Here is a 114,368-nt window from a genome sequence, read left to right on the forward strand (position 1 = left end):
CATGCGCCGCCTGCTGCGCGACATCGCCGAAAACCGCGAGATCGGCGACGTCACCACCCTCGCCGACTCCTCCGTCATGGACCTCATCGCCAAAGGACTGAAGAAAACCTCCGACGACTGAGCACCGACGGCCCGCAAAAGGGGGCGCCCTCCCAACCAGGAGGACGCCCCCCCCTGTGCGGTGATCTCGGATCGTGGGCGGTGGTTGCGCTGTGCCGCGTTCCCGCTACGCTGCGGGGCGTGATCCACTTGGTTGCCCGTCGGCACGTCGACTACGTGCGCGTGACGGCTTCGGCTTGTTGATCCGCTTGTGCTGCGCGCGATAGCGCGCTTCTTTCTGCAACCCGCCTTCGGGCATCTCATGCGCGCGCCCTTCTTCGGCGCGCTTGCTTCGCTTGCCCTGATCCACAGGAGAAACCCCGTGAGCGCAGACGCTTCTTCCGCCGTGTCGTGGTCGTTCGACACCCTCCAGGTGCACGCCGGGACCAGTCCCGACCCGACGACCGGGGCCCGAGCCGTGCCGATCTACCAGACCACCTCCTACGTCTTCCGCGACACCGAGCACGCGGCGAACCTGTTCAACCTCAGCGAAACCGGCAACATCTACACCCGCATCAACAACCCGACGCAGGAGGCGCTGGAGGCCCGGGTGGCCGCGCTGGAAGGTGGTGTCGCCGCGGTCGCCCTGGCTTCCGGGCAGGCCGCCGAGACGCTCACCGTGCTGACCCTGGCGCAGGCCGGGGACCACATCGTCTCCAGCTCGTCGCTCTACGGCGGCACCCACAACCTGTTCCGGCACACGCTGCCGAAGCTCGGCATCGAGGTGTCCTTCGTCGAGGACCCGGACGACGTCGAGGAGTGGCGGTCGGCCGTGCGCCCGAACACCAAGCTGTTCTTCGCCGAATCGCTGGGTAATCCCCGCGCCAACGTGCTCGACGTGCGCGCCGTGGCCGACGTGGCGCACGAGGCCGGGGTCCCGCTGGTCGTGGACAACACCGTGACCACGCCCTCTCTGCTGCGGCCCGTGGAGCACGGCGCGGACATCGTCGTGCACTCCGCGACGAAGTTCCTCGGCGGTCACGGCACCGCGATCGGCGGCATCGTCGTCGACGGCGGCACCTTCGACTTCGGCGCGCACGCCGATCGGTTCCCCGGGTTCGTCGAACCCGACCCCAGCTACCACGGCCTGCAGTACTGGCCCGCGCTGGGCCACGGCGCGTTCGCGGCCAAGCTGCGCGTGCAGGGGCTGCGCGACCTCGGGCCCGCCATCTCGCCGTTCAACGCGTTCCTGCTGCTGCAGGGACTGGAGACGCTGTCGCTGCGCATCGACCGCCACGTGCGCAACGCGCAGGCGATCGCCGAGTGGCTCAGCGAACGCGACGAGGTCGAATCCGTGCACTACGCGGGTCTTCCCACCAGCCGCTGGTACGAGCTCGGGCGCAGGTACCTGCCGCGCGGGGCCGGGGCCGTCGTGTCGTTCGAGCTGCGCGGCGGCGTGGACGCGGGACGTGCGTTCGTCGACGGCGTGCAGCTGTTCAGCCACCTGGTCAACATCGGCGACGTGCGCAGCCTCATCGCGCACCCGGCCAGCACGACGCACAGCCAGCTCACCGAGTCCGAGCAGCGGCTGGCCGGGGTCACGCCCGGGCTGGTCCGGTTGTCGGTGGGTATCGAGGACGTCGAGGACCTCAAAGCCGACCTGGAGTCCGGTTTCCGCGCCGCCAAGGCCGAGCTGGAGCGATGAGCGCGGATCCCGCGGAGGGTGCCCTGCCCGCGACCGGCGCGTGGCGGGTAGGGCACCCGGTCGGCCGCCGCCGCTGGGTGCGGCTGCCCGAACCACTGGCGCTGGACGCCGGTGGGGAACTGCCCGACGTCCACCTGGCCTACGAGACGTGGGGGCAGCTGGCACCCGACAGGGCCAACGCGGTGCTCGTGCTGCACGCGCTGACCGGCGACAGCCACGTGGCCGGTCCGCCCGGGCCCGGCCACCCCAGCCCCGGCTGGTGGGACCGGCTGGTCGGGCCCGGTCGCCCGCTGGACACCGACCGGTGGTTCGTGGTCGCACCGAACGTCCTCGGCGGCTGCCAGGGCAGCACCGGGCCCGCCTCGCCCGCCCCCGGCGGCAGGCCGTGGGGCGGACGGTTCCCGCCGATCACGGTGCGCGACACGGTGCGCGCCGAGCTGCGACTCGCCCGCGCGCTCGGCATCGACCGGTGGGCTGCGGTCATCGGCGGGTCGTTCGGCGGCATGCGGGCGCTGGAGTGGGCCGTCGGCCACCCGGACCGGGTGGCGGCGGCGCTGCTGCTCAGCTGCTGCGCGGTGGCCTCGGCCGAGCAGATCGCCTGGTCGGCCGCACAGGTCCACGCCATCCGCACCGACCCCGACTGGCTGGGCGGCCACTACCACGACCTGCCCGCCGGTCGCGGCCCGCACGCCGGGCTCGGTGTGGCGCGGCGGATCGCGCACCTCACCTACCGCAGCCCGCAGGAACTCGAGACCCGCTTCGGTGCCGCATACCAGGACGGCGAACACCCCTGGCACGGCGGCCGCTACGCGGTCGAGTCCTACCTGGACCATCACGCGGCGAAGCTGGCGCGTCGCTTCGACGCGGCCAGCTACGTGGTGTTGGCCCAGGCGATGTCCGGGCACGACGTCGGGCGTGGGCGCGGCGGGGTGGCGGCGGCGCTGGCGCGGGTCCGCGCGCGCACCTGCGTCGCCGGGGTGGACACCGACCGGCTGTTCCCGCTGCACCAGCAGCGGCGGCTGGCCGAGGCGATCCCCACCGCCGGGCCGCTGCGCACCGTGACCTCGCTGCACGGCCACGACGGCTTTTTGATCGAGACCGAGCAGGTCGGCGAGCTGGTCCGGGAACTGCTGGACGGGTGACGCCTCAGCGTCGGCGAAACCCGCCCGAGGGCCGCAGGCCATCACCATCCACTCCAGACCGTCCAGAGTGGACGACCCACGGCGGTGGCCTCCTCCCGGACGCGGAGGACGGGATGGCCTCATGATCGAGTTCGCGCCGCGAAACCACGTCGCGGTTTCAGGGGCCGGGCAGTGGCCACGGCGCTGCCGCGGTGCTCGCCGATCTGGGCGGTCAGCCGTCGGCGCGGTAGGACTTGTCCGGCCAGAACGGCCACTCCTCGAAAGCGCGGCACCTGCCGTCCGCGGCGAACCGCGCGATCCACAGGTCGCGGTACTCCTGCCGCACCGGGGCTTGGTAGCGTACCTCCACCCTGACCACGGCTGTGTCGCCGTCAACCGCCACCACCTCGCTGCTCATCTCGAAGATCTCGTCCGCGCTGCGTTCGGCTTCCCACATACGTGCGATGGCGGGCAGGCCGGAGACCGGCTCCAGGTACGGGGCCTGCTGGTACGTCGCGTCCGCGGTGAAGATCTCGGCGAGCGCGGTGGTGCCCGATGCCCGCCACGCGCGTTCGTAGTCCGCGACCCACCGGCGTACTCGCTGTCGGTCCATGCCCCGCAGGGTGCGCCCGGCCTCGTCGTCCCGCATCCGCTGGCGGTGCAGGACGACGAGGCCGACTGCGGGCATGAGCACCTGGTCCACGATGTTCTCGATGTCCTGATCGGACAGCACCAGGCCCTGCACCAGGCAGTGATGCAGCACCAGGGCCGGTCCCGCCTGGACCAGGAACAGTGTCGCCGCGCGGGGGCGGACCTGGCCGCGGCCCTGGCGGGGGAATAGCCTGGGTGGCGTGGTGCGCGAAGGGGGGGCTGTGATGACCCAGGTCGATTTTGCCAGCCAGGAGTTCCTCACCAACCCGTACCCAAGCTACGCGCGTCTGCGGGAAGCCGGGCCGGTGCACCGCGTGCAGGGGCCGATGGGGGTGGAGATCTGGCTGGTCACCCGCTACGAGGAGGCCCGGGCCGCCCTCGCCGACGACCGGCTGGCCAAGAGCCTGGCGCACGCCCCGCAGTGGATGCGCGACCAGAAACTCGTCTCCGGCGAGGACGAAGGCGTGGCCGGGCGGAACATGCTCGACACCGACCCGCCCGACCACACCCGGATGCGCAGGCTGGTCGCGAAGGCGTTCACTCGCCGCCGCATCGACCGGCTGCGCCCCCGGATCGAACAGATCACCGGGGAACTACTCGATGGCATGGCCCGGCAGCGCGAGGTCGACCTGATCGCGGCGCTGGCCTTCCCGCTGCCGATCACGGTGATCTGCGAGCTGCTCGGCGTCCGGCTCGAGGACCGCGACGACTTCCGCGAGTGGACCCGGATGATGCTCACCGCGCCGCTGACCGAGGAAGGCGCCGCCCAGCGCGAGCGGGCCCGACGGATCCGCGAGCAATACCTGGCCACGCTGATCGCGCAGGCCCGCGCGCGGGTGGACCACGCCATTGACCCCGACGACCAACCCGATCTGATCAGCGCGTTGGTGGTGGCCGCCGACGAGCGCGACCAGCTGTCCGAGCGGGAACTGCTCGGCATGGTGCAGCTGCTGCTCATCGCGGGCCATGAGACCGCCGTCAACCTCATCGGCAACGGGATGCTGGCCCTGCTCACCCACCCCGACCAGTTGCGGCTGCTGCGCGACGAACCGGACCTGCTGGCCGGTGCGATCGAGGAACTGCTGCGCTACGACGGGCCGGTGGAACGCGCCACACCGCGCTTTGCCACCGAGGACGTGGAACTGGGCGGAGTCACCATCCCCAAGGGCAGCGCCGTGCTGGTGGGGCTGGCGGCCGCCGACCGTGACCCGGCGCACACCCCCGGCGCGGAGGAACTGGACATCACCCGCGCCGACCGCGGGCACCTCGCCTTCGGCCACGGCATCCACTACTGCCTCGGTGCGTCGCTGGCCCGGCTGGAGGGCCAGGTCGCGATCGGCGGGCTGCTGCGGCGGTTCCCGGAGCTGGCCCTCGGCTGCGCACCGGAGGAGCTGCGCTGGCGCCCGGGCGGCCCGGTCGGCATCCTGCGTGGTCTGGAGGCCCTACCTGTCCGGCTCTGATTCCCACGGTCTGTCGGTGCTGCCCTCCGGTGGCGGGGCCTCGGTCACGGTGTGACGTGCAGGACCGCGGTGAGCGGGGTGTCCCGCACCAGCGTCCAACATGGACAGTGAAGGTGCCCGGCTCGGTTACCCAGCCCTGGTCCTGCCAGTGCTGGAAGGCGCGGGCCGCCACGGTCACCTCGACGGTGCGCCGCTCGCCCGCGTCGGCCTCGACGAGCGCGAAGCCCGCCAACCAGCGCGCCGGGCGGTCCACGGCGCTGTCGTCGCGGGACAGGTAAATCTGCACCACCTCGCGGCCCGGCCGGTCACCGCTGTTGCGGACCCGCACCCGCAGCACCGCGTCCTCGCCCGCGGCGAGCTCCGTGGGTGCCGCCAGGTGCTCGTGTTCCCACGTGGTGTAGCCCAGCCCGTGGCCGAAGCAGAAGGCCGGTTCGACACCCGCCCGCAGGTACCCGCGGTGTCCAATGTGGATCGACTCGGTGTAGTCCAGCACGTCCTGCCGCGGCCGGGTGCCGGGCAGCGGGTCGTCCTCGGTCGCGGGCCAGGTCACCGGCAGGCGGCCACCGGGCTCGGCGGCGCCGGTGAGCACGTCGGCCAGCGCGTGGCCGAACTCCTGGCCCGGGAACCACGACAACAGCACCGCGGGCACCTCGTCGGCCCACGGCAGCAGCACGGGAGCACCGGAGTTCACCACGACGACGGTGCGCGGGTTGGCCGCCACCACCCGGCGCACCAGTTCGTCCTGCCGGCCAGGCAGCCGCAGCGTGTCCCGGTCGAAACCCTCGCTCTCGGCCTCCTCGGAGGTGCCGACGACGACCACGGCCACGTCGGCGTCCGCCGCCAGCGCCACGGCGCGCTCCAGCTCCGCGTCCTCCGGCAGCGACGGGGGCTCGACGCCGAGTACGAACGTGGTGCCGACCGTGTCCGGCGCGACCCGGTGCGCCAGCACCAGCTCGACCTCCTGGCCCTCGGCCAGTACCACCGACCCGGTCTTCTCCGGCGGGCGGACCATGGCCTCGATCAGATCGCCGCCGGGCGGCAGGACCAGTTCCTCCTCGACCAGCACCCGGCCGTCGACGGTGAGGCAGAAGTGCCCCACGCCCGCGACGCCGAGCCGGTGCTCGCCCGCGCTGGTGGCCCGCAGCCGCGCGCGCACCTCAACGATCGCCACAGCGTCCAGCGGCACGCCCGGGCCGAACGACCCCACCCAGGTGAGTCTTGCGCTGGTGCGGTGCTGCCTGGTGATCAGCGACTGGTCAGCGTCGAGGAACCGCACGCCGAGACCGGGTTCGCCGTTGTCGGGGTCGGTCAGCAGTTCCGGTGTGCCCGCGGCCAGCCGCCGCGTCGCGCGGACCCCGGGGGAGTGCACGACCTCCACCTGGTCGCCCAGCGCGGCACGCAGGCCCTCCAGCGGCGAGACGGTGTGGGGCGGGTAGACCGTGGCGCTGCCGCCGCCGAGCGTGCGGGCGACCGCGGCATTGGGTCCCAGCACGGCGACCCGCCGCAACTCGGCCGCCGCCAGCGGCAGCGTCGCATGCTCGTTGCGGGCCAGGACGAAACCGGCGGCGGCCGCGCGCCGCAGCTCCATCTCCGCGCGCGGCGACTCCGGGGTCGGCGGCCGCCCGTCGTCGAGCTTGCCGACGCGGTCGGCCAGCCGCAGCAAGCGCACCACCTTGTCGTCCACCGCCGACTCCGGCACCAGCCCCGCGCGGACCGCGGCCACCATGTCCGGGCCCCACCGGCTGTCCGGGCCAGGCATGGCCAGGTCCAGCCCGCCGCGCCCGGAGTCCGCGGTGGACCGGGTGGCGTACCAGTCGGAAACCACGACACCGTCGAAGCCCCACTCGCCCTTGAGGACGTCCAGCAGCATCGGGTGCTCGGTCATGGTGTGGCCGTTGACCCGGTTGTAGGCGGCCATCACCAGCCACGGTGCGGCGTCACGCACGATGGTCTCGAACGGTGCCAGGTAGATCTCCCGCAACGCGCGTTCGTCCACCCGCACGTCCAGCGTCATACGCTTGGTCTCGGAGTCGTTGGCGACGAAGTGCTTGACGGTGGCGCCCACTCCGCCGGACTGCACGCCGCGCACGTAGGCCGCGCCGATCCTCCCGGTCAGCAGCGGGTCCTCGCTGAAGCACTCGAAGTGCCGGCCGCCGTAGGGTGAGCGCTGCAGGTTCACCGTCGGCGCCAGCAGCACGTCCACGCCCTTGCGGCGGGCTTCGGCGGCCAGCAGCCGACCGATCCGGAAAGCCTGCTCCTCGTCCCAGGACGCCGCCAGCGCGGTCGGGCACGGCGTGTTCGCGGAGGTGCTGCGCTCGTCGAACACCTCGCCGCGCACCCCCACCGGCCCGTCGGAGACGACCAGGCGGCGCAGACCAGCAGCGGGTTCGGCGTGCAGCGAGAAGAAATCGGCGCCGGTGAGCAGGCGCACCTTCTGCTCCAACGAGAGCGACCGCACCCGGGCGCGCAGTTCGGCTGTCGATGTCAACGGACCTCCTGACTGGTGGGACGGCGAACGCTCCGACGACGAGCTGTCGGGATACCACGAATGGCAGGATGCCGGTGAGGATGCAGTGCTGTCACCGGCTCCCAGACCCGGTCCTCACAGAGACGGACCGTCAGCTTGCGACACCGTTGCAACCGCCGGGTCGCGGACCGGCACCCGGGTGCCGGATGCTCGGGCTATGCGCCTGCTGCTGATCGCCGACACGCACGTGCCGAAACGCGCCAGAGCACTGCCGGACGAGGTCTGGGACGCCGTCTCCGCCGCCGACGTGGTGATCCACGCGGGTGACTGGGTGGACGTGGCGCTGCTGGACGAGCTGGAGCAGCGCAACACGCGACTCGTTGGCGTGCACGGCAACAACGATGGTCCCGAACTCCGCGTCCGCCTGCCCGAGGTGGCCAGGGTCGAACTCGACGGCGTCCGGCTGACGGTGGTCCACGAGACGGGCGCGGCCCAGGGCCGGGAATCCCGCTGCGACCGCTGGTTCCCCGGCACCGACGTGCTGGTGTTCGGCCACAGCCACATCCCCTGGGACACCACCACCCCGAACGGCCTCCGCCTGCTCAATCCGGGTTCGCCCACCGACCGCCGCCGCCAACCCCACTGCACCTACATGACGGCGGAGGCCACCGAGGGCCGCCTGCGGGCGGTGCTGCTGCACCGCCTACCGCCGCGAACGCGTCAGGAGTAGGCGAGTTGCTCGCGCCAGTCGCTCGGCGGCCTGCTGCGGCGGCTGGGGAGCCCAAGAGGACGAAACGGTGCCGCGGCGGATGTGCCCGCGGCCACGTCGCGCGGGGACCGGATGGGGGACCAAGTACCTGGCCGCGGTGCGCACGCGTCGGCATGCTGGGAGGAGACCGCCGGTGCTGCCAGCGGCCGACAGATCGTGTTCGAGGAGAGAGATGACCGACCAGACCCCGACCGGGGGCGTGGCCGCGCCGGCGCGGCCCGAGCTTGACCTGCCCGCATCCACCACGGGCATTCCCACCCCACGTCAGCCCTCTGACCAGCACGGATTCCCGATTCTCGTGATCGAGCGGGGCCAGCAGGCGGGTGCCCGGTTCGCCATCCGCACCCCGTGCGCGGTGATCGGGCGCGACCGCGACTGCGATATCGTGCTCGACGACGTCACGGTGTCGCGTTACCACGTCGAGGTGCGCCGCGAGGGCGACCACTACGTGCTGGAGGACTGCGGTTCGCTCAACGGCACCTTCCTGAACCGGTCCCCGGTGGAGTCGGCGGTGCTCGCCGACGGCGACGAGATCCGCGTCGGCGACGCGCGCCTGACGTTTGCGCACCGCCGGCGCGTGACGGTGGGTCGCGGCACGGCTCATCCGCTGGACGACTGAGTCCACGCGACGCCCTGGAGAAGCCGTCCCGCGCCTGACAGCGGCCCTGACCTGCGCAGGGTCGTTATGCTTGCGCCCGTGGGTGTGGCGGGACAGTGGCCGACCCGGGTGGTTCCTCGCAGTGACACGGCTCGCTTGGACGCCGCGCGGGCGGTGGTGGGCATGCAGCGATGGAACGACATCTCCGCGGAGCGACTCTGCGCCGAACTGCTGCCCTTCTTCGAGGCCGGGTGGTGCGTCGACGCGGTGGTGGCGGCCCTGCACCGGCGCCCGGACGGCACCCCGCAGATGCAGGTGCGCACGAGTTCCCGCGTGGATCTGGTGCGGTACTGGCTGAGGCAGTGGCGCGGCCCGGCCGGCTCGCCGCTGCGGCCACCGGTGGAACCCAGCACCGACACCGGCTCGGTCGCGGTCGCCGACGACCAGCGAGCGCCATTGCACCTGCTGCAACGCCGGAAGTGGCCGTCGAGCGTGGTACCGGAGACCCCGGACCAGACGAGAGCCGCGGTGCGCGCGCTGGCGGAGTCGATGCGCTGGTCCGGGGTGACCGACCACGAACTACTGGAGCTGGTCGCGCCGTTCTTCGGCGCGGGCTGGAGCGTCGACTGCCTGCGGCACGCCATGACCACCTCCGGAGTGACGCGGCAACCGGCCGCGGCTCCCGCGGGCAGCGGCGCGGACCTGGTCGACCAGATCAGGCGCCGCCTGGCGACCTGGGCCAGCAAACGCGGCTACCCGAAGCGCCCGCCGAAGGAGACGCTGCGCTACGACGACTGGTTCGGCAAGCAGCAGGCGCTGGGCACGTTCGACGTCCGGGAGCGCCGCCCGGGCCCCAGTCGCGTGCAGCTCGAAGTGGTCCGGCAGGTTCGCCGCCTGGACGAGGACCGCCGCCGCAGGCGCCACCAGGACCGGGTGGCCACGGCGCGCTGGCACGACCGGAAGGCCCAGCAGTCCCTGGACGCCCTGGCGGCCCTGCTGCCACCGGACTCCCGCGGCAGGCCCGCCGCCGACGAGGCCCCGGACCCGAAGACCCGCCATGAGCGCCTGGCCGAGGGCATCTTCTACCTCGAAGCAACCGACACCGCCCTGGTCCGCTGGCTGCGCAGCCTGGCGGAGATGGACCTGGCGGACATCGGCCCGGAAGCGGCCAAGGTGACCCGCCTGCGCATGCGCGACGCCCGTGAACGAGCCAGCCTGGCGGCCCTGGAGCAGATGGGGGCAGCGGGCGAGGAGCTCAGCGAGGTGGCGAGAGCCCTGGCGGACTACGTCAGCGGAGCGGCGGACCTGGAAGCCGGGCACGAGGTCCGAGACATGTGGCAACAACTCCGAAAAGCCTTCAAGGCCCACGACCGCACCCGCCGCTGAGCCGCGAGTGGGGGGTCCGTCCGTCCATAGTGGATAGAACCGCCGTCGTGCCGCGCTTTACCAGGTGTCCGGTGCTGATCGCGGGTGTTCGGCGGATCCTGTCGTGAAATTGCCACGGAACAGTCGGAGCGGTCGGAAATCACGTCGGGATCGGGTGATGAGGCGGAACCCATCCGGTGACGTGCGTTCACGCATTCGCCGGTACTTCTTGTGCCGAACGGGGGTATTGTGGGTTCGCAGGTTCGGGTTGTGCAGCGCCTTTGCGCGGATGCTGCGCCGAATCGGTGAAATGACGATCGTTACCTGACCTTTGCTGTTGGCGCAGCACTTTTCGATAGGCTCGACTGCCCTAGGACGCGACACAACTGGCTTGGGGGAGTTCGTGTCTCGGGTGCTGGAATTCGATCTCAGCCTGTTCGGCCCATTATGGCACGGCGCGGGGCTCGCGCATCTGGAGGGTGGTGCGGAGCGGCTCGTGCCACCACCTCGCCTGCTCCGGTACTTCCCGGATCTCGGTGAAGCTGACGAAAGTGTAGCCGAGTGGAACAACGCGTTCGACAACGCCCGCGCACGCGGGTGGATCGACCGTGCGGGTCGGGCGGCGACCTGGGTGGCCGACATCATGTGGCTGCTCGCGCACGCACCAACCGAAGCCGACACGAGGTTCGCGCCCGAGCGAGGCCGACACGTCCGCGGCCTGGTGTCGATCGCGGACGACCGGGCGGTCCGGACCCGCGTCGAGGGGCGCGAGGTGCGCATCGACCCCGTCGCGCCGACCTCCGCCTACCGCGCACTGGTGGACCTCTGGCCGAAGATCTCCCCCGTCCAGGGCACGGCGGTCAGCCTCCGAATCGAAGACGCCGACGCAGCAAGCAAAGCTGCGGCCGGCAAGCAGGGAGAAGCACAGGAAGCCGCCACCATTCGAGCCCTGCGAGCGCGCGGCGTCCGCAGCGACGACGCCCGCGACTACGTCCGCATGGTCTCCGGAGAACGCCTGTACAGCGGCGAATTCTCGGCTGCCGTTCGCGATTCTCGAGGCGTGCTCGAGAAATCTCAAGCTGTCATTCTTCTGACGGGAACGAACCACGGGGCGTACCTGCAGTACCTCCGTAACGACTTTCTCGTCACCGCACCGGCTCGGCCGGACCAGGTGGTGCGGGCTCTCGCCGAAGCGGTGGACGGGCTGCGGCGGTGAGGACCGTGACCCCGTGGAGTCGCTCGCCTGCCTCGATGGCAGGCGGAGCAGGAGCCGGTACCGGCAGAGAAGGCAGCATTCCTTTGGGGTGGGGAGGATTCATGTCGGCACAAGGAGAACCGACGCCGCACGAACACATCGGGAACGCCGGCGCCAGCCCGGTCGCGGGGCGCCCACGGTTGGACGCGTTCCCGGGTACCGGTGCGACAACAGGATGTTTCGAGGTGTCGCCGGACGAGCTGGACGCCGTCAAGGCGGATCTGGATGAGGCTCTGGAAGAGTTGCGGCGGGCTTCGGACACTGCCCAGTATTTCCGGACGATTCTCCCTCCCGGGAACGACGAGGTGAGCGTCAGTACCACGAACGAGATCATCAAGCACCTGACTGTGGGCTCGGGTTCTGCGGTGGGGGTTGTCGATGAGATGCGACGTTGGGTCGGTGACCTCAGGGGGAAGGTCGAGGCTGCCCAGCGGGAATACCGCCGTATTGACGAGGCCAACCAGATCGGGGAGTCATGAATCGGTTTCGAGTCGTTCTCGCATCGGCAATCGCTGCCAGCGGTCTTGGTGTTGCTGCCTGCGCTCCGCAGTCCGCGAGCCCGGTGCCGCAGGAAAGCGCACCGAGATCATCCGCCGTTGATCCGGCCATGCCCCGCGTCGAACACCCGAAGGACCTCGAAGCGGTGGAGGATCCGTGTCAGCTACTCCGCCCCGACCAACTGGCGCAGCTCGGCGTCGTGGGCGAACCAATCCGCGAGCAGTCCCCCTGGGGAGAGGCGCTGTGCGTGTGGGGGGCGCGGACCGACGGTGTCCGGGTGAACCTGGCACCTGTCACAACGCTGAACATCGGGTTGCGGAGCGTTCTCCGCTCGGTCAGCAAGACCGCACCGGACGACAACGTCGACGGCTATCCCGTGGTGGTGAGCCAGCCGTTGACCTACAGCTGCGGCATTTACGTGTCGACAACACCCGAGGACACCTTCTCGCTGAACGTGGATCGCGGCGACAGCGATCGCGTGGACCAGCAGGATCCGTGCGCCCTGGCGAAGCAGGTCGCCAGCATGGTGCTTTCGAACATTCCGGACAAGAACTAGGGGGATGGGAGTGTGGCCGTTCAGCCAACCGAAAGGGGTCGATGGCCAGTCGCAGGCCGCTTTCGACCATGCCAGGGTCTACCAGGAGATCCACGGCGGCGCGGGTGCGGGATCGCTGTCGGAGGCAGCGTGGAAGCTGGCGGGCCCGTTCCGGGAGTCTCTGCTTCGCGTTGAGGAGTTGGTCCACAGCGCGCTGCGGCGTTGTCGTGGCTCCTGGACGGGAGATGCGGCAGAGGCGATGGAGTCGGAGACCGTCCCGTTCCGCAGGGGGATCCAGGTTTGCGAGGATCTCTCGAGCACCCTGTCAAACGGTGTCAAGGCGCAGGGGGAGCACTTCGACCACACCCGGCATGCGATGCCGCCTCCGTACCCGGTTCCGCCCCTGGATCTGGACTTCGCCGACGTGGTGCCGACGAATCTCGCCGCGAAACTGGCCGGCCAGGAGATCCACGAAGCCAGGCACAACGTTGCTGAGCAGAAGGCGCGGGATGAGTACCTCGCGTACCGGGCTGCGTCGAAGTACACGCTGCAGTCCCTGCAGTCGTTTCCCGCAGTGCCTTCGTCTTCAGCGGTGGTGGGTGTCTCCGACGCCCGCCGTCCCGGCAACGTTGTGAACCCGAGAACCGACCGCCACGCGAATGTCGCGTGGAACCGATTCGATCGGACAGCACCGGAGCCCGCGGCCCCAGTGCATCGGGATGGAGGTACCAATGCGGGGCGAGCGGACGTTCCGGCCCAGACCGGAACCGCATGGGCAGGCCCCCTCGCCGGCCTTGACGGCGCGAAGGCCGTACCGGGTGCCGGTGCTGGTGGGGCTGTCGTTGGTGGCGCGGTGACTGGTGGAGCAGCAGGCGGTGCCGTGCCGATTCCCCGGTCTGGTTCTGGATCGGTTGACCGTTGCGGCGGCTGGAACGACTCGCGTGGTCGTGTTGGAGGTGGGCTGCGGACCGGCCGTGGCAGCGGCGCTGGTGGAGCGGTCGGTTCCGGAGGCGGTGCGATGCGGGGAGGCCCGGAGCCTGCAGGTGTCGTCGGAGACGGCCGGAGGGATCCGCGGGGAAGCGAGAAACATCGACGCAAGTACGTCAAGAACACCGACGAGCACTTCGAGTTCCACGCCGAAGTCGACCCGAACACGGGTGAACTCGTCGCTCCGCCGGTGATCGGCGACGACGATCAGGTGGGCTTCCCCGACGGCGCGGACGACGGCAGGGACTGAGGAACAGGGTTCTCGGGTCGGACCCGACCGCGTGTCTGGCATCCTGGACAGGTGCTGGTGGGCGGGCATTGCTGGCCCGGCCCGGGCGGCGACTAATGAAACGCACCGAAGTTCGCCGTCACGAGGAGGGCACATGGCGGGGTCCCTGCAGGTCGAGCGCAGGTCCATCGACCCGGTTCCGGAAGCCGAGCGGCACGGGCACCCGCGGAGCCTGTTCACGCTCTGGTTCGCCAGCAACATGCAGATCACCTCCGCGGTCACCGGGGCGCTGACGGTGCTGGTCGGGCTGCACCCGCTGTGGGCGCTGGTGGCGGTCGCGCTGGGCAACGCGATCGGCGCGGTGCCCATGGCGTTGCACGCTGCGCAGGGCCCCAAGCTGGGGATCCCGCAGATGATCCAGAGCCGCGCCCAGTTCGGCGTGTACGGGGCCGTGCTGCCGCTGGTGCTGGTCGTGCTGATGTACCTGGGCTACTTCGCCAGCGGCAACGTGCTCGGCGGGCAGGCGCTCGCCGAGATCATCCAGCTGCCGGTTGACGCGAGCATCGTGCTCTACGCCGGGCTGTCGGCGCTGATCGCGATCGTTGGCTACCGGCTGATCCACCGCTTCGGATGGCTGGCCTCGCTGGTGTCGGTGGTGGTGTTCGTCTACCTGACGTTCCGGCTGGTCACCACGCACGACCTCGGCGCGGTGCTGGCCGGTGCCGAACCGGACGTGCCCGCGTTCCTACTGGCGCTGTCGCTGACCGCGTCCTGGCAGCTCACCTTCGGCCCGTACGTGGCCGACACGTCCCGGTACCTGCCGTCGAGCACCTCGGTGCGCGCCACGTTCTGGTGGACCTACGCGGGCACGGCGCTGGGCGCGACGTGGGCGATGTCGTTCGGGGCGCTGGCCTACGCGGTCTCCGGCCCGCAGTTCAAGGGTCACGAGGTCGCCTACGTGGTCGGGCTCGGCGGGGACGGTCTCGTGCTGCCGCTGCTGCTGGCCATCGCGCTGGGCAAGTTCACCGTCAACGTGCTCAACATCTACGGCGGGTACATGACCGCGGCCACCACGCTGACCGCCTTCACCCGGCGGGCCGTGCTGTCGCCCGGCGCGCGGATCGGCTACATCGCGCTGGTCGGGGTGCTCGGCGGCGCGCTGGCGGTGCTCGGCCGCGGCGACTTCCTGGCCAACTTCGTGCTGTTCCTGCACTTCCTGCTGTACTTCCTCACCCCGTGGAGCGCGATCAACCTGGTTGATTTCTATTGGCTGCGCAAGGAGGAGTACGACCTGGCCGCGATGTACGACCCCGACGGCCGGTACGGGCGCTGGTGTGCGCCCGCTCTGGTGGCCTACTTCGCCGGCATCGTGGTGCAGATCCCGTTCTCCCACGTCGACAGGGTGTTCACCGGGTTTCTCGTGCCGCACCTCGGTGGCGCCGACATCGCCTGGCTGCTCGGGCTGCTGGTGCCGGGCTTCCTCTACTGGGGCGCGATGCGCCGCCGTATCGGCACCGGAGCCGCGGACGCCGACACCCGTCTCGAATCTGACAAGCCCGGCGAGCGGACCTGGTAGGCACGTTTCCTGCGGACCGTCGCCGGCACCGATGACATCCGGGCGGTCGAGGACCCCGAGCTGCTGCGGCGGCTGGCTGCGGACTCTTTCCGGGCGTCCTGCACCCGCTGATCCCGGCCCGGCGTTGTGACGCCGGGCCGGTCGACCGCTCAGTCCTCGTCGGGCCTGGCGTGGTCCGCGACGCCCGGGTTCGGGTCGCGCGACAGGTCGATCAGCGGGTGCACGGTGGCGCCCTCAGGGGCGGCGTGGTCCGCGACGCCCGGGTTCGGGTCGCGCGACAGGTCGATGATCGGGCGTTCGGGTTCGGTGCTCAACCTGTTGGCTCCTCGGGTGGTGATCTGTCGTCCCCAGGATGCACGGCCGACCGCGGAACTCGTTCGCCGGGGGGCGGCCGGCCTGGCGCCGTTCGCCGGGTGCTCGGGGTTCGCGGTGGAATCGGAAGGTGGCTGGGGCAGCGCGGCCACACTGGTGGACGGGCGGCTGCGGTCGTCACCGCGCGGCCGAAGCCCTAGCCTGGTCTGTGCGGCAGTTCGCCGCGCCAGGAGTCGCCGGCGAGGGGAGTCCGATGCGCCGGTTCGCCAGCTGCGCGCTCGTCGCCGCAGCGATGTTCCCGGTCGGCTGCGCGACCGGCGAGCAGCCGCCGACCGCGCCCCCGGCGTCCACGGTCGTGACGGTGGGGTTGACCGAGTTTTCGCTGGATCTGTCCCGCGACGTCGTGCCGCCCGGGCCGGTCACCTTCGTCGCGCAGCAGCACGGGCAGGCTTCGCACGCGCTGGTGGTCGAAGGGCCTGGTCTGCCCGGGGTGCAGACCCCGGTGATCCAGCGCGGGGGAGAAGACCAGCAGCTCACCGCGACCCTCCAGCCGGGGACCTACCGGCTGTGGTGCCCGGTCGGACGGCACCGGGAGCAGGGCATGACCGCCACCCTCACCGTGCGTTGAAAATCCACAGTGGAATGTTCGCGTTGGCGTCCGTGCCGGGTGTCCGTGATCCGGTAGCGTGGTGCGGGTGCCTCTCGCACGGCGCCGCAACTGCGCAGGTCCGATTCGGGCGGAGGGCGCCGTGGCTGATGTCGACGAGTTCGTCCGGGACGTGCTGGGGCCGGTCGACGTCGAGCAGTGGCGCAACGTCGCACCGACGGAACTCGGCAGCCTACGCCACGGCGAACCGGCGCACGCCGCGGCTCGCGCCCTGAAGTACGCCCGGCTGGCCGGTACGTCCTACGACGAGATCGGGTACCGCTCGCTGGCCGCGACGCCGACCGCGGGGCACGTCCCGCTGCAGACCTTCACCCAGGCCCGGTTCGACGCCGTCCGGGCGCGGCACCGCGCGCTCCCACCGCAGCTGGCGACGCTGCTGGAGCAGTCGGTGGCGCTGCGGCACCGGCCGCTGGCCATGCCCGACGGGCGGCTCAGCTACACCCGGGACGACCAGGCGCTGCACCTGGTCCGCCACGACGAACCCGAGGTGGTGTGGTCCTTCCCGCTCGCCGGCCTGCCCGACGTGCTGCTGGACGGTACGGGCGACCGCGACGCCCCGCAGCTGGTCACCCAGCAGTACCGGGTCGACCTGCCCGGCATGTACTGGCTTCCGCTGCCCGCGCTCATCCGGGCCGCCGCGTTCCCGCGGATGCAGCAGTGCCGCGGCGAACTGGTCCCGCACACCGAACCCGGTAACTTCTACTGCTTCCTGTCCCACCGCTGGCTCACCCCCACCATGCCGGACCCGGACGGCCGCCAGGCGCGGCTGGTGGCCTGGCAGCTGTTCGCCGCGGTCTGCGAGGCCGTGCACGTCGCGCACCGCCGGGGGCTGCACACCCCACGCAGGTACCACGCCGCGCTCGGCAGCGTCGTCGGGCTGGCCGGGTCGGAGCTGGCCGAATCGCTGATCGTCAACGTGCTGCGGCACCGCCTGGACGCCGACGGGGTCGCGGCGGTGCACGCGGAAGTCGAGGCGCTGCAGGAGATCACCGCCGACCGCGGCCTGCGGGCCGCTCGTGACGACGCGGACCTGGCGCGGCTGCGCGCAATGCTGACCGACCGCCCGTTGTTGCGATCGCTGCTGGACCGCGTGCACCTCTGGTACGACTACAGCTGCCTGCCGCAGGAACCGCGGACGCCTGCCGAGCAGGAGGAGTTCGAGCAGGGGCTGCGGCGGCTCGCTGTGCTGCAGGTGCTCGGGCGCACCGCCGTCCTGCTCGACGATGCCGACGACTACCTGACCCGAGCCTGGTGCACGCTGGAGGTGCTGACCGCGCATGCGTCGAGCGGCTTCGACGTGCTGGTCGGCTCGCACCGGACGGGCGCGGCATCCGGCAGCACCGAGGACCACCTGGTCAAGCTGGTGCAGGACCGCCCGCACGTGGTGTGGCGGGCGGTGCTGGACACCGAGGTCTTCGGTGTGCAGACCCCGGCCGAATGCCTGGCCCGGCTGGACCTCGCCGCCACCCGCGCTGCCGACCTGCCGATCGTCTACTCCGGTTTGCTCGACCTGGGCGCCCCCACGGCGGTGCACATCGACGGCAGCGAAGTGGTCACCGGCACGTTCCCGCTGCCCGTGGTCGGGGGAGACACCATCGTGGTTCCGGTCTCCAGCAGTCGGCCCCCGGGCGGCGTGCCGCCGACGTCGACCAGCACGCTGGACTGGACCGGGGCGCTGCGGTCGGCGGGGACGTCGCGCGGCAGCCGGCAGGCCATCGCGTCGTTCCTGCGGTCCGACGGGTCCGTTCGGCGCCATTCCTCAGAGAACCAACGTGGTTTCCCGGGTTCTCGCACCGGAGTGGAGTCCTGCCACGCGGTGGTGATCGGTAGCTGCGAGGGAGAGGCCGTGCTGCTGACCGACTGGGTGCTGGACCACGTCGGCGAGCTGGAAACCGCGGTTGGGGCGCCGGTGACGTCGTTGTCGTGGCTGGCCTCGGACGTCGCGCCCGTCGGGCACTTCGCGCGCGGCGTGCTGGCCACCGCCGCCGTCGACGCCGCGCAGTGGGTGCTGATCAGCATCGCGACCCGGTTCGAGCGATGCCAGATGACCAACTTCCTGGTCAACGCGCTGCTGGCCGGCCAGGTTCCGTTCGCGACGGTGTCATTGGACCAGCTGGAGGACAACGTCGTGCATTACGCGCCACCCCACGAGCGGGACGGCTCCGGAGAGGTGGTGCGGGTCCCCGCCCAGCACGCGCGGATGGCCGCCTGGCGCGGCGGGCTGTTCCGCGACCACGTGGCCGGGGAGTTCCAGCGCGTCGTCGCGGGAGGCCACCGGTGAGCGAAACCGCGTTGCGTGACCAGCTTTTCGCCACCTACCGGCGCGGCGACGAGCCGGCTTTCCTCCGGCTGTGCCAGCAGAACGCGGACGTGGTGGTGCGCTGCTTCGACGAGTGGGCGGTGGTTCCGGAGGAGATCCGCCACGACCAACAGGCGGTCGGCACCTGGGGCCGGACACTGGTGGCCATCGCCCAGGTGCTAGCCGCGCTCGGGCATCCCGGACCGATGCGGCGGATCCTGCCCACCGGACCGGAAAACCCGCTGCACCGCTGGGCGGACGCCTATCGCCGGGCCCAGCAGCGCAGCGAACTCGGCGAGTTCGCCGCAAGCTCGGAGCGGTTGCGCGCCCTGCTGGCCGACATGGCCGGGGCCAGCGGGTCCGCTGTGGACGATCTGCGCGCGAAGATCCTCGGCCTGCTCGGCACCAACGACCTCAAGCAGGGCCGCCTGGCCGACGCGATCCGGTACACCGAGCAGGCGCTGCGGCAGTGCGAGGCCAACGGGGACGCCGAAGGAGTGCGGATCTACACCGAGAACCTCGACGCGGCGCTCGTGGCCAAGGCGGTCGAGGACCGCACTCCCGCCGCTGCGCAGCTGGTGCGCGCCCGCGAAGCCATCGCGTTCGCCCAGCACCTCAGCGACACCGGTCGCCACCAGGCCAGCAACGATGTGCTCGACCGGCTCCGTGGCGAGCTCGACGGCGACCACGCCGGGGCCCGCTACCTGGGCAAGGTCCACGGGCTGATCGGGCTGAACCACTTCCGGCTCGGCGACCTCGCGGCGGCGCGGCGGCACACCGAACGGGCCATCGCCGAATGCCGCCGCCGCGCCGATCCCGTCGGCGTGCGCATCTACACCGCCAACCTCGCGACCATCGACGCTCAGGACCGGTAGTGCACCCCGCGCCCCGCCCGGGTGGCATCGGCTGCCCGGCGACCCGGTGCGGTGATCCTGGTGGCCCGGCCAGTTCCGAGCCGGCATGTGCCCATCCCCTCCGGTCGAGCTCACCGCCTGCGGGCACGCAGGGGCAGCAGGAACCACAACAGCGCGAACAGCAGACCGCTCACTGCCCCCAGCACCACGCCCCACGTGGTCCCGGCGACGACCTGCGCGATCAGCAGCACCGTGCCGCTCATGGCCGCCGCCAGCAGGGCCAGGCCGCCGATCGCGCAGGCGTTCGCCACCCGGATGATCTCGGCGCGGCGGCGCTGCCGGAACAGCACCCGGTGCCAGGCCGCCGGGGCGATCAGCAGCGCCGCCGACGTGGTGGCCAGCAGGACCGTGACCAGGTGCAGCACGTGCACGGAGGCCCCGGCCTGCGTGAACCGTTCGGTGAAGGCCACCGACAGCAGGAAAGCGAAGAGGATCTGCACCCCGGCCTGCGCGACCCGCAGTTCCTGCAGGAGCTCGTTGAGGTTGCGGGTCAGGCGGGTGTCGTGCGGTTCCTCCGGCTCGTCCATCGCACCTCCTGGGCGTCATCGTGCCGGTGCCGCGCTCAGGTGCGCCCGCCGACGTCGGCGGGTCATGTCAGCCGCGGGGGTACACCCGCGTTGCGGCTCAGGACCAGCAGGGCGATGTCATCCGACGACGGTTCGGCACCGAGCAGCTTGTTCATCACGGTGCTGCAGACCTGGTCGGCGGGGGCGGGCACGACCGTGTCGCACAACTGCTCCAGGCCGACGTCGATCGGCCGGTCCCGGCGTTCCACCAGGCCGTCGGTGTAGAAGCAGACCACGCCGTCGGTGGGTATCTGCACGACACTGGTCCGGCGGCTGCGGCGGGTCACGCCCAGGCCCACCGGCGGATCAACCGGCACCGGCGCCAACGCGCCGCGGATGCCCGGAGCCACCACAACCGGCGCGAGGTGCCCGGCCAGCGACAGGTGCAGCCGCGACGACCCCGGGTCGTAGATCGAGTACGCCACCGTGGCCATCGCGTTCGGCTCGAAGTGGGTCACCTTGCGGTCGAGCTTGTGCAGGACCTGGCCGGGCTGGTCGGTTTCCAGCACGTAGGCGCGAAGCGCGCTGCGCAGCCGCCCCATCACCACGGCGGCGGCCAGGCCGTGCCCGACCACGTCGCCGATCACGATGCCGATCTGGCCGGACGGCAACCGGAACACGTCATACCAGTCGCCGCCGATGCCGCGGTCGGCGCCGGAGACGTAGCGGGCGTCGAGCGTGACACCGGGAATGTCGGGCAGCCGGGTCGGCAGCAGGCTGCGCTGCAGCGCGTTGGTGGCGGCACGCTCGGTGCGGGAGGTGCTGGCCTGGGTGGCCAGCGCGATGCGGTCCGCGACCAGCTGCAGCAGGTGCGTGTCGGCCTCGCTGAACTGCCGCGTGACGAACGCGCCGATGTTCAGCACGCCGACCACCTCGCCACCGGCCAGCATCGGGGCGCCGATCAGCGACCGAATGCCCCGCTCCCACAGCATCGGCCGGACCAGCGTCGGGTCGTCCGCGCTGTCCAGCAACCCCGGCCGGTGTTCGCCGGTGACGGCGGCGGCGAAACCCGGGCCCACCGGGATGCGCAGCGCCTGGCGCACCTCGTCCTCGATGCCGACTGCCGCGGTGGCCACCAGCACCTCGCTGTGCGCGTCGTAGAGCAGCACCTCGGCGAGGTCGACCGCGAGCAGGCCCCGCACCCGGTGGAGCAGTTCGCGCAACAGGTCGTTGAGCTCCAGGTGCGCCAACGCCGTGTCAGTGACCAGCTCGATCCGCCGCAACCGCGCCGCCGGGTCGTCGGACTGACTGGCCGAGGACCGCATGAGCCACAGCATAGCCCGGTCGCACGCCTCCCGGCCCGACGTCAGCGCCCTCTGCCCAGCGTGCCGCCGCCCGGCCCGCTTGCACAGCACGCATCCCGCGGGGCCCGGGCCGTGCCCACCCTGTGCCGGCCCACCGGCGACGACTGCGCCCAACGCCGCGGTGGGGACCTGCACAAGTCAGGGACCGAGCCGGGCGGTCTCCGAGGTTGCGCAGGGTGACCACGTACGAGCCCGGGGAAGCTCCCCGAGCAGCGGTTTTGCCAACGCCAGGCCCGGCGACCACCATGGTGGGCATGGCAACGTCGACCGGATCCAGCGACCCGGCGGCTCCGCTGAGCGTCACGACCGAGCGGTCCGACCGGGTTATGCTCGTCGAGATCGCCGGTGAGCTCGAGCTGCTCAACGCGCCGCGCGTGGAGGAAGTGCTCAAGGCGGCACTGGAGGAATCCCCGGGGGTGGTGGTCGTCGACATCACCGGGGTGACGTTCCTGTCCTCGGCGGGGCTGGCGGTGCTGGTGCGCGCGCGTCACCGAGCCGGGCCCGACACCGGGTTCCGGGTGGTGGCCAGCGGTTCGGCCACGCTGCGCCCGATCCAGCTCACCGGTCTGGACCAGGAGCTGGAGGTTTACCCCTCGCGTGAGAAGGCAATGGCGGGGACCTGAGGATTCCGCACGGCTCCGGACCGGGGATTCCGGGGCAAGCACGAACGGGACTCGCACATGGCAGTCGACGAGTCGAACGCGGGGCCTACCGCGGGCGACGGGCGCGGGGTGGATGCCCAGGTACACCACCGGAGGGCCCCCGTCAGACCGGGCGACCTGACCGCGCTTCGAGACGAGCTGGCCGACTGGGGCCGCCGCGCCGGCCTGACCGACGAGGTGGTGGCGGCGTTGGCCCTGGCCTGCTACGAGGCGATGGCCAACGTGGTGGAGCACGCCTACGTCGACGCCGGTGCGATAGAGGTGCGCGCGGAGCGGCGGAATGATCGGGTGCGGGTGACGGTCGCCGACCACGGACGGTGGCTGCCGCCGGACAGACGGGACGCCGCGGTGTCGCGCGGCCGGGGTATCCCGCTGATCCACCAGCTCGCCGACGAGGCGGTGATCATCCCCGGGGAGACCGGCACCGTGGTGGAGATGACCTGGCAGGCGCCGCGCAACTGAAGGTGCGCGGACCGGGTTCGCGTGGCGGCACCTGGGGCGTCGTCTGGTGGGATCGCCGACGTCAGCGCAGCGCCTGCTGCACCGACGTCCACATCGGACAACACCGACATCGGGGGGTGCGCGTGAAAGCGTTGACCTGGCACGGGCCGCGGGACGTGCGGGTGACCGAGGTCCCGGACCCGCAGCTGCGTGACGACACCGACGCCATCATTTCCGTGACCACCACCGGGATCTGCGGTTCGGACCTGCACCTGTACGAACTGCTCGCGCCGTTCCTGGCCCCCGGCGACGTGCTCGGGCACGAGACCATGGGCATCGTCGAGGAGACCGGCCCGGCGGTCACCAATCTGCGGCCGGGGGACCGCGTGGTGGTGCCGTTCAACATCGCCTGTGGCCACTGCTGGATGTGCGGCCGCGGCCTGTACGCGCAGTGCGAGACCACGCAGGTCCGCGAGCACGGCTGCGGTGCGGCGCTGTTCGGCTACACCGAGCTCTACGGCAGTGTGCCCGGCGGGCAGGCGGAGTTCCTGCGGGTGCCGCAGGCGCAGTTCGGGCCGATCAAGGTGCCCGACGGGCCGCCGGACGAGCAGTTCGTCTACCTCTCCGACGTGCTGCCCACGGCCTGGCAGGCCGTGGAGTACGCGGCCGTGCCCGAGGGCGGTACGGTCGCGGTGTTCGGGCTGGGGCCGATCGGGCAGATGTGCGCCCGGATCGCCGCGCACCGCGGTGCCCGCGCGATCGGGGTGGACCTGGAGCCCGACCGGTTGGAGATGGCGCTGCGGCACGGCATCGACGTGGTCGACGCGCAGGCGCGCGAGGAGGTGCCGGAGGTGATCCGTGACCTCACCGGGGGCCGCGGCGCGGACTCGGTGATCGACGCGGTCGGCATGGAGGCGCACGGCGCGCCGGGCACCGCGCTGCTGCAGAAGCTGGTCGGCGCACTGCCCGACGCGATCGCCGAGCCGTTGATGTCCAGGGCCGGGGTCGACCGGCTCACCGTGCTGTACCAGTGCGTCGACGCGGTGCGGCGCGGGGGCACGATCTCGGTCAGCGGCGTCTACGCGGGGTCGCTGGATCCGCTGCCCATGCTGCGGATGTTCGACAAGGGCGTGCGGATCAGCATGGGGCAGGCGCACGTCAAGCGGTGGATCGGCGACCTCATGCCGCTGGTGACCGGCGATGGCGACCCGCTCGGCGTGCACGACCTGGCCACCCACCGGCTGCCGCTGGACGAGGCGCCGCACGGCTACGACATCTTCCAGCGCAAGGCCGACGGGGCGATCAAGGTGCTGCTGAACCCGGGGCGTTAGGCGGCGTTCGGGTCATCCCACGGGATCGCCGCGGTCAGCGTTCGTCGAGGTCAAACGGCAGCAGTTCCGTGCAGCGGCGGTACTTCTCGGTCAGCTCCTCCTCGCTGCGGGCGCCCAGGTAGCAGGCGGCGAGCTCGTAGCTGTAGGTGTCCTGGGCGGGCAGCTTGGACAGGCGGCTGCCCTGCGTCGCCGCGATGTCGACGATCACGTCGGGCATCTGCTCACGCAGTCGCCGGATCTCCTGCTCACCGGGGCTGCGGCGGACCACCGCGTCCGTGACGAAGGTGCGGATGTACCACTTGGCGGCCACGGTGAACTCGCCCTGCCCGCGGGGCATCTCCGGTCGCTCGCCGAGCGCCAGCTGCACCATGCACTGGTGGTTGGGCACGCCGTCGACGAGAGCGAACAGCGGCGCGTGGGACTGGGACAGGCGCGGGTTGATCTCCAGGATGGAGAGCCTGTCGTGGTCGGCGTCCCAGAAGAACTCGATGTTGAAGGTGCCCGGATCCAGGCCGATCTGACGCATCACCCGCGTCGAGATGTCGACGATGCGGTCCTGGACCTCGACCGGTAGCGTCGACGGGTACTGGTAGCGCAGGAAGCTCGGGGTGTCGGGGTAGCACAGCGAGTCGACGATGCCGTAGACGTGCGCCTCACCCGCGAACCCGTAGCCCTCGGCGGTGACCTGGTGGCCACCGACCTCCTCCTCGACCAGGCACGCCCGGCCACCGGCCTCGGCGATCTCCGGCGGCAGCTCCAGCATGCCCAGCAGAAAGTCGAAGTCGTCGCCGACGCGGCCGATACCCTCCCGCATCTCGGCCAGCGCGCGGTCCAGCTCGGCCTGGTCGGCGACCTTGAACGCCAGTACCGAGGAGTAGGACTTGACCGGCTTGACCCACAGCGGGAAGTCCAGGCCCGACGGCGGGTGCGGGTCGGCGTCCAGGTCGATCAGGCCGAACGCCGGGTGGGCGTCGGTGACCGTGCGCTGCTCGAGACGGCTCCAGTACTTGTGCTCGCACCTGACCACCGATTCCAGGCTCGGTCCGGGCAGCCCGAAGCGGGTGCACAGGATCGGCACCATCGAGGTGACCGGGAAGTCCCAGTAACCGGTGAGCGCGTCCACGTGGCCGGGGAACGACTCCAGGCGCTGGGCGGCCTCCTCGAGCAGGTCGGGCAGCGGCACCTCCACCTCCATGATCCGTTTCTTGGTCAGCAGCGGGTGGAAGCGGTAGGAGCGCGAGTGCGGCAGGTCCTGCAGGAGCTCACGGTTGCGCTCGTCGAGCCCCAGGATGAAGACGTTGCGCACTCGCTCGGTCACGGCCGCCGTCCCGTCTACTCGCCGCCCTTCTGGATGTAGGAGCGGACGAAGTCCTCGGCGTTCTCCTCCAGAATGTCGTCGATCTCGTCCAGGGTGGCCTCGGTGTCGTCGGTGAGCTTGTCCCGCCGCTGCTGTCCGGTCGGGGTCGGCTCGGTCGCGTCATCGTCGTCGTCTCGCGGGCGCGGGCGGTTCTTCTCCTGGCGCATGGGCCACCTCTCTGTCGGATCCGGTTCGTCACCGGTTCGTCCATGGCACCCTGTCGCGTACCCAGCCGGCGATCGGGAAAACCGCGCGGCGGCCCGGATTTCCCCGCCGTTTCGGGACCAGTCGCGGGCCGCGCCGGCGCAACCCCGCTGTGAGGCGGGCACGCGGGCTTCGCTCGGGTGACGGGGTGGGGGCTTGCCCGGCTTCGCGGGGGGTCAGCCGACGTAGCGGCGGGCCACGGAGTGGCGTTGGGGTTCCTCCAGCAGGCGCAGGCCCCGCTCCACCTGCGGCGGGACCACGCGGCGTTCGCGCAGGACCCAGGGCAGGCTGCGTAGCGCTTCGGCCAGCGCCGCCGCCGTGTGGCGATCCTTCGGAGCCGCCGCGAGGACCGCCGCGCTGCGGCGCAGGGCGGCCGTCACCGGTCGCCGCAGCCACGCCGTCCACACGGTGTTGCGGATGCCCAGCTGGCGGCGTCGCCGCGCGTCACGGGACCGCGACGGCGCGTGGTGGATCACCACGTCCTCCCGCCAGCACAACCACCAGCCCCGCGACACCAGGTCCAGGGCGAGCAGCTCCTCCTCGCCGCCGAGCCACAGCCGCGGGTGGAACCCGCCGACCTGGCGGAAGGCATCGACCCGGAACATCGTCAGCCCGGCCATGACGCTCAGCAGCGCTGGTCCCGGCAGCCAGTACGGCGCGGGCACCGGCGAGGCGCGCAGCTCCGGGATCAGCGGGTCCTCGGCGAGATCGGGTTCGACCAGGCACCGGCCCATGACCGCGCCCACGTCCGGGTGGCGGTCCAGCACGGCGGCGGCGCGCAGCAGCGACCCCGGTTGCCAGCGCGTGTCGTCGTCGCAGAAGGCGACGTAGGGCGTCGACGTGTGCTCGACGGCCCAGTTCCGCGCCACCGCGCCGAGGTTCTGCTCGTGGCGCAGCAGCCGCACGTGCGGGAAGCGCCGCCGGATGGCGTCGGCGGTGCCGTCCGCGGAACCGTTGTCCACCACGATGACCGGGGCGCCGTCGGGCAGCGCGGTCATGTGCTCCAGCGTCCGCAGGACCTCCGCGCACCTGTTGTGCGTCATCACGACCACGGTCGCGTTCCCTTTTCCGTGCACCACGAACCGGTGCTACCCGGTGCGGGGCGCGCGCAATCCTGGTTTGCCCGCAGCGGGACCGGGGTAGCGCGGATCCGGGAAGGTGATGCCGGTGCAGTGGGAGTTCCGCCGGGTGGCGGTCACGGGCGGTGCGGGTTTCCTCGGCTCGCACCTGTGCGAGCAGTTGGTGGCACGCGGAACCTCGGTGCTGTGCCTGGACAACCTCAGCACCGGGTCGGCGCGCAACCTGGAATCCCTGGCCGAGGAGCCCACTTTCGAGCTGGTCGAGCACGACATCGCGCGGCGCCCGTACACCGCCGGCGGGATCGACCTGGTCGTCCACCTGGCGTCGCCGGCGTCGCCGGCGGACTACCTGCGGATGCCGGTGGAGACGCTGCGGGTCGGTAGCCGTGGCACCGAGCACGCCCTGGAGCTGGCCGACCGCAACGGGGCCCGGTTCCTGCTGGTGTCCACCAGCGAGGTCTACGGCGATCCGCTGCGGCACCCGCAGACGGAGGACTACTGGGGCAACGTCAACCCCGTCGGCCCGCGCGCCGTCTACGACGAGGCCAAGCGCTACGCCGAGGCGCTGACGACCGCCTTCCGGGCCAGCCGCGGCACCGGCACCCGGATCGCCCGGGTCTTCAACACCTACGGCCCGCGGATGCGGCCCGCCGACGGCCGGGTGGTGCCCACGTTCATCCGGCAGGCGCTGGCTGGGGAACCGATCACGGTCAACGGCGACGGCCGCCAGACCCGGTCGCTGTGCTATGTGGACGACACGGTGCGTGGACTGCTGGCCGTGGCGGCCGCGAACCGGCCGCAGCCGGTGAACATCGGCCGCCCCGGCGAACTGCCGGTGCGCAAGCTGGCCGAGCTGGTGCGCTCGCTGGTCGGGTCACGCTCGCCGATCGAGCACGTCGCCGCGTCGGCCGACGACCCGAAACGCCGCTGCCCGGACATCACGGTCGCCACCCGAGAACTGGGGTGGCGACCGCGGGTCGACGTCGTGGCGGGTCTGCGCCACACCATCGCCTGGTTCACCGCAGAAGCGCGCGCAGCGGGTGCCGCGCGATGAAGCGGCGTCGGCGCAGCGTGCGGGTCAGCGCGTAGGCGATGGCGCAACTGGTGGCGAACACGAGCGCGATGCTCAGCAACCGCGGTGGTGTCGCGATCTGCCGCACGGCGCGCTCGGCGCGGCTCTGGGTGCGCATCACCGCGTTGCGCGCGGCCTGCCTGGACCGTTCCGGGATGTCCGCGCGGTGCATGAGTTCGTCCAGCGTCTGGATCAGCTCCTGCTTGGTGACGTCGTGCTCCGCCTGCAGCCCGGCCGCCCCGGCTTCGAGCTCGGCCGCGCGTTCCTGCCTGATGTCGCGGTGCTGGCCGGTGGTCATCGTCGGATCGCCTCGCTGAGGTCGTGGTAGTCCTGCCTGATCGCCTCCAGCGACGCCTCGGGCATCGCCGGTGCGGAGTGCTTCAACCGCGCGCGGCCCACCAGGGCCGAGATCCCCGCCGCCAGCAGCAGCACGGCGGCGACGATCAGCGCGGCCAGCCACGCGTCGAGTACGATGTCGAGGGCGATCACGGCCGTGGCAACCAGGGTCCCGCCGCCGAGCAGGCCGAGTACGCCGGCGGCGCCGAGCATCGCGGCGCCCGCACCGGCCTGCTTGCCCTTGCGCTGCAGCTCCAGCTGCGCCAGGCGCAGCTCGGTGCGGATCAGGCGGGTCAGCTGCCCGCCCACGTCGCTGATGAGCTGCCCGGTGCTCCGGCGCGACAGGTCCGGTGTGTGCACCGGTTCGGTGTGCGTCGTCATCGTTCACTCCTCACCACGTCCGTGGCCGCGACGCCGACTGCACTCCACCTGGTACCCGTTCACCGGCGCCGCCACTCCTGCCAGACCGTCGGCCAGCAGCGCCGCGCAGATGGCCGGGATGGCCAGCTGGGCGGTGGTCTCGTCGCGCTCGGTGAAGGCGTGCGAGCGCTGCGCGTAGAGGCTCAGGGTGCCCAGCAGGGCGTCGTTGTGCAGCAGCGGCACGACCAGGAAGCTGAAGATGCGCGCCTCGCGGGCGCTGCGGGCGAATCCCGGCCAGCAGAGGCGGACCTGCGTGATGTCGGCGAGCACCGACCGGCCGCTGCGGGCCGCTTCCACGCACGGCCCGGCGCCGTGCCGGAGCTGCGCGAGGTCGACCCGCCGGGCGCGTTCGTCGGTGTGCAGCGCCAGCGCGCGCGGCCCGCTGATGCAGGCCATGTCGGCACCGGGCACCGCCGTGATCAGCCGCGCCAGCAGCGCCGGCGTCGAGTTCCGGTAGGTCCGGTCGAGCACGACCACTCCCGCACCACGCGTCACCAGGGGTGCACTTCCAGCACGTCCATCTCTTTGCGGACTTCGGCGGGCAGTTGGCGGCGGTGCGTCAGCGCGGTCGGCAGCCGCCGCAGCACCGCCAACGCGGCCCGCCTGCTCGGCGGGTCGACGAGGGCACGCTGCAGCAGCCGGGCCGTCCGCGTGACGGCCGCCGCGGGGGCCTGCCGCATCCAGGAAATCAGCACGTCGTTGCGCAGTTCCAGCACCCGCCGGCCGTGGTCGTCGCGCGCGGTGGACGGGTGGTGGTGGGCGACGATGTCGTCGACGTAGATCAGGTCCCATCCGGCGGCGGCCACATCGCAGGCCAGCAGTTTCTCCTCGGCGGCGAAGAACAGCTCGCGGCTGAAACCGCCGACCGACAGGAACGCGTCGCGCCGCACGATCGCCGCGCAGGCGGTGAAGCCGAGGATGCGCGGCCCGGGCAGCTGCGCGGGGCTGCGCAGCGGTGACCGCGCCATCAGGTCGTTGACCGGGTCCCTGCGCTCCTGCTCGCCGACCAGCGTGCGGGCGGCGATCACACCCACGCCCGGGTGCGCGGAGAACACCTCCTCGGCGCGGGCCAGCGAGCCCTGCCGCCACCACGAGTCGTCGTCGCTGAAGGCGACGTAGGGTGTCGCGGCCCGCTGCACGCCGATGTTGCGCGCGGCGGCACCGAGGTTTCGCGGTGCGCGCACGAGCGCGACGTCGGGGAACTCCTCGGCGACGGCGTCCGCGGTGGCGTCGCGGGAGTCGTTGTCCACCACGATGATCGGCGGCGTCGGGTCCAGGTCGCTGAGTTCGCCCAGGGTGCGCAGCAGCTCCGCGCACCGGTCGCGGGTGGCGATCACGACGCTGGTGTTCAGGCGCATGGCGACTCCTGGCGAACAACCGCGACCACCGCGTCGACCAGCGGTGATCCGGCCGTGGTGGCGCGGCGCAGCGCGAGGTCGCGCCCGGCGGGCGAGCAGCACCACGCCCACCAGCGGTCCAGCGCGGCGGCACTGATCTCGTCGGCGCGCAGCACCGCGGGCCACCGCCACACCGCCGCCTGCGCCGCGACCTTCGCGCCGCCGGCGATGGGGTCCGCGGCCAGCACCGGTCGACCCCGCGACAGGCCGAAGACCAGGCCGTGCAGCCGGGAGGTGATGACCACGTCGGTGCGGTCCACCAGGGACGTGAACTGATCCACAGTGGAGCAGCAGCGCCAGTCCCGGGGGTCCAGCCTGGTGTCCAGCGGTAGGGCGGCGCAGTCCACTCCGGTCAACCAGTCCACCAGCACCCGGTGCACCTCCTCGTGCCGGCGGCGCGTCCCGTACTCCGGTTGCGCGGGGGCGAGCGCGACACCCGCCACCGGCACCCGGCCGGCCGGGGCTGGTGTGGCCAGGTCCAGCGCCGGGTCAGCCGCGCCGCCGTCCCGGGCGAAGACGTGGTGGAATCCCACGACCGCCGGGTCCTGAGGATCCAGCACGGACACGCCGACGGCCACGCGGTGGCAGCCGGCGTAGCGCTCGTGCAGCGCCTCCACCTGCCAGCCGCGCGCCGGCCCGCACACGAAGACCAGGTGCGTGTAGTCCGCCGGGCGCGCCCGGTCGAGATCCTGCCCGGGCACCAGAACAGGGCTCCACGCCAGGTCATTCGGGATACCACGGGCGGACAGCGCCGCCGCGACGTGCCGCATGCTCAGCACGTCGCCGGCTGTGGCTTCGCCGTGCCGGAAACTCGGCCACCCGGTGATCAGCACGCGCACGATGACTCCTGTCGTCCGAACTCGCCGCACCGGCATACCCGCGCTGCCGCGCGGAAACTCCCCACTCGCCTGCGCACGGTGAGCGACTGGCCTTCCGGGATCTGGAAAACCGCCGCAGTTGCCGCGATATTTCGGTCTTACGTGTTTAGGAGTCGCTTCGCAGGGTAGCGATGTAGTCGGGAGCAGTGGTCGCCCGACCGGCCAGCCACACCGGAAGCCGGACACCGCCGGAGGAGTCGTCGCTGTGCGTATCCTGGGGATCAACGCCGTGTTCCACGACCCGGCCGCCGCGCTGGTCGTCGACGGCCGCATCGTGGCCGCGGCCGAGGAGGAGCGCTTCTCGCGCCGCAAGCACGGGAAACGACCAGTTCCGTTCTCCGCGTGGGAACAGCCGGAGCAGGCCGCGAACTGGTGCCTGCGGCAGGCCGGGATCAGCCCGGCCGACCTGGACGCGGTCGCCTACTCCTACGACCCCTCCCTGGTGGACCACGGGTTGCCCGGCCTGGACTCGACGTGGGAAGAGCTGCGCACCACGTTCGCCCGGCACGCACCGGGATTCCTCCGCACGGCGCTGCCGGGACTCGACCCGCAGATCGTGCGGTTCGTGCCGCACCACGTCGCGCACGCCGCCTCGGCCGGGCTGGCCGCGCCGTTCGACGACTGTGCCGTGCTGACCGCGGACGGTCGCGGGGAGAGCATCTCGGCGCTGGCCGGGCAGTACCGCGGTGGACACCTGGAGGTGCTGGCCACGCAGCTCCTGCCGCACTCGCTGGGCCTGATGTACGAGGAGCTGACCGAGCACCTGGGCTTTCACCGCTCCAGCGACGAGTACAAGGTCATGGCGCTGGCCTCCTACGCCAAACCCCTGTTCCTGGCGGACTTCGCCGAGCTGGTGCGCAGCACCGGCGACGGGCACTTCGAGGTCGGTGACACCGACTGGTCACGCTGGGCGCCGCGTCGCGCGCCCGACGGCCGCGTCGAGCCGGAGCACGCCCAGTTGGCCGCCAGTGTGCAGGCCCGCCTCGAGGAGGTGCTGCTCGACCTGGCGCGGTGGCTGCACCGGCAAACCGGGCAGGAGCGGCTGGCGATGGCCGGGGGCGTGGCGCTGAACTGCGTCGCCAACACCCGCCTGGCCGCAGAAGGACCGTTCCGCGAGGTGTGGGTGCAACCGGCCGCCGGTGACGCGGGTACCGCGCTGGGCGCGGCGCTGGAGCTGGCCGCGAAAGAAGGCGAACCGCGCACCACGATGACCGGCGCCGACCTCGGCCGGGAATGGTCCGATGTGGACATCGAGGCGCTGCTGCGCACCGCCGCCGTCGAGCACGAGCGACCCGTCGACGTCGCCGAGGTGGCCGCCGCGGCGCTGGCCCGCGACGAGACGGTCGGCTGGTTCCAGGGGCGCAGCGAGTTCGGCCCGCGCGCGCTGGGCCACCGGTCGCTTCTCGCACACCCCGGGCACGCGCACAACGTGGAGCGGCTCAACGACATCAAGGGCCGCGAGCAGTTCCGGCCGGTGGCACCGATGGTGCTGGCCGAGCGCGCCGGCGAGCTGTTCGGCCGCGGCCCGCTGCCGAGCCCCTACATGCTGTTCGTGCACGACGTGGCCGGCGAATGGCAGCCCCGGATACCGGCCGCGGTGCACGTGGACGGCACCGCGCGGGCGCAGACCGTGGACCGCGAGCGCGAGCCGCTGCTGGCCCGGCTGCTGGACTCCTTCGCCGCGCGCACCGGCCTGCCCGCGGTGGTCAACACCAGCTTCAACACCGCCGGCCGCCCGATGGTCGACAGCCCCGTCGACGCGCTGGAGTGCTTCGGCGCCTCGGCGATCGACGTGCTGGTGCTCGGGCCGTTCGTGGTGCGCCGCCGGGGGAGCCGGCCATGACCGCACCGCAGACCCGCTACGCCGTCATCGTCCCCACGACCGGGCGATCGAGCCTGGGCGCGCTGCTGGAGGCGCTGGATTCGGCGGCCGGACCGGCACCCGCGGAGGTCGTGGTGGTCGACGACCGCCCGCACCCGGCGCCGCCGCTGGCCCTGCCGAAAACCTCGCTGCCCGTCCGGCTCGCCCGGTCCGGCGGGCGGGGCCCGGCCGCCGCACGCAACACCGGGTGGCGCGAGGTGGACGCCGACTGGGTGGTGTTCCTCGACGACGACGTGGTGCCGGGGCCGCGGTGGCGCCGAGACCTGCGGCATGACCTCGACGTCGGGCCCGACGTCGTGGCCTGCCAGGGCCGGATCGCGGTGCCGCTGCCGGAGGACCGCCGCCCCACCGACCTGGAGCGCGGTGTGGCGGGACTGGCCAACGCCTGGTGGATCACCGCCGACATGGCCTACCGGCGCAGCGCGCTGGCCGCCTGCGGTGGTTTCGACGAGCGCTTCCGGCGTGCCTTCCGGGAAGACGCCGACCTCGCGCTGCGGGTTCAGGCCGCGGGGTGGCGACTGGTCATCGGCAGCCGCACCACCGAACACCCGGTGCGCCCCGCCGGACCGCTGGCCAGCGTGCGGGCGCAGGCCGGTAACGCCGACAACGCCCTCATGCGGCGCAAGTACGGCAGGAACTGGCGCAAGCGGATCGGTGAAGGGCCGGGGCGCACCCGCCGGCACGCGATCACCACCGCGGCGGGTCTCGCGACGCTGGCCGCCACCTGCGCCGGGCGGCACCGGGCCGCGTGGACCTCGGCGGCCGGGTGGGCCGCGCTGACCGCGGAGTTCGCGCTGCGGCGCATCCTGCCCGGCCCGCGGACCGCGGCCGAGATCGGCCGGATGCTGCTGACCAGCGTGCTGATCCCGCCGGTGGCCTGCTGGCACCGGCTGCGCGGCGAACTCGCGTACCGGCGGCGACCGACGCTGCCGGCGGCGGTGCTGTTCGACCGCGACGACACCCTGATCCACGACGTGCCCTACAACGGTGACCCGGCACGCGTGCGCCCGGTGACCGGCGCGCGCGAGGCCCTGGACCGGTTGCGGGTCAACCGCATCCGGATCGGGGTGGTGAGCAACCAGTCCGGGGTGGCCCGCGGGCTCCTGCGCGAATCCGACGTCGCCGCCGTCAACGCCGAGGTGGAGCGGCAGCTGGGGCCCGTTGACACCTGGCAGTGCTGCCCGCACGGCGACCGGGACGGCTGCGACTGCCGCAAACCCGCACCGGGACTGGTGCAACGCGCGGCGGCGCAGCTGGACGTCCCGGCCAGCCGCTGCGTGGTGATCGGCGACACCGGAGCCGACGTCGAGGCGGCACTCGCGGCCGGGGCCCGGGCGATCCTGGTGCCCACCGGGCGGACCCGGCCCGCGGAGATCACGCGCGCGGTCTGTGACGCCGAGATCGCCCCGTCGGTGTGGGCCGCCGTGGAGTTGGTGCTCGGGGGTGGCCGGTGACGGGGCGGGTGCTGGTGGCGCGGCAGGACAATATCGGTGACGTGCTGCTCGCCGGTCCCGCGGTGCGGGCCGTGGCCGCCCACGCGGAATCCGTGGTGCTGCTCGCCGGGCCGCGCGGCTCGGCCGCCGCGCACCTGCTGCCCGGGGTGGACCGCGTCGTGCAGTGGTGCGCGCCGTGGATCGACCCCGAGCCGCTCCCGGTTCGCCTCGCCGAGATCACCGGGTTCGTCGACCACATCCGGGCGCTGCGGGTGTCCCGCGCGCTGATCCTCACCTCCTTCCACCAGTCGCCGCTGCCGCTGGCGCTGCTGCTGCGGATGGCCGGGGTGGGCTGGATCGGGGCGATCAGCGAGGACTACCCGGGCTCCCTGCTGGACCTGCGCCACCAGGTGGACGGGGACCCCCCGGAGCCGGAGCGCGCGCTGTCGCTGGCCCGCGCGGCGGGTTTCGGCCTGCCACGCGGCGACGACGGGCGACTCGCGGTGCGCGGGCCGCTGCCGGACGTCACCGACCTGGTCGGTGGCCCGGGATACGTCGTCGTCCACCCCGCGGCGTCGGTCCCGGCCCGGCAGTGGCCCGCCTTCCGGTGCAAGGCCGCGGTGCGCGCGCTGGCCCGCAGCGGCCGGCGGGTCGTGGTCACCGGCACCCTGGCCGACCGGGAGCTGACCGCCCGCATCGCCGGGGACGACGGCCTGGACCTCGCCGGGCGCACCGACCTGCGGCAGCTGGCCGCGGTGCTTGCCGGTGCCGAGGCGGTCGTGGCGCCCAACACCGGACCGGCGCATCTGGCGGCCGCGGTGGGCACCCCCGTGGTGTCGCTGTTCGCGCCCGTGGTGCGTGCCGCCCGCTGGGCCCCGTACGGGGTGCCGGTCGTGGTGCTGGGTGACCAGCGCGCGCCCTGTCGCGACTCACGGGCCCGGTTCTGCCCGGTCCCCGGCCACCCCTGCCTGAGCCGCGTCACGGCGGACCAGGTGGTGGCCGCGGTGGGCCGGCTGGAGGAGGTCGTTGCATGAGGGTCCTGGTCTGGCACGTGCACGGCTCCTGGACGACGTCTTTTGTCCACGGTGGACACACCTACCTGGTGCCGGTGACCCCGCGCCGCGACGCCGACGGGCGCGGCTGGGCGCGGACGTTCACCTGGCCGGACCACGCGATCGAGGTGGAGCCCGACCAGCTGCGCACGGAGCACGTCGACGTCGTGGTGCTACAACGGCCGCACGAGCTGGAACTGGCCGAGAAGTGGCTCGGGCGGCGGCCTGGCGTGGACGTGCCCGCGGTGTACGTGGAGCACGACACGCCCCGCGGGCCCGCCGCCGACACCCGGCACCCGCTGGCCGACCGCGACGACATCCCCATCGTCCACGTCACGCACTTCAACCAGGTGTTCTGGAACACCGGCCGGGCACCGTCCACAGTGGTGGAACACGGCGTCGTGGACCCCGGCCACCGGTTCACCGGCGAGCTGCCGCGCGCCGGGGTGGTGGTCAACGAGCCGGTGCGCCGCACCCGCATCGCCGGCACCGATCTGCTGCCGCGTTTCACCGCCGCCGCACCGCTGGACGTCTTCGGCATGCGCGTGCGGGAACTGCCGGCGCGGCTGGGCACCGGCCGGATCACCGCGCACGAGGACCTGCCGCAGGAGGCGATGCACACCGCCCTCGCGGCCCGCCGCGTCTACCTGCACCCGTACCGCTGGACGTCGCTGGGCCTGGCGCTGCTGGAGGCCATGCACCTGGGGCTGCCGGTCGTCGCTCTCGCCAGCACCGAGGCCGTTGAGGCCGTCCCGCCCACCGCCGGGGTGCTCTCCACGCGCATTGACGTGCTCGCCGACGCGGTCGCCGAGTTCGCGGCCGACCCCGACCGCGCCCGGGAGGTGGGCGTCGCGGCGCGGGCCGCGGCGCTGCGCCGGTACTCGCTGAGCCGGTTCCTGGGTGACTGGGACGAGCTGTTGCAGGAGGTGGCGCGATGAGGATCGACCTGGTCTCCGAGCACGCGAGCCCGCTCGCGGCGCTCGGCGGCGCCGACGCCGGAGGCCAGAACGTCCACGTGGCACAACTCGCCACCGGACTCGCCCGGCTCGGCCACGACGTCGTCGTACACACCCGGCGCGACGACCCCGAGCTGCCCGAACGCGTGCGCACCGCGGCGGGTGTCACCGTCGAGCACGTCGCGGCCGGCCCGCCCGAGCCGGTTCCCAAGGACGATCTGCTGCCGCACATGGACGAGTTCGGCGACCGCCTCGCCACGCGGTGGGCCGAGGAGCCACCGGATTTGGTGCACGCGCATTTCTGGATGAGCGGGCTGGCGGCGTTGCGCGGCGCGGCCGGGCTGGACGCGCCGGTGCTGCAGACCTTCCACGCGCTGGGCCGGGTCAAACGCCGCCACCAGGGCGCCAGGGACACCAGTCCACCGCAGCGGGTGCCGTTGGAGGCCGAGATCGCCCGCAACGCCGACCTGGTGATCGCCACCTGCTCCGACGAGGTCGCCGAGTTGGTCGAGATGGGCGTGCCGCCCGCTCGCACCGCTGTGGTGCCCTGTGGCATCGACCCGGACCGGTTCTCCCCGGCGCCGCACCGGGCCCGCACCGGGCGGCCGCACCGCATCCTGAGCATCGGCCGCCTCGTGGAGCGCAAGGGCGTCGACATCGCGATCCGCGCGCTGGCCGCCATCCCGGACGCGCAGCTGCTGATCGCCGGCGGCCCGGCGGCACCGGAGTTCGACCGCGATCCCGAAGTCCTGCGGCTCAGGGCCATGGCCGAGCAGGCCGGGGTGACCGGCCGCGTGGTGTTCCTCGGCCAGATCGACCACGACCGCACCCCCGAGCTCTACCGCTCCGTCGACGTGGTGGTCAGCGTGCCCTGGTACGAGCCGTTCGGCACCGTCCCGCTGGAAGCGATGGCCTGCGGCGTGCCGCCGGTGGTCACCGCGGTCGGCGGGCACCTGGACACCGTGGTCGACCGCCGCACCGGGCTGTGGGTACCGCCGCGCCAGCCGGCGGCGGTCGCCGCGGCCGTCCGCGAACTGCTGGCGCGGCCGGACTGGCGGGCCGAGCTCGGCCGGTCCGGTGCGGACCGGGTCCGCACCCGCTACGGCTGGACCCGGCTCGCCCGCGACACCGAGGCGATCTACCAGCGGGTGCGCGCCACCGGCCGGGTCCTGTCGAAAGGAGCAGCGCCGTGATCGAGCAACACCTCGCCGAACTGGGCGCGGCCGCCCGGCGCACCAGCGCCGCGGCGCCCACGATCCGCACCTGGGCACGCACCCTGGCCGACGTGCTGGAATCCGGCGGTCGGCTGCTGACCTGCGGCAACGGCGGCAGCGCCGCGGAAGCCCAGCACCTCAGTGGCGAACTGGCCGGGCGGTTCCTGCGCGACCGCAGGCCGTACGCGGCGATCCCGCTGCACGCCGACACCTCGGCGTTCACCGCGATCCTCAACGACTACGGCGAGCAGGAGGTCTTCGCCCGCGGCGTGCGCGCGCACGGCCGCCCCGGTGACGTCCTCATCGCCCTGTCCACCAGCGGCCGCAGCCACAACGTGATCGCCGCAGCCAAGACCGCCCGCGAGATCGGGATGCGCACCTGGGCCCTGACCGGGCCCGCGCCCAACAGCCTCGCGGCCACCTGCGACGACGCGGTGGCCGTTGACGCCGGCGGCGTGGCCACCATCCAGGAGGTCCACCTGGCGCTGGTGCACGCGCTGTGCGCGGAGTTCGACGCGCTGACCGCCGATGCCGAGGAGGTCCTGCCGTGAACCTGGTCGTCGTCGGCGACGCGCTGCTGGACGTGGACCTGTCCGGCGGCGCGGAGCGGTTGTGCCCGGACGCGCCGGTGCCGGTGGTCGACGTCGTCAGCCGCCAGCGCCGTCCTGGGGGTGCGGCGCTCGCGGCGGCGCTCGCCGACGCCCAGGGCGTCGACGTCACGTTGATCACCGGCCGGGGCGCGGACGCCGCCGGGCGGGAGCTCGGGCGGCTGCTGTCGGCCCGCTCGGTGCTGCTGGACGTGCCGTTCACCGGCGGCACGCCCAGCAAGACGCGGGTGCGGGCCGGTGGGCAGTCACTGGTGCGACTGGACTCCGGCGACGGGGTCGTGCCGGACCTCCCGCCCAGCAGCGGCGCGATCCAGGCGCTGCGGCACGCCGACGCGGTGCTGGTCGCCGACTACGGGCACGGCATCACCAGCAACTCGTGGCTGCGTCGCGAGCTGTCGCGACTGCCTTCGGACGTGCCGGTGGTGTGGGATCCGCACCCGAAGGGCGCCGAACCGGTGCCGCGCGCCGATCTCGTGGTGCCCAACCGTGCGGAGGCCGCCGCGTTCGGGGTCACGACGGCGTCGGTGGAGGGCGCCGCGGCCCTGTGGCGCCGGTGGGAGTGCGGTGCGGTGGCGGTGACCCTGGGCGAGAAGGGTGCGGTCGTCGCGCCGCCGGGGGAGCTGGTCGTGGCGCCCGGTCTCAGCTCGGTCACCGACGTCTGCGGTGCGGGCGACGCCTTCGCGGTGGCCGCCACCACCGCCCTGCGCAGTGGGATGTCCACAGTGGAGGCAGTGCGGTTCGCGGTGGAGTCCGCCAGCCGCTTCGTCGCCGAGGGCGGCGCCGCGGCATGGGCTGCCGAGGGGCGGGAAAAACGCCCCGCCCGGCATCTCTCGTCGTTCGACGTGGTCGACCAGGTGCGGTCCTGGGGTGGCCGGGTGGTCGCCGCAGGCGGCTGCTTCGACCTGCTGCACCCCGGCCACGTCTCCTTGCTCAACCGGGCGCGGGCGCTGGGCGACGCGCTGGTGGTGTGCATGAACTCCGACGAGTCGGTGCGGCGGCTCAAGGGCCCGCCGCGCCCGGTGGTGCGGGCCGAGGACCGCCGGTGCCTGCTGGAGGCGCTGGAATGCGTCGACGCCGTCGCCGTCTTCGACGAGCTGTCTCCGTGCGCCCTGCTGGAACGCCTCCGGCCCGACGTCTGGGTCAAGGGTGGCGACTACGAGACCGCGCACCTGCCCGAAGCCCGCGTCGTGGAACGCCACGGCGGTCGGACGGTGCTGGTTCCGCTGGTCGACGGGTACTCGACCAGCCGGCTGCTGCGCGACCTGCTGGACCGGAAGGAGATCGATGAAAGAGCTGGGTAACGTGCTGATCACCGGGGGAGCGTCCGGCCTCGGCGCGGCCGTGGTGGACGCCGTCGCCGAGCACGGCGGCACCCCGCTGGTGCTGGACCGGGCGGTGCCCTCCGGGCCGGTCAAGCACGCCTGCGTCGACCTGGCGGACCGGCGGGCCGCCGAGCACGCGGTTCAGGAGCTCGCTGCGGCCGTCGGCGGCCTGGACGCGGTGTTCACCGCCGCCGGGATCGACTCCTGCGGCGCGCTCGGCGAGGTGCCGACCGCGGCGTGGGAGCGCGTCATCGAGGTCAACCTGCTCGGCACCGCGGCCGTGGTGCGTGCGGCGCTGCCGTACCTGGAACGCAGCCGGGGCACCGTGGTCACCTGCGCCTCGACCCTGGGCGTCAACGCCGTCGGCGACGCCACCGCCTACTGCGCCTCCAAGTTCGGCATCGTCGGGTTCTCCCGCGCGCTGGCCGCGGAGACCAAGGGCCGCGTCGGTGTCACCATGCTGGTGCCCGGCGGCATGCGCACCGCGTTCTTCGACGGCCGCGACCCGCGGTACCAGCCGGCCGCCGACGCCAAGCTCAACGACCCGGAGCACGTGGCGCGGGCCGTGGTGTTCGCGATGCGGCAGCCCGCCGGGTGCGAGATCCGGGAGATGGTCGTGTGCCACTCCGAGGAGACGTCGTGGCCGTGACCGAGGGCGAGGTGCTGGTACTGCGTGCGCTGGGGCTGGGTGACCTGCTCACCGCGGTCCCGGCGTTGCGCGGGCTGCGTCGGAACTACCCGCGGCACCGCCTCGTGCTCGCCGCGCCGGAGCAGCTGGGCGAGCTGCTGCCGCTGCTGCCGGAGGTTGACCAACTCGCGCCGACCCCCGACCTGGCCGCGTTCTCCTGGCCACGACCGGCCCCGGACGTGGCGGTCAACCTGCACGGCAGCGGACCGCAGTCGGTGGCGGCGGTGTGCGGCACCGGTGCCCGCACCGTGCTGAGCCACCAGCACCCGGGCGTGCCCGGCCCGCCGTGGAACCCCGACATGCACGAGGTGCACCGCTGGTGCCGCATGCTGGCCTACTGGGGTATCCGCACCAACCCGGCGGATCTGCTGCTGCCGGAACCGGACGAGGAGTTGTGGCCCGGCTCCGTCGTCGTGCACCCCGGGGCGAGCCACGCCGCGCGGCGCTGGCCGGCCGAGCGGTTCGCCCGGGTCGCTCGCTGCCTGGCCGACCGCGGTCGGCACGTGGTGGTCACCGGCAGCGCCGCGGAACGCCCGATCGCCGGCCGGGTCGCCGAACTCGGCGGGCTGCCGCCGGATTCGGTGCTGGCCGGGCGAACCGGGCTGCGGCAGCTGGCCGGGCTGGTCAGCCGCGCCGAGCTGGTGGTCTGCGGGGACACCGGCGTCGCGCACCTGGCCACGGCCTTCGACACGCCGTCGGTGGTCCTGTTCGGACCGGTGCCGCCGAAGCACTGGGGCCCGCCGGAGAACCCGCGGCACGTGGCGCTGTGGCGCGGCAGGTGCGGTGACACCTTCGCCGACCAGCCCGACGCCGGGCTGCTGGAGCTGTCGGCGGGTGACGTGCTGCGCGCCGCCGAGGACCTGCTCAGCGGGAGCCGGTCATGACCACCGACCACGTGTCCCGCGTCGCCGTCCGCGGCACCGGCCGCACCGCCGCCGTCGTGGCTGCCGGACTGGCGTGGCTGGGCAACGAGGTGCGCTGCCGCCGCCCGGACGTGGCGGATGTGTCCGCCGAACCCGGCCTGGCGGAGATCCTGCTGCGAAGCATCCGCGCCGGGCGGCTGCGCTTCACCGGTCGGCCGCGCGGGGACGTCGTCTTCCTGTGCGGCGACGGACCCGGCCCGGCCGGGGACCTGCCTGCCTGCGCGGTGGTGGTGAACACCGGCCTGCCGCCCTGGGAATCCAGCACGCGCCTGGCCGAGGAGCTCTCCGGTGCGGACGTCGCGGTGGCCAGCAACCCGCAGGACCTCCGCGAGGGCGCGGCACTCGACGACTTCCTCGAACCCGGCTGCGTCCTCATCGGAGCCGACGAACCCGAGGCGCTGCGTCGCGTGGCGGCGCTCTACACCGCGGTGTCTGCCCCGGTTGTGCACCTGGACCTGCGCAGCGCGGACCTCGTCACCCCGGCCGGCAACGGTTTCCTCGCTGTCAAACGGCAGTTCTTCACCGAACTCGCCCGGCTCTGCTACGCCGTGGGCGCCGACGCGCGCAGCGTCGTGCACTGCCTGTGCCTGGACCAGCGCATCGACAGCGCGCGGGCCGACCGGATCCGGCCGGGCAGCGTGGCGCGGCTGCTGAAGCTGGCCGGACCGGATCCGCCCGCCACCATCCGCGCGCTGGCCCGGCCACGAGCCGGTTCGCGCAGCGAAACCGCAGACGACTTCTCGCTGCCGGATCATCGCCCATGCCGCTCCACCACGTCGGTGGCGTCCTCGCGAGAAGACCCCAACCCGAGCTGCGGAGGTGGCGGGGAAGCGACTTCGCCGCTCGCCTGACGCCGCCCCGGGCCGCACCCGATCCGCGCAAGCTCAGTGGGGGAACGATGGACCAGTCACGAGCTCACCGCATCGTCGTCGTGGGCGCCGGCTACGTCGGGCTGACCACCGGCGCGTGCCTCGCCTCGCTGGGCCACCACGTGGTGTGCTGCGACGTCGACGCGGGCAAGGTCGCGCAGCTGTCGCGCGGTCAGGTGCGCATCCACGAACCCGGCCTGCCCGAGCTGGTGCGCGAGGGCATCCGCGTCGGCCGGCTGTCCTTCACCCGGTGCGCTGCGTCAGTCGTGCCCACCGCCGACGAGATCTTTCTGTGCGTGCCGACGCCGATGGCCCCGGACGGCGGCGCGAACCTCGCCGCAGTGGAGTCGGTGATCCGCCAGATCCGCGCCGCGCTGCCCGCCGGCTGCGTGCTGGTCACCAAGTCGACCGTGCCGGTGGGCACCACGGCGCGGCTGGCCGAACTCGTGGGCCGCGGCGACGTGGCGGTGGTCAGCAACCCGGAGTTCCTCCGCGAGGGCCTGGCCGTGCAGGACTTCCTGCACCCGGACCGGATCGTGCTCGGCTCCGACGACCCCGACGCCGCGTACCGGGTCGCCGAGCTGTACACCGACCTCGACGCGCCCACCCTGGTCACCGACGCGGCCAGCGCCGAGATGGTCAAGTACGCGGCGAACTGCTTCCTGGCCACCAAGCTGTCCTACGTCAACGACGTCGCCGAGCTGTGCGAGCAGGTCGGGGCCGACGTCGCGGGCATCACCGAGTACCTGGCCCACGACCGGCGGATCACGCCGTCGTTCCTGCGGCCGGGCCCCGGGTGGGGCGGCTCGTGCCTGCCCAAGGACACCGCCGCGCTGCTGCGCACCGCCGAGGTCGTGGGCGTGGACCTGCCGCTGGTGCGCGCGGCGATCGACGCCAACCACCGGCACCAGCGGCGGATGGCGGCCAAGGTCGTGGCCGCCTGCGGCGGGTCGCTGGCCGGGACACGGCTGGGGCTGCTCGGCCTGACGTTCAAGGCGGGCACCGACGACCTGCGCGACTCGCCCGCGCTGGCGGTGGCGCGGCTGCTGGCCGAGCAGGGCGCCGAACTCGTCGGCTACGACCCGGCGCTGCGTGGCGACGAACCGGAACTCGCGCACCTGGTGACCCTCGTCGACGACGCCTACCACGCCGCGAAGGGGACCGCGGCGTTGGTGCTGCTCACCGACTGGCCGGAGTTCCGGGACCTGGACTGGTCGCGGGTGGCCGAGCTGGCGGCGCGGCCGGTGGTGGTCGACACGCGCAACCACCTCGACCCGGCGGCGCTGCGCCGCGCCGGCCTCGACTGGCACGGCACCGGACGCCCGTCGCGCGTCCGCTGAGCCGGCGACACAGTCGGCCCGTGGGGCGGAGTTGCGGGTGCGGCGCGCGGATTTCATGCCTTCGGGCGGACTACCGGAGCCGTTCCCCGGTTATTCCTTGAAAGACGCAAGCGCCGAGGGGGCGGGGCGGTCGGCCGCGGAGGGAGGCGACGCATGGACACCACGGGACAGGCCGTCGGCGGCCTGGTCAAGTACGTGCGCGCGGTGGCGGACGACCTCGGCGACGAGGTATCCGAAGTGGACGTCGACGTCGGCGGGCTGGCCACCGCGATCATTCTGGTGCGCTCCCACGTGCCGACCCTGGTCGAGTTCCCGCTGCTGCTGACCTGGGACGAGGTCAGCGGCTGGGCACTGCGGATCGAGACCGACGGGCGCGGCGACACCACACCGGTGGTGTTCATGGGTGGAGACATCCTGCCCGAGCCCGAGTCGGTGCAGCGGTTCCTGCGGGCGGCGACGACCGGGGAGCACCCGGGCACGCCGCTGCCGCCCGCGTTCCGGCTGCCCAACGCGCCGGACGACCTGGAACGGCGGCTGGCGCACTTCGGATGCTGAACGGAGCACCCGCGAGGGTCGCGACCACGCGCTGGAGCAGGCACGATGCGGCGAGCTGGTGGGTCCCGCCACGTGATTGTTTCGCACCCGGCGCCGCGGGAACTCCAGTGATGGAGTCGATCGGAGGTGATCTGCGTGCCTGCCCGCGAAGAACTCCCGTCGACGCTGCGGCGTTCGCCGAAGAAGGCGCAGGAAACCTGGATCAAGGCGCACGACAGCGCGGTCGAGACCTACGGCGAGGGCCAACGGGCACACCGGACGGCCTACGCGGCCCTCAAGCACCAGTTCGAGAAGGTGGGCGACCGCTGGATGCCCAAGCAGCGGAGCGGCCCGTCCGACGAGCAGGCCCGCCGGGGCGCCGGCCAGCAGGAGAAGCCGACCAGCGGTGGCGTGGACGAGAACGCCAGCAAGAAGCACCTCTACGAGCGCGCCCGTGAACTGGACGTCGCGGGGCGCTCCACGATGAGCAAACGTGAACTGGTCGAGGCCCTGCGCAAGGAGAGCGACCGCCGCACCCGCAGGGCGTGAGTCCGGCGACAACGCGGCTTCCTGCGGGTTGGTGTGCCGCGGTCATGCTCCACCGTGTCGGGTCAGCGGTCGGTGTGACCAGTCGGTCCGGGCTGCGGGCGCGCGTCGTCGAGCAGCGCGCGGATGATGGTGTTGGCCGACGCGACCAGCGGCACGGCCAGCACCGCACCGCCCACCCCGGCAAGGGTGAAACCCGACGTCACGCTGAGCACCACCGCAAGCGGGTGCAGCCGGACGGCGTGCCCGAGCAGCAGCGGCTGCAGCACGTGGCCTTCCAGCTGCATGACCCCCACCACCACGGCCAGCATGATCAGCGCGGTGAACAGCCCGTTGGCCGCCAACGCGGCGAGCACGGCCAGGCCGCCGGTCACCACGGCTCCGATGTAGGGCACGAACGCGCCCAGGAAGACGAGCACGCCGAGCACGAAGGGCAGGGGGACGCCCAGCACGGCGGCGCCGATGCCGATGGCGGTGGCGTCCATGAAGGCCACCGCCGCGGTGGCCCGCACGTAGGCGACGAGCGTGCGGAAACCCGCGTGGCCGGCCTCGCGCACCCGGTACCGCAGTGGCTGCGGCACGGTGATGCGCACGAGGAAGGACCAGATCCTGGCTCCGTCGCGCAGGAAGAAGAACAGCGTGAACAGGCCCAACAGCATGCCGCCGAGGAAGCGCAGCACGGTACCCGTCGTGGCCAGCGCGGTGGTCGGCAACGCACCCCGGTCGATGCGCAGGCCCTCGGTGAGCTGCTGGAAGACCTGGTTGAGCTGCTGCTGGCTGAGGCTCAGCGGGCCGCGGATCAGCCAGGTGCGGATCTGCTCGACGCTGGCCGCCAGCTGCTCGGCCAACCCCGCCAGGCCCGCCACCAGCGTGTTGATCACCACGGCCAGCACGGCAGCGAGCGCCCCCAGCCCACCCACCAGCACCAGCACCGTGGCCAGCGTGCGGTGCACGCCCCTGCGCACCACCCAGTTGACCGCCGGGGACATCAGTGCGGCCAGCAGCGCTGCCACGGCGACCGACACGATCTCGCCGTAGAGCATCTCGAACAGCTGCCAGCACACCCACAGCACCGCGGCCAGCACCAGCAGCCGCCACCCGACGGCAGCGGCGACGCGGAGGCCGCGCGGCACCGAGCCCGCGGCCCCGCCACGGCCGTGCGCGCCGGATCCTCCCACGTCCCGTGGTTGGCCCGGAACCCTGATCGCCAAACGCCGCGCCCGTAATCCACACAAACCACCGGAACCGAATCCGGACCGCACACCGGGCCTGGAACCCGGAGGGTCGGTACCTCCGGGGGAGACGCCGCCAGAGTCGGCATCAGCCACCCAGGGCATGCCGCACCCGCAGGAACCGCCGTCGCGCGCCGCGACGTGGATCTGGCTCACGGTGGTCGCCGTCGTGGTGCTCCTGGTGGCGGCGTTCTTCGTCTTCCTCGCCGTCGGCCAGGTGCAGTGACCGGGGCGAAACACGTTGCCGCCCACCAGTTTTGCGCGCCCGCAGGTTTAACGGGCGGCCACCGGTGGGAACTCCCGGGCCGTGGGTCATCGCAACCGATCGGGGTGAGCGACATGGAACCGGCCAGGGAGAACGGGGCCGAGGGCACCGCGGAGGACCTCGACGAGGTCGTCGCGGTCACGCCCGACCCGCAACCTCGACCCGACGCGGAGCGACCCGACGCCGACGAGGTGATCACCTTGGGCTACAACTGAAACAGCGACAGGCCCAGCAATCCACACCGGAAGACCCGCCGCGTGGCGGGCCTTCCGCTGTGCTCACCGGGATTCCTTATCCTCCTCGTTACCCGGCGGCATGTCCGCCGGTAGATGCCTCGGATGCGCGCGCGGCTCCGGTTCCCGATCCCGCGGAACGGGACCGGACTCCGGCGTGATCCGGTCACCGGTCGCCTCATCGTAACCGGTGTCGTGCTCCCGGGGTTCTCGTTGCTCCACCACGGCAGACCTCCGATCCGCGTTCACCGCTGGTTGAGCCCGACAGGTGCCGCGCGCCACCCCGGCCAGGGCGCACCGCAGGTCCTCCCGGGTCGAGTCGCGGTCCCCACCGCGTTCCCGGTGCCGGGTACCACTCAAACGCAGGTGAACACCAGCCACTGGTTTGGGCGGGCTGGTCCGGGGAACGCCGGAGGGAGCAATCGACGTCCATAGGAAGGAAGCGCCATGGCACGCGCAACGAGACACACGGGCGACATCGTCGACGTCCTCACGACCGATCACCGCGAGGTGGAGCAGGCGTTCGCCGACTACGAGCGCGGTGGACTGTCCGACGAGCAGCGCCGCAGTCTCGCCGACCACATCATCACCGAGCTCGTGCGCCACTCGGTCGCCGAGGAGCAGTACCTGTATCCGGCGGCGCGGGAGAAGCTGTCGGACGGCGACGAGGTGGCCGACAAGGAGCTCCGCGAGCACGCCGAGGCCGAGGAGGTCATGAAGCAGCTGGAGGGCATGGACGTCACGGATGCCGAGTTCGACCGGCTGATGGGGCGCCTGATCCGCGACATCCGCCACCACGTGGAGGAGGAGGAACGAGACCTGTTCCCGCGGCTGCAGGAGGTCTGCAACGCCGACGAGCTGATGGACCTGGGCAACAAGATCCAGATGGCGAAGAAGGTCGCACCAACCCGACCGCACCCGTCCGCACCCGACCGGCCGCCGGCCAACCTGATCCTCGACCCCGGGGCCGGCATGATCGACCGGGTGCGCGACGCGTTGTCCGGGCGCAACCGCTGACCGACCGCCACGATGCTCGGTGAATAGCCCACGGACCAGCCGGGTACTCCGACTCCGACGGAGGCGGTTGCAGCCGCGACGAGTCCGGGTCGGCGGTCCGCCCGTCCCGCGGCGTCCGTCCTGAGTGGAGGGTTGACCGATGATCATCCTGGGCATCATCCTGCTGATTCTCGGATTCCTGTTCAACATCTCGATCCTGTGGACGCTCGGGATCGTGGTGCTGGTGGTGGGCGCGGCACTGGCCATCGCCGGCTCCACGGGACACGCGATCGGCGGGCGCAGGCACTGGTACTGAGCCGAACAGCAGCGGCCCCGCACCGGAAACCCCGGTGCGGGGCCGCTTCATGCCGGGATCGCGTCCCGGTCACCAGCTGCACCTCGCGTCGGATGTCATCGGAAGGCGCAGGTCGTTGTGCAGCTGTACCGACGCCTGCCAGTAGCGCCCGGCGTCGATGACCGCGTGGGCGAACTCGTCCGGCCGCACGGTCAGTGCTTCAGGGCCTGCCGGAGCGCGTCGGCCGGGTGATCCTCGGTGGCCTGTGCCGCAGCTCCGCCCCACGCAGTCGGCGAGGCGGCGGCGGTCAGGCGTGGCTGCGGTGCCTGCCGTGAAAGACGAGCCGGTAGATCCCCAGCAGGATCAACGAGCCGATGATCGCCCACACGAAGCTCATCACGTTGAAGCCGGTGACGCCTTCGGCGCCCATCAGGGTGCTGCCGAGCCAGCCGCCGAGCAGACCACCGGCGATGCCGATCAGCATCGTCACGAAGATCCCGCCGGGATCGCGGCCAGGCAGGATGAACTTGGCGATCGCCCCGGCGATCAGGCCGAACAGGATCCAGCTCAGGATGCCCATGACCATGTCCCTTCCGTTCGGGTGCGGTGGCCTCTGGGGTTCCCCGTCCACCCCGGCACCATGCCTGGTGGCCTCGAAGCAGCCCGGTCACACCGGTGGCAGCTGCTGTTCGACGTCCAGCAGCGCGGCGAACGGGTCGCCCCGGCTCGCCAACCGGTCCAGCACGGTGCGGATCGTCCAGCGGTCCGGGGCCAGGTCGGGGTCGTCGAGCTCGTCCCACTCCAGCGGCACCGAGACCGGCGCGCCCGGCCGGGGTCGGGCGCTGTAGGGCGCGACCAGCGTCTTGTTGATGACGTTCTGCGTGTAGTCCAGCCGGGCCAGTCCGCGTCGGTCCTGCTTGGTCCACGCCCAGCTGACCAGTTCGGGAACGGTGTCGCCGACCGCCCGGGAAACCTTCTCCGTCCAGGCCCGGGTCTCGGCGTAGGTGTAGCGCGGCTCAACCGGCACCCAGATCTGGATGCCGCGCTGGCCGGTGACCTTCGGTCTCGCCTCGACACCGAGGTGGTCCATCGCGGTGCGGTGCAGCCGCGCGAGCACCAGCACGTCACCGAAGGACGTCCGGGGGCCCGGATCGATGTCGAACAGCGCCCATGTCGGGTGCTGCACGTCGTCGATGCGGGAGGTCCAGGCGTGCAGCTCCAGCGCGCCGTAGTTGGCCAACCACGCCAGTGCCGGCACGCTGTCCGGCACGATGTACCACTGGGTGTCCTCCGGATCGGCCTGCGGGTAGCGCCAGCGGCGCAGCCAGGCGGGCGCGTGGTCGGGCACCTCCTTGTGCCAGAAGCCGGGTTTGTCCACCCCGTCGGGGAAGCGGTGCGAGTTCAGCGGCCGGTTGACGAGATACGGCAGCATGACCGGGGCGATCAGCGCGTGGTAGCGGATCAGGTCGCGCTTGGTCACCGGCGGCTCGTCGCCGCGCGGCGGGAACAGGACCTTGTCGAGGTTGGTCAGCGCCAGCTTCCGCCCGCCCAGCTCCCAGGAGCCCTTCTTGCCGAGCTTGTCCAGCGCGGCCAGCTCGTCGTCGGTGGGCAACTCCCAGCGGGGCCGCTTCCGGCGGCGCGTCCGGTGCGGACCGCCCCCGCCGCGCAGGTCGATCTCGGCGCGGGCCGGCGGCAGGTCGCTGCGCCACATCGCGTCCGGGTCGGCGGCGACCTCCTCGTTGGTGCGCCCGCTCTTGACCGACTTCGGGTGCGTCTCGGGATCCCACCCCGGCTCGGCGTGGTCGTCGTGCTTGTGCAGCAACAACCACTGCTCGCCCTCGCCGCGCCGCACCAGCACGAACCGGCCCGCCAGCTTCTCGCCGTGCAGGTCGAAGTGCAGGTTGCCGGCGGCGATGGCGGCGACCGGGTCGTCGGTGTCCACCGGTTCCCAGGTGCCGCGGTCCCAGACGATGACGTCCCCGCCGCCGTACTCCCCGGCCGGGATGGTGCCTTCGAAGTCGGCGTACTCCAGCGGGTGGTCCTCGACGTGGATGGCCATCCGCCGCGCCTTCGGATCCAGTGTCGGGCCCTTGGGCACCGCCCAGCTCACCAGCACCCCGTCCAGTTCCAGCCGCAGGTCGTAGTGGCGACGCCGGGCGCGGTGGCGCTGCACAACGAAGCGGTTGCCGTCGCCGCGCGCGGTGTCCTCCCCGCGCGGCTCGGCCGTGCGGTTGAAGTCGCGCATGCCGCGATACCGGGCGAGGCTGTCGCGCCGTCTCCGCTGCGCATCGTCCACCGCCCCGGCATACCCCCTGCGCGCGGATCGCACAAGCCGACCACCCGCCGACTCCACATCGGACCGGCGGTGCGCGACGCGTCAGCGCAGCTCGACAAGCTGCCCGTCGGCCGCCACACCGGCGCCGGCGGCGTGCACCTCGGCCAGCTCCGGCGAGTCCGGGTGGGCCAGCGGGTTGGTGTTGTTCAGGTGGGTGAACATAAACCGCGTCCGCGGGCGGCGGGCGATCTCCGGCAGCGACGCGCACACCGGCAGGTGCCCCATGCTGCGCGCGGGCCGGTCGCGGCCGGAGGTGCGGGTCAGCTCGTCCTCGGTGAAGAACGTGCCGTCCAGCAGCACCACGTCGGCGCCGTCGACGACCTCCGCGAACGCGGCGTTCCAGTCCGGCAGGCACGGCGCGTAGACCAGGCTGCGGCCGGTGGCGGTGTCGGTGAAGCGGTAGGCGACCACCCAGTCGCGCCCCGCCAGCCCTGCGGCGTAGCGGGGGCGCTTCTCGCCGACTCCGGTGGCGCGCGCGGTGAGCCCGCCGGGCAGCTCCAGCTCGCCGGTCACCACCTCCTGCCGCAGGTCGGTGTAGGCGGAGATCATCCCGGTCACCGGTTCCAGCGCCCGGTGCACCGCGGCCGTCGCGTACAGCCGCAGCTGCTCGGCCTCGCGCAGCGTGACCAGCCCGAGTGCGTGGTCCAGTTCGGCGGTACTGAGCAGCACCCCGGCGATCGGGGTGCGCCGAGTGCCCGGCGGCGGCTGCAGCTCGGGGGTGGTCAGCAGCTGGGTGCGCAGGTCCGGTGCGGCGTTGACCAGGAACCAGGTGGCGTCGTCGCCGCTGACCGCCAGGCAGTCCTGGGTGCGCCACTGGCCGGTTTCCCTGGCGTGCAGGCAGCTGCGGCACCCGCAGTTCCACTGCGGAAGGCCACCGCCGGCCGCGGTGCCGAGGACGCGGACGCGCATCACCGCCGCCTCGGCACCGCGGATTCGGGTCGGCGGCGTGAGCGCTGCGCCCCGCTGCTGGCTGGTTCGTGACCGGGGCTCACGGGCGCTGGCCAACTCCGGTGGCGACCTCGTGCCGGCGTCCGCCCGGGATCCTGGCGCGCAGCGGTGGCGTTTGCGCACCGGCGGATGCGCGCAGGCCCCGCAGGAAGGCGGCGACCGCGTCGGTGGCGCTGTGCCGCGGTGTCCAGCCCAGCTCCTCGCGGGCCCGGCGGGTGTCCATGATGGGCAGTCGTAGGAACGTGTCGAACAGGCCCGGGGACGCCGGGACCAGGTGCAGATTCCACGCCGCGGTGAGCGCCGCCTTCACCGGAGCGACAGGCACGTCCAGCGTGCGGCTGCCGAACAGGTCGGCCAGCACACCGGCGTTGATCACCGGGTTGGCCGCGATGTTGAACGCGCCGGAGACGTCGGACAGCGCCGCCAGCCGGTACGCCTCGCCGACGTCCTCGGTGTGCACCGCCTGGAACCGCATCCCCGACGGCATCGGCAGTACCGGCAGCAGGTCGGGCCGGACCAGCCGGTCCATCAGCAGTGGCCCCAGGAACAGCCGCCGCTGCTGGGAGGCCGACTCCGGTTTGAAGCAGAACGCGGTGCGCAACCGGACCACCCGGATGCCGGAGTGCTGGCGCTCGAACGCGTCCAGGCAGCGCTCCAGGTACGCCTTCTCCAGGCCGTAGGCCGCCACGGGCCAGCCGTGCGTGGGCCACGACTCGTCGACCGGCCGCTCCGCGGGCCCCGGGCTGTAGGCGGCGATGGACGAGGCGTGCACGAGCGTCGGCACCCCGGCGGCCGCCACCGCCTCGAACACCCGGGTGCTGCCGATGACGTTGTTGCGCCAGGTGGTGACCGGGTCGTGCGTCGGCTGGAACAGCCACGCCAGGTGGATCACCGCGTCGGCATCCTGGAAGTGCTCGGCCAGGTCGGCGTCGAGCACGTCGGCCCGCTCCCACCGCGTTTTCGGGCCCGCGACGGCGGGTTCCCGCCGAGACAGCGCGACGACCGCGCCGACCTGCGGGTCGGCGGTGAGCGCCTCGACGACGCTGGTGCCGATGTTGCCCGTTGCCCCCACCACGACCACGCGCCGGGGTTTGGCAGCCGAAGTCATTCCGTCCCCTCCGCACTCGCCGGGTACTGGCCCTCGGTTTCCCGCCCGCGCCGCGGGCAAACAGCGTCCCCGCCGCCGATTGACCGCCGCCTGCCCGGGGTACAGCGGAGGCTGTGCGGCGACTGCGAGGCCGTGCGGGTCGATGCGTTTGCTGAGGTGCGGTGATGGCGGAACGGGTGGCGGACCATGTGCTGACGCGGTTGCGGGAGTGGGGAGTGGAAACCGTCTTCTCCTACGCGGGTGACGGCATCAACGGACTGCTGGCCGCCTGGCAGCGGGCGGACGACCGCCCCCGCTTCATCCAGGCGCGGCATGAGGAACTGGCCGCGCTCGAGGCGGTCGGCTACGCGAAGTTCTCCGGCCGGGTGGGGGTGTGCGTGGCGACCTCCGGCCCTGGCGGGATCCACCTGCTCAACGGCCTCTACGACGCCAAGCTTGACCACGTGCCGGTGGTGGCGATCGTCGGCCAGCAGCCGCGGTCCGCGCTGGGCGGCGCCTACCAGCAGGAGATCGACCTGCTGTCGCTGTTCAAGGACGTGGCCAGCCAGTACGAGCAGATGGTGACCGTGCCCGAGCAGCTGCCCAACGTGCTGGACCGGGCGATGCGCACCGCGATCGCCCGTCGCACCGTGACGGCCGTGATCATCCCGGAGGACGTGCAGGAACTGCCATACTCCGCGCCCGGTCACGAGTTCAAGATGGTCCCCTCCAGCCTCGGTGTGCCGCGGTCGCAACCGGTGCCACCGCGCGAGGACCTGCACCGTGCCGCTGGCGTGCTTAACGCCGGACAGCGGGTGGCGATCATGGTCGGGCAGGGGGCCGCCGGTGCGGTCGACGAGGTGATCCGCACTGCTGAAACCCTCGGGGCCGGGGTCGCGAAGGCGCTGCTGGGCAAGGACGTCCTCTCCGACGAGCTGCCCTTCGTCACGGGCGCGTCCGGGCTGCTGGGCACCCGGCCGTCCTACGAGCTCATGCGGGACTGCGACACGCTGCTGATGATCGGTTCCAGCTTCCCGTACAGCCAGTTCCTGCCCGAGTTCGGGCACGCCCGCGGCGTGCAGATCGACATCGACCCGAGCTTGATCGGCATGCGCTACCCGTTCGAGGTCACCCTGCTCGGCGACGCGCGGGCGACGTTGCGGGAACTGCTGCCGCTGCTGCGGTGCAAGGAGGACCGCACGTGGCGGGAGAAGGTGGAGCGCAACGTCCGGCGCTGGTGGGAGACCATGGACCGGCGGGCGGCGGTCTCGGCGGACCCGATCAACCCGGAGCGGGTCTTCGCGGAGCTCTCGCCGCTGCTGCCCGATGACGCCATCGTCACCGCCGACTCGGGATCGGCGGCCAACTGGTACGCGCGGCACCTGAGGTTCCGGGGGAGCATGCGCGGCTCGCTGTCGGGCACGCTGGCCACGATGGGGCCGGCTGCACCGTATGCCACCGGGGCGAAGTTCGCCCACCCCGACCGGCCGGTGTTCGCGCTGGTCGGCGACGGGGCGATGCAGATGAACGGGATCAACGAGCTGATCACCATGGCGCACTACTGGCGCGAGTGGTCCGACCCGAGGGTGGTCGTGGCGGTGCTCAACAACGGTGACCTCAACCAGGTCACCTGGGAGCTGCGCGCGATGGGCGGTGCGCCGCAGTTCCTGCCGTCGCAGCGGCTGCCGGACTTCGGCTACGCGGCCTTCGCCGAGCTGGCCGGGCTGCGCGGGGAGAAGATCACCGAACCGGACCGGGTGCGGGGCGCCTGGGAGCAGGCGCTGCAGGCGGACCGGCCGTGCGTGCTGGAGTTCGTCACCGACCCTTCGGTGCCGCCGATCCCGCCACACGCCGAAACCGACCAGATGGAGAACGTGGCGGCGGCACTGCTCAAGGGCGACCCGGCGGCCTGGTCGGTGGTCAAGGAGGGTGTGAAGACCAAGGTCCAGGAGTTCGTCCCGCACCGCGACCGCTAGCGCCTCCCGCGGTGCATCACGGTACGCGGCACCCCGTCTGATGGGACGGGACACGAGAACGTTGGGAGGCCAGTAGTCCGATCAGTCGCCCACCATCCTGGTGATCAAGATCAGTTTGCTGGTGCGCCTTTCACGCACCGCAATACGGTCGGCCTACCGCGTGCTACGCACCATGGGGCGTGAAGGTGTGATCTCGGTTGACTCAACACCGGAACTCGCGGCTCGAGTGCGTGGTGTCGCACGAGCATCTGCCGTTTCCAATCCGGTTTTCCACTTCAGAAAAAATCCCACCCCTGTTCGGGTTGATCTGCGCGGCGGTCTCCTGACCTTCCCAGCCGAAGTCCTGCGCCAGGTAGGGGTTGCGACGAGTTTCTACCGCAACTCGCCATTCGCGGACATCGCGCGGCACTGGGCCCAGGTCCGCTACTGTGCCGCCCTTCGGAGGACGCCGAAGAACCTGCTGGTGCTTTCCGAGGAGGGAGGTGAGGTCGTCCATCACCACAAGGTGGCCCAGACCGAGCACCTCGGCATCGGGTTCGCGCTGGTGATCGCTCAGGAAGTCCTTGGCAGGCAGTACCCGGGATGGGAATTGAGCCCGGTCGACGTGGATGTTGCGTTGGGCGCAGGGCTTCCAGGTGTCGGGTCGGTGCGGCTGTCCAATACCGCGAAGCGTCGTCCCGACTACTTCCTCGTTGGTCGTCGCACGGACGGTATCGGTGGCGCGAAGGTCGTCGTGCTCGAATGCAAAGGCACCCATGCCACGGCCCAGTTCGCGGTCAAGCAGCTCGCGAAGGCATGCATCCAGGTCGAGGCGGTCGAAGTCGGTGGTAAGACGCCGCAATCCCTCATGGTCGCCATGTGCTTGTCAAGAGCCGGGGTAACCGCCTACGTGCTCGATCCGCCAGGGGAGGAGGATCTGTGGGCTGGCAGCTCAGCAGAGATGGATGAGCTGTTGGCAGAGGACCTCGGTGACCCACCAGAAGCTTTCGAACGGCGGCTCCCGACGGCGCAGGAGCTGGAGATGCGAAAGGCGGCTCTGGAGAGTGCTGACCGCGATGCGGATCAGCCTGCCGACCTCGACAGTATTCCACCCGACGAAGTCGCTGAGGTAGAGGCTCCGGAAGTGGTGAACATGCCGGAACGGAGTCGGACATGGTTCATCCGAGTGCTCGCGCGTGCCGCTGCCTCGGCTGCCCTGTGGTATGCAGGCGAGGGCGACGCCGCGGCGATGTACCAACCCCGGCCGGTGCGGCCAGCGAGCGAGGAACGAGAGCTTCCTCTGGAGGAACTCGTGGCAGAGGTGAGTACGGCGACGCATTTCGAATTGCCTGGTGGCATAGGTTTCCGGGGCACCCAGTACGTCATGCCGTTGCCGGGTGGCGGTGTCTTGCAGGTTCAGCGGGGCATTGAGAACCGGCTGTACGAACAGTTGGTTGAACGCCGTCTGGGGGTTACCTTCGATCCGCGCACGAATTGCGCAACCGTTGGGTGGGTACTTCTCGGCGGGCTGCCTCGGCTGACGATGCCATCTCGATCGGCCGTGACGGAACGATCCTCCGCATGCGGATCAGCAGAGGTAGCGGGCGCGGGGACGTCTGAGGTGTGGTTCTCGCGGTCACCGAAGTTCGTGCGAGTTTCCGGGTGGCTCTGCGTGGGGTTGAGGGCCACGCCGCGGGAAGGAGGTTTCGTGGATTCCGCGTCCGCACAGTCTGGTCGACCGGGTGCCCTGTGCGGCGGGCTCGTGGCTCCGGGCACCGAGCTGCCGCCGCTGGAGCTGCCGCCGATCAGCCGCACCACTCTTGCGCTGTTCGCGGGAGCTTCCGGCGACCACAACCCGATCCACATCGACATCGACAACGCGCGCAGCGCCGGGTTCGACGACGTCTTCGCGCACGGCATGCTGTCGATGGCCTACCTGGGGCGGCTGCTGACCGGCTGGGCGCCGCAGTCGGCGCTGCGCTCCTTCCAGGTGCGGTTCGTGGCGATCACCCCGGTGCACGGCAGGCCGACCTGCACGGGCCGGGTGGTCGAGGTCGAGGAGTCCGGTGGCGAGCGCCTGGCGCACCTGGAGCTGGCGGTCACACTGGAGGACGGCACCGTGACCCTGCGCGGCAGCGCCGTCGTCGCGGTGACCTGATAGTCCACAGTGGATTCCGGCGGAGTGTGCTCCGCTGTGGACGTTGCCGCTTTCGTAGAATCGCCCCGTGGAGCTTTATCGCGGTGCGCTGGACGCGGGCGCGGATCAGGCGTTGGAGATCGCGGTGGCGCATGCGATGCTGCGGCGCGTCAGCCGGGGCGAGTCCGGCCCGGCGCTGCGGGTGTACCGGCCAGGCGCGCGGGTGGTGGCCTTCGGGCGGCGTGACACCCTGCTGCCCGGGTTCCCGGCCGCGGTGGACGCCGTCCGCGCCGCCGGGTTCACCCCGGTGCTGCGCGCGCCCGGCGGCCGAGCGGTCGCCTACACCGAGCGGTCTCTGGTGGTCGACCACGTCGGCCCCGACCCCGGCCATCTGGCGGGAATGGAAGAGCGGTTCGTGGGCTACGCCGAGCTGTGGGCCGGGGTGCTCGTGGAGCACGGCGTGGCCGCCCAGATCGGCGCCGTGCCCGGTGAGTACTGCCCGGGCGCGCACAGCGTCAACGCGCGGGGCCGGGTGAAGCTGGTCGGTACGGCGCAGCGCATGGTGCGCGGGGCGTGGCTGTTCAGCGCGGTGGCGATCTTCGACGACGCCGACCTCCTGCGTCCCCTGCTGACCGAGGTCTACCGGTGCCTGGACCTGCCGTTCGACGGCGAGTCGGTCGGCTCGGTCCACGACGAGGCCAGCGGGCTGTCACTGGAGCACTTCGAGGCGGCGGTCGTCGACGCCTACCACGAGCGGTTCGGCCTGATCCCGACGGACCTGCCCGAGCAGACCCTCGCCAGGGCGCGGGACCTCGTCGACGACCACCGCGTCTAGGCGACCGACGTTGCGGCCCGTGCCCAGGGCCGGAGGCGATGTCCGGACGGTCCGCGTGTCGTCGCCTCGGCCACGCAGTTCGAAGGAGCCAGACCTCCGGCGGCGCGCCCCGGAAGGCGGCGACACGTCGGTGCCCCGGGCAACCCGGGAGCGGGTGTGCACGTCCTCAGGGCAGGAGATCCGCTCAGCACGGAGGCTGTCATGACCCGGACACTGCTCGTCGGCGTCGCCGCAGCGGCTCTGCTGCTCCCCGGTGGCGCACCGGCGCTCGGCCAGGAACGCGGTGTCACCGCCGACATGGACGGCGACGGGCGGCCGGACCCGGTCTCGCTGCAGCAGGTTTCCGACAGCTCGATGCTGCTGCGGGTCGGGCTACCGGGGGAGTTCGTCGACGCCAAGGTGCCCGGCAACGCCGGTGGGCGGCAGCCCGTGCCGGTCGACGTCAACGGCGACGGGTTCGACGAGGTGCTGGTACCCGAAGCGGTGGGGGCGAACACGGTCACCTACGTGGTGTGGGCGTACTCCGCCGAGGCGGGCCTGTTCGGTGTGCCGCTACGCGACGGTGCGCCGTGGCGCATCTTCGAAGGCGGCGGGGCCACGGCGGTGTCGACCTACGGGTGCGGCCCAGGGCGGCCCGGCCGGGTCCTCGACAGCGTCAACGCCTACCTCGCCGACGACGGCGGCTACCGGGGTGAGCGGGTGACCTACCAGTTCGCCTACGGCGTGGCCGGGGAGGTGTACCGAATGCCGATCTCCGGTGTGGGGCGCGACGATCCGGCGCTGCAGGCCGATCCGGCGACCTGCGCGCCGCTCGACGGGCGGTGAGCCACGACCGGGTCGCCGTCGGCACCTCGTGACCGCGGCCGCAGCGAGCCGGCCCGGCACGCGCCGGAGTGAGATCGCCGGGGTTGTTCCCGGCTACCGCCAGCCCGGCGGCAAGGATGTTCTTCGCGGCGTTGTGGTCCCGGTCGTGCCGGGTGCCGCAGTCCGGGCACGTCCAGTGCCGGACGGAGAGCTTCAGGGTGGCCAGCTGGTGTACGAACGCCAGCGGCGCGGTCTGCTTGGCCAGCGTGAGCGTGCCGTCACGCAACCGGAACGCGCTGCGGGTGTCGTGCGCGGTGTGGCGGCCGGTGCGGGATTTCAGACCGCGGGTAGCGGGCGCGTCCGGCGAAGAAGTTCCCCAAACGCGGTGTGCTGGTGCCGCAGCGTCTGCTGCAACGGCACCGACGACACCTCCGACAACAACGCCAGCTCGCTGGTTTTCTTCCACGCGGTCAGCGCGGCGGGCACTGCCGGTGGTGCAGACGGCGGCCGGGCCGGTGCGTGACGACAACGCGGGACTCCCGGTGCCGCGACCCGTGCGCTTGGGATGCGATCCGGCGTGCCTGACCAACTTGACCCAGATACCCCCCTAGGGTATAAATCCAGGTGTGACGACCCGGTGCCGACCGGGACGGTCGAAGTCGAAAGGAATGTACGGATGAGCCAGACGACCTATCACGTGACCGGCATGACTTGCGGCCACTGCGTGCAGTCGGTGACCGAGGAGGTCGGCGCCCTCGACGGCGTGACCGGCGTCAAGGTGGACCTGCCGACCGGCGCGGTCACCGTCACCAGCGCCAAGGAGCTCGCCATCGACGACGTGCGCGCCGCCGTCGAGGAAGCCGGGTATCAGCTGGCCTCATGAGGCCGCTCAGATCCAAGGATGTGACATGAACGCAGCAGGGAAGCTCTCCGCCTACGGTGTGGCGCTCGCCCTGGTCGCAGGGGGCGGCTGGGGTCTGGGCACCGCCGTCGGTCCCCTCGCCGGTACGACCGGTGCGCGCGGCGCGGAGGACGCCGGGCACGGGGACAGCCACAGCGGCACCGTCGCGGGGACCGCGCAACCCGACCAGCCCGCCGGGCTGGCGTCGTCCAGGGGCGGTTACACCCTCACGCCCACCGACACGACGCTGGCTGCGGGAACCACCACTCCGTTCTCCTTCCGCATCACCGGGCCGACCGGCCAGCCGATGACGCAGTTCGAGGTCGAGCACGACAAGCGGATGCATCTGATCGTCGTGCGCCGGGACACGGCCGGCTACCAGCACGTGCACCCCGAGATGGCCCCGGACGGCACCTGGACGGTGCCGCTGGAGGTGACCCGGCCGGGCAGCTACCGGGCCTTCGCCGACTTCACGCCCACCGGCGGCGAACCCACCACGCTGGGTGTCGACCTGGCTGTCGCTGGTGACTTCCAGCCCGTCGCCTATGCTCCCTCGCGGATCGCCGACATCGACGGGTACCAGGTGCGGCTGGGCGGCGACCTCGTTACGGGGACGTCGACGGTGACACTCACCGTCACCAGAGACGGGCGCGAGGTCACCGACCTGCAGCCCTACCTGGGGGCCTACGGGCACCTGGTGGCGCTCCGCGCGGGCGACCTGGCCTACCTGCACGTGCACCCGGACGGCGCTCCGGGGGACGGCCGGACCCGGCCCGGGCCGACCGTGACCTTCCACGCGGAGGTCCCGTCGGCCGGAACGTACCGGCTGTTCCTCGACTTCCAGCACGAGGGCCAGGTCCGCACCGCCGAGTTCACGGTGCCCGCCGTGACGCCCGGGACCGGCGACAGTCACGGCGCGCACGGCTGACCGGCGACGAAGGAGCACGCGACATGACTTCCGAAGTGCAGCACCCGGGCCCGCTCGCCGGGCAGCGGGTGGAGCTCTCGATCAGCGGGATGACCTGCGCCTCCTGCGCGGCCCGCATCGAGCGTAAGCTCAACAAGCTCGACGGCGTCACGGCCACGGTCAACTTCGCCACCGAGAAGGCCACGGTGCAGTTCCCGGCAGATCTGGACCCGCAGCGGCTGGTCCAGGAGGTGGAGGCCGCGGGCTACTCCGCGGCCCTGCCCGCCCCCGCAGCGGAGCCCCCGGCCGCGGCGGGCGACGCCGACGACCCGACGCGGCCGCTGCGCCAGCGGCTGGTCGGCTCGGCGGTGCTGGCCGCGCCGGTGATCGTGCTGGCGATGGTCCCCGCCCTGCAGTTCACCTACTGGCAGTGGATCTCGCTGGCGCTGGCCGCGCCGGTGGTGCTGTGGGGCGCGTGGCCGTTCCACGCGGCCGCGTGGCAGAACCTGCGCCACGGCTCGGCCACCATGGACACGCTCATCTCGATGGGCACCCTCGCGGCGTTCCTGTGGTCGCTGTACGCGCTGCTGTTTGGCACCGCGGGCACGCCCGGCATGACGCACCCGTTCGAGCTGACCATCCAGCACATGAGCGGCGACGGCTCGATCTACCTCGAGGTCGCCGCCGGGGTGACCACGTTCATCCTCGCCGGGCGGTACTTCGAGGCCCGCTCGAAGCGGCGGGCCGGGGCGGCGCTGCGGGCGCTGCTCGAGCTCGGCGCCAAGGACGTCGCGGTGCTGCGCGGCGGGCGAGAGGAACGCATCCCCGTTGAGCAGCTCGCGGTCGGCGACCTGTTCGTGGTGCGGCCGGGCGAGAAGATCGCCACCGACGGCGTGGTCACCGAAGGCAGCTCCGCGGTCGACGCGAGCATGCTCACCGGCGAGTCGGTGCCGGTGGAGGTCGGCCCCGGTGACGACGTCGTGGGCGCCACCGTCAACGCCGGCGGCCGGCTGGTCGTGCGGGCCACCCGGATCGGCTCGGACACCCAGCTGGCGCAGATGGCCAAGCTCGTGGAGGACGCGCAGACCGGCAAGGCGGCGGTGCAGCGGCTGGCCGACCGGGTCTCCGCGGTGTTCGTCCCGGTCGTGATCGCGCTGTCGGTGGCCACGCTCGGCTTCTGGCTCGGCTCGGGCGGTACGGCCACGGCGGCGTTCACCGCGGCGGTGGCGGTGCTGATCATCGCCTGCCCGTGCGCACTCGGCCTGGCCACGCCGACCGCGCTGCTGGTGGGCACCGGCCGGGGCGCCCAACTGGGCATCCTGATCAAGGGCCCGGAGGTGCTGGAGTCCACCCGCCGCGTCGACACCGTGGTGCTGGACAAGACCGGCACCGTCACGACCGGTCAGATGACGCTGCTGGAGGTGCATGTCGCCGACGGCACGGACCCCGACGAGGTGTTGCGACTGGCCGGGGCGCTGGAGGACTCCTCGGAGCACCCGATCGCCCAGGCGATCGCCCGGGGCGCCCGGGAGCGGGTGGGCGAACTGCCCGCGGTGGCGGAGTTCGCCAACGTCGAGGGCCTCGGCGTGCAGGGCGTCGTCGACGGGCACGCGCTGCTGGTCGGGCGCACGGCGTTGCTGGCCGAGTGGAGCCAGCACCTGCCGCCGGAGCTGGCCGAGGCCAAGGAGGCGGCCGAGCAACGAGGCCGCACCGCGGTCGCGGTCGGCTGGGACGGCGCCGCGCGGGCGGTGCTGGTCGTCGCCGACACCATCAAGCCCACCTCGGCCGAGGCGGTCCGCCAGCTGCGCGGGCTCGGGTTGACCCCGGTGCTGCTGACCGGCGACAACGAGACCGTGGCCAGGTCGGTGGCCGCCGAGGTCGGCATCGACGAGGTCCTCGCCGAGGTGCTGCCGAAGGACAAGGTCGACGTGGTCAAGCGGCTGCAGGCCGAGGGCAAGGTCGTGGCCATGGTCGGCGACGGCGTCAACGACGCCGCCGCGCTGGCCCAGGCCGACCTCGGCCTGGCCATGGGCACCGGCACCGACGTGGCCATCGAGGCCAGCGACCTGACGCTGGTCCGCGGCGACCTGCGGGTCGCCGCCGACGCGATCCGGTTGTCCCGCCGGACCCTGCGGACCATCAAGGGCAACCTGTTCTGGGCGTTCGCCTACAACGTGGCGGCGCTGCCGCTGGCCGCGGCGGGGTTGCTCAACCCGATGATCGCGGGTGCGGCGATGGCGTTCAGCTCGGTGTTCGTGGTGGGCAACAGCCTGCGGTTGCGCGGCTTCCGCAGCGCCATCAGCGGCCCGGGAACCTCGCTGGCCGAGGTGACCGCGAAGGAGCCCGTCGCGGCGAAGTAACGAAGTGAAGACGGTCGTGCCCGTCGAAAAGCCGTCGGCGGGCACAACCGCGTTGCGTTCGAGGAGTCCTCTGTGGACTTACCGGGCCCGTTGCGGGCGCAACCCGGCCGGATTCGCGTGCGCGGGAAGCGCGCCACCGGCACCGCCGCCTGCGCGGCGCTCTCACACGCAGTCGCGCGGGATCCGCTCCTGCCAGTTCTGCGAGCGCACGCGGTTCTCGCCCTCGTAGGCGTCCAGCTGTGCGTGCAGCAGGAACTCGGTGGGCGTGGACCTCAGCACGGTGCGGGTGCGGGTGCGGACCGCCCACGTGCCGCGCCGGAAACCCATCTCCCAGTCGATCTCGCCGCACACCGAGTTGAAGTCGTCGTTGACCCAGCTGTAGCGCTCCCGCGCGCGCCGCGTCATCTCGAGGTCGATGTCGTCGATCCGCACCACGCCGAGATCCTTCACCACGTTTAGCTCCGAGCGGTACTCGACCAGGTCCCGCGAGACCGTCCAGCGGTGCTCGGCGGGCCGGACCTGGGTGCTGGCCACCGGTGGCGTGCCCTCGGGCTCCGGGAACGGCGACTCGGGTAGCTCGTCGGGCTCCCGGATGGAGCGCACCGGCAGGATCAGCTCGCTGTCCTCCGGGTACACGGTCAGCCGCACCGGTTCGGGCGGCGGCCAGGCCAGCGGCCAGTAGGACGTCGACAGCGCCAGCCGGATCCGGTGCCTGGCCGGGAACGCCTGCGCGACGCCGTTGAGCTGCACCCGCACCCGGTAGGTGGTGCCCGGCTCCAGCAGGGTCGGCTCGGCGTGCCCGTCGCGGTGGGTCAGGTTGAGCAGCCCGTAGCTGACGCGGGTGGCGCGGCCATCCGGCGCGACGTCGGACAACCGCGCGGCCAACATCGCCACCGGCCGGTCCACGGACAGGCTGATCTCGGCCACCGGACCGCCCAGGATCTCGCAGCGCTCAGCCAGCGGTTCGGTGTCGAACACCATCGCCCCGCCGTCCTCCTCACGCTGGTCGTAGGGCAGGTCGGGGGGCGCGTTGTAGGAGCACCACTTGCCGGCGAACTGACCCAGCGACAGCGGCGACTCCACCTCCAGCGGCCGTGAGGCGGGCTCGGTGCCGGGGCGGCCGATCAGGTTGTGGCCCAGCGGGCAGTGGATCCGCTCCATGTGTGGTGAGGGCCAGCCCGGTTCGCCGACCCAGCGACCGGGCCGCTCGTCGTAGGCCGTCGACGGCGGCATGCTCTCCTGCATCCAGATGCACAGCATGGGTGCGTCCATGACGCCGTTGTCGACGTCCTTGAGCCAGTGGTCCCACCAGCGCACCAGTTCCTGCAGGAACCCGATCGCCGGGCCGGGCTGACCCAGGTGCGGGTACTTGTGCGACCACGGGCCGATCAGGCCCCGCCGCGGCACCGTGAGGCGCTCCATGAGCCGGAACACCGCGTTCGAGTACCCGTCGGCCCATCCGCTGGCGGCCAGCACCGGACAGGCGATGCTGCTGTAGTCCTCGCACACCGAGCCGTGCTCCCAGTAGGCGTCCCGGCGCTGGTGGTGCAACCACTTCGCCAACCACAGGCCGCTGTCGCGCATTCGCTGGTGCCACTGCTCACGCCAGCTCTCCCCGACCAGCGCCGGATCCGGCGGACAGGCGTTGTAGGCGAACATCGTCGAGGCCCACGACAGGTTGTCGCTGAGCAGGCACCCGCCCATGTAGTGCACGTCGTCGGCGTAGCGGTCGTCGCTGCAGCTCAGCGCGGCGATCGCGGCGAGGCTCGGCGGGCGGCGGGCGGCGACCTGCAGGGCGTTGAACCCGCCCCAGGAGATGCCCATCATGCCGGTGCGCCCGGTGCACCAGGGCTGCGCGGCCAGCCAGGCCAACACCTCCTCGGCGTCCCGCAGCTCCTGCTCCAGGTACTCGTCGGCGAGGACGCCCTCCGAGTCACCGCTGCCGCGCAGGTCCACGCGGGCGCAGGCGTAGCCGTGGCCGGCCAGGTAGGGGTGGTGGATCGAGTCGCGCCGCGCGGTGAGGTCGCGCTTGCGGTACGGGATGAACTCCAGGATCGCCGGCACCGGTTCGGTGTCGGAGGACACCGAGCGCCAGATGCGCGCCGCCAGCCGGGTGCCGTCGCCGAGCGGTATCCAGACGTGCTCCTCTTCCTTGATCTCGTTCGGCAGCGCGGTCACGATCCGCATCGGAATGACTCCAGACAGCAGCGGTCGCTCGTCATCGTCCACTGGGGACGAGCGCGGGGTGGGGCGGCGTGTGCACCCCTCTCACGTACCCGTTCCGATCGCCGCGTTAACCCGCCGCCACGACGGGTAGCCGGTGGACGTGCGGGAAGGAGGCCGGACGATGGGGGACATGCCGAATACGGCCCCGGCGCAGCAGCAGGAAACGCCGGGCACGACCGGCCCGATGGAGCCGGCGCCGCGTGACGAGATGCGCGACTACGTCGGCGCCGGTCACCTGCAGGACAGAAAGGCACTGATCACCGGCGGTGACTCGGGCATCGGCCGGGCCGTGGCGGTGGCCTTCGCCAAGGAGGGCGCGGACGTTGCGATCGGCTACCTCGACGCCGCCGAGCAGGCCGACGCCGAGCACACCGCCGAGCTGGTGCGTGAGCAGGGCCGCGACTGCCACCTGTTCCGCGGCGACGTCGCCGACGAGCAGTACTGCCGACGGCTGGTGGACGAGGCGGCCGAGCGGCTCGGCGGGCTGGACGTGCTGGTCAACCACGCGGGGACACAGGCGGCCAGCGACGATCTGACGGCCATCAGCACCGAGCAGTTCGACCGCACCTTCAGGGTCAACGTCTACGCGGTGTTCTGGCTGTGCCGGGCCGCGCTGCGCCACCTGCCCGAGAGCGGCGCGATCATCAACACCGGCTCGGTCAACGGGCTGCGCGGCAACAAGGACCTGATGGACTACGCGGCCAGCAAGGGCGCGGTGCACGTGCTCACCCAGTCGTTGGCGCAGTCGTTGGTGTCGCGCGGCATCCGGGTCAACTGCGTGGCGCCGGGGCCGGTGTGGACGCCGTTGATCCCCGCGACGCTGCCGGAGCAGAAGGTCGAGGGGTTCGGCGGGCAGGCCCCGATGCAGCGCATGGCGCATCCCGACGAGATCGCCCCGTCCTACGTGTTCTTCGCCTCGCAGCGGCTGTCCAGCTACTACACCGGTGAGGTGCTGGCCCCGGTGGGCGGCGAGACGCACCCGGGCTGAGGATCAGCCCGGCAGGCCGGGGCCCCGGCAGTCCACGTCGCCGGCGGGAACGGTGCCGTCCACGAGGTAGGCGGCCACGGTGGTGTCGACGCAGGCGTTGCGCTGGCTGGCGAAGACGCCGTGCGAGTAGCTGTCGTGCAGCAGCACCATGCGGGAACCGGGCAGGTGCTGCTGCATCCGCCGAGCTCCCGGCAGCGGCGTGGTGGGATCGTGTTCGGCCTGCACCAGCAGGACCGGCGGCATCGCCGGGTGGCCGAGGCGCGCGGTCTCGCGGGGCCGCGGCCAGTAGCGGCAGGCCGCGGATTCCAGTCCGGTGAGGACCGGTTGCGGATCGGCGGCGCGCAGCGACCGCAGCGCGCCCAGCACCTCGGCGGTGCTCGGCCGCGGGCTGTCGGCGCATTTCACGATCCGCAGCGCGGCCTCGTAGTTGCGCGATCCGACGTCGGTGCCGGGCAGTTCCGGGGTGAGCCCGGTGGTGTCGCCGGCGTGCAGGTACGCGCCGACGGCCCGCGCGAACGGCTCCCACCGCTCGGTGCGCGAGAGGGTCCGGTAGACGAGGTGGTCGAACTCGGCGGGGCCGAAGGTGCCACGTGCCGGGTGTTCGGCCAGTGCGGAGCGGGCCCGCAGGTAGTGCGCGCGCACGTCCTCGACCGTCGGACCGAGGCCGAACTCGGGGTGCGCGGCGATCCAGCGGAACAGCACCTCGCGCTGCGCCAGCATGGCGAAGCCCTGCCGTACGTCGAAGTCGTGCCAGTCGCCGGGGCTGACGACGCTGTCGAGAACCATCCGGCCCACCCGGTGCGGGAACTCGGCCGCGTAGGCGGCACCGAGGTAGCTGCCGTAGGAGACGCCGAGGAAGTTCAGCCGCGGTTGGCCGAGCGCCTGGCGGATGCGCTCGACGTCGCGCGCGGTGTTGACGGTGTTGATGTGGGTCAGCACCGCGCCGCTGCGCTGCCGGCAGTCGTCGGCGACGGCGCGCAGCCGGTCCAGGTGGGTGCGGTCGTCGGGCGGGACCGGGTCCGCGCCCGGGTGGTCGAACAGGCCGCCGAGCGGGCCGCAGTCGACCGGGGCGCTGCGGCCCACGCCGCGCGGGTCGAACCCGATGACGTCATAGGCGCGCTGCACCGGCTCGGGCAGCTTGGCGCGCTTGGCCACGGCGTAGTCGAAGCCGGACCCGCCAGGGCCACCGGGGTTCACCAGCAGCGCACCCCGGTACTCCGATGGCGTGCCGCTGGCCCGGATCCGCTTGACGGCCAGGGAGATCTGCCGTCCGCGCGGTTCGGAGTAGTCCAGCGGCACGGTGATCTCGGCGCAGTCCGCGGCGGGATCACCGGCGCACGGCACGAACAGCGGGGCGTGGACGGCGTTGATCAGCGGGGCGATGAGGAGGGCGGTCAGCCCGAGGCGGGCGGTTCTGATCACAGCGGGTCACTTCCGTGGTCACTCGACGCATGATTGCCAGCTTTCTTGAAAACGATTATCATCGCCAACTGTTGCGCACAACCGCCTGGAAGGAGTCCGCGTGGGCCACCTGCTGTTGGTGGAGAGCTGGGTCGGATCGATGAGCGCGCTGCTGCCCCGGGGGATCAGGGAGAGCGGCCACCGGTTCAGCTTCCTCACCCGCGATCTGCAGCACTACTTGCGGTCGAAGCCGACGGCCGGGACGCACCCGTTGCTGGGCGCGGACAACCTGCTCACCTTCGAGACCAACGATGTGCCGGAGCTGCTGGACCACCTGTCGGCGTTGCAGCCGGTGCTCGGCTTCGACGGCGTGCTGTCCTCCTGCGACTACTACCTCGCGACCGCTGCCCGCGCCGCCCAGCGCCTCGGGCTGCCGGGCGCGCCGCCCGAGGCGGTGGAGCGGGCATGCGCCAAGGACCGCACCCGCCTCGCGCTGCGCGAGGCGGGCGTGCCCGGCCCGGCCTTCGCCCTCGCCGAAACCGCGTCGGGGCTGGAGGAAGCCGCCGAGGCGCTGGGCTACCCGCTCGTGGTCAAGCCCGTCGATCTGTGCGCGGGCATGTTCGTGCGCGAAGTGGACGGTCCGGCCGCACTGCGCGAAGCCTACGCCGCGCTGCGGGACTTCCCGGTCAATGCGCGCGGCCAGCAGCGCAGTCCCGTGGTGCTGCTGGAAGAACTGCTGACCGGACCGGAGGTGAGCGTGGAGACCGTGACGGCGGGCGGCCGCACCACGGTCGTCGGCGTCACCGACAAGAGCATCGCCGGCGCACCGTGGTTCGTCGAAACCGGGCACATGTTCCCGGCCGCGCTGGACCCCGGCACCGAGGCCGAGGTGACGCGCACCGCGGTCGCCGCGATCGAGGCACTGGGCCTGGACCACGTCGTGGGCCACACCGAGATCAAGATCACCCCGGCCGGGCCACGGGTGGTCGAGGTCAACCCGCGACCGGCGGGCAACCAGATCACCGAACTGATCCGGCGGGTCACCGGCATCGACCTTGCGGCCGTCCACGCACAGCTCGCCCTGGGCGAGGAATTCGACCTGCAGCGGGTCAACACCGGCGCCGCCAGCGCGGCCATCGCCTTCCTGCTGCCACCCCGCGAGGGCGTGCTCGCCGAGGTGCGCGGCACCGAGCGGCTGCGCAGCGATCCGGCGGTGGTCGACTGGTCGGTCAAACCCGCCGGGCACCGCACCGGCCCGGCCACCAGCAACAACAACTACCTCGGCCACGTCATGGTGACCAGCGACCGGCCCGGGGCGGCGCGTGCCCGCGCCGAGTCGATGATCGCCGGACTCGACGTGCGCTACGCCACCGCGGAGGCCGCCGCGTGACCCCGCGGTCGGTCGAGGAGCTCACCCATCAGGTCCTCAGTGGACAGCACGGGCAGGTGCGGGACGCCACGGTCAGCGTCGGTTTCCTCACCCAGCAGGGAGCCCGGCACGCCGACCGGCAGCGCGAGTACCGCAACCACGTGCTCAGCCTGCGGGTCGAGGACGAGGTGGGCTCGTGCGCGGTGGAACCCGGTGAGGTGACCGAGGACGTCGTCCTCGACTGCGTCGGCGCGCCCGTCGCGGACCTGCTGCGCAGCCCGCTGCGGCCGGTCCGCGTCGCCGCGCTGGACGCGTACCTGCAGTGGCGGCGACCGCACCGCGACCACGCCGAGGCGGTGGTCGTCGGGCGCGGCAGCTCGCTGCAGAAGTCGTTGCACCGCGCCCGATGCGTGGTCGACCTGCTGCCCGTCGGGCCAGGCCGGCGGGTGCTGGTGGTGGGTGTGGTGAACTCCCTGCTGCACCAGCTGCGCGAACGCGGCAACCCCTACGTGGCCTGCGACTACAAGGGCGGCCGCACCGAGTGGGGCGAGCCGGTGGTCACCGACGCGCTGGCGGCGCTCGACGACTGCGAGGCGGTCCTCGCCTCCGGGATGGTCGTCGGCAACGGCACCTTCCAGCCGCTGCTGGACCACTCCCGGGCGACCGGAACCCCGCTGGTGATGTTCGCCCAGACGGCCAGCGGAGTACTGCCGCACTTCCTCGGCAGCGGCGTCACCGCCGTCTCCGCCGAGCCCTACCCGTTCTTCTGGCTCGACGGCGGCCCCACCACGCTCTACCGCTACGCGCCGGGAGGGTGCCGCTGATGCCGGGAAACCGCGATCTGCTGGGGCTGGTGTGCGAAACCCCGCTAACCCGGATCAGCGCGCCGCTGCCGCAACCGCACCCGGGTTTCTGGGCGAAGCTGGAATGCCTCAGCGCGGGCGGGATGAAGGCCCGCGCGGCAGTGTCGATGCTCACCGGCGCCCGCCGCCGGGGCGAGCTGCGCCCGGGCGCGGCGGTGGTGGAGTCGACCAGCGGCACGCTCGGCATCGGGCTGGCCTTCGCCGGTCAGGCGCTGGGGCACCCGGTGGTGCTGGTGGTGGACAGCGAACTCGAACCCGCCATGCGGGCCCTGCTGCGGGCGCACGGCGCGCGCCTCGAGGTCGTCGACGAACCGCACCCGGTCGGCGGCTGGCAGCAGGCGCGGCTGGACCGGGTGCGGCAGCTGTGCCGCGAACTGCCGGACGCGTTCTGGCCCGACCAGTACAACAACCCGGACAACCCGGCCGGCTACGAGTCGATGGGCGACGAGATCGCCCGGCAGATCGACCGGGTCGACGTGCTGGTGTGCAGCGTGGGGTCCGGCGGGCACAGTGCAGGCACCGCCCGCGCGATCCGCCGCCGCTGGCCGCAGGCCCGCCTGATCGGCGTGGACACCATCGGCTCGACCATCTTCGGCCAGCCCGCCCGGCCGCGGCTGATGCGCGGGCTGGGCAGCAGCATCCATCCCCGCAACGTCGCTTATGGACAGTTCGACGAGGTGCACTGGGTGGGGCCGGTGGAGGCGGTGCAGGCGTGCCGCACCCTGGCGCGCCGGGCGTTCGTCACCGGGGGCTGGAGCACCGGGGCGGTGGCGCTGGTGGCCGCCTGGGCGGCGCGCGTCGATCCCGGCGCGCGGGTGGTGACGGTGTTCCCCGACGGCCCGCACCGCTACCTCGGCACGATCTTCGACGACGACTACTGCCGGGCGCGGGGGCTGCTGGACCGGCCGATCGCGACCCGCCCCGTGGAGATCGCCGACCCGCGGGTGGCGGTGGACGGGTGGACGCGCTGCCAGGTCGTGGCGGACCCGCTGCTGGCGATGGAGGTTCCGGCGTGAAGCTGGGGTGGACGGTGCAGCGGCTCACGCTCCGCGAACCGTTGCGGATCTCCCGTTCGGTCATGGCCGAACGGGACGCGGTGACGGTGGAGCTGGTGCACGACGGCGTGGTGGGCCGCGGCGAAGTGGTGACCAGCACCTACTACGGGTTGACGCGGGAGCGGATCGAGGCGGAGCTGTTGGCGGCGCGCGAGGTCGTCGAGGCGACGGCTGATCCGGGCGATCTGCGCCTGACCAGCGATGTTCCCGGGGTCACGGCAGCGCTCGACGCGGCCTGGCACGACCTCGTCGCCGCGTTGCGGGGGGTGCCGGTGTTCGAGCTGCTCGGCGCGGCCAGCTGGCAGCCGACACCGACGGCGTACACGATCGGCATCATGCCGGTCGACTGCGCGGTGCGGGCCGCCCGGGACCTGATCGCCCGCGGGTTCAGCGTGCTCAAGGTGAAGCTCGGCGCGCACGACGACGAGATCGACCGGCTGCGGGCGATCCGCGGTGCCGCCCCGCACGCCCGCCTGCTGCTGGATCCCAACGGGGCGTGGGAACCCGAGCAGGCGGAACGGATGCTCGTCGCCGCGGCCGAACTGGACGTCGACGCCGTGGAACAACCCATCCGGCCCGGCACGCCCGCCGTGCTCGCCGAGGTGGCCGCCCGCTCCCCGGTGCCGGTCATCGCCGACGAGGACGCGGCCACAGTGGACGACGTACGCGCCCTGGGCCCGCGGGTGCACGGGGTGAACGTGAAACTGGCCAAGTGCGGCGGGATCCGGGCGGCGCGCGAGATCATCGCCGCCGCCCGGGCGAACGGGGTCGACGTGATGCTCGGCTGCCTGGTGGCCAGTTCGCTCGGCATCGCCCCGGCCGTGCACCTGACCCACGCGGCGCGCTGGGTCGACCTCGACGGGCACCTGCTGCTGGCGCGGGACCCGTGGACCGGCATCGGCGGCGCCGACGGCGTGCTGCGCCTCGAAGGGGACCGCGGTCTCGGCGTGCGTCCGGCGGTGCCGACATGAGGACCTGGCGGCTGATCCGCAGCTTCCCGCCGGCCCTGCAGCTGCTGCTGGTCAACCAGTTCGGCGTGAACACCGGTTTCTACCTGCTGGTGCCGTACCTGGCCGGGTACCTCGGCCACGCGCTGGGCGCCTCGGCGGCGGTGGTCGGACTGGTTCTCGGCGTGCGCACGCTGAGCCAGCAGGGGCTGTTCCTGCTCGGCGGCTCGGCCGCGGACCGGTGGGGCGCGCGGGGCGTCATCGTCGCCGGATGCGCGCTGCGCGCGGTGGGATTCGCGCTGTTCGCCTTCGGCACCTCGCTGCCGGTGCTACTGCTGGCGTCGGCGCTGAGCGGACTGGCCGGGGCGCTGTTCAACCCAGCGGTGCGCACCTACCTGGCGCAGGAGGCGGGGGATCGCCGAGCCGAGGCGTTCTCGCTGTTCAACGTCTTCGCCAACACCGGTGCCCTGCTCGGTCCGCTGCTGGGCAGCGCGCTGATCGCGGTGGGCTTCCAGATTTCCGCCCTGGTGGCCGCGGTGATCTTCGCGGTGCTGACCATCGCGCAGGTCGCGGTGCTGCCGGTGCGGCGCGTGCCGCGCCCGGCGAACTCGGTGTTCACCGACTGGCGTGTGGTGCTGGCCGACCGCCGGTTCCTGGCCTTCACCGCTGCGCTGACCGGGCTGTTCGCCCTGCACAACCAGCTGTACCTGGTGCTGCCGATGCAGGCCGAGCGGTTCACCGGCTCGCCCGGTGCGGTGGCGGCGGTGTTCGTGGTGGCCACGGTCGCGACCCTGGTGCTGCAGGTCCGCGTCACCGATGCGGTCAAGGACCGCTGGCGCCGCGGCCGGTCGATCGCCGTCGGACTGGCGGTGATGGGCGCCGGATTCGCGGCCACCGCCGCGGCCGCCGCGGTGGTCCCGGCCGCGCCCGCGGCGGACCCTCGGGACGCGGCGGTGCGGCTGCTGCCGGTGCTTCTCACGGCGTTCCTGCTGGCGCTGGGGGTGATGGTGGCGCAGCCGTTCGTCTACGAGCTGATCCCGTCGTTCGGCCGGGCGGAGCTGGCGGGCACCTACTTCGGCGTGTTCTACGTCGTCTCCGGGATCACCGCGGCGGCGGGCAACGCGCTCATTGGCTGGCTGACCGACCTGGCGGGCCGGGAGTGGTCGTGGCTGCCCGCGACGCTGTGCGTGCTCATCGGCCTGTCCTCGGCGGCCGCCGTGCTGGTGCTGGACCGGCGCGGCGGCATCGTTTCCGGAACTGGAGGATTTCGGTGCGCCCCACCATCGTCAGCGCGAACTTCCTGACCGACAACCCGGCCCTCTACGAGCAGCGGTTCCCGGACCCCGAGCACCTCGCGGCGCGCTTCGTCGACGACCTCGTGCGCCGCTTCGGCGGTGGCCGCGACCTGCTCGACGTGGGCTGCGGAACCGGGCGGGACGCGCGCCACTGGACCACGCGCGGCTACCGCGTCACCGGGCTGGACATCTCGCCGCAGATGGTCGAGCACGCCCACAAGCACTGCCCGGCGGGCAGGTTCGCGGTCGCCGACATGCGCACGTTCCGCCTGCCGCGGGAGTTCGACGTGATCACCTGCCTGGACAGCGCCCTGCTGTACTGCCACACCAACCCGGAGCTGGACGCGTTCCTGCAGCGCTGCCACCGCCACCTGCGGCCGGGCGGCCTGCTGGTCGCCGAGATGCGCAACGGCGCGTTCTTCCTGGGCAACACCGAGCTGCTCGACGAGGTCCGCGAGCAGGAGGTGGTCTGGGACGGCGTGACGTACCGGTCCCGGACGCGGCTGTGGATCGACCACGCCAACCAGCTGCTGCGGCGGGAGCGCAGCTGGGACTGGCCCGGGCGGGACGAGCCGCTGGTGCAGCGCTCGGCGTGGCGGCTGCTGTTCCCGCAGGAGCTGCGCTGTTTCGCCGCCCGGCACGGCTTCGAGGTGCTGGCGATGTTCGACGAACCGGGGCCGCGGGCGCGGACGCCGTGGCACCCGGACGCGGAGCTGTCCACCCGGCTCAGCGGCGACCGGCTGCACCTGGTGTTGCGGCGACCGGGCTGACCCCTTGGCCGTCTTGTTGAAAACCAATATCATTATCAACAAAGCTCGAAGGAACGGAGAAACCTCGGCATGCCCCAGGACAACCGCCGCCACCCGCCCGCCCGCGCCGTGGACCGGCGTGGGTTCCTCGGCCTGACCGCCGCGGCCGGAGCGGCCGCCGTGCTGTCCGGCTGCACCGGTGGTTCGGCGGGCGACGCCGCCGGGCGGCCCCGCACGGGCGGGCGGTTGCGCGCGGCCTTCTCCGGCGGGGGAGCGGCCGAGGTGCTCGACCCGCACGAGACCGACCTCTACGCCGAGATCGCCCGCGCCAAGGCGGTGTTCGACAAGCTCGCCGACTACGGCTCGGACATGTCCCCGCAACCGCGGCTCGCCGAGCGCTGGGAGGCCGCCCCGGACCTGCGGACCTGGCGGATCACGCTGCGGCAGGCCGCCTTCCACGACGGCAGACCGGTGCGGGCCCGGGACGTGCTGTACAGCTACGCGCGCATCACGGCCCCGCGGAGCACCTTCCGCGCCAAGGCCAGCCTGTCGGTGATCGACCTGCCGGCCAGCCGCGAGGTCGACGACCGCACCGTCGAGTTCCGGCTCACGCGGCCCTACGCGGAGTTCCCCAACGCCCTGGCCACGCTGGGCGCCTACATCGTCCCGGAGGGCACCACCACCTTCGACCGGCCGGTGGGATCGGGACCGTTCCGGTTCGTCTCCTTCACCCCGGGCCGCACCTTCCTGGCGGCCCGCAACCCCGACTACTGGGACGGCGCGCCGTACCTGGACGAGCTGGAGATCGTCGTCACCAACGACGAGGCGGCCCGGGTCAACGCACTGCTGGGCGGGCAGGTCGAGTACGCCCACGACCTCACCCCCACCAGCGCGCGCACCCACGAGCGCACCGGCCGGATACGGGTGCACCGGCTGCCGCTGAGCAACTTCCACGGCCTGGCGATGAAGACCGACCGGCCGCCGTTCGACCGGCCCGAGCTGCGCCAGGCGCTGTTCCACCTGGTCGACCGCGAGGAACTGGTCCGCTCGGTGCTGCAGGGCTCCGGCCAGGTCTGCAACGACCTCTACGGCAAAGGCTACCGCTACTACGCCGACGCGCTGCCGCAGCGCTCCCAGGACCTGGACCGGGCGCGGGCGCTGATCCGGCAGGCCGGGGCCGAGGGCATGACCATCGACCTGGACACCTCCGACGCCTCGACCGGGCTCGAGGAGGCCGCGCTGACCATCAGCGACCAGGCCCGGCAGGCGGGGCTGAAGCTGACCGTGCGGCTGGGCAACAAGGACACCTACTGGTCCGACATCAGCAGGAACGGCGTGCTCGCCGGGTACCGTTCCGGCGCGATGCCGTTGGAGTCGCACATCGCGCAGCGCCTGCTGTCCACCTCGACGACCAACAACACCAGGTGGCAGCGCCCGGAGTTCGACGCGCTGTACCACGAGGCGCAGTCCACATCGGACGAAGCGCGCCGCGCGGAGCTGTACTTCCGGATGCAGGAGCAGCTGTACCGCGAGGGCGGCTTCCTGTGGTGGGGCGTGTCGGACTGGATCGTGGCCTCGGCGCCGACCGTGGGCGGCATCGACGACCGCGCCCCGGCCAACACCCTGGACTGGGCCCGTTTCGACAGGGTGTGGCTCGCGTGATCCGCTACGCCACCCGTCGGGTACTGCTCGGCGTCGTGCAGGTCGGGTTGGTGATCGCGCTGGTGTTCGTCCTGACCGAGGCGCTGCCCGGTGACGCGGCCGTGACGATCGCCGGGGACAACCCGGACCCGGCGGTCATCGCCCTGCTGCGCGCGCAGCTCGGCCTCGACCAACCGGCCTGGGTGCGGCTGGGCGAGTGGTTTTTCGGCGTGCTGCACGGTGACTTCGGCCGGTCGCTGGTGGGGTCGCGCCCGGTCGCGGAGATCATCGCCGCGGCGGCCGGCCCGACCCTGCTGCTGACCGCGCTCACCCTGGCCCTGCTGGTGCCGCTGTCGGTGCTGCTGGGCATGCTCGCCGCGCACCGCGAGGGAGGGTGCCTGGACCGCGTCATCACCAGCAGCACGCTGGGCCTCTACTCGGCGCCGGAGTTCGCGATGGCCATCCTGGTGGTGACCGTGTTCGCCGTGCAGCTGGGGTGGTTCCCGCCCACCGCCGTCGGCAGCTCGTCCCTGCTGGCGCAGCCCGCCGTGCTGGTCCTGCCGGTGCTCGTGCTGCTGCTCCGGCCGATCTGCTCGCTGAGCAGGCTGGTGCGGGCCGGCGTGCTCGACGCCCAGCGCGCCGAGTACGTCCGGCACGTGCGCCGCCTCGGGCTCTCGCCCACCCGGGTCCGCTTCGCCCACGTGCTGCCCAACGCGGTCGCCCCGGCGGTCCAGCAGCTGGCGCGCACCTCGGACTGGCTGATCGGCGGGGTGATCGTGGTCGAGGCGATCTTCGCGATCCCCGGCATGGGCACCACGCTCGTGGACGCCGTCGCGGCCCGCGACCTGCCGGTGATCCAGGGTCTGGCGGTGGTCTTCGCGACCACCACCGTGCTGGTCAACCTCGCCGCCGACATCGCGGCCCGGGTGCTGGCCCCGGCCTCGGAGGTGGGCCGGTGAGCAGGTACGCCGTCCCCGCGGCGCTGGTGGCGGTTCCGCTGCTGCTGGCGCTGTTCGGGCCGCTGTTCGCCGCCGCCGACCCGGCCAGGGACGTGGCGTTCCAGCTCGGCGGCGGGCACTGGTTCGGCACCGATTTCGTCGGCCGGGACGTGTGGAACGAGGTGCTGCTCGGCGGGCGGTCCCTCGTCGTGGCCGCCGCGACGGCCACGGCGTGCACCTACGTGCTGGCCGTTCCGCTCGGGCTGGTGGCCGGCATGACCCGCAACCGGTTCCTCGACGAGGTGCTGATGCGACCGCTGGACCTGCTGCTGGCGATCCCGTCGATGCTGGTGCTGTTGCTGCTGGCGCCGATCGCGCCGGACTCCACCGGGGTGCTGGTCGCGATCGTGACGCTGATCAACGTGCCCGACGTGGTGCGCATCAGCCGGGCGTCCGCGCTGTCGCTGGGCAGCCGCCCGGCCGTGGAGGCGATGCGGTTGCAGGGCGAGTCGCGACTGCGCATCGGCGTGGGCTACGTGGCGCGGGCGATGCGCCGCACCCTGGCCGCCGACCTGGGTATCCGGTTCACCGGCGCGATCTACCTGGTCGCCTCGGCGAGCTTCCTGGGCGTCGGGATCTCCCCGCAGGCCAGCGACTGGGCGGCCATGGTCGACCGCAACCGCGCGGGCCTGTTCATCCAGCCGTGGGCGGTGGTGCTGCCCGCGGTCCTGATCGTGCTGCTGTCGGTCGGCGTGAACCTCGCGTTCGACCGCTGGTTGCGCGACCGATCCACCCTGGAGGCCCTCCGGTGACCGTCGTCGACGTCCGCGACCTCAGCATCGCGGTGGGCGAGCGCGACATCGTGCGCTCGGTGTCGTTCACCCTGGCGGCCGGAGAGGTGACCGCGCTGGTCGGGGAGTCCGGCAGCGGCAAGACCACGACCGCCCTGGCCCTGCTCGGCGAACATCCCGCCGGGGCCCGCGTCAGCGGCCGGGTCGAGGTCGCCGGTGCTCCGGTGCCGCCCGCACCGGGCACCGTCGGCTACCTCCCGCAACACCCCTCCGCGGCCCTCAACCCGGTCCGCCGGATAGGCCCGGTGCTACACGAGATCGCCCACGCGCACGTCCGCGCGACGACGCGGCGGGAACGCCGGGAACGGACGCGGGCGCGGGTCCGGGAAGCGATGCGGCAGGCGCGACTGCCCGACGCCGAACGGCTGCTGCGCCGTTACCCGCACCAGCTCTCCGGTGGCCAGCAGCAGCGCATGGTGCTGGCGCACGAACTGGCGGGCCGCCCGCGGGTGCTGATCGCCGACGAACCGACCACCGGCCAGGACGGGGTGACCCGCGGGCAGCTGGTCGCCGAACTGCGGGCGGTGGCGCAACGGGGTGTCGCGGTCCTGCTGCTCACCCACGACCTCGACCTGGTGCGGGCGCTGGCGAACCAGGTGCTGGTGATGCACAGCGGAGAGGTGCTGGAGTCCGGGACGTGCTCGGAGGTCCTGGGCGCACCGCGGCACTCCTACACCCGGCGCCTGGTCGAAGCCCAACCCGATCTCGTCGTGGCCGACCGCGCCGCCGACTCCCCGGGACGGCCGCTGATGTCGGTGCGCGGGCTCACCGCTCGTCACGGGCGGACGACGACGCTGCACGACATCAGCCTGGACATCCACCCCGGGGACCGCCTGGCGGTGCTCGGCCGGTCCGGCAGCGGCAAGACGACCCTGGCCCGCTGCCTCGCCGGGCTGCATCCGCACGGCGGGGAGATCCGGCTTGGTGACCAGGCCCTGGCACCCGGGCTGCGCCGCCGCTCCCGCGACCAGCTCGCGCGGGTGCAGTACGTGTTCCAGGACGCCAGGGCGTCGTTCAACGAGTTCGCACCGGTGCTCGACCAGGTCGCCCGCACCGCCGAAAGGCTCCGCGGCGCAAGCGCTTCCGAGGCGCGCGTCCGTGCCGCTGACGCGCTCGCCCGCCTCGGCGTCGCCGAGTCCAGCGCGGCCCGGCGGCCCCGCTCGCTGTCCGGTGGCGAACTGCAGCGGGCGGCCCTGGTGCGCGCGGTGCTGGCCGAACCGGACGTGCTGATCTGTGACGAGATCACCTCGGGGCTGGACGCGGTGACCCAGGCGGAGCTGCTGGACGTGCTGGCGAAGGTCCAGCAGGACACCGGCTGCGCCCTGGTGGTGATCACCCACGACCTCGGCGTGGTGGCCGAACTGGCCGACCGGGTGCTGGTACTGCACGCGGGCCGGGCCGTGGAGCAGGGGCCGACGGCCCGGCTGCTGGCCGACCCGCAACATGCGGTGACCGCGCAGCTCGTGGCGGCGGCGAAGGACCCCGCCGCGGCACGAACAGACCCGTGAGCGACGCCTGGACCGCGGGTTGGCGTCAGTAACCGACGCAGGCGCAGGCTCGGCCCCAAAGCGCGGGTCCCGCCGCGGGTTCCGCTCCGAGTCGGCACGCAGAACGGCCCTCCCTCAGACGTACGGATCGGGTTCGATGTGGACCTGGTCGGCGCCGTCGAGCCGGTACCCGACACCGCGGACCGTGGTGATCAGGTTCAGATCGGGCCCGAGCTTGCTGCGGATGCGGCGCACGTGCACGTCGACCGTGCGGGTGCTCGGCGTGCTGTCGAGGTGCCAGACAGCGTTGAGCAGCGCGCCGCGCCGGTGCACCCGGCCCGGGTTCTGGCACAGGAACAGCAGCAGGTCGAACTCCAGCCGGGTCAGCTCCACGCGGCTGCCGTCGGCGCGCAGCACGTGCCGGGGCGCCACCAGGATCCGCAGCTTCGGTTCGGCCGGCGGCGACGGTACCGCCGCCAGCCGGGGGACCGTCTGAACCTCCACATCGGACTGCCGCGGAATCCGCGCCAGCGTGCGGATCTGCTGCGCGAACTCCCGTTCCAGCTCGGCGAGGTCGCGCTGGGGCACGACGAACCGCGCGGTCACCTCGATCAGCGCGGTGCCGTCGGCCAGGTACGGCTCCTGGAATGCGGCTTCCAGCGTCATGGCGGGAATCTCCGTCTCGTCTCGCGATACCGGTGCGCGACAACGCGGGGCACCGGCAGATGATCGGCGTTACGGCCCGGGGCGGCGCCACCGGGCGCAGGAGGAGCCACCGGCGGCGGGGACCAGGACGAGGCAGGAGCGCGCCGGGGCGGGGAGGTCAACGGCGCGAACAGGCTGCGGAAGCGACCCACAGCAGGTCGATGTGCGCGCGCTGCACGAGCAGCGGTCCCAGCATCATGGGGCCGATCGAAGCAGTCCCGGTGAATCCCGTCAAAAGCGTTCACCAGGTGGGAAATCTTGTCGGCGGCGGTGCGCGGCGCCGGTCAGCTTCGGCGCAGGCGGCGCCACCAGCGGAGTTTCTTCGGCGCAGCCGCCGCGGGACCGGGTTCCGCTCGGGACGGGGCGGTGGGCCGCGTGCGCTCCGCGCGCCACTGCGCCACCACGTCGTCGGCGTCGACCACCCCGATCACCACCCTCGGCCCCGTGGGGGCGCGCAGGTGCTCGACGATGCGGCGGTTGAGGTCGGCGACCACGTCGCGGACCGCCTGCTCGGTGTGGAGGTCGCGCACGGTGTCCGGCAGCCGTTCGACCTCCTTGCGCAGCCGCAGTGGGGTCGGCAGCAGCGCCTCCCCGGACAGCCCCTCGCGGCGGAGGTAGTCCTTGAGCCACCACTGCTCCTCGACCGGCTGGCCGGCGCCGGGCAGCGGCTTGCCCGCGCCGGGAAGATTGTCGAACTCGCCGCGCTCCTGCGCTTCCCGGATCTGCCGATCGACCCAGGACTCGAACGTCACACCGGGTGGTTTGCGCTCGGCCATGCCGCGAATGTCCTCCCGTCCGGGCCCCTCGGCGCAGGTCGGTCCAGGTGCGTGGGGCTCGCCGCAGCCCGCCCCGCCGCCACCATTGTGTCAGGCGGCGCGTTCGACGATGCCGCGGACGAAGGCCGCCTGCCCCGCGTGCTGGAGGTCGTCGGAGATCACGCTGACCAGGCGCACGCCCAGCGACACCGGCGGGTCCCACGCGGTGTCCACGATTCGCGGCAGGTCGTCGTCGGTCAGACCGCGCACGTAGTCGACGGTCCGTTCGTACACCGCGTCGTGGTAGCCGGTCAGCAGGTTGCCGTCGACGCGGACCTCGGCGACCTCGTCGGGGCCGTGCCCGAAACCGGTGTCCTCGTATGGCAGCGGCAGCCCGAACCGGCCGCACCAGTCCTGCTCGGTCCAGATCTGCTCGGTCCCGGCGACATCGGCCACGTGGTCGTCCTGCACCCGGGTCAGGTGCCACACCAACCACGCGATCGAGTTGGCCTCAGAGTCGAGCCGGAAGGCGAGCTGGTCGACATCCAGCCCGCGGACCGCCCCGTGCACCACCTCACGGATCCGGCCGAACGCGTCGGCGAGCACCTCCGCGCTGGACGTGGGGGCGCTGGACATGGGACACCTCCGTAAGGTCGCGAACCGGTACCGCGCCACGGTACGGCCGCGGCGCGCGGCCGGCAGTCAGGCGGCGTCAGCGGCCGCTCAGGAAGCACCCTGGTCGACCAGCACGCCCAGCCCGGCGACCGCACGGCTCTCCCGCGCCTTCTCCTCGGACACCGGCCGTTCCGGGCGCCACGCCGAGGTGAACACCAGGCCCGGCTCGACCATCCGGTAACCGGTGAACAGCCGCCGCACCTGCTCGGGGTCGCGCAGGTGCAGCGGGTGGGTGCTCGACTGGTAGAGCTCGATGGCCTGCGTCACCTCACCGGGCCAGTACTCGGGGGTCAGGCTGTGCGACAGCGCCAGGTAGCTGCCCGGGGCGCAGGCCGCGCGGTAGGCGCCGATGATGCTGACCGGGTCGTCGGAGTCCGGGATGAACGGGAACACCGAAATCATCAGCACCGCGACCGGGCGGGTGAGGTCCAGCAGCCGGCGGGTGTCGGCGTGACCCAGCACCAGGTCGGGGTGGCGCAGGTCGGCGTGGATGATGGTGGCCCGGTCGTTGCCGGCCAGCATCCGCTGGGACTGGGCGACCGCGACCGGTTCGTGGTCGACGTAGACGACCCGTGCCCGCGGGTTGAGGCCCTGGGCGATCTCGTGCACGTTGCCGACGGTCGGGATTCCCGAACCGAGGTCGAGGAACTGGTCAATGCCCGCCTCGGTGACCAGGTACCGCACCACGCGCTGCAGGAACGCGCGGTTCTCCAGCGCGAAGGTGCGGGTTTCCGGCAGCACGGCCAGCACCCGCTCCGCGGCGTCGCGGTCCACCGCGAAGTTGTGCGCCCCGCCCAGGTAGTAGTCGTACATGCGGGCGGGGTTGGCCCTGGTGCGGTCGACCCCGGCCAGGCTCGCGAACGACCCCGCCTGCTCAGGATCCTGCCCCGGATGGCGCTGCATGGCGTCCTCCCGTATGCCGTCGGTGATCACCTGCAGGCTGCCCGCTGCGGGGCCGCGGTGACAACCAGGGATCAGCCGCGGGTGTACTTCACCACGTCGAGCATGCAGTGCTCGTCGTCCGGATCGGGCTCGCCGAGGCAGTCCGCCAGGCGCGCGCGCACCCCGTCAGCGTCCAGGCCGGAGCCGATGACCACCAGCTGGGTCCGCCGCGGCTCGTCGCGCGCCCACCGCGAGCGGTGGAACCGCAGGAAGTCACCGACGGTGTGCAGGGCGAACTTGTGGCCGTGCCCGGGTGCGGCGAAGTGCACCTGGCCCTTCATCCGGTAGATCCCGGCCGGGCGGTCGTCGAGGAACCGCATCAGCGCCCGCGGGTTCACCGGCTGCTCGGCGCTGAACGACACGCTCTGGTACGCCGCGTGCAGGTGGTCGCCGCAGTCGTCGTCGGCCAGCAGGTCGTCGAAGGACAGCTGGCCCGCGGTGTCCCGCCGGCGGCGCAGCGACTCCCGGTCGAACAGCAGCGCCGGGTCCACCCGGCCGTGCGTGGTGGGCAGCACCGGGGTGCCGCCGCTGATGCCGCGCACCAGCTCCAGCATCCGGTCGGGGTCGGCCGCGCGGTCGATCTTGTTCAGCAGCACCAGGTCGGCGAACCGCAGGTGCTGGTCGATCTCCGGGTGGCGGTGCCGGGTGCGCTCGAACTCCGCGGCGTCGACCACCTCGACCAGCCCGCCGTAGCTGATCCGCCGGTTGGTGCTGTTGAGCAGCAACCGGACCATGCCGCGCGGGTCGGCCAGCCCGCTGGACTCGATGACGATCACGTCGATCCGGCTGCTGGGGCGGGTCAGCCGGGCCAGCAGGTTGTCCAGGCCGCGGGCGTCGACCGCGCAGCACAGGCACCCGTTGCCCAGCGACACCGAGGCGTCGACCTGGCCGGCCACACTGAGCGCGTCGATGTTGATCTGGCCGAAGTCGTTGACCACCACGCCGATGCGCGCGCCCTGCGGGTTGCGCAGCAGGTGGTTGAGCAGGCTGGTCTTGCCGGCGCCGAGGAACCCCGCGAGGACGATCACGGGAATCGGCGGCTGCGCCACGGGAACTGCCTTTCGGTCTCGGGGAACGCTCGGGAGCATAGCGAGCCGCTCGGGGGCGGTGGCCGCCCCGAGCCCGCCCGCTCAGCCCGTCGCGCCCGGTGATCGCGGACCATCAATGGTATCGATAATCGTTTTCGGTTCGAGGTGGGACGGGCACCACGGTCAGGTCGGCGGCGACGACCAACTGCCCGGAGAAGATCGCCGCCGCTTCGTCGTGGAACCGGCGCGGATCGGTGTAGCGCTGCGAGAAGTGCGTCAGCACCAGGCACCGCACCCCGCTCTCGGCGGCCACCCGCGCCGCCTGCGCGGCGGTGAGGTGCCGGTACTCGTCGGCCAGCCGAGCGTCCTCCTCGAGGAACGTCGACTCGACCACCAGCAGGTCGGCCCCCTCGGCGATGGCGAACAACCCGTCGCACAGCCGGGTGTCCATGGCGAAGCCGAACCGCTGCCCCGGCCGGTGCTCGCTGACCTCCGACACGGTCACCAGGCGCCCGTTCACGCGCAGCGCGCCCTCCCGCTGCAACCGCCCCACGTCGGGGCCGGAGATGCCGAGGGCGGCCAGCCGGTCGGGCAGCAGTCGGCGGCCGTCCGGCTCGACCAGCCGGTATCCGAAGGTCTCGATCCGGTGGTCCAGTTCCACCGCGTGCAGCGTGCCGAACGGGCCGGTGGCGATCGGGCCGCTCCGCTTGATCGGCCGCTCCCGCAGCTCGGCCACCTCCTCGAACGCCGTGGCGTACCGCAGGCGCTGGAAGAACCGCTGCCCGGCGGCCGGGAAGTGTGCCTGGACCGGGTGCGGGACCCGGTCCAGCGAGAGCCGCTGTACCACGCCCGGCACGCCCAGGCAGTGGTCGCCGTGGAAGTGGGTCAGGCACAGGTGGTCGATGTCGTGCGCGCTGACCCGCGCGTGAATCATCTGCCGCTGGGTGCCCTCGCCGGGATCGAACAGGAAACCGGTGCCGTCCCAACGCAGCAGGTAACCGTTGTGGTTGCGGGTGCGGGTCGGCGCCTGGCTCGCCGTCCCCAGCACCACCAGTTCACGATTCGCCACGCGCGGAACTCTAGAGACCGCGCGGCTCGTCTCGCCCGGCACCGTGTGGCCAACCGCAGGCACGTCCGCCCCCCGAGGACGCCAGTGGCACTACTCCTCGGGTGCCTGCGGGCGACCGGAGCGCACCTCGGTCTCGGTGGAGACCGCTTCGCGCCGGGCCTGTTCGGCGCGGCCGCGGTCCAGCGCCTCGGTCTCCTCGCGGGGGTCGGGCCGCAGCAGGCTGCCGGGCACCGACCGGCCAGCCGCGCCCAGCTGGTTCATCTTCTTCGGCACGGGAGTGCCCTGGTAGGGCAGCGGCACCGGATGGCCGTGCTCGTCCACCGGCCCCAGCGGCTGGTGGGTCTCGATGAACTCGCCGTGCGGCAGCCGCCGGATGATGCCGGTCTCCACCCCGTGCTCGAGCACCTCGCGGTCGGCGCGCTGCAACCCCAGGCAGATCCGGTAGGTCACGTAGTAGGCGATCGGCGGGACCAGCAGCACCCCGAGCCGCCCGGCCCAGGTCGTCATGTTCAGCGACAGCCCGAACACGAAGGCGATGATGTCGTTGACGCCGGAGAGCAGCACCACCATGAAGAAGGCGATCGCCATCGCGCCCAGCGCGGTGCGCACGGGCACGTCCCGCGGCCGCTGCAGCAGGTTGTGGTGGGCCTCGTCGCCGCTGAGCTTGCGCTCCAGGAGCGGGTAGGCCAGCGCGATGGTGAACACCAGGGTGAGCCCGAGGACCAGTGGGAAGAACGGCGCGGGGATGGTGTACGAACCCAGGTAGACCTCCCACGGCGGCCACAGTCGGCCCATCCCGTCGGTCCACATCATGTACCAGTCGGGCTGGGAGGCCGACGAGACCATCGCCGCCAGGTACGGGCCGAAGTTCCAGATGGGGTTGATCTGGAAGATGCCGCTCATGATGGCCAGCACGCCGGTCACGACGAAGAACAGCCCGGTGCTCTTGACCGCGAACGACGGCATGATCCGCACACCATCCACATTGGACTCGGTGCGGCCGACACCGGGGTACTGGGTGTGCTTCTGGTACCACACGATGGCCAGGTGCACCGCGACGAGGCCGAGGATCAGGCCGGGCAGCACGAACACGTGGAACAGGTAGAAGCGCGGGATGATCTCGTCGCCCGGGAACTCCGCGCCGAACAGCAGCCAGTGCAGCCAGGTGCCGATGACCGGGATGGACAGCAGGATCCCGGAGGCGATCCGCAGGCCGGTCCCGGACAGCAGGTCGTCGGGCAGCGAGTAGCCGACGAAGCCCTCGAACATGCCGAGGATGAACAGCAGGATCCCGATGGTCCAGTTGACCTCGCGGGGGCGGCGGAACGCGCCGGTGAAGAAGATCCGGAACATGTGCGCCACGATCGCCGTCATGAAGATCAGCGCCGCCCAGTGGTGGATCTGCCGGGCGAACAGCCCGCCCCGGACCTCGAAGGAGATGTCCAGGGTGCTCTCGAACGCCCGCGACATCTCCACCCCGCGCAGGTTGGTGAAGACGCCGTCGTAGGTCACCTCGGCCATCGACGGGTCGAAGAAGTAGGCGAGATAGGTGCCGCTGACCAGCAGCACGACGAAGCTGTAGAGCGCCAGTTCGCCCAGCAGGAACGACCAGTTCGACGGGAAGACCTTGTTCAGCTGCCGACGCATCCCCGACGCCATGCGGAACCGCACGTCCACCTCGTTCGCCTGGTGACGGAGGCTCCGCAGCAGCCTGCTCTCGGGCCTGGTCGGTCGCGTCAACCTGCTCATGTCGGCTCCCCGGCACCGCGTCCAGGAACGTCGGCGGGCTGCAGCCGGTTGGTTCGCGGCAGCCGCCGCGTGGCTGGGCGAATCGACATCGCGCCACCGAGCCTACTGCCTCACCAGGCGCCCGGCAGCTGTGGCGCCGGTCAGGCTCATCGAGGTCACCGGTGCCGAGGCCCTGGGGCGCGGCGCCGACGACAGGCCCGCGTGCCGCCGCAGGTGCGGCCAGCGGCCCCGCGGGGTACAACGAGGGGCGTCATCCACATTCCACGCGGACAACGGCGTGCCCGGCACGCCTGCGCAGCTGCCCGTCCTGGACACCGCAGGAGGTGGTGCTGTGAGAATCGTGTGCATCGGAGGCGGACCCGCAGGTTTGTACTTCGCCATCTCGGCGAAGCTGCGCGACGCCGGGCACGACATCACCGTGATCGAACGGGACCCGCCGGGGGCGACCTACGGGTGGGGCGTCGTGTACTGGGACGACCTGCTGGACGCGCTCTACCGCAACGACCGGGAGAGCGCGCAGCGGATCCGGGCCGCCTCGTCGCTCTGGCAGGAGCAGATCGTCACGATGCGCGGGACCGAAGCGGCCTACCTCGGCGGCTACGGCTACAGCGTCAACCGGGCGCCGATGCTGGAGATCCTCTCCGAACGCGCCCGCAGTCTCGGCGTCAAGGTCGAGCACGAGCGCGCCGTGGAGGAGTTGTCCGAGGTCGCCGACGCCGACCTCGTGGTGGTCGCCGACGGCGCCAACAGCAAGATCCGGCAGCACCACCACGAGGAGTTCGGCACCGAGACCACCCAGGGCGGCAACCCCTACATCTGGCTCGGCACCGACCACGTTTTCGACATGTTCACCTTCGACTTCGAGGAGACGCCGCAGGGCTGGGTCTGGTGTCACGCCTACCCGTCGAGTTCGGGCATCAGCACCTTCATCGTGGAGTGCCAGGAGAAGACGTGGCGGGCGCTGGGCCTGGACCGGCTCGGCTCCGACGAGAGCATGCGCCTGCTGGAGGAGATCTTCGCGCGCACGCTGCGGGGCGGTTCGCTGATCAGCCAGTCCCGGGGGAAGCCCGCGTCCTGGCAGCGGTTCACGCAGGTCTACAACCAGACCTGGCGGTACGGCAACGCGGTGCTCATCGGTGACGCCGCGCACACCACGCACTTCACCATCGGGTCCGGCACGCGGCTGGCCATGATCGACGCGATCATGCTCGCGCAGATGCTGTTCGAGTACGACTCCCCGACGAAGGCGCTCAAGGAGTTCGACGAACAGGGGCACAGCGCGCTGCGCACGGCGCAGGCCGCGGCCCGCACCAGCATGGCGTGGTTCGAAAACCTCGATTACTACACCGACCGCAACGCGGTGGAGTTCTGCTACGCCATGGCCGGCCGACACGGGGGGCAGCCGCCCTGGCAGTACCAGTGGCACCTGATCGCGCAGAACACAGCGGTGCGCAAGGTGCTTCGCCTGCTCAGCACCGGGCGGCGGTTCTACCTCGCCCGGCGCCGCGGCGAGCCGCTGCGGCGCTGACCGGCCGGAGGCCGCGGACGGGGCGCGCGCGGAACCGCTTCCGCGCGCGCCCGGTCATGTCGCGATCTGCCCGTTGGGCTGCACCGGCGCGGCCGGGCGTGCGTCCGGGTGGTGCAGCCGGTAGAGGTGGGCGTAGCCGTTGTCGTTGGCGAGCAGTTCCTCGTGCGTACCGGCCTCGGTGATGACGCCCCGGTCCAGGTACACGATCTGCTGCGCGTCGCGGACGGTCATCAGGTTGTGCGAGATGACGATCGTGGTGCGCCCGGCCATCAGGCGGCGCAACGGCGCGAGGATCCGCTCGGCGGCGTCGGCGTCGAGGCTGGTCGTCGGCTCGTCCAGGAGCAGGATCGGCGCGTCGCGGATCATGGCGCGGGCGATGGCGATGCGCTGCCGCTGCCCGCCCGACAGCAACCGGCCGCGCTGCCCGACGCGGGTGTCGTAGCCGTCGGGCAGGGCCAGGATGAACTCGTGCGCGTCGGCCGCCTCGGCGGCGCGCACCATCTGTTCGTGGGTGGCGCCGGGCCGCCCGGCCAGGATGTTGTCCGCGACGGTGCCGTCCAGCAGCAGGGTCTCCTGCAGCACGATCGCGATGTTGGCGCGTAGTTCGTCGAGGTCGAGCTCCCGCAGGTCGTGGCCGTCCAGCAGGATTCGGCCGCGTGTCGGGTCGTAGAAGCGCAGCAGCAGCTTGGTCAGCGTGGACTTCCCGGCGCCGCTGGCTCCGACCACGGCGGTGGTTTCCCCGGGCAGCGCCTGGAAGGTCACGCCGTGCAGCACGTCGGCCGTGGTGCCCGGATAGCGGAAGTCGACCTGCTCGACCTGCAGGTGCCCGGTCGTGCGCCCCAGCGGCACCGGGTTCGCGGGGCTGCGCACCAGCGGTCGCTGGTCGAGCAGGTCGATGATGCGTTCGGCGCTGGCCGCCGCGGCGAAGATCGTGTTGGTCAGCTGGCCGAGGTTGCGTACCGGGCTGTAGAGCTGTGACAGGTAGACCAGGAACGCCAGCAGCCCGCCCAGGGTGATCCGGCCCGCGGACAGCTCCAGGATGCCCACGCCGAGGATCGCCATCACCCCGAGGACCTCCATCAGGTCCACCATGGGGGAGAACAACGCGCCGATGCGGGTGGAGGCCAGGTTGGCGCCCACGCTGCCGCGGCTCTGCCGGACGAAGCGGTCGACCTCGGCGCCTTCCCGGCCGTATGCCTGGATCAGCGGGGCGTTGCCGAGGCTCTCCTCGGCGACGGTGCTGATCGATCCGCTGCGGCCCCGCACCTCGCGGGAGGCCAGCTTGATGCGCCGGGCGAAGAACCGGGCGATCGTCCAGAACAGCGGCACCGCGACCAGCGACACCAGCGCCAGGCGCCAGTCGAGGAAGAACAGGACCCCGGTGAACAGCACGATCTTCACCAGCGACGAGAACGTCTCGGTCACCCCGGACAGCACCAGGCTCTCGATGGCGCCCACGTCACCGGTGAGCCGGGACAGCGTGTCGCCGATCCGGCGGCGGTCGAAGAAGCTGATCGACAGCGTGTGCAGGTGCCGGAACACCCGCGTGCGCAACCGGTGCAGGAAGTTCTCGCCGATCCAGGCCGCCAGGTACTGGCCGCCGAAATCGATCGCCCCGCCGACCAGCGTGATCACCGCGTAGGCCGCCGCCACCGCGGGGAAGGCAGCGAAGTTGCGGGGCGTGAGCACGTCGTCGATGAGGACCTTGAACAGCCAGATCGCCGCGGTGTCCAGCAGCGGCGAGATCAGCACCAGCAACAGGCTGAGCATCAGCCAGCCGCGGAACGGTCGGGCGTCCGGCCAGAAGCGGCGGAACACCTCCCGCACCCGCACCACCGGTGCGTGCTCGACCAGACCTTCGGTGTCCCCTTCGGCCGGCCGCAGCAACCAGTTCACCAAGCCGGACACGCTCCCACCTCCGTACGCACGGGCGTAGCTCCCACCCTGGACGAGTGGGAGCTACGCGTCGAAAGGATCAGCAGAACGTCAGGGCGCACTAGCAGCCCCAACCGCCCCACCAGCCACCCCAGCACCATCTGCCCCAGTGGCCCCAGTTACCCCAGCAGCCGCGGCCCCAGCGGCCCCAGCCGCCCCAACGGCCCCAACGGCCCCAGTGGTCGTCCTTGTCCCTCCAATTGGACCTGAAGACGTCCTTGATTCGCATAATCGATCACCATTCCGTGTTCGATCACGTCGCGAGCCGGAATTACCGTGCCATCCGGCGCGCGCTTGCAGTCGGCGTGAGAACCTGCCTGTTCACATGCCACTCCGAAGCGCGCGATCCGCTCCCTGGATCGCTTGTTCGGTGGGAGCTGCGCGGCATGTGCCCGGTGGCCGGAATTGGCGGGTGCCGTACACGGCTGCCCGCTACCTCACGCCGGGCCACATCCGGCGAGTCGGTCTTCCCCAGTAACCGTGCCTATGGCTGCTGACCGTAGGCCGCTCGTCAGTCCTTGCTGTGACCGGTTCTCACACTAAGGGGTCGCCGAAGGCAGGACAAGCTGACCGCCAGCGCGTTCCGATGGATTTTTTCGGCTTTTTCGGACGGTCGTGGAGCTCTGGCGGAAAACCGGGCACAAAGTCCCTGTCGCGCCCGGCGAATTCGCGTTTCGTGCGGTGTGTAGCGGGGTATGAGCGCAGATCCTCTTTATGCTGGTGCCCGCGCTTTCACCGTGTCGAAAAGGTCGTTGAAAAATTGCGGGAACAGGCGTCGCGGAGAAGAACTTCCACCGCCGCGCAGCGGTCCACAGTGCTCGGTCAGTTCCCCGCGAACAGGTGCTGGAAGAACGTCGTGAGTGAATTGCCCACGGTGCTGATCGCGGTGACCAGCAGATCGAAACCGGACCGCACCACCTCCGCCGCACCGACCGGATCCCGCACCAGCAGCGCGCCCAGGACGACCACCACGAGCGCCACCGCCACCAGCACGCCCTTGCGGTTCATGAGATCAGCCTCCGTCGTTCGGCCACCCCTCCGTTCGATCTCGACGAGACCCTACCGGGCGGCACCGCGCACGCCCCGCCGGGCGCACCCGATCAGGGGCGGCGGCGCGTCGCGGGCCGGGTGAGCCGCTGTCCGATTCGGACGCTGGTCTGCTGCAGCAACTCCACCCACTGCGCCGGGTCGTGGTCATACTGCTCGGACTGCCACCCCACGCTGAGGCTGCCGTAGGGCTCCTCGCGCAGGAACACCGGCACGGCCAGCGTCGCCACACCGACGTCGTACTCCCCGACGGTGTAGGCCCACCCGGCCCGCCGGATCTCGGCGAACTGCTCCTCGAGCACTGCCAGGTCGGTCACCGTGCGGTCGGTGAACCGGGCCAGCGGCCGGTCGGTGAACACCCGCGACCGCAGGTCCTCGGGCAGGAACGCGTAGAACGACTTGCTGGTGGCGCCCGCGTGCGCCGGGTAGAGCTCGTTGGTCAGCGGGTAGTCGCGCAGGCGGCCGTCGGCGCCTTCGGCGACGACCACGCCGCGCATGTGGGCGCTGTCCGGCAGCGCCAGCAGCGCGCTGTGCCCGGTCTCCTCGGCGACCTCGGCCAGCAGCGGGCGCACCAGCAGGTCCAGCGTCCCGGCCTGCTCCCACATCCGCCCGAGGTGCAGCGCCGCCGGGCCGATCCGGTAGCGGCGGTTCGCCTCGTTGCGCACCAGGAAACCGCGGTGCGCCAGGGTCGCCAGCAGCCGCTGCGCGATCGAGGTGTGCAGGCCGAACTCGCGCGCCACCTTGGTCACGCCCCACTCCGGGTGGGCGCGGTCGAACGCCAGCAGCACCCGCAGGGCCCGGTCCGCCGTCTGCGGCAGGCCGGCCGGGGTGCTGGGGTCGGTCTCGAACGCCGGCATGACCCTATTGTGCGAATAGCGGGATGTGCTTGTCCGGCTGTTCGGTGACCTCGCACGGTGGTGGCACGGCGGTCGCCGAGGGTGTTTCGTGCTGACCGCCCCGCCAACGCACGACCGCGAGCGCGGGCCGCCGTGGCTCACGGTCCTCGCCTCGAAAGGGCTCCGGATGCTCAAGCATGTCCTGGATGTGGTCGACCTCCTCGACGACCCTGGGGTCACCGGCGCCGCCGTGGTGGCCTACCTCGACGGGGTGGCCGGGGAGTCCGGGTCGGCGACCACCCGCACGGTGCACGGCGCGCGGGGTTCGACCGACTTCGTGCAGGTCCGCGTGCCGGGCGCGCGGGGGCGAACCGCGGGCGGCAGCGCTCCCACTCTCGGTGTGGTGGGGCGGCTGGGCGGGGTCGGCGCCCGCCCGGAGGTGACCGGGTTCGTCTCGGACGGTGACGGCGCGGCGGCGGCCATCGCGGTCGCGGCGAAGCTGCTGTCGATGCGCGCCCGCGGCGACGTGCTGCCCGGCGACGTGGTGATCACCACGCACGTGTGCCCGCACGCACCGACCCGGCCGCACGACCCGGTGCCGTTCATGGACTCCCCGGTCGACATGGCCACCATGAACGCCCACGAGGTCACCGACGAGATGGACGCGGTGTTGTCGATCGACGCCACCAAGGGCAACCGCATCATCAACCACCGGGGGCTGGCGCTGTCGCCGACGGTCCGGCAGGGCTGGGTACTGCGGGTGTCCGACCGGTTGGGGGCGCTGCTGGAGATCGTGACCGGTCGGCCGCTGGTGACCTACCCGGTGACCACCCAGGACATCACCCCGTACGGCAACGGCGTCTATCACCTCAACTCGATCCTGCAGCCGGCCACCGCCACCGCCGCCCCGGTCGTGGGGTTGGCGATCGTGGCCGCGTCGGCCGTGCCCGGCTGCGCCACCGGCGCCAGCCACGAGACCGACATCGCCGACGCCGCCCGCTACGCCGTCGAGGTCGCCAAGGAGTTCGGCGCGGGCCGGCTGGCCTTCCATGACCAGGCCGAGTTCGACCAGCTGGTGGCCCGCTACGGCCCGCTGACCCACCTGCAGACGATGGGCGCCCTCCCGCCGGCGGATGGCTGATCCACCCGCCGCGCGGGTGTCCGCGCGGCGGGTGATGTGCCAGGCTCAGGACGACGGACAGTCGAGCCCAGTGCCCAAGCGAGCCCAGTGCCAGTCGAGCCCAGTGGAGCGACGATGAGCAGCCAGCAGTTTCAGCACGTGCTGATCGAGCAGGACGGCCCGACCGTCCGGATCACGATGAACCGCCCCAACCGGCGGAACTCGCTGTCCGCGGACCACCTCGCGGAGCTGCGCCGCGCCTTCGAGGAGGCCGGTGAGGGCAAGGCAACCGGGATCGTGCTCGCCGGAGCGGGCCCGGTGTTCAGCTCCGGCCACGACTTCGGCGACATGGCCGACCGCGACCTGGCCGGGATGCGGGAGCTGCTGCGGCTGTGCGAGTCGCTGATGCGCACCATCCACGCCGTGCCGCAGGTGGTGGTCGCGCGGGTGCACGGGCTCGCGGTGGCGGCCGGCTGTCAGCTGGTGGCCACCTGCGACCTGGCGGTCGCCGCGGAGTCGGCCGGGTTCGCGCTGCCCGGCGGGAAGGGCGGCTGGTTCTGCCACACCCCGGCGGTGCCGGTGGCCCGGTCGATCGGCCGCAAACGGCTGATGGAGATGGCGCTGACCGGGGACGTGGTCGACGCCGCGACCGCGGAGCGGTGGGGCCTGGTCAACCGGGTGGTGCCGGACGCCGAGCTCGACGCCGCGGTGGACGACCTGCTGGCCCGCGCCACCCGCGGCAGCCGCGACGCCAAGGCGGTGGGCAAGCAGACCATCTACGCCCAGCTGGACCGCCCGGAGGCCGACGCATACGCGATCGCCACCGAGGTGATGGCCGCGACCTCGCAGACCGCCGACGCGAAGGAGCGCATGCGGGCGTTCCTGGAGAAGCGCGCCCCCGCCTTCGGCGGCTGAGCGTGACTTTGGCCTCTGGGCGATCACCGCAGGTGGCGGCACGATGACCTGCGCATACGGCGCATACGGTGAGGCGCTGCTGTTCGATGAGGTTGTGGTGCCGGTGTTCGCTTCAGCTCGGGAGAGGCGCCGTCGGGGCTCACGGCGTTGGCTTGACGGTGGGTGGCTGCCGCGCCTGCCGCGTCGCGTCCGCCGCCTGCTGGCTCTCGGCTGACCCCGCCGACGACGCCGTCGTACGGCACCGCGTGCTCGGCGTTGTGCGTGGCCTGCTGGGCGCCGTCGGTGCACAACCACCAGCCGTGGCGCGGGACGGGCGTTTGAGTGGTGGCTGGCGCGGGCCGCTGCGAGGCTGGGCGCGTGGCGGAGCAGGGAGAGCCCCCGGGCCGCGTGGACGCGCGCACGCTGCGCCGGTGGCGCCGGTGGCTCGCGCACGAACGCGAGGAAGCCGCGGTCTACCGGGAACTGGCCGCTCGCCGTGACGGTGAGGAGCGGGAGATCCTGCTGGGCCTGGCCGAGGCGGAGGAGCGGCACGCCGCCCACTGGGCGGACATGCTCGGCGACAAGGTCGGACCGGTTCGCCGCGGCCGCGTCCGGATGCGGTTGCTGGTGTTGCTGGCCCGCCGGTTCGGGTCGGTGTTCGTGCTGGCGCTGGCGCAGCGGGCGGAGAGCCGATCGCCGTACCGCTTCGACCGCGACGCGTCTCCGGCGATGGCCGCCGACGAGCGGATCCATGAGGAGGTCGTGCGCGCACTCGCCGCGCGCGGCCGGGCGCGCGTGTCGGGCACCTTCCGGGCGGCGGTGTTCGGCGCCAACGACGGCCTGGTCAGCAACCTGGCGCTGGTGCTCGGCGTCGTCGGCGGCAACGTGCCCGCCATGACGGTGCTGCTGACCGGGCTGGCCGGGCTGCTGGCCGGGGCGCTGTCGATGGGGGCGGGGGAGTACATCTCGGTGCGGTCGCAGCGCGAGCTGCTGGCGGCCGCCCGGCCGAACCCGGAAACCCGCGCCGTGGTGCCCTACCTCGACGTCGACGCCAACGAACTCGCCCTGGTCTACCGCGCCCGCGGCATGTCCGGGCAGGAGGCGCAGCGCCGCGCCGACGCCCTGCTGCGGGACCCGAAACCGCCGGTGCCGCGCGGCGAACCAGCCGCCGACGAGCACGAGGTCGTCGGCACCGGGGCGAAGGCGGCGCTGTCCAGCTTCGTGTTCTTCGGCTCGGGCGCGCTGATCCCGGTGCTGCCGTTCGCCGTCGGCCTCACCGGGTGGCCCGCCGTGGTGATCGCGGTCGGGCTCGTCAGCCTCGCGCTCATGGTCACCGGCGCGACCGTGGGCGTGTTGTCGGGTGCCGCACCGCTGCCCCGCGCCCTGCGCCAACTGGCCATCGGGGTGGGGGCCGCGGCCGTGACCTACGCGCTCGGCCTGGTCTTCGGCGCGACCGTCGGTTAGCCGAACCGCGGGTAACGCCGCATGCGCACCGCGTCGTCAACCGCGCCGTACCCGCAGCCGCATCGCGCCGGAGTGCGCGGAATTCGCGCCGGAGCGGTTCGGCTGTGCACTGTGGACAGTAGGGCGATCGGCCCAGCGGGGTTGCTCCGTGCTCCCTGTCGGCTGCCGACATGGGGACGGTCGTCCTGGCCCGTGCCCACCAGGCGCCGCTGCACTGTTCGGGGCAACTTCGCCACGAGGGTGTGATCGTCCTCTCCTCGATCTCTTCTATTAAGTTAGCCTTACCTTTGCTAGCGTTCCGTGCCGTTGCCCCGCCCGTTCCGGTCGCCGAGCTGAGGAGAAACGTGGCCGTCGCCGACACCGTGACCGAATCCATCGCCGAGTCGGTTTTCCAGTGCGTCGGGAACACCCCCGTGGTCGCGCTGAACCGGCTGTTCCCCGACCCCGACGTCGAGGTGCTCGCCAAGCTGGAACTGATGAACCCCGGCGGCAGCATGAAGGACCGCTCCGCCCGCTACATCGTCGAATGCGGACTGCAGGAGGGCACCATCCGGCCCGGCAGTCACCTCGTGGAGAGCAGCTCCGGCAACTTCGGCATCGCCCTGGCCATCGCCGCCCGCATCCACGGGCTGCGGTTCACCTGCGTGCTCGACCCCAAGACCGCCGCGTCCAACGTCGCGATCCTGCGGCAACTGGGCGCTTCGATCGAGGTGGTGACCGAACCCGACGCCTTCGGTGGCTACCTGCACAGCCGCATCCGCCGGGTGCGGGAGATCGTGGCCGCCGACCCCGGCGCGGTCTGGATCAACCAGTACGCCAACGACCGGAACTGGCAGGCCCACTACCACGGCACCGGCGCCGAACTGGCGGCGCAGCTCGTCCGGCCCCCGGCCTACCTGTTCGGCGCGGTGAGCACCACCGGCAGCCTGCTGGGCTGCGCCCGCCGGTTGCGGGAGACCTTCCCGGACCTGCGGGTCGTCGCGGTCGACGCGGTCGGCTCGGTGATCTTCGGCGCGCCCGCCGGGCCGCGGGAGATCCCCGGTATCGGGGCCAGCCGGGTGCCCGAACTGCTGCGGGCCGCCGAGATCGACGACGTGCTCTACGTCGACGACGTCGAGGCCGCCGAGGGCTGCCGGGACCTGCTGGCCGCGGAGGGCATCCTCGCCGGCGGCTCCACCGGCGCCGTCGTTGCCGCCGTCCGCCGGGCGCTGCCCGGACTGCCCCGACCGTGCCGCGTGGTGGCCGTGTTCCCCGACCGCGGCGACCGCTACCTCGACCTCGTCTACGACGACGACTGGCTCGCCGCCGCCCGCCAGCGGCGCGCCGCCCGATGACAAGGAGATCTGGTGTCCACTGAGCACTCCCCGAAGCTGCTGTACCTCAGCCGCGGCGACATCGCCGCGGTCGGCGGCGCTCATTCCGAGCTGTACGTGCAGGCGCTGCGCGACGGCCTGATCGCGCACGCCGAGGGCAGGACCGTGCAGCCACTCAAGCCCTACCTGCGCGCCGCCGGTGAGGGCGGGCACATCGCCGACCGCATCATCGCGATGCCCGCGCACGTCGGCGAGCCCGGGCTGTCCGGGATCAAGTGGATCGGCAGCAAGCACGACAACCCCACGCGCCGCGGCCTGGAGCGCGCCAGCGCGCTGATCGTGCTCAACGACCCGTCCAGCAACTACCCGGTGGCGGTCCTGGAGGGCAGCCTGATCAGCGCCTGGCGCACCGCCGGGGTGACCTGCCTGGCCGCCCGGCACCTGGCGCGCCAGGGCTTCACCGACGTCGCGCTGGTCGGCTGCGGGCTGATCGGCCGGACGCAGGTCGAGGCCCTGCTGCAGCAGTTCGGGCACATCGAGGTGGCGCACCTCTACGACCAGCGGCCGGAAGCCGCGCACGCGCTGGCCGAGCGGATCACCCGGGAACATCCGGCGGTCAAGGCACGGGTCGCCGACAGTGCCGAGGACGCGGTGCGCGCCGGTGACCTCGTCGTGCCGTGCACCGTGACCAGCGAGCCCTACATCCCGCTGGCCTGGATCAAGCGCGGCGCGCTGGTGTGCAACGTGTCCATCATGGACGTGCACAAGGACGTGTTCCTCGGCGCGGACAAGGTCGTGGTCGACGACTGGGAGCAGAGCAACCGGGAGAAGAAGATCATCAACCAGCTGGTGCTGGAGGGCGCGTTCTCCCGCGAGCAGCTGCACGCCGAGCTGGGCGAGGTGCTGGCCGGGACCCGGCCCGGCCGCGAGAACGACGACGAGATCATCCTGCTCAACCCGATGGGCATGGCGGTGGAGGACATCGCCTGCGCGGGCGCGGTCTACGAGCGGGCCCGGAGCCAGGGCGTGGGCACCTGGCTGGACCTGTACTGAGCGGGTGACGATGCGCGAGGACGCGACCGAACTGGTCCTGCGGGACCTCGTCGACGCGCTGTTGCAGGAGGACGTGGCCGGGTTCGGCGCGCGGGCCGAAACGGACTGCCCCGCCGAGCTGGCCGGTGAACCCCTGCGCGACGGCGAGTCCTGGTGCCGGGTGAAGCTGGACACCGGGTGGGTGGCCTGCCGGGTCCGCCCCGGCGGCGCGCTGCAGCGCCACCGGTTCGCCGGGGGCGCCGTCTGGCGCGGCGGTGACGGTGCCGCACCCCGACAGATCCCGCCCGAGGAACTGCTCCGGCTGGTCGGCGGCGGGTTCCCGGGTGCGGCTGCGGTGGCCGAGGACCTGCGGGCGTCGGTCGAGCACGCCGCCACGCTGCTGGCGCAGCGGGCGGAGCTCGACCTCGCCCCGCGGCCCGGGCAGCTGCTGGCGGGTGAGCGGTTGGCGGCCACCCGCAACCGGCCGTTTCACCCGACGGCGCGGGCGGCGTCCGGCTGGACCGCCACCGACGTCGCGCGCCACGGCCCGATGCGCGCCGCACCGCTTGGCCTGGACTGGGTGGGGGTGCGGCCCGAACGGCTCCGCCACGGCAGCGACCCGGACTCGCACCGCATCCCCGACCTGGTGCTGGACCACAGGCAGCGGCAGCTGCTCGACGACCTGCTGGGCAACGCGGATTCGGCGGACCTGGTGCCGGTCCCGGTGCACCCGTGGCAGTTCGACCACGTGCTGCCCACCGAGTTCGCCGAGGAACTGGCGCTCGGCGTGGTGGTGCCGCTGGTGCGCGGCCTGGGCCGGTTCCACCCCACGGCGTCGGTCCGCACGCTGACCACGTCCCCGGAGTCCGCGCGCCACGTCAAGCTGCCGCTCGGTGTCGCCACGCTGGGTGCCGCCCGGCTGCTGCCGCCGCGCTACCTGGCCAACGCCGAACGGGCGCAGGCGTGCATGCGGGAGCTGCTGGAGCGCGATCCGCTGCTGGCACACCGGGTTGCGCTGTGCGACGAGCGGACCTGGTGCGGCTGGCACGATCCGGACGACGAGTTCGGCGACCGGCCCGGGCAGCTGGCCGCGCAGGTCCGCCGGTACCCCGCGCTGGACGGGCTGGTGCTGCCGATGGCCGCGTTCGCCGCGCACGAGTGGCACGTGCTCGCGCCGCTGGTGCCGGACCCGGTCGGGTTCTTCCGCGACCTGGCGGGCGCGTTCTGCGAGCTGGGCTTCGGGTTCCTGCGCTGGGGCGTGCTGCCGGAGCTGCACGGGCAGAACGTGGTCGTCGTGCTGCGCGGCGGCCGGGTGGACCGGTTCGTCCTGCGCGACCACGACACGCTGCGGCTGTACCCGGAGTGGATGGCGGCGGCGGGCACCCCGGACCCGGAGTACGCGATCAGGCCGGGCGCGCCGCAGTCGTTGCGGCTGGACTCGGCGGAAGCGCTGGTCGGCTACCTACAGACGCTGGGTTTCCAGGTCAACCTCTACGGGATCGCCGACGCGCTGTGCCGCCACTTCGGGCTGGCCGAGGAGGCGTTGTGGACGGAACTGCGCGCGGCCGTGGTCGACTGCCTGAAGCGGCTCGACCCGCCCTCGGCGGTGAGGTCCGTGCTGCGCGCCCAGCTGCTCGACGCCGAGACCTGGCCGAGCCGGTCGGTGCTCGGTCCGCTGCTGCGCCAGGGCCGCTCCAGCGGCGTGAGCATGCCCGCCGGAACCGGTTCGGTGCCCAACCCGTTGCGGGCGGTGCGCTGATGCGGCGGGGACGGACCTTCGCCGTGCTGTGCCTCGGCCAGTTCGCGGCGACCGCGGGGCTGACCATCGTGGTGCCGCTGCTGCCGTTCTACCTCGCGCAGCTGGGCACCCCGGCCGCGGAAATCCCGTGGTGGACCGGTGTTTCGCTGGCCACCCCGGCGGTGGCCCAACTGGTCACCGGCCCACTGTGGGGACTCATCGGCGACCGCTACGGCCGCAAGGCGATGGTCGTGCGGGCGCACCTCGGCCTCGGCATCGCGATCGCCCTGATGGCGGTGGCCGGCACGCCCGGCGAGTTCCTCGCCTGCCGCCTGCTGCAGGGTGCCTGCGGTGGCGTGGTCAGCGCCACCGTTGCGTACGCGAATTCCGCGGTGCGGGCCGACCGGCGGGGCCGCGCGCTCGGCAGCCTGTTCGGGGCCACCGCCGCCGGTTCGCTGCTCGGCCCGCTCGTCGGCGGGCTGCTCGCCGGGCGGCTCGGCTTCCCCCCGCTGTTCCTCGCGGTCGCCGGCCTGCTCGTGGTGTCCAGCGCGCTCGCGGCGGTGCTGCTGGTCGAACCCTCCGGCCGTGCGCCACACCGGCAACCGGTCCGCGAGGTGGCCGCGGCGCTGTTGCGCACCGGCGAGACCCGCGCGATGCTGCTGGCCGGGCTGGCCGCGCAGGCCGCCATCTACGCCCTGGTGGTGGTCTTCGCGCCGCAGGTTGACCGGATCACCGGTTCGGTGGCGGCCGCGACCACGTGGGTCGGCGTGCTGCAGGCGGTGACCTGGGCGGCGTCGTGGGCGGGCAGTCCGTGGTGGGGGCGCCGCAACGACGTCCGACCCGCGCAGCGCGGGTTCGCCGTGGCCGCCACCGGATGCGGGCTCGCGGTGGCCGCGCAGGCGATGGTCCCGGTGGAACTGCTGTTGCCGCTGCGCGCCGTGCAGGGCTTCTGCTTCGCCGCGCTGGTGCAGTCGGTGCTGCACGTGACGGCGCGCCGGGTACCCACCCAGGGCTGCGGCACGGCTTTCGGATTCACCACCGGCCTGCTCGACCTCGGGCAGGTGGTGGGGCCGTTGCTGGGCGCGGCCGCGGCGGTACTGCTGCCGCCGACCGCCGTGTTCGGGTTGATCGGCGCGCTGCTGGGCGGGGCCGCGATGCTGGCCGCGGTCAGCCACCGCCGCGGCGCGGAACCCGTCGAACTGCCAGCGACGAGCGAGAAGGTGTTGCGGTGAACGAAGTTCTGGCCCGCGCCGCCGCACGGCAGCGGCTGCTGAACGCGCTGGTGCGGGAGACCGGCGGACAGCTCGCGGTGTCCGGCGGCTGGGCGCGCATCCCGCTGCCGAGCATCGGGGAATCGCTGGTGGTCGCGGTGGTGTACCACTCCGACTTCGGCCACCACGCCTATGGCGAGCAGCTGTACCGCGAGGGCCCGCGCGGCCGCCGACCCGTCGGGCACGAGGAGTTCGTGGCCCTGGTGGCCGACGAGCTCGCCGCCCGAGGCGGCGGCGCCAAGGAGGCGTTCTGCGACCAGGTGGCCAACAGCGTGGCGCGGTCCGCACGTTACCTCGGCCACCGGCGCGCGGCGCGGCCGACGCGGCCACACGAGATCACCCGCTGCGCCGAGCAGTCGTTGCTGCTGGGCCACCCCTTCCACCCGACGCCCAAGAGCGCCGAGGGCTTCGCCGACCACGAACTGGCCCGCTACGCGCCGGAACTCGGCGCCGCCTTCCAACTGCACTACCTGGCCGTCGCGCCGGAGATCGTGCTGCAGGAGCGCGTCGCCGACGGGGCGTGGATCCCCGCCGAAGTCGAGGAGAAGGCACGCATTGAGCTGCGCACCGACCAGCACGACCACCTCCTGCTGCCAATGCACCCGTGGCAGGCCGGCTACCTGGCCCGCAAGCCGGCGTTCGCCGACCTCGTGGAACGCGGCCAGGCGGTGCCGCTGGGGCCGGTGGGCGCGCAGGTGTACGCGACGTCCTCGGTGCGCACCACGTGCGACCCCGGCTTCGAGACGAGCTGGAAGCTGCCGCTGCACGTGCGGATCACCAACTTCGTCCGGAACAACCCGGTGGAGCACGTGCGCCGGGCTGCCGACGCCAGCCGGGTGGTGGCCGCCGCCGCGCGGCGATGGCGGCACGACGGGTTCGAGGTGCTGCTGGAAACCGGGTACCGCACCATCGATCCGGCGGTCGTCGGGGACCTGGCCGCGGACCTGTCCGTGCTGTTCCGCCGCAACCCCGGCCCCGGCACGGCCCCGCGGGTGCTGGCCGCGCTGCTGGAGGACCGCCTGGACGGCCGCGCCCCGGCACTACTGGACCTGGTGGCCGAGGCGGGCCCGCTGTCGTTCGACCACGTCGCCGAGTGGTTGCGGCGCTACCTGCGGATCTCCCTCGGCCCGCTGCTGGCGGTCTTCACCGAGGACGGCATCAGCTTCGAGGCGCACGTGCAGAACTCCCTGCTACACACCGAAGGCGGCTGGCCGGTCCGGTTCTACGTCCGGGACATGGAGGGCACGAGCGTCAGCCGCGAGCGGGCCGAGGTCGGCGCGCTCGACGACAACAGCCCGCTGCTCTACAGCGACGCCGAGTCCTGGATGCGGCTGCGCTACCACGTGCTGACCAACCACGTGGGCCACCTGGTGCACGTCCTGGGCCGCTACACCGGGATCGGGGAACGGCGACTGTGGGCGGTGGTCGGCGAGTTCCTGCGCACCTGCCCCGGCCGCTACGCCGCCGAACTGCTGGCCTCGCCGACGCTGCCGGCGAAGGCGAACCTGCTTAGCCGCTTCGCCGAGCGCGGCGAGCGTCCCCTCTACGTCGACGTCCGCAACCCGCTCGTGGAGACCCGATGAACAACGCTGTTGACGCCTGCTCATCGGGGCCGACCGCGTGCGGGTCTCCCGCCCACAACCGAGGAGTGCCGATGACCCTGGACCTCGTGCCCGCCGCGCTCACCGCGCCGGGGTGGCACACCGTGCGGCGCCGGGTGTTCCGGCAGCTGGTGTCCTCCCTGGTGTACGAGGGCGCGCTGAAGACCCGGCAGGACGGCGAGCAGTACGTCGTCGACGGCGTGGACGCCGCCGGCGCACCCGTCCGCTACAGCTTCCGCGCGGTGCGCCGCTTCGGCTTCGGGCGAGTCAGCGTCGTCTCGGACGTGCTGCGCGACGGCGTGCAGGCGGAGTCGGTCACCGACTTCCTCGCCGAGGTGCGCGGATCGCTGGACGCCGATCCGGCCCTGCTGCCCGGCTTTGCCCGGGAGCTGGAGGAAACCCTGTTCAAGGACGCGCTGTCCGAACACGTCCGCCGCGAGCTGGCGGTGGATCTGTCCACAGCGGACCACGACGTGCTGGAGTCGGCCATCACCGACGGCCACCGCTACCACCCGACCTACAAGTCACGGCTGGGCTTCGACGCCGCCGACAACCTCGCCTACGGCCCGGAGTTCGCCCGCCCGGTTCGCCCGGTCTGGTTGGCCGCGCACCGCGACATCACCGAGGTGACCGCGTCCGCGACCGTCGCCGGCAGCTACGTGGACGACCAGCTCGGCGAAGCCGCGCAGGATTTCCGCCGGCGCGTCGAGCAGGCCGGGGCCGACCCGCAGGACTACGCCCTGGTGCCGGTGCACCCGTGGCAGTGGCGGCAGCGGATCGCCCGGGCCTTCGCCGACCAGCTGCGGCGTCGACAGCTGATCGTGCTGGGGGAGGACCCGCACTCCTTCCTCGCCCAGCAGTCCATCCGCACCCTGGCCTGCCAGGACGACCCGCACCGGCCGTACCTGAAGCTGTCGATGTCGATCGTGAACACCTCCACCAGCCGGGGCCTCGCCGCACACACCGTGCACAACGCACCGCTGATCAGCGACTGGCTGCACGGTCTGGTCGCCGAGGACGCGTTCCTCCGTGACGAGGTGCGCCCGATCGTGCTGCGCGAACAGCTCGGCATCGCGGTGAACCCGCCCGGCGGGCTGCTGCAGGAGGACACCTACGGTGCCTTGGCCTGCATCTGGCGGGAAAGCCTGCACCGGTACCTCGAACCCGGGGAGCGTGCCGTGCCGTTCACCGGCCTGACCGCCTGCCAGGTCGACGGCACCCCGCTGATCGACCCGTGGGTGCGCGAGATGGGTGCCGCTGAGTGGGTCCGGCGGGTGGCGCGGGTCAGCGCGGTGCCGCTGGTGCACCTGCTGTGCCGCCACGGGGTGGCGTTGGAGACGCACGCGCAGAACGCGCTGCTGGTGCACCGCGACGGGGTGCCGACCAGGGTGGCGTTGAAGGACTTCCACGACGGCGTGCGGTTCAGCCGCCGCCACCTCGCCGCACCACAGCGCTGCCCGCGGCTGGCGGGAACGCCCGCGCACCACCAGAACCGCAACTCGTTCGTCGAGACCGACGACCTGGGGCTGGTCACCGACTTCCTGCTGGACGCGTTCCTGTTCGTCAACCTCGGCGAGCTCGGCATCTTCCTCGCCGACCACTACGACCTGGCGGAGCGGGACTTCTGGCGGCTGGTGCGCGAGGAGCTCCGCGCCTACCAGGCGCGGTTCCCGGAGCTGGCGGCGCGGTTCGCGCTGTTCGACGTGTTCACCCCGACCGTGGAGGTGGAGAAGCTGACCACCCGCCGCCTGCTGCCGGACACCGAACTACGCCTGCACACCGTGCCGAACCCGCTTGCGGAGGTGGACTGATGCTGCGCCGCAACGCCGTGCGCGACGCCCTGGCCGACGGCGGCGAGGTCTACGGGCTGTTCTGCTCGATCCCCGCGCCGACGCTGGTGGAGATGATCGGCTGCGCCGGTTACGACTTCGTCATCCTCGACACCGAGCACGCGCTTGTCGACCCGCAGCAGCTGGAGAACCTGATCCGCGCCGCCGAGGCCGTCGACCTGGTGCCCTTCGTGCGGGTCCCCGAGGGCGACGCGAATGCGATCCTGCGTGCCCTGGACGCGGGGGCGATGGGCATCGTCGTGCCGCACGTCCGCAACCGGTCCGATGTGGACGCCGCGATCCGGGCGGCCCGCTACGCCCCGGAGGGCATGCGCAGCCTCAACGGCGGGCGGGTGCCCGGCTTCGGCCGCATCGAGCTCACCGAGTACATCCGCCGCGCCAACGAGGAGATCATGCTCGTCGCGATGATCGAGGACGCCGAGGGCGTGGACGAGCTGCCCGCCATCCTCGCCGGCGGTGGAGTGGACCTGGTGCTGGAGGGTGCGGCCGACCTGTCACAGTCCTACGGCGTGCCGTGGCAGACCCGGCACCCCACGGTGCGGGACGCCCTGCGCCGGGTCCACGCCGAATGCGCCCGCCGCTCGGTGCCGTTCTGCGCGATCCCGCGCACCCGCGACGACCACGAGCGCTGGCGGGCCGAAGGGGTCCGTGCGTTCGTGCTCGGCGAGGAACGCGGACTGGCCGCCCGCGCGCTGCGCGCCCACCTGGAGGACCACCGTGGATGAGAAGCTGAGCAAACTCGTGCAGGACCGCGTCGGTGGTGCCCAACCGGTCTGCCTGTTCGCCTACGACCTGGACCGGCTCACCGAGCACGTCCGCACCGTGGTCGCGTCGCTGCCGCCGCGCTGCCGGATGTTCTACGCGATGAAGGCCAACAGCGGCGAGCGGCTGCTGCGAGCCCTGGCGCCGCTGGTCGCCGGGTTCGAGGTCGCCTCCGGCGGGGAGCTGGCCAAGGCGCGGGCGGTGGGCGGCCAGATCCCGGTGATCTTCGGCGGACCAGCCAAGACGCCCGCGGAGATCGAGCAGGCGCTGCGGCAGGACGTCACCCGCCTGCACGCGGAGAGCGTGCTGGAACTACACCGCATCTCCGAGGTCGCCACCCGGCTCGGCCGCATCGCCGAGGTGCTGCTGCGGGTCAACCTCGCCGGTCCGTTCCCGACCGCGACGCTGGCGATGGCCGGGCGCCCCACCCAGTTCGGCATCGCCGAGGAGCTCCTGCCCGAGGCGGTCGACACCGCCCGCCGTCTGCCCGGGATCCGCCTGGCCGGGTTTCATCTGCACTCGCTGTCAAACAACCTGTCCGCACCTGCCCACCTGGAGCTGCTGGACTTCTACCGGCGCACCGTGCGGCAGTGGGAGCGCGAGTTCCGGCTGGAGGTGGAGGTCCTCAACGCAGGGGGCGGCATCGGCGTGAACTACGCCGACCTGGACGAGCAGTTCGACTGGGCGCACTTCGCCCGCGGCCTGCCCGCGGTCGTCGACGCCTTCCCCGAGCACTGCCGCGAGATCGACTTCGAGTGCGGCCGCTACCTGGTCGCCGACTGCGGCCGCTACGTGGTGGAGGTCCTCGACATCAAGCGCAACCACGGTGTGGACTTCGTGCTCGTGCGCGGCGGGACCCACCACTTCCGGCTCCCGGTGTCGTGGCAGCACAGCCACCCCTTCACCGTCGTGCCGGTGGAGGACTGGCCGTCGAGCGCGCCGCGCCCGGAACTGCGGGACGCGGCGGTGACCGTGGTCGGGGAGCTGTGCACGCCCAAGGACGTCCTGGCGCGGGAGGCGCCGGTGTCCCGGGTGCGGGCCGGTGACGTGCTGGTGTTCAGCCACGCCGGGGCCTACGGCTGGGAGATCTCGCACCACGACTTTCTCAGCCATCCCCATCCGGAGCACGTCTACTACGGCGACAGTGCGTGAGGCAACGGACGCCCTGCACACCGTCTGCCGCCGGTTGCGGACAGGTTGACAACTTTCCTCGCGGTGCCGTCTGGTCGAGACTCGGGACCGACTGAGAGCGAGGAGAACACGCATGGCGGAGCTGGCTGATCTCCCGGCGGTGGAGCTGGTGGCAGCGTACCGGGCAGGTGAGGCGTCGCCGGTCGAGGCCGTCGAATCCGTGCTGGCGCGCGTGGCGCGGGTCGAGCCGAAGGTGTGCGCGCTCTACGCGCTCGACCCGGACGGCGCACGGGCGGCGGCCCGCGAGTCCGAGCAGCGATGGCGGCGCGGGGAACCGGCCGGGCCGCTCGACGGCATCCCGGTCACCCTCAAGGAGAACATCGCCACCCGGGGTACCCCGGTGCCACTGGGCACGGCGGCCACCGAACTGATTCCGGCCCGGGAGGACGCGCCCGCCGCCGCGCGGCTGCGGGAGAGCGGCGCGGTGCTGTTCGCCAAGACCACGATGCCCGACTACGGGATGCTGTCCTCCGGCGCGTCGAGCTTCCACCACCTCTCCCGCAACCCGTGGGACCTCACCCGCACCCCGGGCGGCTCCAGCGCCGGGGCGGGCGCCGCGGCCGCCGCCGGGTACGGGCCGCTGCACGTGGGCACCGACATCGGCGGGTCGATCCGGTTGCCCGCCGGGTGGTGCGGGGTGGTCGGCCTCAAGCCCAGCTTCGGCCGCATCCCGGTGGACCCGCCCTACCCGGGCCGGGTCGTTGGCCCGATGACCCGCGCGGTCGCTGACGCCGCGCTGTTGGCGTCCGTGTTGTCCGCGCCGGACGTCCGCGACCACACCAGCCTGCCGCCGGCCGACCTGGACTGGGGCGACCTCGATCGGCCGGTGCGCGGCCTGCGGATCGCGCTGCTGCTGGACCATCGGGTCGGCCTGCCCGTCGAGCCGGTGGTCACGGCCGCGGTCACCGCCGCGGCGCAGTTGCTGGAGTCCGCCGGGGCCGTCGTGGAGCCGGTCGATGCGTTCCTGAGCCGCGAGATGCTCGACGGCATGGACCGGTTCTGGCGATTCCGGTCCTTCACCGACATCTCGGCGTTGCCGCCGGAGCGTCGCGCGAAGGTGCTGCCGGGCATCGCGCAGTGGGCCACCAGCGCCCGCGACTTCACCGCGGCCGATATCTTCCACGGCTTCAGCCAGATGGACGCGATCTCGGTGGCGGCCAACCGCGTGGTCCGCGACTTCGACTACGTGCTGTCCCCGGTGGCGCCGATCCCGGCCTTCCCAGCCGAGCAGGCATACCCCACCGACGACCCGATGCGCCCGCTGGAGCACATCGCCTTCACGCTGCCGTACAACATGTCGGGGCAACCGGCTGTCTCGGTCAACTGCGGCTGGACCCCGGACGGCCTGCCGATCGGCCTGCAGATCGCGGGCCGCCGCTTCGACGACGTCGGTGTCCTCCGCCTGGCGCGCGCCTACGAGGGCCTGCGCGGCCCCCAACGCCCCTGGCCCACCCCGTGACGTCAGCAGGAGCCACCGGAGCGCGCGGATCGGTGACCCGCCGGGCACGGCCCCTGGTCAGGCGGTGAGCAGCTCGGTGAAGCGGGCGAGGTCGACGTTCCCGCCGGAGATCACCACGCCCACCCGGGGCGGTGCGCTGATGCGCCCGGTGAGCAGCGCGGCGACACCCACCGCCGCGCTGGGCTCGATGACGATCTTCAGCCGCTCGAACACCAGCCGCATCGCCGCGCGGATCTCCTCGTCGGTGACCAGCACGACCTCGTCGACCAGGCGCCGGTTGACCTCGAAGGTCAGCTCGCCCGGCGCGGGCACGGCCAGGCCGTCGGCGATGGTCCGCGACACCGGGGTCGTCACCCGCTCACCGGCGGCGAACGAGCGCCGGGTGTCGTCCGCGGTGTCCGGTTCGACGCCGATGACGCGGATGTTCGGGTCGAGCCCCTTGGCGACCGTGGCGCACCCCGCGATCAGCCCGCCGCCGCCGACCGGCGTCACGAGCGCGTCCAGCGCACCGACCTCGTCCAGCAGCTCCAGCGCGGCGGTGCCCTGCCCGGCCATCACGTGCGGGTGGTCGTAGGGCGGGATGAGCGTCAGACCTCGTTCGGCGGCGAGCTGCTCACCGAGCGCGACGCGGTCCTGGCTGTAGCGGTCGTAGGTGACGACCTCCGCGCCGTAACCGCGGGTGGCGGCCAGCTTGGCGGCCGGGGCGTCCTCGGGCATCAGGATCACCGCGGTGGCGCCCAGCAGTCGGCAGGCCAGCGCGACGGCCTGCGCGTGGTTGCCGGAGGAGTACGCGGCCACGCCCCGACCGAGCTGCTCCGCACCGAGCCGGGAGATGGCGTTGTAGGCGCCGCGGAACTTGAAGGCGCCCATGCGCTGGAAGTTCTCGCACTTGAGGAAGACCTCGGCGCCGACGAGGTTGTTGAGCGTGGTGGAGGTGAGCACCGGGGTGCGGTGTGCGACGCCGTCCAGCCGCTTGGCCGCGTCCCGCACGTCGTCCAAGGTCACGATCTCGCTCACGGTGCCCCTTCTGCTCGGCGGTCGGCATCGATCATAGGCGTGATCACCAGGTGCGCGGGTCCGCGCCCCAGCGCGCGGGGACCCCGGCCGTGGCCAGGTCAATGGTCTGCTCGACCAGCTCCAGCAGCCGCGCCAGCTCGCGGCTGCCGTCGGCGCAGGTGGTCTGCAGCCCGATGCGCAGCGCCGCGTAGACGATGCCGACCAGGACGCGGGGCCGTAGGTCGCGCACCGGGTCGACGCCCTGCCGCCGGGCGATCTCGGTGGTCAGCAGTTCCTCGTTCAGCGCCGCCCGCCGCAGGTTGCCCGCCAGCAGCGCGGGCGTGTTGCTGATCAGGTGCTGGATGCGCAGGAACCGCGGGACGCCTTCGCGGGAGGCGGACTCCCGCACCGCGTCCAGCACTGCCTGGCGCAGGGCGACCAGCGGTGGTTCGTCGGCGGGCCGCGCGGCCAGCTCCCGGCAGACCAGCTCGTCGAACTCGGTGCCCTTGGCCAGCGCAACGTCCTCCTTGCCGTCGAAGTAGCGGAAGAAGGTCCGCGGCGAGATCTCCACGGCGGTGGCGATCTCGTCGATGGTGGTCTCGTCGTAGCCCTGGCTGAGGAACAGGTCCAGCCCCGCGTCGATCAGGGCGGACCGGGTGCGCTGCTTCTTCCGGGCCCGCAGGCCACCCTGGTCGGTCGGGGCGCTCATGCCCCCATTCTGCCATCAGGGCAGCGACCGACTAAAGTCATCGAGTGTCAACTGGCATTAAATGACACGTTTGCTGGACGGTCGGTGCCAGCCGCACCCCGTGAAGGGAGCACAGATGACCAAGGGGCTGGAGATCCGCCTCGCGTCCCGCCCGAAGGGCTGGCCGACGCCGGAGAACTTCGACATCGTCGAGGTCGAGACCCCGCGGCCCGGCGAGGGCGAGCTGCTGGTGCGCAACCTCATGATGAGTGTCGATCCCTACATGCGCGGCCGGATGAACGCCGGCAGGTCCTACGTGCCGCCGTTCGAGGTCGGCAAGGCGCTGCAGGGGCGCGCGGTGGGTGAGGTGGTCGCCTCCAACGCCGAGGGCTTCCAGCCCGGCGACCACGTGGTGCACCAGTTCGGCTGGCGCGACCACGCGGTGGTTCGGCCCGAGCACGCCGTCAAGGTCGACCCGCAGGCCGCGCCGCTGGGCGCCTACCTCTACGTTCTCGGCATGCCCGGGCTCACCGCCTACGTCGGCCTCGTCGAGGTCGCCGAGCTGAAGGAGGGCGACGTCGTGTTCGTCTCCGCCGCGGCGGGCGCGGTGGGCCTGCTGGCCGGGCAGATCGCCAGGCTGCGCGGCGCGTCGCGGGTGATCGGCAGCGCCGGGTCGGCGGAGAAGGTCCGCTACCTCGTCGAGGAGGCCGGATTCGACGCCGCGTTCAACTACCACGACGGCCCGGTGGCCGAGCAGCTCGCGGCGGCCGCGCCCAATGGCATCGACGTCTACTTCGACAACGTCGGAGGAGAGCACCTGGAGGCCGCGATCGGCGCGCTCAACGACTTCGGCCGCGTCGCCGAGTGCGGCATGATCTCCCAGTACAACGCCACCGAGCCGCAGCCCGGCCCGCGCAACATGTTCATGCTGGTCACCAAGCGGCTGAAGCTGCAGGGCTTCATCGTCACCGACCACCCGCACCGGCAGGACCAGTTCCTCGCCGAGGTCGGCGGCTGGCTGCGCGAGGGCAGGATCACCTACCGCGAGACCGTGGTCGAGGGCCTGCGCAACGCCCCGGAGGCGTTCCTGGGCATGCTGCGCGGCGAGAACACCGGCAAGATGCTGGTCAGGATCGCCTGAGCCGTCGTCCGTCGGTCGACGTGGGTCTACCGCGCGTGGTCCGAAGTGGAGGGAGGCTGCTCGGCTGGGTGGGAGTCCAGCCATTCGGCCCAGGTGGTCCGGCCGCGGCGACCGCCCGGGCAGGTCAGCTCGGTGGCGACGCGCCGCAGCCGTCGCGGGGCGGGCAGGCCGATCACCCGCTGGCGGCGGCCGCGGGCCCGCTGCCAGGACCGCACCGCGTCACCGAGGGTCAGCACCTCCGGTCCGCCGAAGTCGTCGAGCCGACCCCCGGCCCCGCCGCGGACGTGCTCGGCGAGGTACTCGGCGAAGTCTCGGGCGTCCACGGGCTGGGTGGGCAGTCCGGTGGGCAGCGGCAGCACCGGCAGCCGCGCGGCGCGGGTGAGCATCCGGTCCAGCAGCCAGTGAAACTGGGTGGCGCGCGCGATGGACCACGGCACGTCGGCCACGCTCACCAGTTCCTCGGCGGTGTGCTTGAGCCGCAGGTAGGGCAGGGCGGGCCGGTCGACGCCGACGATCGAGACGTACAGGAAGTGCTGGACCTGGGCGGCGGTGGCGGCTTCCAGCAGCCGGCTGGTGCCGTCGACGTCGACGTCGGGCGGGCTGCGCCGGAAGTCGACCGGGTGCGGGAAGCCGCGCTGCGCGACCGGGGACCAGGTGGCCGCGTGCACCACGGTGTGTGCGTCGGCGACCAGCTCGGCAACCCCCTCGCCGGTGGTGAGGTCGCCGCGCACCCATTCCACCTCGGGGTCGGTCCCGGGGCGGCGGGTGAGGATGCGCACCCGGTGGGTGGGTGTGAGCAGGCGCACGAGCTCGCGGCCCAGGTGTCCGGTTCCCCCGGTGATCGCGACTGCGCCCGTCGTGGCGTTCCCGGCGTCCATGGCGGCACCCCCGGCGTCCGTCTCGGCCGACCTCACTGTCGCACCGGGGCTCGGCCGCTGCCGGTTCAGCGGCCGAGCAGCGGACCGGTCAGGTCATCCAGGACACCGCCGAGGCCCGGCAGCAGGCTCGGCTCCGGCTCGAAGCGGCCGGGCGGCGTGGATTCCGACGGCGGTGCGATCCCGCTCGAGTCGTCCTCGGGTGGCGTCGACTCGTCCGGCGGCGTCGGCTTGCCCGGCTGCCTCGCGTCGCTGGGCGGTGTCGGTTCGCCGGGCGCCGCCGTCGGCGGGGCGGTCTCCTGCAGGGCCGACGGCTCGATGGTGGGCGTGGTCGTCGTGGTGTCCGGCTCGTCGGACTCGGTCGTGGGTTCCGGCCGGGCCGGCGTGGTGGTGGCCGGGGCCGGGGCTTGGCTGGCGAGCAGCTGCGGCGGCGGGGTCGGCGCGCCCAGGTCCGGCACGGTCGGGACGACCTCCGGGGCCAGCAGCTGCGCGGCGGGCGCGGCAGCGGCCCGCGGCGCAGGGGCGGGGCTGTCGTCGCCGTAGTCGGCGCTGCTGACCGCGATCACGGTGAGGAAAACCGCGACGGCGTACCCGACCACGCGCGGCGGGGTACCGGGCCGCCACGTCCTGGGCTCCACCCGGCGGTGGCGCCCACGAGTGCGGGCTCGCGGCAACGATGACGGACGCACCTGAAGTCACCCCACTGTCCGGACAGGTCTGTTCGCAGCAAAGCCGTCACTCGAATGGGTGACGGCGACAAGCGAACCCTACGACACCGCCGCGGCCGCGCGCCACCCCCGCCGATGTCCCGCACACAAGATCATCGCTGGTCGGCGGGGGTGTCGGCGACGACGCGGAATCCGATGTTGCCGCTGGAGCTGTCCGGGGTGTTGCTGGTGCGCGCAGCGACCCGGTAGCGGTTGCAGTACGAGGCGTGGCACAGATACGAGCCGCCGCGCATCACCTTCGCGCTGCCGTCGGCCGGTCCGGTGGGATCGGTCACCAGCGACGAACCGTGCTCGGTGCCCCACCAGTCCGAGCACCACTCCCACACGTTTCCCGCGACGTTGTACAGGCCGAACCCGTTGGGCTCGAAGGCGTCCACCGGCGCCGTACCGCGGTAGCCGTCCTCCGCGGTGTTCTTCACCGGGAACTGCCCCTGCCAGATGTTGCAGCGGTGCTGCCCGCCCGGGGTCAGCTCGTCGCCCCACGGGAAGCGCCGACCGGACAGCCCGCCGCGCGCGGCGTACTCCCACTCGGCCTCCGTCGGCAACCGGGTGCCCGACCAGCGGCAGTAGGCGACGGCGTCGTGCCAGGACACGTGCACCACCGGATGATCGGCGCGGTCCGCCACAGTGGACCCTGGTCCCTCGGGGGCGCGCCAGCAGGCCCCCTCCACCCCGCACCACCACGGCGTCTGCTGCGGGCGCGGGGAAACCTTCCGCAGCGCCCTCGGCAGGAACCCGGCGAAGACGTACGACCAGCCGAACCGCTCGGCGTCGGTGACGTAACCGGTGGCGGCCACGAACTCGCCGAACTGCGCGTTGGTCACCGTGTGCACCGCGATGCGGAACGGGGACAGCGCCACCGGACGCACCGGGCCCTCGCCGTCGGCGGGGAACCCGTCGGTGTCCTCGGTGCCCATCTGGAACGTCCCACCCGGCAGGTCCGCGAACACCGCCGCGACCGCGGTCGGCGCGGGCGCGGGTTCCGGCGCGGGGGAGCTCGGCGCGGCCCCGCCGAGGGCGCCTCGGGTCGGGCCGCAGCATCCTGAGTGCTCGATCACGGCCTCCACCGTAAGCGGTGCCGCGCGAGCCGCCCGCAGCCGTGTTCGAGTCGGTATGCCGACCCTCGGCAGCGGGTGACCCGATCCGAGAAGTGTCCGGAGTGGACGTTCAGAGTGCGGGCGTTGATGGCCAGCATCGCCGAGCGGGGCCTGCTGGGTCGGTAGCAGAGCGCCGGCCCCGCCGGGGTGGCGAGGCCGGCGCCCGACCGAAAGCGCCTCAGCGGTGGCCGAACAGCCGGATGTCCCGCTTCAGCTGCGCCGCCAGATCCCGCACCCGGCGGTCCAGCGGCCCATTGTCGTCCAGCACGTCGGTGAACATCACAGCACCCAGGATCAACACCAACAACATGGCCACAACGACGACGAACACGTTCCTCACCCCTTCTGCCCTCACCATCGGTGGCGATCGGTTTTCGTTACCGGTGGACGCGTTACCGGTGGGACGCGTTGCGGTGCCGAACGTGACGCGCGTTGCACCACCGGCGGGGACCAGCACCGCCCGCCAGCGGTGGCAGTAGGATCACCGCCGAGCACGTCCGGCCGAACGGGCGGTCCCCGCAGGACCCGCGAAGACTAGCCTGGAGAGATGGCGACCAACCGACCCAATCCTGCGCAGTGGGTCTGGTACGCCTTCGGCGGCAAGCTGCCGGACCGGTGCGCCGAGTGGGTGCTGCACGACGTCACCTGCCGCACGTGGGTGCTGCGGCACCTGGTGCGCGCCCTGATCCAGCTCGCGCCGTTCTGCCTGCTGGTCCTGCTGCCCGGTCCGCTGTGGATCAGGCTGACCTCGATCCTGCTCGGCCTGCTGGTCGGCCTGTTCTACTCGCTGTGCTACATGGGCGAGACGGCCGAGCACCGTGCGATCAAGCACGGGTTCCCGGCGGGCATGGCCCGCGAGACGCGGGAACTGCGGCGCGACGTCCGCCGTGCCGCCAAGCACGGCATCGGCTACCGGCCCTGGTGGGAGTGACCGGATGGACATCGACGCGGCGTTGGCCGACGCCGACATCGCGGTGCTGTGGCTGGACCGCGCCGACCGGCCACCGCCCCGCGCACCGCTGGCGCGGGACCGGCGAGCCGATCTCGCGGTCGTCGGCGGCGGGTTCACCGGCCTGTGGGCGGCGATCCTCGCCAAGCAGCGGAATCCGCACCTTGACGTCGTGCTCCTGGAGGCGGACCTGCTCGGGGCGGGCGGCAGCGGACGCAACGGTGGCTTCCTCTCCGAGTCGCTGACGCACGGCCTGGCCCACGGGGTGGTGCGCTGGCCCGGGGAACTCGCGCGGTTGGTCGCGCTCGGGCGCCAGAATCTGCAGGAGATCGGGGAGTTCGTCCGTGCCGAGGGCATCGACGCGGACCTGCGGCTGTGCGGCAGGACCAGCGTGGCCACCCGGCCGCACGAGGTCGGCGAGCTCAGCGACGAGGCGGAGCTGTACCGCGAACACGGCATGGCCGCCCGGTTCCTGGGCGCGGGCGGGATGCGCGCGGACGTGGCGTCGCCGACCTACCGGGCCGGGCTCCGGTTGCCCGACGCCGGTGGACTGGTCGACCCGGCCCGGCTGCTGTGGGGTTTGGCGGCCGCCGCGGAACGACTCGGGGTGCGGCTGCACGAGAACACCCCGGTGCGCGGGCTGCGCCGAGACCGGACCGGCGTCCGGCTGCGCACTCCACACGGGACGGTGCGGGCAGCGGGCGTGGTGCTGGGCACCAGCGCCTTCCCGGCCCCGCTGCGCTCGATCCGCAGGTACGTGCTGCCGATCTGGGATTACGTGCTGGTCACCGAGCCGCTCTCGGAGCAGCAGTGGGCGTCGTTGCGGTGGCGGGACCGGCAGGGCATCACCGACAGCGGCAACCACTTCCACTACTACCGGCCCACCCCGGACGGCCGGATTTTGTGGGGCGGGCACGAGCCGGTGTATCACTTCGGCGGCCGCACCGCTGCGGAGCTCGCCCGCTGCGACCGCGCGCACCGACGACTGGCGCGGCACTTCTTCGCCACCTTCCCGCAGCTGGAGGGGGTGCGGTTCACACACCGATGGGGCGGCCCGATCGACTCGACGACCCGGTTCACGCCGCTGTTCGGCTGCGACCGGGCGGTGGCCTACGCCGTCGGCTACACCGGCCTGGGCGTGGCGGCGTCCCGGTTCGGCGCGAACACCGTGCTGGACCTGCTGTGGGGCGAGGACACCGAACGCACCCGACTGGCGATGGTGCGCGACCGGCCGGTGCCGTTCCCGCCGGAACCGCTGCGCTGGCCGCTGGTCCGCTACACCACCCGAGCCCTGGCCAGAGCCGACGAGGACGGCGGTCGCCGCGGCCGCTGGCTGAGCCTGCTGGACCGGCGCGGACTCGGTCTCGGCTCCTGACGCGCGGCGGGGTCCCCGGACGCGCCGGGAACCTGACATCGCCGTCAGCGGAGTTCGAGGTCCATGAGCAGGTTGATCTGGCGCTGCACGCCGTCATCACCGCCGAGCTCGGGGAAGTGCTTCACCGCCTGCTCACACAGCTCCACCAGGTGCTGCTTCTTGGTCTGCCTGCCGCTCGGGAACTCGTAGTACTCGAACGACGGTCCGGCGTGCGGGATGGGACCCGGTTGCCGCGATTCGGTGTGGAGCGGCGTGCGGACCAGCCGGTCGGCGATGGGGTAGAGCACGCCCTGCATGATCGCGATGCTGTTGCGCTCGAGCCCGTAGCGGCGGCTGTACAGCACGTCCCGCTCGGTGCCGGGCAGCTTGCCCCAGCGCAGGTCGTTGGTGGGCGTGTTGAACAGTTTGTCGAGGATGCAGAGCAGGTAACAGTACGCGGCGTTGAACAGTTGCATCAGTGCGTGGACCGACTGGTTCTCCAGTGGGCCGCCCGGTGCGAAGTCGGCGATCCGAGGGTCGTCGATGACCGGCCAGACGGCGTGCGGGTCGTCGATGGTGAAGTCGTAGCCCTCCTCGGCGTTGCCCGCGCCGATGCCCTCGATGTGCTTTTTGATTCGTAGGAACTTCTCGTAGTGGGTGAACTCCTCGTACCCCGGCCTGGGGTTCTCCGGGTCTGTCGGTGCCGTCGTGTGGTGGTTCTCGCTGCCTTCGCCCTGCTCGATAATGGTGCGGAGGGCGGCCTGGACGTCCTTGAAATTCTTGATCAGGATGGGGTGGCCGGCCCCGAACTGGTTCCAGAACCCCCGGCGGTACTGGTACTCCACGTTCGTCTCGAGCCAGTTGATCTGGTTTTGCAGCCGCGTGAAGCCCCGTTCGATCTTCCGGTAGAACGCGCCGAGGCTGGTGTACTGCTCGAGGTCGTCCGGCTGGGCGCGGAACACGTCCGCCTCCTCGAGCTTGTCCGGCTTTTCGATCTCGATGAAGGTGTCGACGTGCTCGGTCGACAGGCGCCGCAGGTGCAAATCCAGCGGTGGCGTCCGGTGCAGCATCCGCGACGGGAACTCCGGCAGGAAGGCCCGATCGTAGAAGTCGATGTCGGCGCCGTAGCCGATGGCGATCATCATGTTGCGGACCAGGCACAGGTGCAGCATCTCCTCGATGGCCACCCCGATCAGGGTGCGCAGCGCGCCCTGCTGCGGTGCCCACTGCGAGTAGCCCCGTGTCCGGATGGAGTAGGCGGAGTACAGGTACGGCGGGATGGTGGACATCTCGACCTGTGCGGCCACCTTGAGGTGCTTGGCCAGGTCGTCCAGGTTGTCGATCTCCTTGGTCGGGTCGAGCGCGCAGACGGGAACGGTGGGCTGTACTGCCCTGACTTCGGTGGTGGTCATCGCAGGCCGCTTTCTACGAGGGTGTGGTGCGTGGTGTCCGGCGGTGCGCCCCCGGCATCCGGTCGGTCGATCGCGGTGAACAACCGCGCCCGGACCCAGTCCCGCAACCAGGCCCGGCCCGTCTTCGGGTCCACGTCGCCCAGCGCGGTGCCGACCGGTGTCCCGCTCGCCAGGGCGCGCAGCGCCCGGAACGCCCCGGGCCC

Annotated in this window: 106 protein-coding genes and 2 pseudogenes (1 of these 108 running past the window's edge); 69 read left to right on the top strand and 39 right to left on the bottom strand. The window is 72.3% G+C overall.

Annotated features, from left to right (window positions below):
- Positions 1-421: 421 nt before the first annotated feature.
- Positions 422-1,744, top strand: a complete 1,323-nt coding sequence (locus tag IEY17_RS13775) for a bifunctional o-acetylhomoserine/o-acetylserine sulfhydrylase (RefSeq protein WP_229680141.1) — start codon at positions 422-424, stop codon at positions 1,742-1,744.
- On the top strand, positions 1,741-2,886 hold the full coding sequence (gene metX / locus IEY17_RS13780) for a homoserine O-acetyltransferase MetX (protein WP_188987787.1): 1,146 nt from the start codon (positions 1,741-1,743) through the stop codon (positions 2,884-2,886). The genes IEY17_RS13775 and metX overlap by 4 nt, the downstream gene beginning before the upstream one ends.
- 211 nt (positions 2,887-3,097) lie before the next feature.
- On the opposite strand, the gene IEY17_RS13785 is transcribed toward metX, so the two are convergent.
- On the bottom strand, positions 3,098-3,628 hold the full coding sequence (locus tag IEY17_RS13785; protein ID WP_229680142.1) for a YybH family protein: 531 nt from the start codon (positions 3,626-3,628) through the stop codon (positions 3,098-3,100).
- 112 nt (positions 3,629-3,740) lie between these two features.
- On the opposite strand from IEY17_RS13785, the gene IEY17_RS13790 reads away from it, so the two are divergent.
- Positions 3,741-4,976, top strand: coding sequence for a cytochrome P450 family protein (locus IEY17_RS13790; protein ID WP_188987788.1), 1,236 nt, complete (start codon positions 3,741-3,743; stop codon positions 4,974-4,976).
- A 103-nt stretch (positions 4,977-5,079) separates the two neighbouring features.
- On the opposite strand, the pseudogene IEY17_RS13795 reads toward IEY17_RS13790, so the two are convergent.
- Positions 5,080-7,434 (bottom strand): annotated as a pseudogene (locus IEY17_RS13795) (beta-glucosidase); the annotation flags it as partial.
- Positions 7,435-7,660: 226 nt separating this feature from the next.
- On the opposite strand from IEY17_RS13795, the gene IEY17_RS13800 reads away from it, so the two are divergent.
- The 8 genes from IEY17_RS13800 to IEY17_RS13835 all read left to right on the top strand — a co-directional run bounded on the left by IEY17_RS13800 (position 7,661) and on the right by IEY17_RS13835 (position 15,255).
- A complete protein-coding gene (locus IEY17_RS13800) occupies positions 7,661-8,173 on the top strand; it encodes a metallophosphoesterase family protein (RefSeq protein ID WP_188987789.1) in 513 nt (170 codons plus the stop codon).
- 211 nt (positions 8,174-8,384) lie between these two features.
- Positions 8,385-8,831, top strand: coding sequence for an FHA domain-containing protein (locus IEY17_RS13805; protein ID WP_188987790.1), 447 nt, complete (start codon positions 8,385-8,387; stop codon positions 8,829-8,831).
- Positions 8,832-8,993: 162 nt separating this feature from the next.
- Positions 8,994-10,196 carry a hypothetical protein gene (locus tag IEY17_RS13810; RefSeq protein ID WP_188987791.1) on the top strand — a complete coding sequence of 401 codons (1,203 nt, stop codon included), beginning with the start codon at positions 8,994-8,996 and terminating at the stop codon, positions 10,194-10,196.
- Between the two features lie 391 nt (positions 10,197-10,587).
- Complete coding sequence (locus IEY17_RS13815; RefSeq protein ID WP_188987792.1) at positions 10,588-11,391, top strand: ESX secretion-associated protein EspG; 804 nt, start codon at positions 10,588-10,590, stop codon at positions 11,389-11,391.
- Between the two features lie 101 nt (positions 11,392-11,492).
- Positions 11,493-11,909 (top strand): PE domain-containing protein, encoded by a 417-nt coding sequence (locus IEY17_RS13820; protein WP_188987793.1) that lies wholly within the window; start codon positions 11,493-11,495, stop codon positions 11,907-11,909.
- Positions 11,906-12,484, top strand: coding sequence for a DUF3558 domain-containing protein (locus IEY17_RS13825; protein WP_188987794.1), 579 nt, complete (start codon positions 11,906-11,908; stop codon positions 12,482-12,484). Before IEY17_RS13820 ends, IEY17_RS13825 begins: the two co-directional genes overlap by 4 nt.
- A gap of 4 nt (positions 12,485-12,488) precedes the next feature.
- Complete coding sequence (locus IEY17_RS13830; protein ID WP_188987795.1) at positions 12,489-13,700, top strand: PPE domain-containing protein; 1,212 nt, start codon at positions 12,489-12,491, stop codon at positions 13,698-13,700.
- 133 nt (positions 13,701-13,833) lie between these two features.
- On the top strand, positions 13,834-15,255 hold the full coding sequence (locus IEY17_RS13835; protein WP_188987796.1) for a purine-cytosine permease family protein: 1,422 nt from the start codon (positions 13,834-13,836) through the stop codon (positions 15,253-15,255).
- A 149-nt stretch (positions 15,256-15,404) separates the two neighbouring features.
- On the opposite strand, the gene IEY17_RS13840 is transcribed toward IEY17_RS13835, so the two are convergent.
- The gene (locus IEY17_RS13840; RefSeq protein WP_188988047.1) at positions 15,405-15,569 is read right to left on the bottom strand and encodes a hypothetical protein; all 165 of its coding nucleotides are present in this window, start codon (positions 15,567-15,569) and stop codon (positions 15,405-15,407) included.
- A gap of 251 nt (positions 15,570-15,820) precedes the next feature.
- Between IEY17_RS13840 and IEY17_RS13845 the strand changes: the two genes are divergently transcribed.
- The 3 genes from IEY17_RS13845 to IEY17_RS13855 all read left to right on the top strand — a co-directional run bounded on the left by IEY17_RS13845 (position 15,821) and on the right by IEY17_RS13855 (position 19,408).
- Complete coding sequence (locus IEY17_RS13845) at positions 15,821-16,195, top strand: hypothetical protein (RefSeq protein WP_188987797.1); 375 nt, start codon at positions 15,821-15,823, stop codon at positions 16,193-16,195.
- Positions 16,196-16,316: 121 nt separating this feature from the next.
- The gene (locus IEY17_RS13850; RefSeq protein WP_188987798.1) at positions 16,317-18,515 is read left to right on the top strand and encodes a hypothetical protein; all 2,199 of its coding nucleotides are present in this window, start codon (positions 16,317-16,319) and stop codon (positions 18,513-18,515) included.
- Entirely contained in the window at positions 18,512-19,408 is an 897-nt protein-coding gene (locus IEY17_RS13855; RefSeq protein WP_188987799.1) for a tetratricopeptide repeat protein, read from the top strand. Before IEY17_RS13850 ends, IEY17_RS13855 begins: the two co-directional genes overlap by 4 nt.
- A 110-nt stretch (positions 19,409-19,518) precedes the next feature.
- Here IEY17_RS13855 and IEY17_RS13860 read toward each other — a convergent pair whose 3' ends face one another.
- Positions 19,519-19,974, bottom strand: a complete 456-nt coding sequence (locus tag IEY17_RS13860; RefSeq protein WP_188987800.1) for a DUF6328 family protein — start codon at positions 19,972-19,974, stop codon at positions 19,519-19,521.
- 62 nt (positions 19,975-20,036) lie between these two features.
- Positions 20,037-21,278 (bottom strand): PP2C family protein-serine/threonine phosphatase, encoded by a 1,242-nt coding sequence (locus IEY17_RS13865; protein ID WP_188987801.1) that lies wholly within the window; start codon positions 21,276-21,278, stop codon positions 20,037-20,039.
- Positions 21,279-21,571: 293 nt separating this feature from the next.
- On the opposite strand from IEY17_RS13865, the gene IEY17_RS13870 reads away from it, so the two are divergent.
- From IEY17_RS13870 to IEY17_RS13880, 3 genes are all read left to right on the top strand, one after another.
- Positions 21,572-21,940, top strand: coding sequence for an STAS domain-containing protein (locus IEY17_RS13870; protein ID WP_188987802.1), 369 nt, complete (start codon positions 21,572-21,574; stop codon positions 21,938-21,940).
- Positions 21,941-21,997: 57 nt separating this feature from the next.
- Entirely contained in the window at positions 21,998-22,441 is a 444-nt protein-coding gene (locus IEY17_RS13875) for an ATP-binding protein (protein WP_188987803.1), read from the top strand.
- A gap of 122 nt (positions 22,442-22,563) precedes the next feature.
- On the top strand, positions 22,564-23,751 hold the full coding sequence (locus IEY17_RS13880; protein WP_188987804.1) for a zinc-dependent alcohol dehydrogenase: 1,188 nt from the start codon (positions 22,564-22,566) through the stop codon (positions 23,749-23,751).
- Positions 23,752-23,785: 34 nt separating this feature from the next.
- Here the strand turns inward: IEY17_RS13880 and IEY17_RS13885 are convergent, their stop codons facing one another.
- From IEY17_RS13885 to IEY17_RS13895, 3 genes are all read right to left on the bottom strand, one after another.
- The gene (locus tag IEY17_RS13885) at positions 23,786-25,069 is read right to left on the bottom strand and encodes an ATP-grasp domain-containing protein (protein WP_229680143.1); all 1,284 of its coding nucleotides are present in this window, start codon (positions 25,067-25,069) and stop codon (positions 23,786-23,788) included.
- 14 nt (positions 25,070-25,083) lie between these two features.
- On the bottom strand, positions 25,084-25,275 hold the full coding sequence (locus IEY17_RS13890) for a ubiquitin-like protein Pup (protein WP_188987805.1): 192 nt from the start codon (positions 25,273-25,275) through the stop codon (positions 25,084-25,086).
- A 213-nt stretch (positions 25,276-25,488) separates the two neighbouring features.
- Entirely contained in the window at positions 25,489-26,355 is an 867-nt protein-coding gene (locus tag IEY17_RS13895) for a glycosyltransferase (RefSeq protein WP_188987806.1), read from the bottom strand.
- A 124-nt stretch (positions 26,356-26,479) separates the two neighbouring features.
- On the opposite strand from IEY17_RS13895, the gene IEY17_RS13900 reads away from it, so the two are divergent.
- The gene (locus tag IEY17_RS13900; RefSeq protein ID WP_229680144.1) at positions 26,480-27,445 is read left to right on the top strand and encodes an NAD-dependent epimerase/dehydratase family protein; all 966 of its coding nucleotides are present in this window, start codon (positions 26,480-26,482) and stop codon (positions 27,443-27,445) included.
- Here the strand turns inward: IEY17_RS13900 and IEY17_RS13905 are convergent.
- Genes IEY17_RS13905 through IEY17_RS13925 form a run of 5 tightly spaced genes read right to left on the bottom strand, consistent with a single transcriptional unit; the run spans position 27,408 to position 30,455 of the window.
- Positions 27,408-27,761, bottom strand: coding sequence for a hypothetical protein (locus tag IEY17_RS13905; RefSeq protein WP_188987808.1), 354 nt, complete (start codon positions 27,759-27,761; stop codon positions 27,408-27,410). The genes IEY17_RS13900 and IEY17_RS13905 overlap by 38 nt on opposite strands.
- On the bottom strand, positions 27,758-28,180 hold the full coding sequence (locus IEY17_RS13910) for a phage holin family protein (protein ID WP_188987809.1): 423 nt from the start codon (positions 28,178-28,180) through the stop codon (positions 27,758-27,760). Before IEY17_RS13910 ends, IEY17_RS13905 begins: the two co-directional genes overlap by 4 nt.
- A gap of 3 nt (positions 28,181-28,183) precedes the next feature.
- Positions 28,184-28,690 (bottom strand): GAF domain-containing protein, encoded by a 507-nt coding sequence (locus tag IEY17_RS13915; protein ID WP_188987810.1) that lies wholly within the window; start codon positions 28,688-28,690, stop codon positions 28,184-28,186.
- A 20-nt stretch (positions 28,691-28,710) separates the two neighbouring features.
- Positions 28,711-29,577, bottom strand: coding sequence for a glycosyltransferase family 2 protein (locus IEY17_RS13920; RefSeq protein WP_308423992.1), 867 nt, complete (start codon positions 29,575-29,577; stop codon positions 28,711-28,713).
- The gene (locus tag IEY17_RS13925; protein WP_188987811.1) at positions 29,568-30,455 is read right to left on the bottom strand and encodes a polysaccharide pyruvyl transferase family protein; all 888 of its coding nucleotides are present in this window, start codon (positions 30,453-30,455) and stop codon (positions 29,568-29,570) included. The genes IEY17_RS13920 and IEY17_RS13925 overlap by 10 nt, the downstream gene beginning before the upstream one ends.
- A 244-nt stretch (positions 30,456-30,699) precedes the next feature.
- Between IEY17_RS13925 and IEY17_RS13930 the strand changes: the two genes are divergently transcribed.
- The 13 genes from IEY17_RS13930 (at position 30,700) to IEY17_RS13990 (ending at position 43,864) form a co-directional block, all read left to right on the top strand.
- Positions 30,700-32,337, top strand: coding sequence for a carbamoyltransferase family protein (locus IEY17_RS13930; RefSeq protein WP_188987812.1), 1,638 nt, complete (start codon positions 30,700-30,702; stop codon positions 32,335-32,337).
- The gene (locus IEY17_RS13935) at positions 32,334-33,830 is read left to right on the top strand and encodes an HAD-IIIA family hydrolase (RefSeq protein ID WP_188987813.1); all 1,497 of its coding nucleotides are present in this window, start codon (positions 32,334-32,336) and stop codon (positions 33,828-33,830) included. The genes IEY17_RS13930 and IEY17_RS13935 overlap by 4 nt, the downstream gene beginning before the upstream one ends.
- Positions 33,827-34,843 (top strand): glycosyltransferase family 9 protein, encoded by a 1,017-nt coding sequence (locus IEY17_RS13940; RefSeq protein WP_188987814.1) that lies wholly within the window; start codon positions 33,827-33,829, stop codon positions 34,841-34,843. Before IEY17_RS13935 ends, IEY17_RS13940 begins: the two co-directional genes overlap by 4 nt.
- On the top strand, positions 34,840-35,799 hold the full coding sequence (locus IEY17_RS13945; protein ID WP_188987815.1) for a glycosyltransferase: 960 nt from the start codon (positions 34,840-34,842) through the stop codon (positions 35,797-35,799). The genes IEY17_RS13940 and IEY17_RS13945 overlap by 4 nt, the downstream gene beginning before the upstream one ends.
- Positions 35,796-37,010: a glycosyltransferase gene (locus tag IEY17_RS13950; RefSeq protein WP_188987816.1), complete on the top strand. Its 1,215-nt coding sequence runs from the start codon at positions 35,796-35,798 to the stop codon at positions 37,008-37,010. Before IEY17_RS13945 ends, IEY17_RS13950 begins: the two co-directional genes overlap by 4 nt.
- Positions 37,007-37,582, top strand: coding sequence for a D-sedoheptulose-7-phosphate isomerase (locus IEY17_RS13955; protein ID WP_188987817.1), 576 nt, complete (start codon positions 37,007-37,009; stop codon positions 37,580-37,582). The genes IEY17_RS13950 and IEY17_RS13955 overlap by 4 nt, the downstream gene beginning before the upstream one ends.
- Positions 37,579-38,940: a PfkB family carbohydrate kinase gene (locus IEY17_RS13960; protein WP_188987818.1), complete on the top strand. Its 1,362-nt coding sequence runs from the start codon at positions 37,579-37,581 to the stop codon at positions 38,938-38,940. The genes IEY17_RS13955 and IEY17_RS13960 overlap by 4 nt, the downstream gene beginning before the upstream one ends.
- A complete protein-coding gene (locus IEY17_RS13965) occupies positions 38,924-39,610 on the top strand; it encodes an SDR family oxidoreductase (protein ID WP_188987819.1) in 687 nt (228 codons plus the stop codon). The genes IEY17_RS13960 and IEY17_RS13965 overlap by 17 nt, the downstream gene beginning before the upstream one ends.
- Positions 39,601-40,533 (top strand): glycosyltransferase family 9 protein, encoded by a 933-nt coding sequence (locus tag IEY17_RS13970; RefSeq protein ID WP_188987820.1) that lies wholly within the window; start codon positions 39,601-39,603, stop codon positions 40,531-40,533. The genes IEY17_RS13965 and IEY17_RS13970 overlap by 10 nt, the downstream gene beginning before the upstream one ends.
- A complete protein-coding gene (locus IEY17_RS13975; RefSeq protein ID WP_188987821.1) occupies positions 40,530-41,423 on the top strand; it encodes a UDP-glucose/GDP-mannose dehydrogenase family protein in 894 nt (297 codons plus the stop codon). Before IEY17_RS13970 ends, IEY17_RS13975 begins: the two co-directional genes overlap by 4 nt.
- 47 nt (positions 41,424-41,470) lie before the next feature.
- Positions 41,471-42,781 carry a UDP-glucose dehydrogenase family protein gene (locus IEY17_RS13980; protein ID WP_188987822.1) on the top strand — a complete coding sequence of 437 codons (1,311 nt, stop codon included), beginning with the start codon at positions 41,471-41,473 and terminating at the stop codon, positions 42,779-42,781.
- 153 nt (positions 42,782-42,934) lie between these two features.
- Positions 42,935-43,336, top strand: a complete 402-nt coding sequence (locus tag IEY17_RS13985) for a DUF6292 family protein (RefSeq protein ID WP_188987823.1) — start codon at positions 42,935-42,937, stop codon at positions 43,334-43,336.
- Between the two features lie 135 nt (positions 43,337-43,471).
- The gene (locus tag IEY17_RS13990; protein ID WP_188987824.1) at positions 43,472-43,864 is read left to right on the top strand and encodes a ChaB family protein; all 393 of its coding nucleotides are present in this window, start codon (positions 43,472-43,474) and stop codon (positions 43,862-43,864) included.
- Positions 43,865-43,926: 62 nt separating this feature from the next.
- Here IEY17_RS13990 and IEY17_RS13995 read toward each other — a convergent pair whose 3' ends face one another.
- Positions 43,927-45,039 carry an AI-2E family transporter gene (locus IEY17_RS13995; protein ID WP_229680145.1) on the bottom strand — a complete coding sequence of 371 codons (1,113 nt, stop codon included), beginning with the start codon at positions 45,037-45,039 and terminating at the stop codon, positions 43,927-43,929.
- Between the two features lie 25 nt (positions 45,040-45,064).
- Between IEY17_RS13995 and IEY17_RS14000 the strand changes: the two genes are divergently transcribed.
- From IEY17_RS14000 to IEY17_RS14015, 4 genes are all read left to right on the top strand, one after another.
- Positions 45,065-45,319 (top strand): DUF6480 family protein, encoded by a 255-nt coding sequence (locus IEY17_RS14000; RefSeq protein WP_268240348.1) that lies wholly within the window; start codon positions 45,065-45,067, stop codon positions 45,317-45,319.
- Positions 45,320-45,432: 113 nt separating this feature from the next.
- Positions 45,433-45,573 carry a hypothetical protein gene (locus tag IEY17_RS14005; RefSeq protein WP_188987826.1) on the top strand — a complete coding sequence of 47 codons (141 nt, stop codon included), beginning with the start codon at positions 45,433-45,435 and terminating at the stop codon, positions 45,571-45,573.
- Between the two features lie 465 nt (positions 45,574-46,038).
- The gene (locus IEY17_RS14010) at positions 46,039-46,608 is read left to right on the top strand and encodes a hemerythrin domain-containing protein (protein ID WP_188987827.1); all 570 of its coding nucleotides are present in this window, start codon (positions 46,039-46,041) and stop codon (positions 46,606-46,608) included.
- Between the two features lie 139 nt (positions 46,609-46,747).
- Positions 46,748-46,903: a DUF6131 family protein gene (locus IEY17_RS14015; RefSeq protein WP_188987828.1), complete on the top strand. Its 156-nt coding sequence runs from the start codon at positions 46,748-46,750 to the stop codon at positions 46,901-46,903.
- A gap of 286 nt (positions 46,904-47,189) precedes the next feature.
- Here IEY17_RS14015 and IEY17_RS14020 read toward each other — a convergent pair whose 3' ends face one another.
- From IEY17_RS14020 to IEY17_RS14035, 4 genes are all read right to left on the bottom strand, one after another.
- Positions 47,190-47,462 (bottom strand): GlsB/YeaQ/YmgE family stress response membrane protein, encoded by a 273-nt coding sequence (locus IEY17_RS14020; RefSeq protein ID WP_188987994.1) that lies wholly within the window; start codon positions 47,460-47,462, stop codon positions 47,190-47,192.
- Positions 47,463-47,549: 87 nt separating this feature from the next.
- The gene (gene ligD / locus IEY17_RS14025; RefSeq protein ID WP_268240344.1) at positions 47,550-49,178 is read right to left on the bottom strand and encodes a non-homologous end-joining DNA ligase; all 1,629 of its coding nucleotides are present in this window, start codon (positions 49,176-49,178) and stop codon (positions 47,550-47,552) included.
- 81 nt (positions 49,179-49,259) lie between these two features.
- Entirely contained in the window at positions 49,260-50,126 is an 867-nt protein-coding gene (pqqB, locus tag IEY17_RS14030) for a pyrroloquinoline quinone biosynthesis protein PqqB (protein ID WP_188987829.1), read from the bottom strand.
- 79 nt (positions 50,127-50,205) lie between these two features.
- Positions 50,206-51,273: an NAD-dependent epimerase/dehydratase family protein gene (locus IEY17_RS14035; protein WP_188987830.1), complete on the bottom strand. Its 1,068-nt coding sequence runs from the start codon at positions 51,271-51,273 to the stop codon at positions 50,206-50,208.
- 164 nt (positions 51,274-51,437) lie between these two features.
- Between IEY17_RS14035 and IEY17_RS14040 the strand changes: the two genes are divergently transcribed.
- The 4 genes from IEY17_RS14040 (at position 51,438) to IEY17_RS14055 (ending at position 57,004) form a co-directional block, all read left to right on the top strand.
- Positions 51,438-53,228: a thiamine pyrophosphate-requiring protein gene (locus IEY17_RS14040; RefSeq protein WP_188987831.1), complete on the top strand. Its 1,791-nt coding sequence runs from the start codon at positions 51,438-51,440 to the stop codon at positions 53,226-53,228.
- A 100-nt stretch (positions 53,229-53,328) separates the two neighbouring features.
- The gene (locus tag IEY17_RS25430) at positions 53,329-55,365 is read left to right on the top strand and encodes a MaoC family dehydratase (protein WP_229680146.1); all 2,037 of its coding nucleotides are present in this window, start codon (positions 53,329-53,331) and stop codon (positions 55,363-55,365) included.
- A gap of 67 nt (positions 55,366-55,432) precedes the next feature.
- Entirely contained in the window at positions 55,433-56,179 is a 747-nt protein-coding gene (locus IEY17_RS14050; protein ID WP_188987832.1) for a lipoate--protein ligase family protein, read from the top strand.
- Positions 56,180-56,380: 201 nt separating this feature from the next.
- A complete protein-coding gene (locus IEY17_RS14055; protein ID WP_188987833.1) occupies positions 56,381-57,004 on the top strand; it encodes an FG-GAP repeat domain-containing protein in 624 nt (207 codons plus the stop codon).
- A gap of 148 nt (positions 57,005-57,152) precedes the next feature.
- Here the strand turns inward: IEY17_RS14055 and IEY17_RS26095 are convergent.
- Positions 57,153-57,449, bottom strand: a pseudogene (locus IEY17_RS26095) (hypothetical protein); the annotation flags it as partial.
- 210 nt (positions 57,450-57,659) lie between these two features.
- Between IEY17_RS26095 and IEY17_RS14065 the strand changes: the two are divergent.
- From IEY17_RS14065 to IEY17_RS14075, 3 genes are read left to right on the top strand one after another with little or no spacing between them, the layout of a single operon-like run.
- Complete coding sequence (locus IEY17_RS14065; protein WP_188987834.1) at positions 57,660-57,866, top strand: heavy-metal-associated domain-containing protein; 207 nt, start codon at positions 57,660-57,662, stop codon at positions 57,864-57,866.
- Between the two features lie 25 nt (positions 57,867-57,891).
- On the top strand, positions 57,892-58,812 hold the full coding sequence (locus IEY17_RS14070; RefSeq protein ID WP_188987835.1) for a hypothetical protein: 921 nt from the start codon (positions 57,892-57,894) through the stop codon (positions 58,810-58,812).
- A gap of 23 nt (positions 58,813-58,835) precedes the next feature.
- Entirely contained in the window at positions 58,836-61,151 is a 2,316-nt protein-coding gene (locus tag IEY17_RS14075; protein ID WP_188987836.1) for a heavy metal translocating P-type ATPase, read from the top strand.
- Between the two features lie 162 nt (positions 61,152-61,313).
- Here IEY17_RS14075 and IEY17_RS14080 read toward each other — a convergent pair whose 3' ends face one another.
- Positions 61,314-63,338 (bottom strand): CocE/NonD family hydrolase, encoded by a 2,025-nt coding sequence (locus IEY17_RS14080; protein ID WP_188987837.1) that lies wholly within the window; start codon positions 63,336-63,338, stop codon positions 61,314-61,316.
- Positions 63,339-63,507: 169 nt separating this feature from the next.
- Between IEY17_RS14080 and IEY17_RS14085 the strand changes: the two genes are divergently transcribed.
- Positions 63,508-64,365, top strand: coding sequence for an SDR family oxidoreductase (locus tag IEY17_RS14085; RefSeq protein WP_188987838.1), 858 nt, complete (start codon positions 63,508-63,510; stop codon positions 64,363-64,365).
- Positions 64,366-64,368: 3 nt separating this feature from the next.
- On the opposite strand, the gene IEY17_RS14090 is transcribed toward IEY17_RS14085, so the two are convergent.
- A complete protein-coding gene (locus IEY17_RS14090) occupies positions 64,369-65,787 on the bottom strand; it encodes an alpha/beta hydrolase (protein ID WP_188987839.1) in 1,419 nt (472 codons plus the stop codon).
- A 100-nt stretch (positions 65,788-65,887) separates the two neighbouring features.
- Here IEY17_RS14090 and IEY17_RS14095 point away from each other — a divergent pair, with 100 nt between their 5' ends.
- The 10 genes from IEY17_RS14095 (at position 65,888) to IEY17_RS14135 (ending at position 76,982) form a co-directional block, all read left to right on the top strand.
- Positions 65,888-67,156: an ATP-grasp domain-containing protein gene (locus IEY17_RS14095; RefSeq protein WP_188987840.1), complete on the top strand. Its 1,269-nt coding sequence runs from the start codon at positions 65,888-65,890 to the stop codon at positions 67,154-67,156.
- A complete protein-coding gene (locus tag IEY17_RS14100; RefSeq protein WP_188987841.1) occupies positions 67,153-67,959 on the top strand; it encodes a Rossmann-like domain-containing protein in 807 nt (268 codons plus the stop codon). The genes IEY17_RS14095 and IEY17_RS14100 overlap by 4 nt, the downstream gene beginning before the upstream one ends.
- Positions 67,959-69,014: a PLP-dependent cysteine synthase family protein gene (locus IEY17_RS14105; protein ID WP_188987842.1), complete on the top strand. Its 1,056-nt coding sequence runs from the start codon at positions 67,959-67,961 to the stop codon at positions 69,012-69,014. Before IEY17_RS14100 ends, IEY17_RS14105 begins: the two co-directional genes overlap by 1 nt.
- Positions 69,011-70,024 (top strand): dipeptide epimerase, encoded by a 1,014-nt coding sequence (locus IEY17_RS14110; protein WP_229680148.1) that lies wholly within the window; start codon positions 69,011-69,013, stop codon positions 70,022-70,024. Before IEY17_RS14105 ends, IEY17_RS14110 begins: the two co-directional genes overlap by 4 nt.
- Positions 70,021-71,304 (top strand): MFS transporter, encoded by a 1,284-nt coding sequence (locus IEY17_RS25440; protein ID WP_229680149.1) that lies wholly within the window; start codon positions 70,021-70,023, stop codon positions 71,302-71,304. The genes IEY17_RS14110 and IEY17_RS25440 overlap by 4 nt, the downstream gene beginning before the upstream one ends.
- The gene (locus IEY17_RS25445; RefSeq protein ID WP_229680150.1) at positions 71,271-72,065 is read left to right on the top strand and encodes a class I SAM-dependent methyltransferase; all 795 of its coding nucleotides are present in this window, start codon (positions 71,271-71,273) and stop codon (positions 72,063-72,065) included. Before IEY17_RS25440 ends, IEY17_RS25445 begins: the two co-directional genes overlap by 34 nt.
- A 69-nt stretch (positions 72,066-72,134) precedes the next feature.
- Positions 72,135-73,706 carry an ABC transporter substrate-binding protein gene (locus IEY17_RS14120; protein ID WP_188987843.1) on the top strand — a complete coding sequence of 524 codons (1,572 nt, stop codon included), beginning with the start codon at positions 72,135-72,137 and terminating at the stop codon, positions 73,704-73,706.
- A complete protein-coding gene (locus tag IEY17_RS14125) occupies positions 73,703-74,644 on the top strand; it encodes an ABC transporter permease (RefSeq protein ID WP_229680151.1) in 942 nt (313 codons plus the stop codon). Before IEY17_RS14120 ends, IEY17_RS14125 begins: the two co-directional genes overlap by 4 nt.
- Complete coding sequence (locus IEY17_RS14130; RefSeq protein WP_229680152.1) at positions 74,641-75,435, top strand: ABC transporter permease; 795 nt, start codon at positions 74,641-74,643, stop codon at positions 75,433-75,435. Before IEY17_RS14125 ends, IEY17_RS14130 begins: the two co-directional genes overlap by 4 nt.
- The gene (locus tag IEY17_RS14135) at positions 75,432-76,982 is read left to right on the top strand and encodes an ABC transporter ATP-binding protein (protein ID WP_229680153.1); all 1,551 of its coding nucleotides are present in this window, start codon (positions 75,432-75,434) and stop codon (positions 76,980-76,982) included. The genes IEY17_RS14130 and IEY17_RS14135 overlap by 4 nt, the downstream gene beginning before the upstream one ends.
- A gap of 114 nt (positions 76,983-77,096) precedes the next feature.
- Here IEY17_RS14135 and IEY17_RS14140 read toward each other — a convergent pair whose 3' ends face one another.
- From IEY17_RS14140 to qcrB, 7 genes are all read right to left on the bottom strand, one after another.
- Complete coding sequence (locus IEY17_RS14140; protein WP_188987845.1) at positions 77,097-77,627, bottom strand: winged helix-turn-helix domain-containing protein; 531 nt, start codon at positions 77,625-77,627, stop codon at positions 77,097-77,099.
- Positions 77,628-77,950: 323 nt separating this feature from the next.
- Positions 77,951-78,442 (bottom strand): DnaJ family domain-containing protein, encoded by a 492-nt coding sequence (locus IEY17_RS14145; RefSeq protein WP_188987846.1) that lies wholly within the window; start codon positions 78,440-78,442, stop codon positions 77,951-77,953.
- Positions 78,443-78,532: 90 nt separating this feature from the next.
- On the bottom strand, positions 78,533-79,057 hold the full coding sequence (locus IEY17_RS14150) for a mycothiol transferase (RefSeq protein WP_188987847.1): 525 nt from the start codon (positions 79,055-79,057) through the stop codon (positions 78,533-78,535).
- A gap of 87 nt (positions 79,058-79,144) precedes the next feature.
- On the bottom strand, positions 79,145-79,999 hold the full coding sequence (locus IEY17_RS14155; protein ID WP_188987848.1) for an SAM-dependent methyltransferase: 855 nt from the start codon (positions 79,997-79,999) through the stop codon (positions 79,145-79,147).
- Positions 80,000-80,070: 71 nt separating this feature from the next.
- On the bottom strand, positions 80,071-81,087 hold the full coding sequence (locus IEY17_RS14160; RefSeq protein ID WP_188987849.1) for a CobW family GTP-binding protein: 1,017 nt from the start codon (positions 81,085-81,087) through the stop codon (positions 80,071-80,073).
- Positions 81,088-81,199: 112 nt separating this feature from the next.
- Positions 81,200-82,135 (bottom strand): ribonuclease Z, encoded by a 936-nt coding sequence (locus tag IEY17_RS14165; protein ID WP_188987850.1) that lies wholly within the window; start codon positions 82,133-82,135, stop codon positions 81,200-81,202.
- A gap of 90 nt (positions 82,136-82,225) precedes the next feature.
- The gene (qcrB, locus tag IEY17_RS14170; protein ID WP_188987851.1) at positions 82,226-83,884 is read right to left on the bottom strand and encodes a cytochrome bc1 complex cytochrome b subunit; all 1,659 of its coding nucleotides are present in this window, start codon (positions 83,882-83,884) and stop codon (positions 82,226-82,228) included.
- Positions 83,885-84,215: 331 nt separating this feature from the next.
- On the opposite strand from qcrB, the gene IEY17_RS14175 reads away from it, so the two are divergent.
- Positions 84,216-85,412 (top strand): FAD-dependent monooxygenase, encoded by a 1,197-nt coding sequence (locus IEY17_RS14175; RefSeq protein ID WP_188987852.1) that lies wholly within the window; start codon positions 84,216-84,218, stop codon positions 85,410-85,412.
- A 54-nt stretch (positions 85,413-85,466) separates the two neighbouring features.
- Here IEY17_RS14175 and IEY17_RS14180 read toward each other — a convergent pair whose 3' ends face one another.
- From IEY17_RS14180 to IEY17_RS14190, 3 genes are all read right to left on the bottom strand, one after another.
- A complete protein-coding gene (locus IEY17_RS14180; RefSeq protein ID WP_188987853.1) occupies positions 85,467-87,320 on the bottom strand; it encodes an ABC transporter ATP-binding protein in 1,854 nt (617 codons plus the stop codon).
- Positions 87,321-88,169: 849 nt separating this feature from the next.
- A complete protein-coding gene (locus IEY17_RS14185; protein WP_188987854.1) occupies positions 88,170-88,355 on the bottom strand; it encodes a hypothetical protein in 186 nt (61 codons plus the stop codon).
- A 92-nt stretch (positions 88,356-88,447) separates the two neighbouring features.
- Positions 88,448-89,251 carry an IclR family transcriptional regulator gene (locus IEY17_RS14190; protein ID WP_188987855.1) on the bottom strand — a complete coding sequence of 268 codons (804 nt, stop codon included), beginning with the start codon at positions 89,249-89,251 and terminating at the stop codon, positions 88,448-88,450.
- Between the two features lie 166 nt (positions 89,252-89,417).
- On the opposite strand from IEY17_RS14190, the gene IEY17_RS14195 reads away from it, so the two are divergent.
- The 12 genes from IEY17_RS14195 to IEY17_RS14250 all read left to right on the top strand — a co-directional run bounded on the left by IEY17_RS14195 (position 89,418) and on the right by IEY17_RS14250 (position 104,925).
- The gene (locus tag IEY17_RS14195; RefSeq protein ID WP_188987856.1) at positions 89,418-90,371 is read left to right on the top strand and encodes a DUF1177 domain-containing protein; all 954 of its coding nucleotides are present in this window, start codon (positions 89,418-89,420) and stop codon (positions 90,369-90,371) included.
- Positions 90,372-90,485: 114 nt separating this feature from the next.
- On the top strand, positions 90,486-91,265 hold the full coding sequence (locus tag IEY17_RS14200; protein WP_188987857.1) for an enoyl-CoA hydratase-related protein: 780 nt from the start codon (positions 90,486-90,488) through the stop codon (positions 91,263-91,265).
- A 357-nt stretch (positions 91,266-91,622) separates the two neighbouring features.
- Positions 91,623-92,708, top strand: a complete 1,086-nt coding sequence (locus tag IEY17_RS14205; protein WP_188987858.1) for a VIT1/CCC1 transporter family protein — start codon at positions 91,623-91,625, stop codon at positions 92,706-92,708.
- Between the two features lie 344 nt (positions 92,709-93,052).
- Positions 93,053-94,042 carry a 2,3-diaminopropionate biosynthesis protein SbnA gene (gene sbnA / locus IEY17_RS14210; RefSeq protein WP_188987859.1) on the top strand — a complete coding sequence of 330 codons (990 nt, stop codon included), beginning with the start codon at positions 93,053-93,055 and terminating at the stop codon, positions 94,040-94,042.
- A gap of 12 nt (positions 94,043-94,054) precedes the next feature.
- A complete protein-coding gene (gene sbnB / locus IEY17_RS14215; protein WP_229680155.1) occupies positions 94,055-95,074 on the top strand; it encodes a 2,3-diaminopropionate biosynthesis protein SbnB in 1,020 nt (339 codons plus the stop codon).
- A gap of 10 nt (positions 95,075-95,084) precedes the next feature.
- Complete coding sequence (locus IEY17_RS14220; RefSeq protein ID WP_188988008.1) at positions 95,085-96,812, top strand: IucA/IucC family protein; 1,728 nt, start codon at positions 95,085-95,087, stop codon at positions 96,810-96,812.
- Positions 96,812-98,023 (top strand): MFS transporter, encoded by a 1,212-nt coding sequence (locus tag IEY17_RS14225; RefSeq protein WP_229680156.1) that lies wholly within the window; start codon positions 96,812-96,814, stop codon positions 98,021-98,023. Before IEY17_RS14220 ends, IEY17_RS14225 begins: the two co-directional genes overlap by 1 nt.
- Positions 98,020-99,645 (top strand): IucA/IucC family protein, encoded by a 1,626-nt coding sequence (locus tag IEY17_RS14230; protein ID WP_188987860.1) that lies wholly within the window; start codon positions 98,020-98,022, stop codon positions 99,643-99,645. The genes IEY17_RS14225 and IEY17_RS14230 overlap by 4 nt, the downstream gene beginning before the upstream one ends.
- A gap of 71 nt (positions 99,646-99,716) precedes the next feature.
- Positions 99,717-101,474: an IucA/IucC family protein gene (locus IEY17_RS14235; protein ID WP_188987861.1), complete on the top strand. Its 1,758-nt coding sequence runs from the start codon at positions 99,717-99,719 to the stop codon at positions 101,472-101,474.
- Entirely contained in the window at positions 101,474-102,238 is a 765-nt protein-coding gene (locus tag IEY17_RS14240; RefSeq protein WP_188987862.1) for an HpcH/HpaI aldolase family protein, read from the top strand. The genes IEY17_RS14235 and IEY17_RS14240 overlap by 1 nt, the downstream gene beginning before the upstream one ends.
- Positions 102,231-103,427 carry a type III PLP-dependent enzyme gene (locus tag IEY17_RS14245; RefSeq protein ID WP_188987863.1) on the top strand — a complete coding sequence of 399 codons (1,197 nt, stop codon included), beginning with the start codon at positions 102,231-102,233 and terminating at the stop codon, positions 103,425-103,427. The genes IEY17_RS14240 and IEY17_RS14245 overlap by 8 nt, the downstream gene beginning before the upstream one ends.
- A 112-nt stretch (positions 103,428-103,539) precedes the next feature.
- On the top strand, positions 103,540-104,925 hold the full coding sequence (locus IEY17_RS14250) for an amidase (RefSeq protein WP_188987864.1): 1,386 nt from the start codon (positions 103,540-103,542) through the stop codon (positions 104,923-104,925).
- 57 nt (positions 104,926-104,982) lie between these two features.
- Here IEY17_RS14250 and IEY17_RS14255 read toward each other — a convergent pair whose 3' ends face one another.
- The gene (locus IEY17_RS14255) at positions 104,983-105,933 is read right to left on the bottom strand and encodes a threo-3-hydroxy-L-aspartate ammonia-lyase (RefSeq protein WP_229680173.1); all 951 of its coding nucleotides are present in this window, start codon (positions 105,931-105,933) and stop codon (positions 104,983-104,985) included.
- Between the two features lie 52 nt (positions 105,934-105,985).
- Positions 105,986-106,630, bottom strand: a complete 645-nt coding sequence (locus tag IEY17_RS14260) for a TetR family transcriptional regulator (protein WP_188987866.1) — start codon at positions 106,628-106,630, stop codon at positions 105,986-105,988.
- Between the two features lie 115 nt (positions 106,631-106,745).
- Between IEY17_RS14260 and IEY17_RS14265 the strand changes: the two genes are divergently transcribed.
- Positions 106,746-107,750, top strand: a complete 1,005-nt coding sequence (locus tag IEY17_RS14265) for an NADP-dependent oxidoreductase (RefSeq protein ID WP_188987867.1) — start codon at positions 106,746-106,748, stop codon at positions 107,748-107,750.
- A gap of 26 nt (positions 107,751-107,776) precedes the next feature.
- Here IEY17_RS14265 and IEY17_RS14270 read toward each other — a convergent pair whose 3' ends face one another.
- The 4 genes from IEY17_RS14270 to IEY17_RS14285 form a co-directional block, all read right to left on the bottom strand.
- A complete protein-coding gene (locus IEY17_RS14270) occupies positions 107,777-108,628 on the bottom strand; it encodes an SDR family oxidoreductase (protein WP_188987868.1) in 852 nt (283 codons plus the stop codon).
- A 65-nt stretch (positions 108,629-108,693) separates the two neighbouring features.
- Positions 108,694-109,224: a hypothetical protein gene (locus IEY17_RS14275; protein WP_188987869.1), complete on the bottom strand. Its 531-nt coding sequence runs from the start codon at positions 109,222-109,224 to the stop codon at positions 108,694-108,696.
- Between the two features lie 221 nt (positions 109,225-109,445).
- Positions 109,446-110,411: a formylglycine-generating enzyme family protein gene (locus IEY17_RS14280; RefSeq protein ID WP_373289881.1), complete on the bottom strand. Its 966-nt coding sequence runs from the start codon at positions 110,409-110,411 to the stop codon at positions 109,446-109,448.
- A 217-nt stretch (positions 110,412-110,628) separates the two neighbouring features.
- Positions 110,629-110,781: a hypothetical protein gene (locus IEY17_RS14285; RefSeq protein ID WP_188987870.1), complete on the bottom strand. Its 153-nt coding sequence runs from the start codon at positions 110,779-110,781 to the stop codon at positions 110,629-110,631.
- A gap of 216 nt (positions 110,782-110,997) precedes the next feature.
- Between IEY17_RS14285 and IEY17_RS14290 the strand changes: the two genes are divergently transcribed.
- Together IEY17_RS14290 and IEY17_RS14295 are read left to right on the top strand one after the other, a co-directional pair.
- Positions 110,998-111,381 carry a DUF5313 family protein gene (locus IEY17_RS14290; protein ID WP_188987871.1) on the top strand — a complete coding sequence of 128 codons (384 nt, stop codon included), beginning with the start codon at positions 110,998-111,000 and terminating at the stop codon, positions 111,379-111,381.
- A gap of 4 nt (positions 111,382-111,385) precedes the next feature.
- A complete protein-coding gene (locus tag IEY17_RS14295) occupies positions 111,386-112,774 on the top strand; it encodes an NAD(P)/FAD-dependent oxidoreductase (protein ID WP_188987872.1) in 1,389 nt (462 codons plus the stop codon).
- 44 nt (positions 112,775-112,818) lie between these two features.
- Here IEY17_RS14295 and IEY17_RS14300 read toward each other — a convergent pair whose 3' ends face one another.
- Complete coding sequence (locus IEY17_RS14300; RefSeq protein ID WP_188987873.1) at positions 112,819-114,165, bottom strand: ferritin-like domain-containing protein; 1,347 nt, start codon at positions 114,163-114,165, stop codon at positions 112,819-112,821.
- Positions 114,162-114,368, bottom strand: partial view of an HvfC/BufC N-terminal domain-containing protein gene (locus IEY17_RS14305; RefSeq protein WP_188987874.1) — the end only. 627 nt of this gene lie beyond the right edge of the window; 207 of the gene's 834 nt are visible here — the last part of the coding sequence; its start codon lies off the right edge, out of view; the stop codon is at positions 114,162-114,164. The genes IEY17_RS14300 and IEY17_RS14305 overlap by 4 nt, the downstream gene beginning before the upstream one ends.

Origin of the sequence: Saccharopolyspora thermophila, assembly GCF_014646075.1 — a bacterium.
Classification (GTDB): domain Bacteria; phylum Actinomycetota; class Actinomycetes; order Mycobacteriales; family Pseudonocardiaceae; genus Saccharopolyspora; species Saccharopolyspora thermophila.

Bases quoted from the DNA above. Each gene is read 5' to 3' on its own strand.
- metX (WP_188987787.1), top strand. From the start codon at position 1,741: ATGAGCGCGGATCCCGCGGAGGGTGCCCTGCCCGCGACCGGCGCGTGG.
- IEY17_RS13790 (WP_188987788.1), top strand. From the start codon at position 3,741: ATGACCCAGGTCGATTTTGCCAGCCAGGAGTTCCTCACCAACCCGTAC.
- IEY17_RS13800 (WP_188987789.1), top strand. From the start codon at position 7,661: ATGCGCCTGCTGCTGATCGCCGACACGCACGTGCCGAAACGCGCCAGA.
- IEY17_RS13805 (WP_188987790.1), top strand. From the start codon at position 8,385: ATGACCGACCAGACCCCGACCGGGGGCGTGGCCGCGCCGGCGCGGCCC.
- IEY17_RS13810 (WP_188987791.1), top strand. From the start codon at position 8,994: ATGCAGCGATGGAACGACATCTCCGCGGAGCGACTCTGCGCCGAACTG.
- IEY17_RS13820 (WP_188987793.1), top strand. From the start codon at position 11,493: ATGTCGGCACAAGGAGAACCGACGCCGCACGAACACATCGGGAACGCC.
- IEY17_RS13825 (WP_188987794.1), top strand. From the start codon at position 11,906: ATGAATCGGTTTCGAGTCGTTCTCGCATCGGCAATCGCTGCCAGCGGT.
- IEY17_RS13830 (WP_188987795.1), top strand. From the start codon at position 12,489: ATGGGAGTGTGGCCGTTCAGCCAACCGAAAGGGGTCGATGGCCAGTCG.
- IEY17_RS13835 (WP_188987796.1), top strand. From the start codon at position 13,834: ATGGCGGGGTCCCTGCAGGTCGAGCGCAGGTCCATCGACCCGGTTCCG.
- IEY17_RS13845 (WP_188987797.1), top strand. From the start codon at position 15,821: ATGCGCCGGTTCGCCAGCTGCGCGCTCGTCGCCGCAGCGATGTTCCCG.
- IEY17_RS13860 (WP_188987800.1), bottom strand. From the start codon at position 19,974: ATGGACGAGCCGGAGGAACCGCACGACACCCGCCTGACCCGCAACCTC.
- IEY17_RS13865 (WP_188987801.1), bottom strand. From the start codon at position 21,278: ATGCGGTCCTCGGCCAGTCAGTCCGACGACCCGGCGGCGCGGTTGCGG.
- IEY17_RS13870 (WP_188987802.1), top strand. From the start codon at position 21,572: ATGGCAACGTCGACCGGATCCAGCGACCCGGCGGCTCCGCTGAGCGTC.
- IEY17_RS13875 (WP_188987803.1), top strand. From the start codon at position 21,998: ATGGCAGTCGACGAGTCGAACGCGGGGCCTACCGCGGGCGACGGGCGC.
- IEY17_RS13890 (WP_188987805.1), bottom strand. From the start codon at position 25,275: ATGCGCCAGGAGAAGAACCGCCCGCGCCCGCGAGACGACGACGATGAC.
- IEY17_RS13895 (WP_188987806.1), bottom strand. From the start codon at position 26,355: ATGACGCACAACAGGTGCGCGGAGGTCCTGCGGACGCTGGAGCACATG.
- IEY17_RS13905 (WP_188987808.1), bottom strand. From the start codon at position 27,761: ATGACCACCGGCCAGCACCGCGACATCAGGCAGGAACGCGCGGCCGAG.
- IEY17_RS13910 (WP_188987809.1), bottom strand. From the start codon at position 28,180: ATGACGACGCACACCGAACCGGTGCACACACCGGACCTGTCGCGCCGG.
- IEY17_RS13920 (WP_308423992.1), bottom strand. From the start codon at position 29,577: ATGCGCCTGAACACCAGCGTCGTGATCGCCACCCGCGACCGGTGCGCG.
- IEY17_RS13935 (WP_188987813.1), top strand. From the start codon at position 32,334: ATGACCGCACCGCAGACCCGCTACGCCGTCATCGTCCCCACGACCGGG.
- IEY17_RS13945 (WP_188987815.1), top strand. From the start codon at position 34,840: ATGAGGGTCCTGGTCTGGCACGTGCACGGCTCCTGGACGACGTCTTTT.
- IEY17_RS13950 (WP_188987816.1), top strand. From the start codon at position 35,796: ATGAGGATCGACCTGGTCTCCGAGCACGCGAGCCCGCTCGCGGCGCTC.
- IEY17_RS13965 (WP_188987819.1), top strand. From the start codon at position 38,924: ATGAAAGAGCTGGGTAACGTGCTGATCACCGGGGGAGCGTCCGGCCTC.
- IEY17_RS13975 (WP_188987821.1), top strand. From the start codon at position 40,530: ATGACCACCGACCACGTGTCCCGCGTCGCCGTCCGCGGCACCGGCCGC.
- IEY17_RS13980 (WP_188987822.1), top strand. From the start codon at position 41,471: ATGGACCAGTCACGAGCTCACCGCATCGTCGTCGTGGGCGCCGGCTAC.
- IEY17_RS13985 (WP_188987823.1), top strand. From the start codon at position 42,935: ATGGACACCACGGGACAGGCCGTCGGCGGCCTGGTCAAGTACGTGCGC.
- IEY17_RS14005 (WP_188987826.1), top strand. From the start codon at position 45,433: ATGGAACCGGCCAGGGAGAACGGGGCCGAGGGCACCGCGGAGGACCTC.
- IEY17_RS14010 (WP_188987827.1), top strand. From the start codon at position 46,039: ATGGCACGCGCAACGAGACACACGGGCGACATCGTCGACGTCCTCACG.
- IEY17_RS14015 (WP_188987828.1), top strand. From the start codon at position 46,748: ATGATCATCCTGGGCATCATCCTGCTGATTCTCGGATTCCTGTTCAAC.
- IEY17_RS14020 (WP_188987994.1), bottom strand. From the start codon at position 47,462: ATGGGCATCCTGAGCTGGATCCTGTTCGGCCTGATCGCCGGGGCGATC.
- pqqB (WP_188987829.1), bottom strand. From the start codon at position 50,126: ATGCGCGTCCGCGTCCTCGGCACCGCGGCCGGCGGTGGCCTTCCGCAG.
- IEY17_RS14035 (WP_188987830.1), bottom strand. From the start codon at position 51,273: ATGACTTCGGCTGCCAAACCCCGGCGCGTGGTCGTGGTGGGGGCAACG.
- IEY17_RS14040 (WP_188987831.1), top strand. From the start codon at position 51,438: ATGGCGGAACGGGTGGCGGACCATGTGCTGACGCGGTTGCGGGAGTGG.
- IEY17_RS14055 (WP_188987833.1), top strand. From the start codon at position 56,381: ATGACCCGGACACTGCTCGTCGGCGTCGCCGCAGCGGCTCTGCTGCTC.
- IEY17_RS14065 (WP_188987834.1), top strand. From the start codon at position 57,660: ATGAGCCAGACGACCTATCACGTGACCGGCATGACTTGCGGCCACTGC.
- IEY17_RS14070 (WP_188987835.1), top strand. From the start codon at position 57,892: ATGAACGCAGCAGGGAAGCTCTCCGCCTACGGTGTGGCGCTCGCCCTG.
- IEY17_RS14075 (WP_188987836.1), top strand. From the start codon at position 58,836: ATGACTTCCGAAGTGCAGCACCCGGGCCCGCTCGCCGGGCAGCGGGTG.
- IEY17_RS14080 (WP_188987837.1), bottom strand. From the start codon at position 63,338: ATGCGGATCGTGACCGCGCTGCCGAACGAGATCAAGGAAGAGGAGCAC.
- IEY17_RS14085 (WP_188987838.1), top strand. From the start codon at position 63,508: ATGCCGAATACGGCCCCGGCGCAGCAGCAGGAAACGCCGGGCACGACC.
- IEY17_RS14105 (WP_188987842.1), top strand. From the start codon at position 67,959: ATGCCGGGAAACCGCGATCTGCTGGGGCTGGTGTGCGAAACCCCGCTA.
- IEY17_RS25440 (WP_229680149.1), top strand. From the start codon at position 70,021: ATGAGGACCTGGCGGCTGATCCGCAGCTTCCCGCCGGCCCTGCAGCTG.
- IEY17_RS14120 (WP_188987843.1), top strand. From the start codon at position 72,135: ATGCCCCAGGACAACCGCCGCCACCCGCCCGCCCGCGCCGTGGACCGG.
- IEY17_RS14140 (WP_188987845.1), bottom strand. From the start codon at position 77,627: ATGACGCTGGAAGCCGCATTCCAGGAGCCGTACCTGGCCGACGGCACC.
- IEY17_RS14145 (WP_188987846.1), bottom strand. From the start codon at position 78,442: ATGGCCGAGCGCAAACCACCCGGTGTGACGTTCGAGTCCTGGGTCGAT.
- IEY17_RS14150 (WP_188987847.1), bottom strand. From the start codon at position 79,057: ATGTCCAGCGCCCCCACGTCCAGCGCGGAGGTGCTCGCCGACGCGTTC.
- IEY17_RS14155 (WP_188987848.1), bottom strand. From the start codon at position 79,999: ATGCAGCGCCATCCGGGGCAGGATCCTGAGCAGGCGGGGTCGTTCGCG.
- qcrB (WP_188987851.1), bottom strand. From the start codon at position 83,884: ATGAGCAGGTTGACGCGACCGACCAGGCCCGAGAGCAGGCTGCTGCGG.
- IEY17_RS14185 (WP_188987854.1), bottom strand. From the start codon at position 88,355: ATGAACCGCAAGGGCGTGCTGGTGGCGGTGGCGCTCGTGGTGGTCGTC.
- IEY17_RS14190 (WP_188987855.1), bottom strand. From the start codon at position 89,251: ATGCCGGCGTTCGAGACCGACCCCAGCACCCCGGCCGGCCTGCCGCAG.
- IEY17_RS14195 (WP_188987856.1), top strand. From the start codon at position 89,418: ATGCTCAAGCATGTCCTGGATGTGGTCGACCTCCTCGACGACCCTGGG.
- IEY17_RS14200 (WP_188987857.1), top strand. From the start codon at position 90,486: ATGAGCAGCCAGCAGTTTCAGCACGTGCTGATCGAGCAGGACGGCCCG.
- IEY17_RS14220 (WP_188988008.1), top strand. From the start codon at position 95,085: ATGCGCGAGGACGCGACCGAACTGGTCCTGCGGGACCTCGTCGACGCG.
- IEY17_RS14225 (WP_229680156.1), top strand. From the start codon at position 96,812: ATGCGGCGGGGACGGACCTTCGCCGTGCTGTGCCTCGGCCAGTTCGCG.
- IEY17_RS14235 (WP_188987861.1), top strand. From the start codon at position 99,717: ATGACCCTGGACCTCGTGCCCGCCGCGCTCACCGCGCCGGGGTGGCAC.
- IEY17_RS14240 (WP_188987862.1), top strand. From the start codon at position 101,474: ATGCTGCGCCGCAACGCCGTGCGCGACGCCCTGGCCGACGGCGGCGAG.
- IEY17_RS14250 (WP_188987864.1), top strand. From the start codon at position 103,540: ATGGCGGAGCTGGCTGATCTCCCGGCGGTGGAGCTGGTGGCAGCGTAC.
- IEY17_RS14260 (WP_188987866.1), bottom strand. From the start codon at position 106,630: ATGAGCGCCCCGACCGACCAGGGTGGCCTGCGGGCCCGGAAGAAGCAG.
- IEY17_RS14265 (WP_188987867.1), top strand. From the start codon at position 106,746: ATGACCAAGGGGCTGGAGATCCGCCTCGCGTCCCGCCCGAAGGGCTGG.
- IEY17_RS14270 (WP_188987868.1), bottom strand. From the start codon at position 108,628: ATGGACGCCGGGAACGCCACGACGGGCGCAGTCGCGATCACCGGGGGA.
- IEY17_RS14290 (WP_188987871.1), top strand. From the start codon at position 110,998: ATGGCGACCAACCGACCCAATCCTGCGCAGTGGGTCTGGTACGCCTTC.
- IEY17_RS14295 (WP_188987872.1), top strand. From the start codon at position 111,386: ATGGACATCGACGCGGCGTTGGCCGACGCCGACATCGCGGTGCTGTGG.
- IEY17_RS14300 (WP_188987873.1), bottom strand. From the start codon at position 114,165: ATGACCACCACCGAAGTCAGGGCAGTACAGCCCACCGTTCCCGTCTGC.